This window comes from Segetibacter sp. (assembly GCF_025963695.1).
Taxonomy (GTDB): Bacteria; Bacteroidota; Bacteroidia; order Chitinophagales; family Chitinophagaceae; genus Segetibacter.
Window position 1 is genome coordinate 1 of the sequence record NZ_JAOQAH010000083.1, and the last position, 107,861, is coordinate 107,861.

Annotated in this window: 87 protein-coding genes and 1 pseudogene; 44 read left to right on the top strand and 44 right to left on the bottom strand. The window is 39.1% G+C overall.

Annotation, left to right across the window (positions count from 1 at the left end):
• On the top strand, positions 1–278 hold a 278-nt coding region (locus tag JWR87_RS13610; protein ID WP_297820987.1), incomplete at its 5' end, for a GNAT family N-acetyltransferase.
• 156 nt (positions 279–434) lie between these two features.
• Here the strand turns inward: JWR87_RS13610 and fabD are convergent.
• The 4 genes from fabD to JWR87_RS13630 are packed head-to-tail and all read right to left on the bottom strand — an operon-like array spanning position 435 to position 2,839.
• Positions 435–1,325 carry an ACP S-malonyltransferase gene (gene fabD, locus JWR87_RS13615; protein WP_297820989.1) on the bottom strand — a complete coding sequence of 297 codons (891 nt, stop codon included), beginning with the start codon at positions 1,323–1,325 and terminating at the stop codon, positions 435–437.
• 22 nt (positions 1,326–1,347) lie between these two features.
• Entirely contained in the window at positions 1,348–1,944 is a 597-nt protein-coding gene (folE, locus tag JWR87_RS13620) for a GTP cyclohydrolase I FolE (protein WP_297820991.1), read from the bottom strand.
• A gap of 32 nt (positions 1,945–1,976) precedes the next feature.
• The gene (locus JWR87_RS13625; RefSeq protein ID WP_297820993.1) at positions 1,977–2,390 is read right to left on the bottom strand and encodes a 6-carboxytetrahydropterin synthase; all 414 of its coding nucleotides are present in this window, start codon (positions 2,388–2,390) and stop codon (positions 1,977–1,979) included.
• A gap of 38 nt (positions 2,391–2,428) precedes the next feature.
• On the bottom strand, positions 2,429–2,839 hold the full coding sequence (locus JWR87_RS13630; RefSeq protein WP_297820995.1) for a 6-carboxytetrahydropterin synthase: 411 nt from the start codon (positions 2,837–2,839) through the stop codon (positions 2,429–2,431).
• A gap of 79 nt (positions 2,840–2,918) precedes the next feature.
• On the opposite strand from JWR87_RS13630, the gene mqnB reads away from it, so the two are divergent.
• Both mqnB and JWR87_RS13640 read left to right on the top strand, forming a co-directional pair.
• Positions 2,919–3,599 carry a futalosine hydrolase gene (mqnB, locus tag JWR87_RS13635; RefSeq protein ID WP_297820997.1) on the top strand — a complete coding sequence of 227 codons (681 nt, stop codon included), beginning with the start codon at positions 2,919–2,921 and terminating at the stop codon, positions 3,597–3,599.
• Positions 3,600–3,610: 11 nt separating this feature from the next.
• The gene (locus JWR87_RS13640; protein WP_297820999.1) at positions 3,611–4,450 is read left to right on the top strand and encodes a 1,4-dihydroxy-6-naphthoate synthase; all 840 of its coding nucleotides are present in this window, start codon (positions 3,611–3,613) and stop codon (positions 4,448–4,450) included.
• Between the two features lie 394 nt (positions 4,451–4,844).
• Here the strand turns inward: JWR87_RS13640 and metH are convergent, their stop codons facing one another.
• From metH to JWR87_RS13670, 6 genes are all read right to left on the bottom strand, one after another.
• Positions 4,845–7,574 carry a methionine synthase gene (gene metH / locus JWR87_RS13645; protein WP_297821001.1) on the bottom strand — a complete coding sequence of 910 codons (2,730 nt, stop codon included), beginning with the start codon at positions 7,572–7,574 and terminating at the stop codon, positions 4,845–4,847.
• 317 nt (positions 7,575–7,891) lie between these two features.
• The gene (locus JWR87_RS13650; RefSeq protein ID WP_297821003.1) at positions 7,892–8,071 is read right to left on the bottom strand and encodes a hypothetical protein; all 180 of its coding nucleotides are present in this window, start codon (positions 8,069–8,071) and stop codon (positions 7,892–7,894) included.
• Between the two features lie 202 nt (positions 8,072–8,273).
• The gene (locus JWR87_RS13655) at positions 8,274–9,305 is read right to left on the bottom strand and encodes a homocysteine S-methyltransferase family protein (protein WP_297821005.1); all 1,032 of its coding nucleotides are present in this window, start codon (positions 9,303–9,305) and stop codon (positions 8,274–8,276) included.
• A gap of 296 nt (positions 9,306–9,601) precedes the next feature.
• A complete protein-coding gene (locus JWR87_RS13660) occupies positions 9,602–10,141 on the bottom strand; it encodes a YceI family protein (RefSeq protein ID WP_297821007.1) in 540 nt (179 codons plus the stop codon).
• 19 nt (positions 10,142–10,160) lie between these two features.
• A complete protein-coding gene (gene recR, locus JWR87_RS13665) occupies positions 10,161–10,775 on the bottom strand; it encodes a recombination mediator RecR (protein WP_297821009.1) in 615 nt (204 codons plus the stop codon).
• Between the two features lie 206 nt (positions 10,776–10,981).
• Positions 10,982–12,394, bottom strand: coding sequence for an Ig-like domain-containing protein (locus JWR87_RS13670; RefSeq protein ID WP_297821011.1), 1,413 nt, complete (start codon positions 12,392–12,394; stop codon positions 10,982–10,984).
• 278 nt (positions 12,395–12,672) lie between these two features.
• Here JWR87_RS13670 and sucD point away from each other — a divergent pair, with 278 nt between their 5' ends.
• From sucD to JWR87_RS13685, 3 genes are all read left to right on the top strand, one after another.
• Positions 12,673–13,545, top strand: a complete 873-nt coding sequence (gene sucD / locus JWR87_RS13675) for a succinate--CoA ligase subunit alpha (RefSeq protein WP_297821013.1) — start codon at positions 12,673–12,675, stop codon at positions 13,543–13,545.
• A gap of 190 nt (positions 13,546–13,735) precedes the next feature.
• Positions 13,736–14,848: an FAD-dependent oxidoreductase gene (locus JWR87_RS13680; RefSeq protein WP_297821016.1), complete on the top strand. Its 1,113-nt coding sequence runs from the start codon at positions 13,736–13,738 to the stop codon at positions 14,846–14,848.
• 36 nt (positions 14,849–14,884) lie between these two features.
• The gene (locus tag JWR87_RS13685; RefSeq protein ID WP_297821018.1) at positions 14,885–15,265 is read left to right on the top strand and encodes a hypothetical protein; all 381 of its coding nucleotides are present in this window, start codon (positions 14,885–14,887) and stop codon (positions 15,263–15,265) included.
• Positions 15,266–15,486: 221 nt separating this feature from the next.
• Here JWR87_RS13685 and JWR87_RS13690 read toward each other — a convergent pair whose 3' ends face one another.
• The 4 genes from JWR87_RS13690 to JWR87_RS13705 form a co-directional block, all read right to left on the bottom strand.
• Positions 15,487–19,056 (bottom strand): efflux RND transporter permease subunit, encoded by a 3,570-nt coding sequence (locus JWR87_RS13690; RefSeq protein WP_297821020.1) that lies wholly within the window; start codon positions 19,054–19,056, stop codon positions 15,487–15,489.
• Between the two features lie 177 nt (positions 19,057–19,233).
• Complete coding sequence (locus tag JWR87_RS13695) at positions 19,234–20,430, bottom strand: efflux RND transporter periplasmic adaptor subunit (RefSeq protein WP_297821022.1); 1,197 nt, start codon at positions 20,428–20,430, stop codon at positions 19,234–19,236.
• Between the two features lie 32 nt (positions 20,431–20,462).
• Positions 20,463–21,851, bottom strand: a complete 1,389-nt coding sequence (locus JWR87_RS13700) for a TolC family protein (RefSeq protein WP_297821024.1) — start codon at positions 21,849–21,851, stop codon at positions 20,463–20,465.
• A 1-nt stretch (position 21,852) separates the two neighbouring features.
• Positions 21,853–22,470: a TetR/AcrR family transcriptional regulator gene (locus JWR87_RS13705; RefSeq protein ID WP_297821026.1), complete on the bottom strand. Its 618-nt coding sequence runs from the start codon at positions 22,468–22,470 to the stop codon at positions 21,853–21,855.
• Between the two features lie 259 nt (positions 22,471–22,729).
• On the opposite strand from JWR87_RS13705, the gene JWR87_RS13710 reads away from it, so the two are divergent.
• A complete protein-coding gene (locus JWR87_RS13710) occupies positions 22,730–23,308 on the top strand; it encodes an outer membrane beta-barrel protein (RefSeq protein ID WP_297821028.1) in 579 nt (192 codons plus the stop codon).
• Between the two features lie 558 nt (positions 23,309–23,866).
• Here the strand turns inward: JWR87_RS13710 and mfd are convergent.
• On the bottom strand, positions 23,867–27,205 hold the full coding sequence (mfd, locus tag JWR87_RS13715) for a transcription-repair coupling factor (RefSeq protein ID WP_297821030.1): 3,339 nt from the start codon (positions 27,203–27,205) through the stop codon (positions 23,867–23,869).
• Positions 27,206–27,472: 267 nt separating this feature from the next.
• Here mfd and JWR87_RS13720 point away from each other — a divergent pair, with 267 nt between their 5' ends.
• Entirely contained in the window at positions 27,473–28,201 is a 729-nt protein-coding gene (locus JWR87_RS13720; protein ID WP_297821032.1) for an FAD-dependent oxidoreductase, read from the top strand.
• A gap of 21 nt (positions 28,202–28,222) precedes the next feature.
• The gene (locus tag JWR87_RS13725) at positions 28,223–28,648 is read left to right on the top strand and encodes a hypothetical protein (RefSeq protein WP_297821034.1); all 426 of its coding nucleotides are present in this window, start codon (positions 28,223–28,225) and stop codon (positions 28,646–28,648) included.
• 164 nt (positions 28,649–28,812) lie between these two features.
• Here the strand turns inward: JWR87_RS13725 and JWR87_RS13730 are convergent, their stop codons facing one another.
• The 4 genes from JWR87_RS13730 to dtd all read right to left on the bottom strand — a co-directional run bounded on the left by JWR87_RS13730 (position 28,813) and on the right by dtd (position 31,649).
• Complete coding sequence (locus JWR87_RS13730) at positions 28,813–30,276, bottom strand: glycine--tRNA ligase (RefSeq protein ID WP_297821036.1); 1,464 nt, start codon at positions 30,274–30,276, stop codon at positions 28,813–28,815.
• Between the two features lie 147 nt (positions 30,277–30,423).
• Positions 30,424–30,669, bottom strand: a complete 246-nt coding sequence (locus JWR87_RS13735) for a hypothetical protein (RefSeq protein WP_297821038.1) — start codon at positions 30,667–30,669, stop codon at positions 30,424–30,426.
• 120 nt (positions 30,670–30,789) lie between these two features.
• The gene (locus JWR87_RS13740) at positions 30,790–31,125 is read right to left on the bottom strand and encodes a nucleotide pyrophosphohydrolase (protein ID WP_297821040.1); all 336 of its coding nucleotides are present in this window, start codon (positions 31,123–31,125) and stop codon (positions 30,790–30,792) included.
• Between the two features lie 71 nt (positions 31,126–31,196).
• Complete coding sequence (gene dtd, locus JWR87_RS13745) at positions 31,197–31,649, bottom strand: D-aminoacyl-tRNA deacylase (protein WP_297821041.1); 453 nt, start codon at positions 31,647–31,649, stop codon at positions 31,197–31,199.
• A 52-nt stretch (positions 31,650–31,701) separates the two neighbouring features.
• Between dtd and arfB the strand changes: the two are divergent.
• The 4 genes and pseudogenes from arfB to JWR87_RS13765 all read left to right on the top strand — a co-directional run.
• Positions 31,702–32,079: pseudogene (arfB, locus tag JWR87_RS13750) on the top strand (alternative ribosome rescue aminoacyl-tRNA hydrolase ArfB); the annotation flags it as partial.
• An 81-nt stretch (positions 32,080–32,160) separates the two neighbouring features.
• A complete protein-coding gene (locus tag JWR87_RS13755) occupies positions 32,161–33,654 on the top strand; it encodes an oligosaccharide flippase family protein (protein ID WP_297821045.1) in 1,494 nt (497 codons plus the stop codon).
• Between the two features lie 186 nt (positions 33,655–33,840).
• Positions 33,841–37,209, top strand: coding sequence for an isoleucine--tRNA ligase (ileS, locus tag JWR87_RS13760; RefSeq protein WP_297821047.1), 3,369 nt, complete (start codon positions 33,841–33,843; stop codon positions 37,207–37,209).
• 2 nt (positions 37,210–37,211) lie between these two features.
• Positions 37,212–38,126: a TraR/DksA C4-type zinc finger protein gene (locus JWR87_RS13765; RefSeq protein WP_297821049.1), complete on the top strand. Its 915-nt coding sequence runs from the start codon at positions 37,212–37,214 to the stop codon at positions 38,124–38,126.
• Between the two features lie 288 nt (positions 38,127–38,414).
• Here JWR87_RS13765 and JWR87_RS13770 read toward each other — a convergent pair whose 3' ends face one another.
• Positions 38,415–40,244 carry an ABC transporter ATP-binding protein gene (locus tag JWR87_RS13770; protein ID WP_297821051.1) on the bottom strand — a complete coding sequence of 610 codons (1,830 nt, stop codon included), beginning with the start codon at positions 40,242–40,244 and terminating at the stop codon, positions 38,415–38,417.
• Positions 40,245–40,309: 65 nt separating this feature from the next.
• On the opposite strand from JWR87_RS13770, the gene rbfA reads away from it, so the two are divergent.
• From rbfA to JWR87_RS13795, 5 genes are all read left to right on the top strand, one after another.
• Positions 40,310–40,690, top strand: coding sequence for a 30S ribosome-binding factor RbfA (rbfA, locus tag JWR87_RS13775; RefSeq protein ID WP_297821053.1), 381 nt, complete (start codon positions 40,310–40,312; stop codon positions 40,688–40,690).
• Between the two features lie 32 nt (positions 40,691–40,722).
• Complete coding sequence (locus JWR87_RS13780; RefSeq protein ID WP_297821055.1) at positions 40,723–41,940, top strand: FtsX-like permease family protein; 1,218 nt, start codon at positions 40,723–40,725, stop codon at positions 41,938–41,940.
• Between the two features lie 254 nt (positions 41,941–42,194).
• Positions 42,195–43,334, top strand: coding sequence for an MraY family glycosyltransferase (locus JWR87_RS13785; protein WP_297821057.1), 1,140 nt, complete (start codon positions 42,195–42,197; stop codon positions 43,332–43,334).
• Between the two features lie 353 nt (positions 43,335–43,687).
• The gene (frr, locus tag JWR87_RS13790) at positions 43,688–44,251 is read left to right on the top strand and encodes a ribosome recycling factor (protein ID WP_297821059.1); all 564 of its coding nucleotides are present in this window, start codon (positions 43,688–43,690) and stop codon (positions 44,249–44,251) included.
• Positions 44,252–44,471: 220 nt separating this feature from the next.
• The gene (locus JWR87_RS13795) at positions 44,472–45,275 is read left to right on the top strand and encodes a segregation/condensation protein A (protein WP_297821061.1); all 804 of its coding nucleotides are present in this window, start codon (positions 44,472–44,474) and stop codon (positions 45,273–45,275) included.
• 165 nt (positions 45,276–45,440) lie between these two features.
• Here the strand turns inward: JWR87_RS13795 and dxs are convergent, their stop codons facing one another.
• Positions 45,441–47,378: a 1-deoxy-D-xylulose-5-phosphate synthase gene (dxs, locus tag JWR87_RS13800; RefSeq protein WP_297821063.1), complete on the bottom strand. Its 1,938-nt coding sequence runs from the start codon at positions 47,376–47,378 to the stop codon at positions 45,441–45,443.
• A 189-nt stretch (positions 47,379–47,567) separates the two neighbouring features.
• Here dxs and JWR87_RS13805 point away from each other — a divergent pair, with 189 nt between their 5' ends.
• From JWR87_RS13805 to JWR87_RS13815, 3 genes are all read left to right on the top strand, one after another.
• Positions 47,568–48,611: a histidine kinase gene (locus tag JWR87_RS13805; protein WP_297821065.1), complete on the top strand. Its 1,044-nt coding sequence runs from the start codon at positions 47,568–47,570 to the stop codon at positions 48,609–48,611.
• Between the two features lie 140 nt (positions 48,612–48,751).
• Entirely contained in the window at positions 48,752–49,501 is a 750-nt protein-coding gene (locus JWR87_RS13810) for a response regulator (protein WP_297821066.1), read from the top strand.
• A 14-nt stretch (positions 49,502–49,515) separates the two neighbouring features.
• Positions 49,516–50,802, top strand: coding sequence for a M20/M25/M40 family metallo-hydrolase (locus JWR87_RS13815; RefSeq protein ID WP_297821068.1), 1,287 nt, complete (start codon positions 49,516–49,518; stop codon positions 50,800–50,802).
• Between the two features lie 95 nt (positions 50,803–50,897).
• Here JWR87_RS13815 and JWR87_RS13820 read toward each other — a convergent pair whose 3' ends face one another.
• Positions 50,898–51,653, bottom strand: a complete 756-nt coding sequence (locus JWR87_RS13820) for a geranylgeranylglyceryl/heptaprenylglyceryl phosphate synthase (RefSeq protein ID WP_297821070.1) — start codon at positions 51,651–51,653, stop codon at positions 50,898–50,900.
• Positions 51,654–52,118: 465 nt separating this feature from the next.
• Between JWR87_RS13820 and JWR87_RS13825 the strand changes: the two genes are divergently transcribed.
• Positions 52,119–55,466 (top strand): vitamin B12-dependent ribonucleotide reductase, encoded by a 3,348-nt coding sequence (locus JWR87_RS13825; RefSeq protein WP_297821072.1) that lies wholly within the window; start codon positions 52,119–52,121, stop codon positions 55,464–55,466.
• Positions 55,467–55,726: 260 nt separating this feature from the next.
• On the top strand, positions 55,727–56,209 hold the full coding sequence (locus JWR87_RS13830) for a YcxB family protein (RefSeq protein ID WP_297821074.1): 483 nt from the start codon (positions 55,727–55,729) through the stop codon (positions 56,207–56,209).
• 8 nt (positions 56,210–56,217) lie between these two features.
• On the opposite strand, the gene JWR87_RS13835 is transcribed toward JWR87_RS13830, so the two are convergent.
• Complete coding sequence (locus tag JWR87_RS13835) at positions 56,218–56,646, bottom strand: GNAT family N-acetyltransferase (RefSeq protein ID WP_297821077.1); 429 nt, start codon at positions 56,644–56,646, stop codon at positions 56,218–56,220.
• 495 nt (positions 56,647–57,141) lie between these two features.
• Here JWR87_RS13835 and JWR87_RS13840 point away from each other — a divergent pair, with 495 nt between their 5' ends.
• Positions 57,142–58,659: a DUF4142 domain-containing protein gene (locus JWR87_RS13840; protein ID WP_297821079.1), complete on the top strand. Its 1,518-nt coding sequence runs from the start codon at positions 57,142–57,144 to the stop codon at positions 58,657–58,659.
• A 330-nt stretch (positions 58,660–58,989) separates the two neighbouring features.
• Here JWR87_RS13840 and JWR87_RS13845 read toward each other — a convergent pair whose 3' ends face one another.
• The gene (locus JWR87_RS13845) at positions 58,990–60,801 is read right to left on the bottom strand and encodes an ABC transporter ATP-binding protein (RefSeq protein WP_297821081.1); all 1,812 of its coding nucleotides are present in this window, start codon (positions 60,799–60,801) and stop codon (positions 58,990–58,992) included.
• A gap of 93 nt (positions 60,802–60,894) precedes the next feature.
• Entirely contained in the window at positions 60,895–62,970 is a 2,076-nt protein-coding gene (locus JWR87_RS13850) for a hypothetical protein (protein ID WP_297821083.1), read from the bottom strand.
• Between the two features lie 361 nt (positions 62,971–63,331).
• Here JWR87_RS13850 and JWR87_RS13855 point away from each other — a divergent pair, with 361 nt between their 5' ends.
• Together JWR87_RS13855 and JWR87_RS13860 are read left to right on the top strand one after the other, a co-directional pair.
• Positions 63,332–64,015, top strand: coding sequence for a response regulator transcription factor (locus JWR87_RS13855; RefSeq protein ID WP_297821085.1), 684 nt, complete (start codon positions 63,332–63,334; stop codon positions 64,013–64,015).
• A gap of 64 nt (positions 64,016–64,079) precedes the next feature.
• Positions 64,080–65,123, top strand: coding sequence for an ATP-binding protein (locus JWR87_RS13860; protein ID WP_297821087.1), 1,044 nt, complete (start codon positions 64,080–64,082; stop codon positions 65,121–65,123).
• A gap of 120 nt (positions 65,124–65,243) precedes the next feature.
• Here JWR87_RS13860 and JWR87_RS13865 read toward each other — a convergent pair whose 3' ends face one another.
• A complete protein-coding gene (locus JWR87_RS13865) occupies positions 65,244–67,025 on the bottom strand; it encodes a DUF885 domain-containing protein (protein WP_297821089.1) in 1,782 nt (593 codons plus the stop codon).
• A gap of 307 nt (positions 67,026–67,332) precedes the next feature.
• Between JWR87_RS13865 and JWR87_RS13870 the strand changes: the two genes are divergently transcribed.
• On the top strand, positions 67,333–68,133 hold the full coding sequence (locus tag JWR87_RS13870; RefSeq protein WP_297821091.1) for a DUF4290 domain-containing protein: 801 nt from the start codon (positions 67,333–67,335) through the stop codon (positions 68,131–68,133).
• Positions 68,133–69,440 (top strand): UDP-N-acetylglucosamine 1-carboxyvinyltransferase, encoded by a 1,308-nt coding sequence (gene murA / locus JWR87_RS13875; RefSeq protein WP_297821093.1) that lies wholly within the window; start codon positions 68,133–68,135, stop codon positions 69,438–69,440. Before JWR87_RS13870 ends, murA begins: the two co-directional genes overlap by 1 nt.
• A gap of 251 nt (positions 69,441–69,691) precedes the next feature.
• Here murA and JWR87_RS13880 read toward each other — a convergent pair whose 3' ends face one another.
• Complete coding sequence (locus JWR87_RS13880) at positions 69,692–70,600, bottom strand: YihY/virulence factor BrkB family protein (RefSeq protein ID WP_297821095.1); 909 nt, start codon at positions 70,598–70,600, stop codon at positions 69,692–69,694.
• Between the two features lie 173 nt (positions 70,601–70,773).
• Positions 70,774–71,040, bottom strand: a complete 267-nt coding sequence (locus tag JWR87_RS13885) for a short-chain dehydrogenase (protein WP_297821097.1) — start codon at positions 71,038–71,040, stop codon at positions 70,774–70,776.
• Positions 71,041–71,325: 285 nt separating this feature from the next.
• On the opposite strand from JWR87_RS13885, the gene gmk reads away from it, so the two are divergent.
• The 12 genes from gmk (at position 71,326) to lysS (ending at position 83,445) form a co-directional block, all read left to right on the top strand.
• A complete protein-coding gene (gene gmk / locus JWR87_RS13890) occupies positions 71,326–71,895 on the top strand; it encodes a guanylate kinase (protein ID WP_297821099.1) in 570 nt (189 codons plus the stop codon).
• Between the two features lie 2 nt (positions 71,896–71,897).
• Positions 71,898–72,248, top strand: coding sequence for an ArsC family reductase (locus JWR87_RS13895; protein WP_297821101.1), 351 nt, complete (start codon positions 71,898–71,900; stop codon positions 72,246–72,248).
• A gap of 330 nt (positions 72,249–72,578) precedes the next feature.
• Positions 72,579–74,441: an asparagine synthase (glutamine-hydrolyzing) gene (gene asnB / locus JWR87_RS13900; protein ID WP_297821103.1), complete on the top strand. Its 1,863-nt coding sequence runs from the start codon at positions 72,579–72,581 to the stop codon at positions 74,439–74,441.
• A 193-nt stretch (positions 74,442–74,634) separates the two neighbouring features.
• Positions 74,635–75,774 carry a cystathionine gamma-synthase gene (locus JWR87_RS13905; RefSeq protein ID WP_297821105.1) on the top strand — a complete coding sequence of 380 codons (1,140 nt, stop codon included), beginning with the start codon at positions 74,635–74,637 and terminating at the stop codon, positions 75,772–75,774.
• A 330-nt stretch (positions 75,775–76,104) separates the two neighbouring features.
• Positions 76,105–76,875, top strand: a complete 771-nt coding sequence (locus JWR87_RS13910; protein ID WP_297821107.1) for a TIGR02757 family protein — start codon at positions 76,105–76,107, stop codon at positions 76,873–76,875.
• Between the two features lie 5 nt (positions 76,876–76,880).
• Entirely contained in the window at positions 76,881–77,222 is a 342-nt protein-coding gene (locus tag JWR87_RS13915) for a hypothetical protein (protein ID WP_297821109.1), read from the top strand.
• Positions 77,223–77,444: 222 nt separating this feature from the next.
• Positions 77,445–78,449, top strand: a complete 1,005-nt coding sequence (locus JWR87_RS13920; protein ID WP_297821111.1) for an N-acetylneuraminate synthase family protein — start codon at positions 77,445–77,447, stop codon at positions 78,447–78,449.
• On the top strand, positions 78,424–79,674 hold the full coding sequence (neuC, locus tag JWR87_RS13925) for a UDP-N-acetylglucosamine 2-epimerase (RefSeq protein WP_297821113.1): 1,251 nt from the start codon (positions 78,424–78,426) through the stop codon (positions 79,672–79,674). Before JWR87_RS13920 ends, neuC begins: the two co-directional genes overlap by 26 nt.
• Positions 79,601–80,305 carry an acylneuraminate cytidylyltransferase family protein gene (locus JWR87_RS13930; protein WP_297821115.1) on the top strand — a complete coding sequence of 235 codons (705 nt, stop codon included), beginning with the start codon at positions 79,601–79,603 and terminating at the stop codon, positions 80,303–80,305. The genes neuC and JWR87_RS13930 overlap by 74 nt, the downstream gene beginning before the upstream one ends.
• A gap of 21 nt (positions 80,306–80,326) precedes the next feature.
• Complete coding sequence (locus JWR87_RS13935) at positions 80,327–80,581, top strand: hypothetical protein (protein ID WP_297821117.1); 255 nt, start codon at positions 80,327–80,329, stop codon at positions 80,579–80,581.
• Positions 80,582–80,601: 20 nt separating this feature from the next.
• Positions 80,602–81,402: a sterol desaturase family protein gene (locus JWR87_RS13940; RefSeq protein WP_297821119.1), complete on the top strand. Its 801-nt coding sequence runs from the start codon at positions 80,602–80,604 to the stop codon at positions 81,400–81,402.
• 507 nt (positions 81,403–81,909) lie between these two features.
• Positions 81,910–83,445, top strand: coding sequence for a lysine--tRNA ligase (gene lysS / locus JWR87_RS13945; protein ID WP_297821121.1), 1,536 nt, complete (start codon positions 81,910–81,912; stop codon positions 83,443–83,445).
• A gap of 97 nt (positions 83,446–83,542) precedes the next feature.
• Here the strand turns inward: lysS and JWR87_RS13950 are convergent, their stop codons facing one another.
• From JWR87_RS13950 to JWR87_RS13960, 3 genes are all read right to left on the bottom strand, one after another.
• Positions 83,543–84,361: an NAD(P)-dependent oxidoreductase gene (locus JWR87_RS13950; protein ID WP_297821123.1), complete on the bottom strand. Its 819-nt coding sequence runs from the start codon at positions 84,359–84,361 to the stop codon at positions 83,543–83,545.
• Positions 84,362–84,559: 198 nt separating this feature from the next.
• On the bottom strand, positions 84,560–85,108 hold the full coding sequence (locus JWR87_RS13955) for a DUF2911 domain-containing protein (RefSeq protein WP_297821125.1): 549 nt from the start codon (positions 85,106–85,108) through the stop codon (positions 84,560–84,562).
• Between the two features lie 30 nt (positions 85,109–85,138).
• Positions 85,139–85,732: an ACP phosphodiesterase gene (locus tag JWR87_RS13960; protein ID WP_297821127.1), complete on the bottom strand. Its 594-nt coding sequence runs from the start codon at positions 85,730–85,732 to the stop codon at positions 85,139–85,141.
• 498 nt (positions 85,733–86,230) lie between these two features.
• Between JWR87_RS13960 and JWR87_RS13965 the strand changes: the two genes are divergently transcribed.
• The 4 genes from JWR87_RS13965 (at position 86,231) to JWR87_RS13980 (ending at position 89,260) form a co-directional block, all read left to right on the top strand.
• Positions 86,231–86,614 (top strand): hypothetical protein, encoded by a 384-nt coding sequence (locus tag JWR87_RS13965; protein ID WP_297821129.1) that lies wholly within the window; start codon positions 86,231–86,233, stop codon positions 86,612–86,614.
• 392 nt (positions 86,615–87,006) lie between these two features.
• On the top strand, positions 87,007–87,444 hold the full coding sequence (locus JWR87_RS13970) for a hypothetical protein (protein ID WP_297821131.1): 438 nt from the start codon (positions 87,007–87,009) through the stop codon (positions 87,442–87,444).
• Positions 87,445–87,741: 297 nt separating this feature from the next.
• Positions 87,742–88,179: a hypothetical protein gene (locus JWR87_RS13975; RefSeq protein WP_297821133.1), complete on the top strand. Its 438-nt coding sequence runs from the start codon at positions 87,742–87,744 to the stop codon at positions 88,177–88,179.
• Between the two features lie 106 nt (positions 88,180–88,285).
• Positions 88,286–89,260 carry a deoxyhypusine synthase family protein gene (locus JWR87_RS13980; RefSeq protein WP_297821135.1) on the top strand — a complete coding sequence of 325 codons (975 nt, stop codon included), beginning with the start codon at positions 88,286–88,288 and terminating at the stop codon, positions 89,258–89,260.
• Between the two features lie 258 nt (positions 89,261–89,518).
• Here the strand turns inward: JWR87_RS13980 and JWR87_RS13985 are convergent, their stop codons facing one another.
• The 13 genes from JWR87_RS13985 to JWR87_RS14045 all read right to left on the bottom strand — a co-directional run.
• Positions 89,519–90,055: a Uma2 family endonuclease gene (locus JWR87_RS13985; protein WP_297821137.1), complete on the bottom strand. Its 537-nt coding sequence runs from the start codon at positions 90,053–90,055 to the stop codon at positions 89,519–89,521.
• 170 nt (positions 90,056–90,225) lie between these two features.
• Entirely contained in the window at positions 90,226–90,993 is a 768-nt protein-coding gene (locus JWR87_RS13990; RefSeq protein ID WP_297821139.1) for a type II CAAX endopeptidase family protein, read from the bottom strand.
• Positions 90,994–90,995: 2 nt separating this feature from the next.
• Positions 90,996–91,397 (bottom strand): hypothetical protein, encoded by a 402-nt coding sequence (locus JWR87_RS13995; RefSeq protein ID WP_297821141.1) that lies wholly within the window; start codon positions 91,395–91,397, stop codon positions 90,996–90,998.
• A 269-nt stretch (positions 91,398–91,666) separates the two neighbouring features.
• Positions 91,667–93,202, bottom strand: a complete 1,536-nt coding sequence (locus JWR87_RS14000) for a M28 family peptidase (RefSeq protein ID WP_297821143.1) — start codon at positions 93,200–93,202, stop codon at positions 91,667–91,669.
• Positions 93,203–93,213: 11 nt separating this feature from the next.
• Positions 93,214–93,666 (bottom strand): ribose 5-phosphate isomerase B, encoded by a 453-nt coding sequence (gene rpiB, locus JWR87_RS14005; RefSeq protein ID WP_297821145.1) that lies wholly within the window; start codon positions 93,664–93,666, stop codon positions 93,214–93,216.
• 44 nt (positions 93,667–93,710) lie between these two features.
• Complete coding sequence (gene tatC, locus JWR87_RS14010; RefSeq protein WP_297821146.1) at positions 93,711–94,568, bottom strand: twin-arginine translocase subunit TatC; 858 nt, start codon at positions 94,566–94,568, stop codon at positions 93,711–93,713.
• A 419-nt stretch (positions 94,569–94,987) separates the two neighbouring features.
• Positions 94,988–96,139, bottom strand: a complete 1,152-nt coding sequence (locus tag JWR87_RS14015; protein WP_297821148.1) for a response regulator — start codon at positions 96,137–96,139, stop codon at positions 94,988–94,990.
• Between the two features lie 13 nt (positions 96,140–96,152).
• Entirely contained in the window at positions 96,153–99,686 is a 3,534-nt protein-coding gene (locus JWR87_RS14020; RefSeq protein ID WP_297821150.1) for a PAS domain S-box protein, read from the bottom strand.
• A 90-nt stretch (positions 99,687–99,776) separates the two neighbouring features.
• A complete protein-coding gene (locus JWR87_RS14025; RefSeq protein WP_297821152.1) occupies positions 99,777–101,036 on the bottom strand; it encodes a hemolysin family protein in 1,260 nt (419 codons plus the stop codon).
• 324 nt (positions 101,037–101,360) lie between these two features.
• Positions 101,361–102,161 carry a pyrroline-5-carboxylate reductase gene (gene proC, locus JWR87_RS14030; protein WP_297821154.1) on the bottom strand — a complete coding sequence of 267 codons (801 nt, stop codon included), beginning with the start codon at positions 102,159–102,161 and terminating at the stop codon, positions 101,361–101,363.
• A gap of 379 nt (positions 102,162–102,540) precedes the next feature.
• A complete protein-coding gene (locus JWR87_RS14035; RefSeq protein WP_297821156.1) occupies positions 102,541–103,665 on the bottom strand; it encodes an ADP-glyceromanno-heptose 6-epimerase in 1,125 nt (374 codons plus the stop codon).
• A gap of 21 nt (positions 103,666–103,686) precedes the next feature.
• Complete coding sequence (gene purL, locus JWR87_RS14040) at positions 103,687–105,990, bottom strand: phosphoribosylformylglycinamidine synthase subunit PurL (RefSeq protein ID WP_297821158.1); 2,304 nt, start codon at positions 105,988–105,990, stop codon at positions 103,687–103,689.
• A gap of 119 nt (positions 105,991–106,109) precedes the next feature.
• Positions 106,110–107,861: TonB family protein (locus tag JWR87_RS14045; protein ID WP_297821160.1), on the bottom strand; the 1,752-nt coding region annotated here is incomplete at its 5' end.

A 107,861-nucleotide genomic window follows, 5' to 3' on the forward strand; every position in this document is an offset into this window, starting at 1 on the left:
TTGTTCAGGCTTTTGCCCTCTATTACATCAGGTATAGTACGTGGAAAGGGCAAAGAATGTATTTAGAAGATCTTTTGGTTACAGAAGAACTGAGAGGTAAAGGAATAGGCACTTTACTTTTTGATGAGTTAATAAAAGAAGCCAAAGAAAAAGGATTAAACGGAATTGTATGGCAGGTTTTAGAATGGAACGAACCAGCAATTCAGTTTTATAAAAAACTGAACGCTTCTTTTGATTCGGAGTGGGTGAATTGCAGTGTAAATGTAGCCTCTACGTAATCGGTTCATAAAGCATAACACGAAAAAAGTTAAATAGAATTACTGCCTGATAAACGAAATGCGACGCAACTAAAGTTGATTATAGATTTTATGCTTGTACCAAAAATTGCTTTTAAAATTTTAGTTTGGCGACACGTTCGATGAATTTTCGAACTGCTAACTAACTCCACTTACCACCGCATCCTTAAAAATTTTATTTACAAGCCCCTGTAATACTTTACCGGGGCCGACTTCTGTAAAATGTGTTGCACCGTCTGCTACCATTGCCTGCACTAATTGTGTCCATCGAACAGCCCCGGTCAATTGATTTATAAGGTTTGTTTTTATTTCTTCAGGATTGGTAATTGCTATAGCAACTACGTTTTGATAAACAGGACAAATAGGTTCTGAAAACTTCGTTGCTTCTATTGCTGCTGCAAGCTCTTCTTTTGCAGGTTTCATTAAGGGGCTATGAAATGCGCCGCCTACGGGCAAAACCAAGGCTCGTTTTGCACCTGCTGCTTTCATTTTTTCAATTGCAATCTCAATCCCTTTTTTACTGCCGCTAATTACCAGTTGCCCAGGACAATTGAAGTTTGCCGGTACCACTATTTCGCCCGTGTCTTCCATGATATCCTTGCAAATTGCTTCTACTTTGGCATCATCTAATGCAAGCACCGCAGCCATTGTGGAGGGATTGATTTCACAAGCCTTTTGCATTGCGCTTGCACGAATACTTACCAGTTTTAGTGCATCTTCAAATTCAAGCGTTTTGTTTGCAACAAGTGCCGAGAACTCGCCGAGTGAATGACCGGCAACCATGTCGGGTTTAGCATCGGGGATTGTTGAATACGCTATAACGGAGTGTAAGAAAACGGCAGGCTGGGTTACACTTGTTTGCTTTAGATCTTCATCAGTTCCTGCAAAAAGCAAGTCTGATATTCGGAAACCTAAAATCTCATTTGCCCGTTCAAAAAGAACTTTAGCGCTATTGTTATTCTCGTATAAACTTTTGCCCATCCCGGAGAACTGGCTTCCCTGGCCCGGGAAAATGTATGCATGTTTCATCAGTGAATTTTTAACAGAAGAATTAATGAAGTTTTGAAGAAATCAGTTTCAAGAACTCATTTCTTGTAGGATACTTTTCGAATTCTCCTGAGAAAGCAGAAGTAGTTGTTACAGAGTTTTGTTTTGATACACCGCGCATCATCATACACAGATGTGAAGCCTCGATTACAACTGCTGCACCCAGTGGTTGTAGTGACTCAACGATGGCATCAAGTATTTGTGTTGTCAATCTTTCCTGAACCTGTAATCTTCGCGAATACACATCAACTACCCTCGCCATCTTACTAAGGCCGGTAATCCAACCATTAGGAATATAGGCGATGTGTGCTTTGCCAAAAAAAGGCAACATATGATGCTCGCACATGCTATATAATTCTATATCCTTTACAACTACCATTTCACTTACATCTTCGTGAAATTTGGCAGAGTTTAAAATTGCCTGTGCGTCTTGCTGGTAACCCTGGGTAATGAATTGCATTGCTTTCGCCATTCTTTCCGGCGTTTTCAGTAATCCTTCCCGGTCAGGGTCTTCGCCCAGTAAAGCAATACTGTCCCGGTAAGTTTTCATCAGGCCCTGGGTAACATTTTCATCGTACTCCTCTAATTTATTATATGCCATAAGGTACTTTTCTAGCTTTTTTAGATGTTTCTTTATGCCGGATATTCTACAAAATTTCGTTCGGTCTCATATAAACGCACCTGCAGGTCTAGCGACGCATCTAACTTTTCTCTTAATATTTTATAAATAACTATCGAAATGTTTTCTGCTGTTGGGTTCAATTGCTCAAACTCTTTACAGTCCATATTTAGGTTTTTATGATCGAACCGGTTCAAAACATGCTCCTCAATTAGCTGGCTTAAAGTACCAAGGTCTATCACAAATCCGGTATCAGGCGCTGGTTCCCCAACCACTTTTACTATCAATTCATAATTATGCCCATGGTAATTAGCGTTGTTGCATTTGCCAAAAACCGATGCATTTTTATCATCATCCCAGCAAGCATTATTTAGCCGGTGTGCTGCATTAAAATGTTCTTTTCTATATACTGCTACTTTATTACTCATGTAAAATGTTGAAGATGTAATGAAATCGTTATAGGCACCTAATCACCAAAATACTCCACGTAAATTCTTGGCGTCTCATAAAGCTTCACGCAATGCAGCTTCACATGCATTGGCAAATAACGTTGCAATTGTTTCCAGATCTCCATAGCCAGCGTTTCAGTGCTGCACATTTTGCCTTCCAAAAAGTCAACATCCAAATTCAGGTTTTTATGGTCCAGCTTTTTAATAACGTGTTCCTGTATCAACTTGCTGAGTTTCTTCACATCAAATAAAAAACCTGTTTCAGGGTTGATATGACCTTTAATAGTTACATACAAATCAAAATTGTGCCCGTGCCAGTTCTCATTGGCACAAACGCCGAAAAGCTCTTCATTTTTTTCTTTACTCCATGAAGGGTTGTATAATTTATGAGCTGCATTAAAATGTTCCAATCTTGTCAAATAAACCATTCCACACTAATTTTCACCAAAGGTAATATTTGAAAGGTAAACGCTTGTCCACTTACTTCCATATGCGACCTTTGTGTTGATGAAAGTGGTAATTACCTCTGCAACAGAGAATGAAATAGATCAAATAAAGCGAACCGTTAACGTAATCAGCATTAGAGAAAAAACCGGTATTCAAATTCATTTTCACATTTGTGGTGTCGGTTTGTTGTCTTCCTGCTTTTCTATTTCGAAACTGATCTTCGAACAAAAACCAAATCTGATAATTCAGGCCGGAATTGCAGGAACCTTCGATAACCATATTGGAACTGGAAATGTTGTGGCGGTTAAAGATGAAGTGTTGGGAGATGTGGGGGTGGAAGAAGACGGAGCTTTTAAAGACCTTTTTGATCTAAACCTTCAATCAGAAAATTTGTTTCCTTTTACCGAACGAAAACTTCATAACAGGTTTCTTGGTGGTTTGAATTTTTCGAAATTGCAAGAAGTAACGGCTATTACCATAAATGAAATAACAACGAGGCCGACTCGAATAGAAGCATTGAAATTAAAATACCAACCAATTATTGAATCGATGGAAGGAGCTGCGCTTCACTATTGTGGTTTGCAAACTTCTACCCCTTTTATACAAATACGGGCAATTAGCAATTACATAGGCGAGCGTGACAAGTCGAAATGGAAATTTAAAGACGCCTTTAATAATTTGGCTGAAGTAGTGTCGGGATATATTGATCAATTAAATAACGAACAGATTACAACAATATAAAGTAAGGAAGTATGAAATTTACGATCGGCTTTAGCCCATGTCCAAATGATACTTTTATTTTCGATGCGCTGGTAAATAATAAAATAGATACCGAAGGATTTGAATTTGAACCAGTGCTTGAAGACGTGCAGACTCTAAACAAGTGGGCCATCGAAAAAAGGTTGGATATAAGTAAGATTAGCTACGGAGTTTTGCCACTGGTGCTAAAAGATTATGTGGTATTAAACAGCGGCGGTGCGTTAGGTAAAGGAGTTGGCCCTTTATTGATTTCAAAAAATGAGGTTAAGGATGTTGCGAATGAAATAGAGAATCTAACAGTTGCAATTCCGGGTGAAAACACAACCGCGCACGTGCTGTTTTCTTATGCATTTCCCTCTGCTAAAGGCAAACAATTTCTTGTTTTCAATGAAATTGAAAATGCAGTGTTAACCGGACAAGTGGATGCAGGAGTTATCATTCATGAAAACCGGTTTACCTACCAGGACAAGGGTTTAATAAAACTGATGGATCTGGGAGCGTATTGGGAACAAACAACCGGAGCGCCCATTCCACTTGGTGGAATAGTTGTAAAAAGAGGTATGGAAAAGCCTGTTCAACAAAAATTAAACAGGCTAATAAAAAAGAGCGTTGAATATTCTTTTGAGAAATATCCTGCGATCTCTTCCTATATCAGCAGTCATTCGCAGGAGATGAGTGAGGACGTTATGCGAAAGCATATTGATCTGTACGTCAACAATTTTTCAATTGCCTTAGGTGATGAAGGCAAACAAGCGGTAAATACATTTTTAGAAGTTTATTCAAAAGTTCATCAAAGTTGTTTCGCCAAAGAAGAGATTTTTGCAGAGGGATGACAAGGGAAAACCTTTTTAATTTCTGGATGTAAATGCAGTTTGGGCCACGCGGCTGTACTTATTGCGACTTTTGTTGCGTCGCACACTTCCTCTGAAGGTAATTCTATTAAACCCTTTCATTTGCTTGTGTGCAGTTTTTGTTGCATGTTTCCGATTGTTCGGATTTTATGTATTTGTTCGGTTCTGTTTGAACTCCCGGGTTACAAAAACGTCTGGATAATAGGATTTGTCGGCTCCAAAGATTTTCACCTGTATCTCAAAAAGTTGCCAATTCACTTGGAGCCTGTGATTTTAATTCATGTTGAATATATTCTTCAACTGAAAGATTTTTATCAGAAGTAACCGATCTCATTCTAACACTTCTTTGTTCAAAATATACTATTTGTCCTATTCTTTAAGCATCATATTCTAATACCGGTCTCAGCCATCTTTCAACCTCTTCAATATCCATATTTTTGCGGTTTGCATAATTTATTACCTGGTCTTTTTCAATTTTTCCAATACCAAAATACTTACTTTCAGGATTTGCAAAATACCAGCCGCAAACAGAAGAAGCGGGATACATTGCCAGGCTTTCTGTAAGCTGAATACCGGTTGCATTTGTAGCATCCAACAAAGCAAACAACTTATATTTTTCAGTGTGGTCAGGACAGGCCGGGTAACCGGGGGCCGGACGGATACCTTGGTACTTTTCTTTGATAAGGTCTTCGTTGGTCAGGTTTTCTTCTTTTACATAACCCCAATATTCGGTTCTGGTTTTATGATGAAGTAATTCTGCAAATGCTTCAGCAAAACGGTCGGCAAGCGCCTGTAAAGAAATTTTGTTGTAATCATCGTGTTGCTCATTAAAGCGTTTTATATGCGGCTCAATGCCATCAATTGTAACTGCAAAAGCACCGATATAATCCTGTAAGCCAGTTTCTTTTGGAGCAATAAAATCACTTAAAGACATATTAGGCTGTCCTGCAGCCTTCTTCACCTGCTGTCTTAATGATTCAAGTTCTACCACTATTGACAGTTCATCAGTCACCGTTATCGTATCCTTACTGTCAGAGTTAGCAGGCCAAAAGCCTATGACGCCTTTGGCAGTCAGCCATTTTTCTTCGATGATTTTCTTAAGCAGCGCCCGGGCATCATTATACAATTTTGTTGCTTCAATACCGACCTTTTCATCATTTAAGATTTGCGGAAATTTTCCATGAAGTTCCCAGGCAATAAAGAATGGCTGCCAGTCTATATATTCTGCAATTTCTTTTAAATCATACCCGATAAAACTCTTGGTTCCTATGAACGAGGGTTTAACTGGCTGAAAATTACTCCAGTCCAACTTTACCCTGTTATTTACTGCCTGCTCATATGGTAGGTAGGCTTTCATTACTTTTTTACTGGCAAAGTCTTCTTTAAGCTTCCTGTATTCTTCTTTAATTCCTTTTAAAAAAACCGGTTTTTGTTCTTTGCTCAGTAAAGACCCCGCAACGGTCACGCTTCGGGAAGCATCTAACACATGCACAACTCCTTCATCATATTCCTGGGCAATTTTTACAGCAGTATGCATACGGCTGGTAGTAGCGCCACCAATCATTAAGGGGAGAACCATATTCTGGCGCTTCATCTCGCGAGCTATATGAACCATCTCGTCAAGCGAAGGAGTGATCAACCCGCTTAAACCAATAATGTCTACTTTTTCTCTTCTTGCGGTTTCTAAAATTTTATCTGTAGGAACCATTACACCAAGGTCAATAATATCGTAGCCATTACACCCTAATACTACGCCCACAATATTTTTACCTATATCGTGTACGTCGCCTTTTACAGTAGCCAATAATATTTTGGCAGCTCCTGCACCTTCTTCGTTTACGGTGCCTGCAGCAATGTGAGCTAGCCTTCTTTCTTCTTTCTCAGCTTCAATAAATGGAAACAAGTAAGCAACACTTTTCTTCATTACCCTGGCACTCTTTACCACCTGGGGCAAAAACATTTTTCCCGCTCCGAAAAGATCGCCTACAATGTTCATCCCATCCATCAACGGACCTTCAATAACATCCAGTGGCTTCGGGTATTTTTGTCGGGCTTCTTCAGTATCTGCTTCCACATAATCGGTTATTCCATTTACCAGTGAATGAGCAAGCCTTTTCTCAACAGGATATTGGCGCCATGCTTCATCTTTTACGGTTACTTTACCTTTTGCTTTTACCGTTTCTGCAAAAATAATGAGCGCTTCCGTTGCCTCGTTATTATCGTTGTTGCGGTTTAGTATTACGTCTTCACACAGATCTTTTAGCCTCGGTTCAATTTCGCTGTACACCTGCAATTGGCCTGCGTTTACAATTCCCATGTCCATTCCCGCCTGTATAGCATAATAAAGGAAAACGGCATGTATTGCTTCCCTAACATGGTCGTTACCTCTAAATGAAAAGGAAACATTACTTACCCCACCGCTTATTTTTGCGAGTGGCATTTTTCGTTTTATTTCGCGGGTCGCTTCAATAAAGTCAACAGCGTAATTGTTATGTTCTTCAATACCTGTTGCAATGGCAAATATGTTGGGATCAAAAATAATTTCTTGCGGTTCGAAGCCTACCTGCTCGGTCAAAATTTTGTAAGCTCTTTCGCAAATTTCAATTTTTCGTTGCTTGGTATCAGCCTGTCCTTTTTCGTCGAATGCCATTACAATGACTGATGCCCCATAGTTTTTACAGGTAAAGGCTTGCTCAATAAACTTTTCTTCGCCTTCTTTCATGCTGATCGAGTTTACGATGCATTTACCCTGTACGCACTTTAGACCCGCCTCTATGATTTCGAACTTGGAGCTGTCAATCATTATAGGAATCCTGGCGATGTCGGGCTCTGCCTGCAAAAGATTGAGGAAGGTGGTCATAGCACTTACGCCTTCAAGTAAGGCATCATCCATGTTTACGTCGAGTATTTGCGCACCGTTCTCTACTTGCTGACGTGCCACTGACAGCGCCTCTTCGTATTTGTTTTCACGAATCAGGCGTGCAAATTTTTTGGACCCTGTAACGTTTGTACGTTCGCCGACGTTTACAAAATTCGTCTCTGGTCTAATAACGAGTGGTTCTAATCCTGAGAGACGTAAGTAAGGTTTTATAGTTGTTGAAGTCATTTGTTTTTTACTTTTCTATTTGCAGGGAAACCTATTTCATTTCGGGCTTTTCTTTATGAACTAATGATTTTTTTAAGCGTAGTGAAGATTATTTGTACTTCCTTGTCTTTTGTAAATAGTGCCTGGTCTAATCTTCTCCAGCTTTATCTATAGTTCCTTATTATCAAATAAAATTTGCTTCATTCTTGTATAAACGCGAATGATTTAAATATTTACCTGGATAGCTCTTCTTAAACGTAAAATCGGTGAGAGCATAGCCATACCTGGGCTGTAAACGCGAAAGGTGTTTTACAGCCCTCCATTTTTCATCTTTTAATTTAAAGATAAAATCTCCTGAAAATCTTGTGATGTTTCTTTTTAACTGCTTGATTTAGTACTTTAATTCCACCCATTTCTGCTAAATCCCTATCCAGCATTACTTTCACTCCCCGAAGAACAAAAACCTTTTCGATGATTACTGCTTCAGAAATTTCTTGCACAGATAGCGACTTTGCCATAAGTAATCTTCATTTTGTTTGAAGCCACAATTTTCGACTTCAGCATCATCCCATCGTATCGTATCATTGTTTGATCTCACAATTCGTAATGTCAAACGCTTTTTTAAAGTTTTTATGAAGGGGACTAATTAACACTATTGAACATTGTTGCGTCGCACACTTGTAATTCTGGTTCCTAAGCAACAACTTAAAAGCGTTCGCATCATTCTCCCTGGAATAAGGTCGATTCCACCACCGGCAATTGCCTTGGCTTAAAATCTCTTACATAATCTGCAATATGTTTAATATGATCAGGTGTTGTGCCGCAGCAGCCACCTACAATGTTTACAAAACCTTCTTGCGCCCACTCTGCAATAATGTGTGCAGTCTCATGTGGCTGCTCGTCATATTGGCCAAAGGCATTTGGTAAACCTGCATTAGGATATACTGATGTATAACATTCGGCTATCTGGCTTAACTCTTCTACATGTGGACGCATTTGAGTTGCACCGAGGGCGCAATTAAGGCCAACACTTAACGGGCTTGCATGACGGATAGATGTATAAAAAGCTTCCAATGTCTGCCCACTCAAAGTTCTGCCCGAGGCATCAGTTATAGTGCCGCTGATCATGATTGGTAGTTCGGGCAGCTTGTTGTCGCGGAAGAATTTTTTTGCAGCGTAAATAGCCGCTTTCGCATTTAACGTGTCGAAGATTGTTTCAATCAACAGTATGTCTACTCCACCATCAACTAAACTTTTTATTTGTTCGGTATAAGCTGTTGCCACTTCATCAAAAGTAACTGCGCGGTAACCTGGATTATTTACATCTGGTGACAGGCTTAAGGTTTTGTTTAACGGGCCAATAGCGCCTGCTACCCACGCATTCTTTCTGTCTTTTGCCTCAGGTGAAGCAAGAAATTTTTCAATTGCATTTCTTGCACACTTTGCTGAGGCGGTATTCAACTCGTATGCTAAAGACTGCATGTCGTAATCAGCCTGGGCAATAGTAGTACTGCTAAACGTATTTGTTTCAATAATGTCAGCACCGGCAATAAGGTATTGCAGGTGTATTTCTTCGATTATTTTTGGTTGTGTAATACTTAATAAATCGTTGTTTCCCTTTACGTCGGTATGCCAGTTTTTGAAGCGTTCGCCCCGGTAATCTTCTTCCTCAAGTTGGTAGCGCTGAATCATTGTGCCCATTGCTCCATCGATTATAAGTATCCGTTTTTCCAGTTCTTGTTTTATATCCATAGTCTCATTTTTTTCATGATGCATCTAGCAAAACATGAACGATGAATAGTATTGTTATATTTGAATAGTGCGACGCAACGATGGTAAAAAGAAGTTGTGAAGCCGACTTCAAAAAAAATTTTTAGACTGTAAACGAGGACATTCTGGAAATGAATCAAGAGTGAGATCGTTTATTAGTTCAATTGAAACACTAAATCAGCAGGTTGAACAATAAACAAATCCGCCTGCTAAGGAGGACAAAAATATGGTAAAATTTTTAAACGCTGAACCGCGGGGAAGATTAAGGATTCAATAGGCTAATCGTATGTACAATCAATCGTAATCTCAACGGTGTCAGAAATCATTTTACTGGCGAGAGAGCCTCCAATGTTATAATCTTTTCTAAGAACTTTAAACTTGCTTCGGGCTATGGCCTTACCTCCTTTTATTTCGATGGTTCCGTTTTGTACAATTTCCCTTGTTATTCCATGAATAGTCAGGCTTCCTTTTACAACAGCGTTGTACACGCCGTCTTTTGCAAAATTGATATCTCTGAAATTAGTAATAGTTCCTTTAAAATAAGCTTTAGGTATTTTATCGCTGTGCAGGTAGTCTTCGTTGAAGTGCTCTTCCATTAAATCGTTCTCGAAATGAAAATCTTTAATGTTCATTTCGAAATTATACTGGCCGGTTGCAGTAAAAAGCTGGCTTGTAACGGCATTGTTTTTAGCTTCTATATCCTCCAACGGAGCACTTGAAAAAAACGTAACTCTGCCGGTGTGTGTATTGAAAACCTTTTGAGAAAAAGTTACTGCACTAATAGTAACGGCCAGTATGAGGAGGTAAAAGGTTTTCATTTTTTGTTAGTGATTTATTTTACTTCACATACTGCCCAACGGGCAAGCGGTTAGTAATACTTCTCGCAAGTGTCATTTCATCCGCATATTCCAACTCCCCGCCAAAAGCTATGCCTCGTGCAATCGTAGTTACTCTACAACTAAATTGTTGAATCTTTTTTTGAATATAGTAGATGGTAGTGTCGCCCTGGATATTAGGATTGAGTGCAAACATTAACTCTTCTGTGTCTTCCTTTTGTATGCGGCTGATAAGTGGTTCAATACTTAACTGGTCGGGTCCTACACCATCTAAAGGCGATATAATACCCCCTAGTACATGGTAAGTGCCATTATATTGTTGTGTACTTTCTATGGCTATTACGTCGCGAATATTTTCGACCACACAAATAAGGTGTTGGTTGCGGGAACTGTTGGCACAAATAGCGCAAATGTCTGCATCACTGATATTTAAACACCTTTGACAAAACTTGATATCCTGCCTCATACGTGAAATAGTATTACCAAATTGCAGCACTTCTGAAACATCTTGTTTTAGTAAATGCAAAACGAGACGCAGCGCAGTTTTTTTTCCAATACCCGGAAGCCTGGAAAATTCATTTACCGCATTTTCTAATAACGAGGAAGGAAGTTGCATTTTGTAAAAATACTTAGGGCCTTTGATAGATGAACGCGCCGTACTTTGACTTTAATACTTTCTGAAAGTTAAAGTTAGCCGGACTGGGAATTCCGTTAATTATATGAAAGGGCCAACTTTATCGGCATATTAAATTCTTATTGAAGCCTTTACTATTTTCATACATTATTAAAACAAAGAATAATGGCCCTAATCTGTGATAGTCGTTAAAGGGTAATTTCTGTCTGGTTTTCTGAATTTGCCCTGACTGACAATTTTGTGTTTGCGGTTATCACTATTTCCGGTTGTTCGTGCTTCCCGAAAAACTTACCTGGATCCCATTTGCCGTTCTTGTTGTTGTCATACAAAATACGAATGTCATACTCGCCGGGCTCATACAACTTCTGCGTCCACTCACTTTGACGAAGAGGGATGGAGTCGACCACTTTATCTGTTTTAACAATTTGCAACACCGGGTTCTTTGCAAGATCAAGGTTCTTAAAAAGCAGTTTTACCGTTCCGTAATCTCCTGTTCTTTTTGTGCTAAACCTGATTGTATCGTTTTTAGCCAAAGTAGTACCAGCAGAGTCCGCAAAAGCTTCTTTTCGAAGTATGATACGATACGCGGTATTTTCGGGCCACTTGTAAAGAAGGGTAAATCGGGTTTTACCAGTGTCTGGGATAATTGAATAATTTGCCACCACATTAGAGTCGGGTCCAAGGAGGGTGATTTTAGAACTATCGTAAGCAGTTATTTTTTTGTTGAAAGTAAGTTCGAGATTATTAAGAAGACTTTGCCTGCCATCTTCAAAGTTGGCCTGGTATCTTAATAGTTTGTCTTCTTTTGCTTTTCCGGTGGCAGGTGCAGGTCTTGGCCTTCCAGTACCTGTATCTATTTTTTCCAGTTGATAAGCATACAAAGTCACCGGCCTGTTATTAGAGCTGTTAATTGCAGTGTCAGCAAAAGCAAACGGTTTTGTTGTATCGTCATAGTGCTTTGAATACTCGTTAGGAATAGCATACATCGCAAAAGTTCCGGCCGCTATATTTTTAAATTGAAAGTTGCCCTTTCCATCTAGTTTCGCTACATATCGTGGTCTTTCTTTTACTACTGCGCTATCATCTAAATTTCTATGTAGCACAACAACCAGGGTAGTATCAATTTTACCTGTTTGGGCCAATACTACTTTTCCTGATACTGAATTTGTGTCCAAAGTGGGCCCGGTTGAAAAAAGATAGGTAAAGTTGGGCGCTATGTTTCCTTCATTAATGTCCCTTAGCGCATTTCCAAAATTTATGGAATAAGTAGTGTTAGGTTCAAGGGTGTCTTTAATTCTAACGGTAACTGTTCTAAAACGTGCATTAATAATTGGTGGACTAACGGGATTCGGAGAAACAAGAACGTTTTCATATGCATTCTGAATTTCAACAAACTCATCAAAATTCAGCGTGACGCGATTACCGGTAAAGTTTGTCATTGAATCTCTTGGAGCAGCGGTTACCAATACGGGTGGAAGAGAATCTCTTGGTCCACCGCCCGGGGGTATCATATTGGCGCAACCGGTCATAGCAACCATTGTAATGGCTGCTATGAAAACTGCAATAAGGTAAAAATATATTGGGGAAGTCTTTATCATCATGATTTTTGTTCGTTGCAAACTTAGCTGCAATTCTTTGTTACTATCCTGTAATCAAATGATTTATATGATTTTTAGGAAATGGGTTTTGAACGTGACTTAGTAAAAGTAAAAACAGGAAAAAACGAAAGATTACTTTTGAATTGCAGATTACTAAAATGGGCAATAGCTAGTATAAAGCATTAAAACTGACTGCGTTTGCTATTCAATTAATTTTATTTCGTTATTGTAGTTAAATACTATTTTTGCCGTTCATTAAAAAACTACGTCAAACGTTTGCTATGAGTGTATTAGTAAATAAAAACTCCAAGGTAATTGTACAGGGTTTTACCGGTACAGAAGGAACTTTTCATGCTACACAAATGATTGAATATGGCACTAACGTAGTTGGTGGAGTTACTCCTGGTAAAGGAGGTTCAACGCATTTAGATAAGCCGGTATTTAATACGGTAGCAGATGCTGTAGAAAAAACGGGCGCTGATGTAAGTATTATTTTTGTTCCACCGGCTTTTGCAGCCGATGCTATTATGGAATCTGCTGAAGCAGGTATTTCACTGGTTGTTTGCATTACTGAGGGAATACCGGTGCAGGATATGGTGAAGGTTAAAAATTATTTGCAAACTAAAACTACCCGCCTGATTGGTCCAAACTGCCCAGGTGTAATAACAGCAGACGAAGCCAAAGTAGGTATTATGCCAGGGTTTATTTTCAAGCGCGGCAAAATAGGAATTGTATCTAAATCAGGTACGCTGACTTATGAAGCTGCAGACCAGGCAGTAAAAGCCGGATTGGGAATTTCTACCGCCATTGGTATAGGTGGCGATCCAATCATTGGCACTACAACAAAAGAAGCAGTAGAACTCTTAATGAATGACCCTGAAACAGAAGGTATCATTATGATTGGTGAAATTGGTGGTGGAATGGAAGCGGAAGCCGCAAGATGGATAAAAGAAAACGGAACCAAGCCTGTAGTTGGATTTATTGCAGGCCAAACTGCACCTCCGGGTCGCCGTATGGGACATGCCGGTGCGATTATTGGCGGAGCGGATGATACCGCTGCTGCAAAAATGAAAATTCTTGCAGAGTGTGGAGTAAGCGTGGTGGATAGTCCCGCTGATATTGGTAAAACAATGGCAGAAGCATTAAAGAAATAATTGATTGAATATTTTTAAAAGGCCCGGCATTTAATGATGTCGGGCTTTTTTATGATTAACCGGTTCTTTAGCAATAGGGATAGTTTTTTTAACCAGCTACATAGCTGCTATTAAACATCGTTGCGTCGCACTTTTCAACATTATTATTATTATTCGTCGAAAGACGCACTTTTAGAAAGAATTATTTTAAATGAGCGAAGGTTTAAATATCAACCCCTCAATTAGCCCCTCTTTAGCTGAGGCGGAGCCCGACTTCCTGATAATTGGCCAGGGAATTTGCGGTACCTTCTTAAGTCATTATTTGATTAAGGCAGGTAAAAGCGTTGTTGTAATAGATGATAACAAGCCATTCTCGGCAAGTAAAGTAGCAAGTGGCGTTATCAACCCGGTAACAGGAAGGCGGATAGTAAGAACCTGGATGATTGAAGATTTACTGCCATTTGCCCTACAGGAGTATACAGCTTTAGGTAAGCAACTAGGTGTAAGCCTGGTGAAAGAATGCAGTGTGCTTGACTTTCATCCAAGTCTTCAAATGAAAGATGCATTTGAAAAAAGGCTGGAAGAAGAAAAGGAATACTTACACAAGGCAAACGAATTGCATTGGCAGCAGACTTTCAATTTTCATTTTGGTGTTGGTGAAATAAATCGTTGTTTACTTATTGATATCGATGCATTACTTACAAAATGGCGAGAGCAGTTGCAATTTCAAAATGCACTGATTGAAGAAACATTTTCGTCGGAAGAATTATCAATTGGTGATGGACGAATCCTTTACAAAAAACTTTCCCCCGGCAAGATCATTTTTTGCGATGGGGTTAGCGGAATAGATAATCCGTTGTTTAAAAATCTTCCTTATTCTCCTAATAAAGGGGAAGCCATTATTGCCAGAATTCCTGATCTTCCTACACAGTATATTTATAAACAGGGGTTAACTATTGTTCCGTGGAGAAATGACCTTTTTTGGATCGGTTCTACTTATGACTGGAATTTTACTGACACTTTACCTACCGGAGCATTTAGAGATAAAGTAAAAAATTTTCTTACCTATTTTTTAAAAATCTCTTTTGAAATTGTTGATCACATAGCATCGGTACGGCCTGCAAATATGGAAAGAAGGCCTTTTGTAGGGCTTCATCCCCAACAACGTAATGTGGGCATTTTGAATGGTATGGGAACAAAAGGATGCTCTCTTGCCCCATTTTTTGCTAAGCAGTTTGCAGACTTCCTGACCAGTAAAAAACCAATTGCTCCTGACGCTGATGTAAAACGATTTGAGAAAATTTTAGCAAGGAAAATGAATTGATAGCTCAAGCCCTATTTTTGGTAAAATAAAATTGCTATGAGCAACCGGGAAGAGACTTATGCGATACCAACCAAATTTAGAAGAATTGAAAATCTTCACATTCTTTTTTGGCTGCTAAAAGATTTAAGCTGGGCCATGCTGTGGAAACCCTTCGCTTTAATTATGATCGTTCCAACCATTGGTGCTGCTTTGCTTATAACCTGGCAAACCCGAAAAATCAGAAGTGAACTGCTTCATAACCTTGCTGTAGATTTCTGGATTATTGCAAATGCTTATTGGATGCTTACAGAGTTTTATTCTACAAATGACAACCTTCGGTTTTACACCATTATCCCGTTTTCGATTGGTCTTTTAATTATTGGGTATTACTACGTGGTAATAAAGCCAAAGGAGAAAAAAGTGAAAGAGTTATCGTAACAATAGAATCGCCGACTGCATCTATTCTTTTGGCAGAATTATTTTTGATTTTTGTAGGCTGAATAAAAATTTGATTGTACAAGAGTGCGACGCAAGAATGTTTAATAGCAGCAATAAAGCTGGCTACAAAATAAGGCCTATAAAAAAGCCGTTCTGTAATTGCAGAACGGCTTTTAATTTATAACTATACTAATTTTTAAAACCAGCTTCTAATCCACTTTTTAAAACCAGCTTCTAATCCACGTTTCGCTTGCCCTTCCCTGCAGTCTTTTGTAACGGCGGCTAACTTCCATTCTATGCCTAACCATTGTAACTAGCATCAGCGGAATAAATAAGAGGGTCAATGGTGGAATGCCAAGTATACTTATCCAGGTGCCACCATATTGTCTACGCATTGGCCGCCTGAGGCGCTCAGCAATTAAATACATTGACGGTACAATTACAAGAGTCATAAAAAAGGCAAATGTTAGTCCGTAAATAATTGTCCACGCTAACGGTTTCCAGAAACTTGCACTGGCTCCACCAAAGAAAATGTGAGGATTTAGTTCGGAGAACATGGTTACGAAATTGATATTGAAACCAACGGCCAGTGGTATCAGCGCTAGGATTGCAGCAAGTGCAGTTAACAGAACCGGAATAATACGTGTTTTACCTGCCTGAACTACAGCTTCCCTGGTTTTCATTCCCCGACCACGTAGTTCATCTGCAAACTCTATAACAAGAATTCCATTCTTAACAACAATACCTGCTAAGCCGATTACACCAACCCCTGTCATCACTACCGAAACTGTCATTCCGCTAATGGCAAAACCAAGCAACACACCGATAATACTAAACAAGATCTCAGTAAGAATAATTACAGGCTTGCTAATAGAGTTGAACTGTAATACCAACACAAACAGAATGATCATTAATGCAAACAGCAATGCTTTTGAAAGGAAAGCGCCTGTTTCTGCCTGTTGCGCTCCTTCACCTGTTTGAGAAATGGTCACATCGTCACTTACCTTTTTAAAATTTGCGATAGCATTTGTAAGCTTTGCATTTACATCAGTAGGGGTGTATTCGCTTAACACGTTTGAATAAAGTGTAATTACCCTTTTGGCGTTTTTACGTTTTATACTTCCATAAGTACTTGTATAGTCAACATTAACCAAAGAACTAATAGGGATCTGTTTTATACCACCTGTCATTTCGCGAAAAACAATCCGCTGGTTTAGCAGATCGGGCAGGTTGTTACGTTGCACGTCGATGTTGCGTAACTGGATTTTATATTCTTCTTCACCCTCCTTGATTTTTGAAACCTCGCGACCGAATAGTCCTGTACGTATAGCCATTCCGATTTGCGCCGTCGAAACACCTTCAATCATTGCTTTTTCCCGGTCGATACTCAGTGAGATTTCGGGGTTAGTTAAGTCCACGTCAAGCTTCAGCTCTTCTACACCTGCAATTTGCTGGTTGTCGAGAAAGTTTTTAAGATCAACGGCTGTTTTTGTAAGGTGATCGAAATTTTCACTTGAAACTTCAATATTTATGGGTGGTTCTGTAGGCGGTCCGCTTGCTTCCTTTGCAACAGAAATAGTAGCTCCGGGTAATCCTTTCATAGCCGCCCGGATAGAGTCAAGGTATGGAGCAGAAGAATGGCCCTCGCGTTTTTCAAACTCCACAAAAGACACCTGTACACGGCCAAGTTCGGGTCGGGTACTTCTGTCGCCGCTACTTGGATCGGAAGCGCCTATGGCAACGTTCGAAATCACGCTCTCGACAATAGGGTTCCTTTTGCCATTCTCATTACCGAGTACATGATTAATCTTCGTTTCAAGTTGGCGGGTAACCGAGTCGGTATAATCTACGCTGGTACCGACAGGTAATTTTAGATAAACATATACAAAGTTGGGGTCGCCTTGAGGAAAAAACACTACCGGAACTTTTCTTAATCCGAAAAGCACAATAGAGATAATAAATAATCCAAACGTACCGAGCAACAGGTGAACCGGTCGCCATCCTTTTAAAGCCCATCGTAACAAATCCTCATAATGGCCCATGATCCACGGCAGGGCATTGTTCTGAAATTTATGAATAAGATTGTCTATAACATAAGTGTTCAGAATAATTAAAAGGGCAAATAATATAAGCAGGTTTCCGCCAAAGTTAAAACCAAAAATATCGAGCAGTATACCGACACCAAGCAAGCCTAGAAAAGCAGGGCTTTTAAAAACAGCTTTTTTAGCCGGCCTTGTATCACCTTCGGGATGGTTCATAAAGTCGACTGCAAACACAGGGTTCATGATGAATGCTACTACCAGGGACGCCGATAAAGTAAAGATCAGCATGGTTGGCAGGTAAATCATAAACTTACCGATAATGCCGGGCCAGAACAGCAGGGGAAAAAATGGAGCAAGTGTTGTTGCCGTACCGGCCAGTACAGGTATAAAAACTTCGCCGGCTGCAATACGTGCCGCCATGTTCGATGTTAAACGTCCTTTACCTTCAACAAATATCCGGTGTGTATTTTCAATTACCACAATTGCATCATCTACTATAATTCCCAACCCAAATAACAATGCAAACAGCACAATGAAATTAAGGGTAACATTAGAGCCGGTGATCATTTCTGCCATAGGCAAAAACAAAAACGCAACGAACATACTTAGCGGTACCGAAAGCGCTACAAAGAAGGCGTTAGTGACGCCCATAAAAAACATCAGGATAATTAACACCAGAACAAAACCAATAACGATTGAGTTAACCAGGTCGTTAAACGAAGTTCTTGTTGCCTTACTCTGGTCACTGGTAATAACCACATCCAGGTTTCTGGGCAGTATGGTTCCTTTCATTTCTTCAACCGTCTTCTTAACGTTATCAGAAGTTTCAATAAGGTTTTCTCCTGCTCTTTTGATAATGTTAAGCGTAACAACGTTCTTTCCATCTAAACGGGCGTAGCTCTCTCTTTCCTTTACTGTATCTCTTATTTCAGCAATGTCCTTTAGATAGATTGGCGAACCAGAGGTATTTCTGACAATTAATTTCTGTATATCGTACACATTTTTAAACTGCCCTTTTACCTGCAGGGTACGCTTCATATTTCCAACCGCCAGCAATCCGCCAGATATATCTGCATTTTCGCGGGTAACTGCATTTGCAATATCATCGAAAGTGATATTAGAAGCCTGCATTTTGTAGTTGTCGACATTAATCTGAAACTCACGTTCAGGAGCGCCAACAATATCAACACGGGTTATTTGCTGTAATTCCTCCAGTCGGTCCTGCATATCATCCGCATAGCTTTTAAGCCGCATTACATCATAGTCGCCGCTAATGTTTACATACATAATAGGTATGTCAGAAAGGTTCACTTCCTGCACTGCCGGTGGGTCTGTGAGGTTTGTAGGTAGGTCTGTTTTTGCCTTATCTACTGCATCTTTCACCTTTTGAAGTGCAACATCCTTCTCCACATCTGTTCCAAATTCTACAACAATTGCCGAATAGTCCTGCAACGAAGTACTTGTAAGTTTATTGATTTTTGCGCCGGTGATTCCTTTCAATTGTTTTTCAATTGGCTGGGTCACCAAGTTTTCTATATCCCTTGGCGAGTTACCTACATAAATAGTTTGTACATATATGGTAGGTATAACAATGTCAGGAAACTGCTCTTTAGGTAACGTAACAAATTGGGTAATACCTATTACCGAAACAAAAATTACCAGCAGGTAAATAGATGTTTTATTTTTTATCGACCAGGTGGTCGGTCCAAATTCCTTAAACTTTTCTTTTAAATTTTCTAATGCACTCATCGTGTTAGTTTTTAAACCTGTAGATATTTATATGGCGCTTTAACCTGGTCACATTCCATTTTCTCTTACCTCTATACTACCAGTTATTTTTTTGTACTCAGCCCGATCTCCTCTGTCAACATCGTTGCGTCGCACACTTGTGCAGCCAATTTTGTTTCACACTGTGGTTATCTTTGGCTAAGCAACTGTAGTCACCAATTGTCCGTCGTAGAGACTTTGAAAACCTTCGGTGATGATAACGTCACCTGTTTGTAGTCCACCTTTTACTTCAAGCCTGTCTCCGTATAATTCTCCTACCTGGATCTGCCTTTTACGTGCAACCACTGTATTTCCTTCTTTCACAGCTACCAAAACAAACTTTCCCTGCTCATCTGTTTGCAATGTATTTACCGGAATGGTGATGGCATTGGGTGTAGTGTAATCCTGAATTCTAACATTAGCTGTCAGGTTTGGCTTCAGGCTTTTATCCTGCGGTATTTTAGCCTCAGCTATAAAACCCCTTGAGGTTGTGCTGATAGATTGACTAATAATTGAGATTGTAGATTTATAAGTTTTGTTGATGTCAGGAACTGATATAAGCACAGGCGTTCCTTTGGCAACACGGCTTAAATAATTTTCAGGCACATCTGTTACAACTTTAAGGTTTGTTGTATTTACAATCTTAATGCTGGCAGTGGGTGCTCCGGTAAACATTTCACCAACATGTATATTTACTTCGTCTGCCACACCCGAAACGTTGCTAATCACATTTGTGGTAGCTAATTGTGCTTCAGCAACTCTTATATTCTCCTGTTGTGTTTTTATCTGGTTCTCAAGCACATCCACATTTGTTTTGGCTTGTAACAACTGCATTTCAGTTCCTATTCGTTGCTCCCACAAATTCTTTGTCCGCTGGTATACACTTTTCGCCAGCTCCAGTTGGTTTCTAACGCCGGCCAAACCTTGCCTTGCAGCAACTACATTTTGCCTGATAATAGCATCATCTAATTTTAAAAGCAATTGCCCTTTTCTTACAAATTCCCCTTCTTTTACATAAACTGCTCTAACCTGGCCACCAGCACCACGAGGGCTTATATAAGAAATATTGTCTGCGTCAACTTTTCCCTGCAAGTCTATGTAATGGGTAAAGCTTTCAACTTTTACAGTGTCTAATATTACCAGTTTTGCTTTATCGGCCTTTTTATTAGTTGTGTCCAAAATAGCCAACTCCTGTTCCAGTTTTTTTATTTCAGCAGTGTTTTCAGCCTGGTCCTTTTTAAGTTTTTCAAGGGCTTCTTTCTTTTTGTCTAGTTCCGCGTTTTTATTATTTCCACCACACGATACCATAAAGAGCACCATGGCAGATAATAATGAAGCTTTTATAAGCAATTTCATAAAGTACGTTTTGATATTGATTTGAATTTTTATTAGTTAAGCTTACCCAAAGCAGATTGGTAAGAAATTTTAGCAATAACTGCATTGTATAAACCAGTGAAGTAGTTGGATTGTGCAGTTTGCCAATCATTGTCGGCCTGCAAAACTTCAAAGCTTGAACCAATGCCCGATTCAAACTTCTTTTTAGTTGTCTGATACACGCTTTCTGCAAGCTGTACGTTGCGCTGCTGCGCATCCAGGTTAAGCAAGGCGTTTTTCAGGCTTTCTTTTGATGCGGTGTATTGCAAGTCGATTACCTGTTTTAAATGCTCGATGCCGTTATCTACTTTCTGCAGGTTTAACTGCGCCTGTTGTACTTTGTACTTGCGCTGAAATCCATCAAAAATGGGAATGTTGAGGTTTAACCCAATTAAAGCACTTTTAAACCAAATGAAATTACTATTGGTAATAAACTGCTGTCCCATACCTGAAATGGTATAGCCGCCTATTGCTGACACGGTAGGCAAATACCCCAACTTATACCTTTTTACATCCAGCTCCTGCAGCCTGCGCGAATAGGCTATTGCCTGAATCTCTTTCCTATCTTCATATTTTAAATTATCGTCTAGGGCATTTTGCTTTATATCTTCATTTGTTAATCCTTCTTTCAGAAAAACAGTATCATTTTGACCGATACCGATAGAATATTTAAGCGCAGCGTAAGCGAGCTTTATTGAATTGTCTAAAACACTTTGAGATGTTTGAAGGTTAATCAATTGTACTTGTACTTTGTCCAGGTCAAGTCTTTCTGCAAACCCGTTTACAAACATTATAGAATCGTCGTGATACAACTTCTGAAGACGTTCAATTCCACCTTTTAAAAAGTCAGATTGTCTTTGTGCAATAAGTATTGCGTAGTACCTTCTGTAGGCAGAGTCTTTTACTCTTTCCTTTACCAATTCCAAATTCGCTTGCGATAGACCTAAAGCTGTTTTTCTTGCCTTTAAGCCTACAAACACATCTGGTTGAAAGAGCAATTGTGAAAGAGACGCTCCGATGCTTGTATTCCATGGTTGCTGAAAGCTGAAGGACGTGAACGTTGCAGGTGGCGCTTTGGTTGTAGGAGACACCAACCCGTTTTCTTTTAAAACCTTGTAGATCCCTTCTTCCGACGACGGAAAAAGAACTTGTGGCAATTTTAAATACCTGTTAATAGAGCCGCTTCCAGAAATTTGCGGAAGTGCCTGCCCGGTTATTTCCTGATTTTGCGAAGCTTGAATCTCGTAGTCTATCTGTGCATTTTTTACCTCTGATACATTTTTGAATGCCAGTTCTACGGCCTCTTTTACTGATAATTCATACCGCTTTTGCGAAAAAGCGTTTGTAATTAGCAGCAATAACAAAAAGGTAAACGATAGTTTCTTTAGCGTTTGTTTACTCATGTCAATTACTTTTAGTTCTACTGTTTTTGTATTTCTTAATTAGTTCCTGTCCCTCCGGGGTGCATAGTCCATAGAGATAATGCTCTAGTATTTCCTTTTGAACTTCCACCATACTAAATTTTGCAAAAGGAAAAACCTCTTGCCTGAAAGGCAGAAATACATTTTCTATTCTTAGTTTAGTAATGATGTCGATGTTTAGCTCTTTCCTGTAAAAGCCCTCTTTAATACCCGCAACTAAGTTGTCTTTAACCTTTTTTGCGAGGTATTCGTTTTTGTGTTGATACAGTTTTACAAAAACGGTAGGAAAAAATTTTTCAAGGTCTTCAAAAACAGTGGGGTTCATTTCTCCTACCAACTCCTGCATTGTTTCCATATTTAAAAAGATTTCATGCACAGCGTTTTCAGCATTAGCACAATGCGCCTCACAAATTCCGCAGCTCTTCTTAATGTGGTCTTCAACAACCGCATTAACTATCTGGTCTTTGTTTTCAAACGATTGATAGATTGTCTTTTTACTCATCCCGGTTTTCAAAGCAATCTCATCCATTGTAACCCTGCGGAAACCAAAACGGTTAAACAATTCATCCGCTTTAGCTAATATTCTCTCTCTTGCTTCCATAATAAAGAGTGCAAAACTAGGGAAACTTTTTCCACAATACAAGTTTCCACAGTGTTATTTAAATTATTTATTTAGTCCTTTCTCACCAGGCTCTTCTCCATTCATCCATTATTTTCTACAATCTTATTAATATATGTATTTTAAATGTAAGCTGTTCAATGTTCATTAGTAGAATGTATGCGATAGTTGTACAATGTGATTGACAAATTTGGCATGGTTCTTTAAATACTTATTTCTATAACAGAAAAACAGATAGATTATGAAAAGAACGAAACTTTTACTCGTAGCGTTGTTACTAGTTGGGGCTGCAAACACATTTGCCCAGGAATCACCGGCTTCAAGAGGATTACAGTTAAGCATAGGTGCGGAAGCTGCTTTACCTATCGGATCTTTTAAAAATGATAGCCGTTACAAATTTGGCGGAGGTGGAAGCGTAAAGCTGGCGTTACCAGTAGCTTCTGTGCTTGACCTTACTGTTTCTGCTGGATACCTGGCTTTCGGATCTTCTAAGCTTTCGGATCTGGATCCAGACAGAGGTACATTTACTGCTATTCCTTTTAAAGCAGGTTTGCAGGTTCACACACCAGGTGGGTTGTATTTTGAACCTCAGGTAGGTTTTACCCAAACGAAGATTTCAAAACTTGAAGGTGCGGGCGTGTTTACTTACGCAGCAAACGTTGGGTATTTAATTGGTAAAGCAGTTGATATTGCAGTTCGTTATGAAGCAATGGCTTCAAGAGAAGGAACTGCAATTGCCGGTGCAACAAATAGTGATGTTAGCGCTAAATTCCTGGGTCTAAGGTTGGCTTATAATATTCCTTTTGCAAGGTCTAAGTAAGCCCGTGTTTAGCGAAAAGATTTTAAAAAGCCGGTATAGCCGGCTTTTTTTATGCTATAACCTTTATAGAGTGGGCTCAGGAATAAATCGTCGTATTTTTTAAAACAATCGTTGCAACAAAAGAGTAGTTTATGCTTTAAAGCCCCTGTCAAAAGGGTTTATATTTCGTTTATTTAATTAGTCTCACGGTAAAAGGATGTTTATAGAGCACTCCTTCACTTGCACGAATGGTAGTAATAATAACCAGCACAAATGCTGCGATACCAGCAAGCCGAATAAAAAGGATTTCTACGACAGAACTAATGATGCCATATTTGAAATGGAGAAACGAGGGTGTAATTGATAAAATGGTAAAAAGCGATTTTAAGTGTGGGGGCGCAAGAGTAACCCCAAACGCGGGGGCTTTGAAACCACACAAAATGAAGTTGCTGATTTTTTGTTGCAGTACAAAGAGTGTGACACAACGATGTGTAATAGATTTTCATCTGCCGGTAACAAAAAAAATAAACATGTTCTAGTAGAAAAGCACAGTAGATGAAATAGCGTTGCGCAAAAAAATTATACTTCTACAGCTTCTTCGGATTTTATAACCTCCTTATGCATTCGGGTTAAGAAACGATGCATTTCTTCCATCTTTTTTACGCCTTCAACCACTAACAAAAACATTTTACCTGCCTGCTTTAGTTTTGCCTTGTTTGTTCCGGTTTGCAAAAAGGCTAACACATTTTTAAATGTTTCTGACTCGAAATATGGAGAGTCGGGGCGGTTGATAAAGTAGCACCGAAGCGTATCATCCTTTAAAGACATTTTTTCAAAGCCGAGGTTCACACCCATTCTTCGGCAGCGAACCGTGGTAAATAAATCGTCAACAGGTTGAGGTATCGGGCCAAACCTGTCTAACATCTCAGCCTTGAAATCTTCCAGTTCTTTGTCCGTTTCACAATTATCTAAACGGGTATATAAAGAAAGTCGTTCGGTTATGCTATCAACATAACGATCAGGAATTAAAATCTCAAGATCGGTATCAATTGTACAATCTGAAACAAAATTGTCTTGCTTTTGGATCTCTTCTTTAAACAAGTCTTTAAACTTGCTGCGTTTTAGTTCGCTGATGGCTTCATTTAAAATTTTTTGATACATTTCGAAACCTATTTCCGCCATAAACCCGGTTTGTTCACCTCCAAGCATATTACCTGCTCCGCGAATATCAAGGTCGCGCATCGCAATCTGGAAACCGCTTCCCAACTCGCTGTGTTGCTCTAAAGTCTGTAAACGTTTACGACTGTCGTTAGGCAAAGTACTCATAGGCGGAGCCAGTAAATAACAAAATGCTTTTTTATTGCTGCGGCCAACTCTTCCACGTAACTGGTGCAAATCACTTAAACCAAAATGATGTGCATTGTTGATCATGATGGTGTTTACGTTAGGAATGTCGACACCACTTTCTACAATGTTGGTACAAACCAGGACATCATATTTCTTATCAATAAAATCCAGAATTCGCTCTTCGAGTTCATGACCTTCCAACTGTCCGTGAGCATAACCGATACTTAGGTCGGGGCAGAGACCTTGAATTAGGCCGGCCATTTCATGCAGACCGTGAACCCGGTTGTGAATAAAGAAGACCTGTCCACCTCTTTCGGTTTCGTAATAAATAGAGTCACGAATAGCGTCTTCGTTAAAAACAAGAACCTCGGTTTGGATGGGCTGACGATTGGGCGGTGGCGTATTAATAATACTTAAATCCCTTGCCCCCATTAAGCTAAACTGCAGGGTACGGGGAATGGGCGTTGCGGTTAAGGTTAAGCAATCAACATTTGTTTTTAGCGTTTTCAACTTTTCCTTTGCACCTACGCCGAACTTTTGCTCTTCGTCAATTACCATCAGGCCCAGGTCTTTGAACTTTACTTCCTTACCCAGGATAGAATGGGTGCCAATGATGATATCTACTTTTCCTTCCTGTAATTTCTGTAAGGTTTCTTTTTTCTCTTTAGAAGATTTGAACCGGTTTACAAAATCAACAGTTACCGGGAAATCTTTTAAACGATCCTGAAAAGTTTTATAATGTTGAAAGGCAAGAATTGTTGTAGGCACAAGTATGGCCGCTTGCTTACCATCGACTACCGCTTTGAATGCAGCACGAATAGCCACTTCGGTTTTACCGAAACCTACATCTCCGCAAACCAGTCGATCCATTGGTGAGGGACTTTCCATGTCTTTCTTTACATCTGCTGTAGCCTTGCTCTGGTCAGGAGTATCTTCATAAATGAAAGAAGCCTCCAGCTCGGTCTGCATATAATTGTCAGGACTAAATTGAAAGCCTTGCTGTGCTTTTCTTTCGGCATATAATTGTATGAGATCAAAAGCAATTTCCTTAACCTTCGTCTTGGTTTTTTCCTTCAGCTTTTGCCAGGTATCGCTGCCGATTTTATTAACCTTTGGTATACTTCCTTCCTTACCTGTATACTTACTTATTTTATGAAGCGAATTGATGTTTACATAAAGAATGTCATTATCCTTATAAATAATTCGAACAGCTTCCTGTAATCGACCATTTACTTGTATTTTTTGCAATCCACTATAAGTACCAACCCCGTGATCGATATGAGTTACATAATCTCCTGGTTGTAACTCACGAAGTGTACGAAGCGTAAGGGCTTTGTTCTTGTTATAAGCCTGTTTTACCTTGTATTTGTGATACCGCTGAAATACCTGGTGATCTGTATAACAAACCACTTTCAGGTCTTCGTCGATAAAGCCGCGATGTATATTATTTGCAAGAGGAGTAAAAGTGATTTCAGCTTTCAGGTCTTCAAAAATGCTGTGAAGCCTTTCAAGCTGTTTGGGATTGTCCGCGAAAATGAACAATTCAAAACCTTTGCTTTCCCATTGTTTTAGGTCTTTTATTAGAAGGTCAAATTGCCTGTTAAATGCGGGTTGTTCTTTGGTATTAAACTCAATCTCTAATCCTTTAAAATAGTTGCTCCTGTCGAATTCGATTATATGTCTTGATCCGAGTTGTCGTTCAATAACATCAGCCCTTACAAAGTCTGCATGTTTTACATCTTTTAGAAGGGTATCATCATCTTCTTCAACCTGGTGTTTTTTACCCTGATTTTCTTGCTGAAGCTTAAGAAAAAACTCAAGGTCTTCTTCCTGGGTAATTATTCGTTCTTTAGCAAATTGCCAATCCTGTATCCAAACGACTGTATTCTCTGGAAGAAATTCTAACAACGACACTTTATCGCCGCTGTCAAATTGGGTATCAACATTTGGAATAATGCTTACCTGCATCAGCTTTCTTTCACTCAACTGCGTTTCAGGATCAAAGATTCGGATGCTATCAACATCGTTTCCAAATAGCTCAACACGATAAGGCTTTTCATTGCCGAAAGAGTAAATATCAAGAATGCCACCACGAAGCGCAAATTGCCCGGGTTCGTAAACGAAATCTGTTCGCTCAAATCCATACATCACAAACAACTCCAGTAATCCATCAAGATTAATTGTATCGTTTGTTTTAAGTTGGATGATATTACCCGAAAGCGTTTTAGGAAGAACCACTTTTTCAAACAATGCTTCGGGGTGTGTTACGATCAATTTCTTATTTCCGCCATTTGAAAGCCGCATCAAAGCTTCTGCACGAAGCATTACATGACTGCTATTAAGTAACTTGAAATTCTTCCTGTTTTTGAATGAAGACGGAAAATAAAAAAGGTCTAAAGCGCTGGTAAGGCTTTCAAGTGTGTTATGAAAGTAGGCAGCTTCCTCAGAGTCATTTAAAATGACCAGGTGGTTTAAGCCTTCGGTAGATGTATGGTTAAAAATAGCAGAAACTGTAAATTCAGGACTGCTGCCATGGAGGTTTTTAAGATAAAGATGCTGAGGTTGAGACAAAGTAATTTTGTCCGCTATCTGAAAAAGGCGGGGGTTACTTTGAAATTTGTCTGTTAAATGCTGCAGGTTCATTCGCTCTTGAATACCTTAATAGTATAACAGTAGTTATTTATTAAGGTGGGCAAAGATAGATACGGGGGTTGAGAATTATTCTAAGAGTTATTGTTAAGATTGGCTACTAGCTTGGCCGTATAGACAGCGATGCTGAATTGTTACAAAGGGATCCTAATTTTTTTAACTGCTTATTGTGTACTTTGTAAAAAAAACATGCTTGAACCCTGGAGGACCGGAGTTGTAATTCAGATAAAAGAGGAAAATCCTCTGACCCGCCGGTTTTGGATACAAATTCCTGAAATAGAGACTTTCAATTTTATCCCCGGACAGTTTGTAACCCTTGACCTTCCCATTCACGAAAAAAAGAATAAAAGATGGCGAAGCTATTCTATCGCATCATGGCCGGATGGAACCAATGTATTAGAATTGGTAATTGTATTTTTGGAAGGAGGTGCGGGAACTACCTACATATTTAATGAAGTAAAGGAAGGTTCAGAATTGCTTCTAAGAGGTCCACAAGGTGTTTTTGTTTTACCTCAAACTATTGATAGGGACCTTTTTCTTATTTGCACCGGTACGGGGGTGGCGCCTTACCGAAGTATGCTTCATAATATGAAGCGTAATAAAATTCCGCATAAAAACGTTTATTTAATTTTTGGTACACGCTTTTTCAAAGATTGCTTGTATTATAAAGAATTAAAAGAGCTTGAACAGGATATTGACGGGTATTTTTATTTGCCCACCTTTTCGCGTGAGCCGGAAGAAAATAAATCAATGCTGAAAGGGTATGTTCATTCTGTTTATGAAGGGATCGTTTCCGATAATAAACCTCCCGCATACTTTTATTTGTGCGGTTGGAAGAATATGATAGATGAAGCGAAGGAAAGAATACTTGCTTTAGGTTATGATAAAAAAGATATTCACCTTGAGCTATATGGATAGGATTTAAATGATGGGTTGGTTATGAAAAAAGAAAAACTACAACAGTTAGCACATTTAATTGCAGGCATTATTACGTTGGCCTACGGATTTGATGCTTTTGAATTAGGCGATTTTGCGTCCGCTACTTATTTCCTTGCATTGGCTATTGTGTTTTTAATAGTTGCAGGGGCCCATAAATGGATTGCCGAAAAATTTATAAGGGGAGATGTGGCAATTAATTTGTTAGAGTCAGTTACTATTATTTATGCTGCGGCAAGTTTCAGAGACAAGGCGCATCCATTTCTTTATTATACGGTTACTGCAATTGGAATAAGTTATTTCATTTTAGCAATTGCCAACCTTTTCGCGCTGGTAGAACCCGTACGCAAAAGCTATAAAGGAAAAAAAAGGAGGAAAGCTTCATCGCATCTTTTTAAAGAACAGAAATTGGTACAGTCTGATAACTGAGATGACTTAGATATTTTTAAGATTATTCGTACGTGCAAATTGTTCCTTTTTGCAACCCAGATGAAAGGATTGCGACGCAACGATGTTGCTATAAAAACAGATGCTGGTACTTAAATAAAAAGTCCGAAGCGTTGCTTCGGACTTTTAGATAATTCTAATATCGTTTATGATATATTCTTCAAAACCAGTTCCCTAACCGCACTTATAGAAATTCGCTCTTGTTGCATACTATCGCGATGGCGGATTGTAACTGTTTGATCTTCTTTTGTCTGGTGATCGATTGTTACACAGAAAGGAGTGCCGATTGCATCTTGCCGACGATATCTTTTTCCGATGGCATCTTTCTCTTCGAAAAAACAACGGAAATGCGTCTTGCAATCATTCATTAGCGCTCTTGCAATTTCCGGTAGACCATCTTTTTTTACCAGCGGCAAAATAGCCAGTTTAACAGGGGCGATTTTTGCGGGAATATGCATAACAACCCGGATATCTGTACTGCCATCTTCTTTGGTTAGCGTTTCTACCTCATAGCTCTCACTTAGTATAAGTAAGAACATTCGGTCTAAACCAATTGACGTCTCTACAACGTATGGAATGTAGTTGCCGTACGGCTTGCCGGTAGCAGGGTCAACATCATTATCAAAATACTGCATTTTCTTTTTGCTGTATAACTGATGCTGTGTTAAGTCAAAATCGCTACGTGAGTGTATGCCTTCTACCTCTTTGAAACCAAAGGGAAATTCAAATTCTATATCGCAGGCTTCTTTTGCATAATGAGCCAACTTTACGTGATCGTGATACCGATACTTATCGGAAGAAATACCTAGGCTTACATGCCACTGCAATCTTGCTTCTTTCCAGTGCCTGTACCAATGACCTTCAGTACCAGGCCGAACAAAAAACTGCATTTCCATTTGTTCAAACTCCCGCATTCTAAAAATGAACTGGCGGGCAACAATTTCGTTTCTAAAAGCTTTACCGGTCTGAGCAATACCAAAGGGTATCCTCATTCTTGAAGTCTTTTGAACGTTGAGAAAATTTACAAAAATACCTTGTGCCGTTTCCGGACGTAAATAAATGGTATCAGCATCCTCGGCAACACTTCCGAGCTGAGTAGAAAACATGAGGTTAAATTGCCGGATGTCAGTCCAGTTGCCAGTGCCGCTAACGGCACAAACAATATTATTAGTGGCTATTAATTCTTTTAAACCTGTATAGTCTTCGGCAGCAAGCAAACGATCCATCTCTGCGATTAGCGCTTCAGCCTCCTGGGTTTTACCTTCATCTTTTAATTTATCTGCAAGACCTTCTACTAAGTGATCAACCCTGTAACGCTTATTGCTATCACGATTGTCAATCATAGGATCACTAAAATTATCAACGTGACCGCTGGCCTTCCAGGTAGTGGGGTGCATAAAAATAGCGGCATCAATACCCACAATGTTTTCATTCAATTGTGTCATTGATTTCCACCAATAATCGCGTATATTTTTTTTTAATTCGCTACCATATGGGCCATAATCGTATACAGCGCTTAATCCATCATAAATTTCACTGCTGGGGAAAACAAAACCATATTCTTTAGCGTGAGAAATGATCTCTTGAAACTTATTTTCGTTTGTCGTCATAATGCGGCAAACCTACAGAAAATACAGTAAAATAAAGCCGGCAAGGTGGTGCGAAAAGAAGGGGTGGGGCGAATGCTAGAAAGGTGAGAGGGGGGTGATTGGAAGGGTAGGTGTTCTCAAACTTAATTTTCTAACTGTAAGATTACATTAATTCATAAATATCCTGTCTTTAATGAAACGGCCCTCCAGTTCTTTAATCCGCTTCTCTAATTCGTCATTTCTTGCATCCAGCTCAAGAATGCGGCTATGACTTTTAACAATGTCGCTTTGATAACCCCTGATTTTATTCTGCATTTGTGAGGCGAAGTAAACTTTGCAAATTAACCCTACAGAAATACCTGCCAACACTGCACCTACATACTGCATCACGATATTCAATAAGGGGTAAAACATAATCTACTGTATTTGTTTGTAATAATTCTTGTTCTTCTCTAAAGATGGCAGAGGTGCATATTTGGTTGCACAATAAGTACCCTTTTTAGAGATGTTCCCTTTTTGAGACAATTATTACTCTTACGGATTAAGTTTTTTATTATCCTGGTGACGGCTTAAATCCCGTGAAGTCTTTTTCTCGATGTTCTTTTCAAACGCTGCAGTCATGTCAACGCCGGTTTGGTTTGCAAGACAAAGCAGAACCCATAACACATCTGCCATCTCATCTGCCAACTCACGGTTCTTATCAGATTCTTTAAATGACTGCTCACCATACTTTCTCACTATTAACCGGCTTAGCTCACCAACTTCCTCCATCAAAATTCCAAGGTTTGTCAGTTCATTAAAGTAACGAACACCGACCGTCTTTATCCAATCATCTACCTTTATTTGCGCCTCTTTTAAGGTTATTTCCATTAATTATTTTTTAAAAATTTACTCCTGCATTTTTGTCCAGATAAAGGAAAGCATTTCCGATTCCGGAATTATCATTCTTTATTCTTGCTATCTAATATAATAGTTACAGGTCCGTCATTTACTAATTCCACTTGCATATCGGCACCAAAAATCCCTGTTGCAATGTTTTTTCCTAAATCAACTTTTAGTTGCCCGATCATTTTTTCATACATTGGTATTGCAAATGTGCTTTTCGAGGCCTTGATATAGGAAGGTTTATTTCCTTTTTTAGTGCTTGCGTGCAAAGTAAACTGGCTTACTAATAATATTTCTCCACCTATCTCTTTTACACTTTTATTCATTACACCAATTTCATCACTAAATATTCTCAGGTTAACTATCTTATTGCTTAGCCAGTTTATGTCGTCATCGCTATCTGCATCTTCAACTCCCATCAGTACAAGCAACCCTTTATTTATTTGACCCGTTATTTCACCATTAACTTTTACAGACGCTTTATTTACCCGTTGAATAACAACCCTCATACGAACCTTTTTTACTTGTAATTTTATGTTTATGAAGGTAGACGTTTACAACGAAATTGTATTTAGCACTGCAAGAAGTGGCGGTAAGGGAGGTCAGAATGTAAATAAAGTAGAGACCATGGTCGAAGGAAGATGGAACATTGCAGGGTCGGCTTTTTTCACCTATCAACAAAAACAAACACTGTTTGAAAAACTGCAAAACAAAATAACCTCCGAAGGCGTGCTACTTGTAAAGTCTCAGACAGCAAGAACACAACTAGGAAACAGGGATGAAGTTGTGAAAAAAATAAACACTTTAATAGAACATGCATTGGTTAAAAAGAAAGCACGAATTGCTACAAAACCTTCAAAAGGCAGCAGGGAAAAAAGAATAGAGTCGAAAAAAATAACTTCAGACATTAAAAGCAACAGGCGAAAGATTATATTTTAAGAAAGAATAATAAATGAGGGGATGTTACGAGACATAGTATTTTTGATGAAATAATTGAAACAATTGAGTGGATTAAAAAAATTGGCAAGTCAAACAATGTGGTATGGAGTAAGTTCTATTGCTGCACGTTTTATGAGCTACCTGCTGACCCCTTATTTAACGAGAACTTCGGTTTTAAAAATATCGGATTATGGAAAGATGAGTCTCGTTTTTGCGGCCATTCCTCTACTCAATGTACTTTTCACTTATGGTTTTGAGACTGCTTATTTTCGTTTTTCACAGCGTAAGGAGTATGAAAACAGCATCTACAGCACTGCAAGCATTTCTCTTTTTCTTACTACCATTTTTCTTTCTGCTTTTTTATGGATTTTTAGAGATACCCTCGCAGCCTTTGCCGGCGTAGCAGACGACCCTCAATTAATAGAGCTAACCATTTTAATTATTGCCTTAGATGCCTTAGCAGCAATTCCTTTCGCACGTTTGCGGCAGGAAGGACGACCCATAAAGTATGCAGCCATCAGGATCTGCAGTATTCTTCTGAATATTTTGGTGACTGTCTTTTTTCTATCTTATTGTCCAAAAATTATTGAGAACAATCCTGATAGCTGGATCGGATTTTTTTATAGTACAGATGTGAATCGCGTTACTTATGTTATTCTCGCAAACGTTATGTCATCTGGCCTCACCGTACTCTTGCTAATGGGGCAAATTGGCTCTATAAAACTTCACTTTAATACAAAGCTTTGGAAGGAAATGATGCTCTATTCCTTACCCCTCATTATTGTAGGGATGGGTGGAATGATTAATGAAACTTTTGACAGGCTAATGTTGAACTGGTGGGTTCCCGGAACTGCGACCTTTAAACAGGAGCAGGTCGCAATTTACAGTGCATGCTATAAGTTGTCTTTACTCATAAGCTTGTTTATTCAGGCCTTCCGGATGGGGGCAGAGCCTTTTTTCTTCAAACAAGCCGAAGGGCTAAATCCGCAGCGGATTTATGCAAGGGTAATGAAGTTCTTTGTTATTACAGTCACAACAATGTTCCTCGTGGTTAGTCTATACATTCCGGTAATCAGTTATCTTTTTATTGGAAATAAAACCTACTGGGCCGGGCTTGGGGTAGTACCAATTCTATTGCTCGCCAATATATTTTTAGGCATTTATTACAACCTTAGTATTTGGTATAAGCTAAGCAATAAAACGCACGCGGGTGCAATTATTACCGTAATCGGGGCCGTTATTACTATCATTATAAACCGGATTTTTATTCCAGGTTATGGCTATATGGCCTGTGCCTGGGCTACATTTTTTTGTTATGCAAGTATGATGGTAATGAGCTACATATGGGGGCAAAAGGAATATCGCATTCCCTACCCATGGAAAAAACTAACGGCTTATGTTGTAATTGTGGTAACCTTATTCTTTATTCATAAGGGCCTCATTGCGCTGTTGCCTTACACCTTGTTTAGCCTTATTGTCGCTTCTATCTTACTATTCATTTATATCTGGTTTATATTATTGGTCGAAAGAAAAGAGTTTCAAAAAATGCCTGTAATAGGCAAGTACCTAAAGTAGATTCCTTTTGTACCAGGCATTAGTACTGCTATTAAACATCGTTGCGGCGCTCCGTTCATCCCTTGTAATTCTACTGAAATTAGTCCGCGGTTTTACAACTTATTAAGCTTTTCATTCAAGTGAAAGGCAGTGTACTTTCCTTACCTTTGCGCACCTTTTTTATTATCATCTCAGCAGTTTATAAATATGAGCGTTAAATACAGAGAATTTTCCGGTTTAAATCTTCCTGCAATAGAAAAAGAAATTTTAACCCGGTGGGAGGAAAGCAAAGCCTTTGAAAAAAGTGTGGAACTGAGAGAAGGAGCAGAACCTTTTGTTTTTTACGAAGGTCCTCCTAGCGCTAACGGCTTGCCCGGAATTCACCATGTTATTTCGCGCACTTTAAAAGACCTGGTTTGTCGATACAAAACAATGCAGGGTTTACAGGTAAAACGCAAAGGCGGTTGGGACACCCACGGCTTACCGGTAGAACTAGGCGTCGAAAAGGAATTAGGCATTACAAAAGAGGATATTGGAAAAAAGATAAGTGTTGAGGATTACAACCAGAAATGCCGCGAAGCGGTACTTCGTTACAAAGACAAATGGGATGAGATAACCAAAAAAATGGGTTATTGGGTAGATCTAAATGATCCATACATCACTTTCGACAATAATTACATTGAAACCTTGTGGTGGTTGCTAAAGAGATTGTACGACAAAGGTTTGCTGTATGAAAGCGTAAGCATTCAACCATTTAGCCCGGGGGCCGGAACTGGTCTAAGTTCACATGAGTTAAACCAGCCAGGCACTTATAAGAATGTAAAGGACACATCGGTAGTTGCGATGTTTAAAGCAACTAAAGGAGAAAGAAGTCTGTTTCTTTTTGATGCTGTAAAAGATCAGCCTGCTACTGACATCTTTTTTCTTGCGTGGACTACAACGCCGTGGACTCTTCCGTCAAATCTCGGTTTAACAGTCGGACCTAACATCAATTATGTTTTGGTTAAAACCTTCAATCCGTACACCCACCTTCCCGGTAATGTTGTGCTTGCCAAAGCGTTGATAAGTAAATACTTTAAAGCAGAAGGAGAGAACGGAGAATTCGAAAATTACAAAGAAGGCGAGAAACTTCTCCCTTGGAAAATATTGGCAGAATTTAAAGGATCAGACCTAGAGGGAGTAGCGTATGAGCAACTGTTAGCTTATGAAGCAAATAGCAGGCAGCAAATACAACCCATAGGAGATAATGAAGAAATAAAGCCCTTCCAGGTAATTCTAGGCGATTTCGTTACTACCGAAGACGGTACGGGCATCGTACATACCTCTCCTGCATTTGGTGCCGATGACTACAAGGTTGGTAAGAAATACAACCTGGGTATTCTGACAATGGTTGATCGGCAGGGAAAATTTGTAGACGGTCTCGGAGAATTCAGCAATCGCTTTGTGAAAAACTACAAAGACGATAAGGCGTATGAAGATGTGAACGTGGACATTTGTGTCAAATTAAAAAAAGAGAACCGGGCTTTCAAAGTTGAAAAATACGAACACACCTATCCCCATTGCTGGAGAACTGATAAACCAATACTTTACTATCCATTAGATGCATGGTTTATAAAAACCACAGCTCTCAAAGATAAAATGGTAGAGTTAAATAAGACGATCAACTGGAAGCCAAAGTCAACCGGGGAAGGTCGTTTTGGTAACTGGCTTGAAAATATGGTTGATTGGAATCTGAGTCGCAGCCGCTTTTGGGGAACGCCCTTGCCTATCTGGAAAACCGACGATGGAACCGAACAAACCTGCATCGGCAGTATTGAAGAATTAAATGCTGGAATTCGCAAGGCCAATGAAATCTTAGGCGGAAATGTAAATGAAAATTATTTACACGAAGGTATCCTCGACCTCCACAAACCATATGTTGATGAAATAATATTGGTTAGTCCTACCGGAAAACCGATGAAGCGCGTTCCCGATCTTGTAGATGTTTGGTTCGATAGTGGTGCAATGCCCTACGCCCAGTGGCACTATCCGTTCGAGAATAAAGACCTGGTAGATGGTCATAAAGCTTTTCCTGCCGATTTTATTTGCGAAGGTGTAGACCAGACACGTGGGTGGTTTTATACACTACATGCTTTAAGCGTTTTGTTGTTTGACAGCGTTGCTTACAAAACAGTCGTATCTAACGGACTGGTTCTGGATAAGAACGGCAACAAAATGAGCAAGCGTCTCGGTAATGTTGTCGATCCATTCCAAACAATTGACAAGTTTGGAGCTGATGCAACCCGCTGGTATCTCATAACCAACGCAAGCCCCTGGGATAATTTGAAATTTGATATCGGTGGTATACAGGAAGTGCAAAGAAAATTTTTTGGAACGTTGTACAACACTTACCAGTTCTTTTCATTGTACAGCAATTTAGATAGCTTTTCTTTTAAGGAAGCTTATATACCCCTCAAAGAGCGGACAGAAATTGATCGGTGGATCTTGTCGTCGCTAAATACATTAATTAAGACGGTCACAGAAAGCATGGACGACTATGAACCTACACAGGCGGGTCGTGCCATAGAAGAATTTGTTGACGAACACCTCAGCAACTGGTATGTTCGCCTATGCCGTCGCCGCTTTTGGAAAGGCGAATACGAGCAGGACAAAATAGCTGCGTATCAGACATTGTATGAGTGCTTAGAGACTGTTGTTAGATTAGTCGCACCTATTTCTCCGTTTTTTAGTGATGCCGTTTTTCAAAACCTAAACGCAGTAACCAATCGTTTTAATGTTGAAAGTGTTCACCATGCGGAATTTCCAAAAGTAGATTTAGCTGTAATAGACGTTGCTTTAGAAGAGCGAATGCAAATGGCCCAGGATGCCTCTTCGCTAATATTAAGCATCCGCAAAAAAGTAAATATCAAAGTGAGGCAGCCACTTCAAAGAGTTTTAATACCCGTTTTAAATCCGTTAATGAAAAATCAACTTTCGAAAGTTGAGGATTTAATAAAAAGTGAAGTCAATGTAAAAGAAATAGAATACCTCACAGCTACCGAAGGATTTATAAGTAAAAAAATAAAACCAAACTTTATTGCCCTCGGAAAAAGACTAGGAGCAAAGATGAAAATTGTATCTGCAGCTATCGGAAAGCTAAGCCAGCAGGACATTTCACAGTTTGAAAAGGAGGAAAAATTTATTTTGGAGGTTGAAGGCGAAGCTCTTATCTTGCGACTGAGTGATGTAGAAATTTCCGCTGAAGATATTCCCGGGTGGAGTGTAGCAAGCAAAGGTACCCTTACCGTAGCGCTTGACATTACAATTACAGATGAACTGAGAAAAGAAGGTGAAGCGAGGGAATTTGTCAATCGTATCCAAAATCTAAGAAAAGATAGTGGGTTTGAAGTAACTGACCGAATTAACATTAATATTGTTGAAAATGAAAGGTTAGCACCTTCGATAAATGATTATAAAAACTATATTTGCGCGGAAATTTTAGCAGATTCTGTCGATTTTGTGCCGGAAATAGTTGATGGCACCCAGATAGAAGTCAATGATATTTTATTAAAAGTTAGTGTAATTAAAAAAGCTTAGCCATGGCTGCACAAAAACCAGGTAAAGAAGCTGCAAAAGCTTCTAAAGTGTCCCCTTCTGCTACAAAGCAGTCGCAAAAAAAGGATTTAAAATCTGTAAAGGGAGCATCTTTAAAAGGTTCATCAGTGGCAGCAGAAAAGGAGTCTACCAAAAAAGGGACGACTAAAGAAACAAAAGTAGCAAAAGCACCGTTAACAGAAGCTGTTACAAAACTTACTAAACCGTCATCTGTTCCGTCTATAGTTAAAAATGTAGTAAAAGCAGTTGAAAAAAAATTAAAAGAACCAGTGAAAAAAACACCAGAGGCAGATAAAAAAGAAATAAAACCGGTTTCAGCAAAAAAAGAGGTAAGCGTTGAGAAGAAATCTAAGGCCGACGCTTCGGTAGAGAAGGAGTCGAAAGCAGCTAAGTCACCAAAATCTGACAGCGAAAAACCCGCTAAGCCTGTAGTCATTCCTAAAACTTCTACAGATAAGAAAGTTGACTATGAGCCTGACTTTATGAAAAGTGTTTTAGATGCACCGGCCGTTGTGTCGCAGGGACCTACAATGCGTTATAGCGATAGCGAACTACAGGAGTTTAGAGAATTAATTGGTAAAAAGCTAGATGCTGCTAAAAAAGAATTAGCTTATTTGCAAGGCTTGATTACTCGTCGTGACGAAATGGGTGGCGATGAAACTGACAACCGTTATATGACCATGGAAGACGGTGGAATGAGTATGGAAAGGGAGCAACTTAGTCAAATGGCAAGTCGCCAAATTACGTTTATCGATCATCTTGAAAAGGCAATTATGCGTATTGAAAATAAGACATACGGTATTTGTCGGGTTACCGGCAAGTTGATTGATAAAGCTCGGCTTCGTGCGGTACCACATGCTACTTTAAGCATGGAGGCCAAGCTGGGAATTACTAAATAAGCGATTAATATATTGCGAATAGGAGGGAAGCGTGCTTCCCTTTTTCTTTTTACGTTACTTTTTCTAGATTTTTTATCCAAGCAGTCCGAACTTTATTTTACGCTGGTTACATGGCATACGTATACTAAAGCAACGAATTGAGTGATTTTTTGAAATATTAATAAAGGCTAAATAGCGAACTTCTAGATTAAAGGAGCGTCGCAAGAATGTATAACAGTGTAGTAATGCCGGAACAATGAAAAACACGTGTTATTGTTTTACAAACAATAACACGATGGAACAATTAATCTATTTAACCTCCTGCATATCCACCAGCCGTTTATAAAATCCTCCTCTTAACAGTAGTTCATCGTGGGTTCCCCGTTCAACTATTTCGCCTTTTTGCATTACAGCAATTTCATCTGCATGACGTATCGTACTTAAACGGTGCGCAATTACTATAGACGTTCTGTTCTGCATCATATTATTAATGGCGTCCTGCACCAGGCGTTCACTTTCAGTATCTAATGCAGATGTTGCCTCATCTAAGATTAGGATCGGAGGGTTTTTCAAAACTGCCCTTGCAATTGTAAGGCGTTGCCTTTCACCTCCACTCAACTTACCTCCACGATCTCCAATATTAGTGTCATACCCACCTTCTTTTTGAGAAATGTAGTCATGGGCATTTGCAATCTTTGCCGCACTTTCAACTTGACCGCTTGTAGCGTGTTCGACACCCAAAGCAATATTGCTTGCAATGGTATCATTAAATAAAATAGGCTCCTGGGTTACAATACCCATTTGCTTTCTTACAGAAAAAAGCGAGTAATCTTTAATATTAACTCCATCAATCAAGAGTTCACCTTCTGTAACATCATGAAATCGGGGTATCAAATCTGCCAACGTGCTTTTTCCAGCGCCGGACGAGCCTACCAGCGCCAACGTTTTGCCTTTTTCGATTTTTAAATTAATGTTTTTGAGTATGACCTTATCGTCATATGAAAAACTAACATTTTTGAACTCGATTGAATTTTTAAAAGTTGAAAGCTGTAGGCCGTTAACGTTCTCATCCACTTTCACCGGTGCGTTTAGTATCTCTTCTATCCTGGTTATAGCAGCAGTTCCTTTTTGCATACTATAAAATGAAGAAGAAAGCGCTTTAGCGGGATTGATAATCTGGGTGAAAAAACCAACATACATAATAAAGCCTTCAGCTTTTAGCCCGGCTGTGCCTGCTAACACTAAACGCCCGCCAAACCATAGAATTCCGCAAAGGACCATAACACCTAAAAGCTCACTTAATGGCGACGCTAAGTCTCTGCGATATTGCATCTTGTTTCGTAAATGGAACAATTTATCATTGGTATGGTTGAACCTGCCTTGCAATAACTTCTCAGCGTTGAATGCTTTAATAACCCGTAACCCTCCCAAGGTTTCATCAAGGACGGACAGCGCTTCTCCAAGCATAATTGCTGCTGCATTTGATTGTTTTTTTAGGGATCGGCTTACGCGCCCAATAATTATTCCTGTCAAAGGCAGAAAAATTAGCAGAAATAAAGATAATGTAGGGCTAATGTAAATGAGGGCTCCAAGTATGATAAGGATGTTTAGCGGGTCTTTAATAAATCCTTCCAACGCCCCAACTACCGACCCTTCCAATTCTCCTATATCGTTCGTCATCCTACTCATTACATCGCCTTTTCTTTGCTCTGTAAAATAGCCGATGGGTAATTGAAGCAGCTTGTCATATAAGTCTTGCCTAAGCCTGGTCATTATAGAATTCTTAATTGGGGCAAGAACGTAGAATGACAGATAGAGGAATAGATTTTTTAGCAGGACAGAAATAATGATGGTGACACAAATAAATGCCAAAGCAAGTATGGGACCGTTGACACCGTTACTTACAATAAGGTTACTGATCTCGTAATTGATGTAGTTTAGAAAGTCAGTTGATCCGTGTATTGCAGCGGGTTTTTGAAGAACAAGTTTTTCCGGCTTGAAAATCAGCCCTAAAAAAAATGGCAGCGTTCCTAAAGACACAAGAGAAAAAACTATTGAAAAAACGGTAAATAAAAAGTAAAGAACGATGTTTCCTTTATAAAAACGGAGGTATTTGAAAAGCCGGGAGTATTTTTTCATTAGTGTTTTAAATCAATCAAATCGGTACAAAGTAACTAATTTTACCACCATAAAAAATGTGAATAATGCAGGAAGGGAAACGACAAAAACAAATAGCAGCGGTTATTCAACAAGAGATGAATGACATCTTCATGCGACTTGGGTTAAACATGATAGATGGTGGAATGGTATCAATATCATCAGTGAAGGTGACACCAGATCTGTTAGAAGCAAGAATATATTTGAGTTTATTTAAAGTAGCAGACGCAAATGCTGCAATGAAAAAAATACAGGCACAAGCGTGGGAAGTGAAAAAAGAATTGAGCGATAGGGTAAAACACCAGCTAAGGCGCATTCCCGTATTGCATTTCTATTTAGATGACACCTTGGACTATGTATTTAAAATGGAAAATATTTTCAAGCAAATTAATTCTGGAGACGACACAAAAAAAGAGATGGGCGAATAATTGAAATCAGACATGGAGAAAGCTTATTATAGATGACGATATTATTTGCATGGCGATATTTTGTAGGAAAAAAAACTACGAATGCTATAAACCTGATTGCATGGATAAGCATTCTTGCAATTGCAGTTGGCGCTGCAGCTCTTATTTTGGTTCTAAGTGTGTTCAATGGTTTTGAAGACCTGGTGAAAGGGCTTTACGCTGATTTTTATACAGATATTAGAATAGCGCCAGCTAAAGGTAAATTTATCACCCTTACACCTCAGCAGTTGCAGCAAATAAAAGGAACGGCGGGAGTAAAGCAGATATGTACTATTACAGAAGAAAAAGCAGTTTTAGTTAACAATGAGTATCAAAGTATAATTTACCTTAAGGGGGTCGACTCGCAGTATACAAACGTAAGTGGTTTAGCCAGCCACATCAAAAATGGAAAATATGATGTTGGTAGTGCCGATAAACCTGCACTTGTATTGGGTGGAGGTATTGAAAATGCTGTAGGATCTATGGCTGGAATGAATCTAAATCAACTAACGGTTTATCTGCCAAATGTAAAAGCTACAAATTTTTCGGGGTTGGATGCCCTTAATTCTTACAATGTTGATGTTACGGGCAGCTTCAATTTGCAGCAAGACTTCGATAACAAGTACGCCATAACCAATATTGGTTTTTTAAAGTTTATGCTTGATCTGGATCCGGATCAATACAGCGCCGTTGAGGTAGCATTAAACAACACCGAACAAACTGAACAAGTAAAAAATACTTTTCAAAAGCTGTTAGGTAAAAATTTCAAAGTAGAAACGAGGTATCAACAAAATCAAAGTCTTTACACGGTAATGCAGGTAGAAAAATGGGTCATCTATGCTATTTTATCACTCATACTTGTGGTAGCTGCGTTTAATATGATTGGTGCGCTTACTATGCTAGTGTTGGAGAAACAAAAAGACATTGCTGTTTTAAAATCAATGGGAGCAGATGAAAGTTACATACAACGAATTTTTCTTAATGAAGGTTTTGTGTTATCAGTTGTCGGTGGTGGCTCTGGAATTCTGATAGCAGTCCTTATATGTATGCTTCAAATCAAGTTTAAGCTTGTTAAACTATCAGGAAGCAGTTTTATAATAGACTACTACCCTGTAAAGATGGTTGCTACAGACTTTCTAGCGGTGATTGCAACAGTTATGTTTATTTCATTGCTTGCAGCCTGGATACCATCGAAAAAAGCAAGTAAGCAGCATTTTTCTTTAAAAAGTTGATTTCTATGTGACAATAATATTTGCTGGTAAAATTCGTTCAGTAACAAAATCTACCAGTAAAAGAAGCGATTTTAAATTATGTTGTAGCTAAAGCAGCTAAAACTATTAGCGGGTGTCTTAAAACAAAATTTAGGATACATGGCTAAGAAATTTTAATGCCGCTAATAATAACAAAATTTTACTATAAGCGTTAAATACATTTAATTTGCTACCCTGATTTCAGGGTAGTTCAGTAATCTAAAACGGCTAATTGAATGCAACAAATTATACTCGGATCAATAATAGCTTTTATAATTACTTTACTAATCATACCCGTAATTATAGTAATTGCCAAAAAGAAGAAGCTTTACGATGAACCCGATGATAAGCGTAAATTTCACAAGCAGCCAATACCTTCGCTCGGCGGTCTGGGCATGTTTATAGGGTTCATTTTAAGTATACTCCTTACTCTAAACTTTGCCACTGAAGCCCCCGAATTTCAGTTTTATATTGCCGCTTTCCTTCTTATTTTCTTTCTTGGTATTAAAGATGATATCATGATGCTTTCAGCAAGCAAAAAGTTTTTAGGTCAACTGCTTGTTGCTGGGATTTTAATTTACAAATCAAACCTTGTTATTACCAACATGAATGGCCTGTTTGGTGTTTACGAGCTAAATGCTTTTTGCAGTTACTCGCTCACCATTTTTGCCATTGTCGTAATAATAAATGCCTTTAATTTAATTGATGGTGTTGATGGTCTTGCTGGTGGCCTGGGACTTATCTCATCGTTAGTGTTTGCCATTTTTTTTCTTATAAATCAAAATATCCCTTATGCGGTTCTAGGGTTTAGTTTTGCCGGATGCCTTCTCGCTTTCTTATATTATAACTTTTACCCTGCCCGAATTTTTATGGGCGATACAGGGTCTCTGTTAGTTGGCCTTGTAAATAGTATACTGGTCATTAAGTTTATACAAGAGGGGAGCACTTATACTTCTTACCCGGTTACTGCTGCTCCCGCCGTTGGTTTTGGCATCTTGCTATTGCCACTGATGGATACTTTACGTGTATTTACCATAAGAGTTGTGCAAGGTCGCTCTCCGTTTAGCCCCGACAGAAATCATATACATCATCTGTTTTTAAGCAGAGGGTTTAATCACAAAAGCGTAACACTTATTTGTGCCCTTACAACAATTTTAGCCTCCATCGCATCTTTTGCCTTTCAGGGAATTGGTACAAGCCTTTTAATCGTAGCATTAATAATCTCTTTTTTTGCCATAGTTTATGTGCTTACCTACCAAAAGTCAAAATATAAACTACGGGCAATAAAAGGGGAAGTAAAGTCTCTTTTAACAGAAGACAGTGTGCGACTTGTTCCACTGTTTGATAAAAAGGCAGCAGTTGTGGAGGAAGACTAGTTGTACTACCTAGAAGTCCTAATTGCGGTACTGTAGTATCTCCTTGAATTTGGCTTACAGCTTATAATAGTAACAACAGTATTTCCGGGTAAGGCTAAAGCAATTCATCTGCTTTTAAATGTAAGTTTGTGTTGCCCGAACAGCTTCTTTTAAATCATCATTTGTTGCGTCGCACTTTTTTGTCTTCAACTCTTTCTGTGGCTTTTCTTAATTTTTGAACTAGAAGAGGGCTACTACACTCCTTTGTTTCTCCTCCTGCAATCGTTTTATACTTTAATAAATTCACTAATTTATCTCACCCCGATTTATAGTATTAAGGTAATCGTTAGTTTTGCCTTTGAAAATCTGTTACAATGTCAGAAGAACTGGAATTTATAATTGAAGATGCAGAAGATTCAATGAAGAAAGCAATTGGGTTTTTGGAAGTTGAACTTGGGAAGATCAGGGCAGGAAAAGCAAATCCGCAAATGGTCGACGGTATTATGGTTGATTACTATGGTGCACCTACCCCTATAAACCAGGTGGCAAATATTAATATTATGGATGCCCGTACTATTAGCATTCAGCCCTGGGAGAAAAAAACACTTCAAACTATTGAACGAGCAATTATAGCAGCTAACATTGGAATTAATCCGCAAAACGACGGCGTTAATATCCGCCTTTTTTTACCGCCTTTAACCGAAGAAAGAAGAAAAGAGCTGGTTAAAAAATCAGCAGCCGAGGCAGAGCATTCAAAAGTGGCTATCAGAAACATCAGACGTGATGCAATTGAAGAAATTAAGAGACTACAGAAAGAAGGTCTAAGCGAGGATATTGCCAAGGATTCTGAAAAAGAAGTACAGGATATAACAGACAAATACATTTTGTTGGTAGAAAAACACCTTGCGGCTAAAGAAAGAGATGTAATGTCTATTTAATTTCAAATAACTACTATTAAAAATCCCAGTTCAAAGAACCGGGATTTTTTGTTTAAAAGTATCTAACCAGTTAGTGTAATACCATCGCTTCAGCAAATTTTCTTTTAAATAACTAATCCACATGTGGATTTCCTGTTTATTCTTCGAAGCTTATACAGTGAATCTTAAAGATACATTTGTAGATAGTAAAGAATTTACTGCAACTTTTTAAATAACCTAAATGACAGCCACCGAGACCTACCAGATAAAACTCCCTCAGTTTGAAGGTCCATTCGATTTGTTGCTGTTTTTCATTGAAAGGGATGAGCTTGATATTTATAACATCCCCATCAACCGGATTACTAAAGACTTTCTAAATTATATTCATTCGCAAGAAGCATTGAACATAGAGCTAAGCAGTGAATTTATCCTATTTATTTCTACATTGATGAGGATAAAAGCAAAGCTGTTGTTGCCAAGGAAAGAAGTTGACCAACAAGGAAATGAAATTGACCCAAGGCAAGAACTGATTGACAAAATTCTTGAATATAAAAGGTTTAAACAAGCTGCGTCAGAAATAGCAGAGATGGAAGCTGTGCGACTATTAATGCTTAAAAGAGGAAACCTGCAAAAGGAAATGGCTGTAATAGGAGAGCAGGCGGGAGAAGGAACGGAAATTCAGAACATTACTTTGTTTAAACTAATGAAGGCTTTTGAAAAAGTAATGCAAAAGGTACATGACCGGCAAAACAAACCTGTTCATACGGTAGTAGCTTACAACTATACTATGGAAGAAACGCGCGAGTTTATGCTGAAGCTTACCAGCAGGGAAAAAACTGTTTCTTTTGAAAAAGTGTTCGAAAAATGCAGAGACCGTATTCAGGCTATTTTCTTTTTCTTATCGATGCTTGAACTTATTCAACTCGATTACATGAGTATTATAGTAGGCGAGGGAAGAAATAATTTTATAGTTGAGTGGAATGATAACAGGACAGAAACAGACACTTTTGGAACGCCTGCTGGTTTCGATGCGAGTTTGAATTAAAAATATGGCGGACTGCTTAAGATAGGTACAAACGATGAAGAGTGCGACGCAAGTAAAGCCCGATAGAATTACATAGTGCCGGGAACATAAATTTTTTAAGCCCTGGTACATAAAACGAGCTGCTCAAAAGGCAGCTCGTTTTGTGTCATTTGTATTACTGTACGTTTATCCTCCAATAAATGTAGAGACTGTAATTTTATCTTTAACCATAGCTCTCACCGTTTCTGCAATTCCCTGTGCATCATACCCACACTCGCGATGCAGCTCTTTGGGTGTACCGTGTTCTACAATTCTATCAGGTATTCCAAGCATTTTCACGTCAGCTTTATATTCATTAGCCACCATAAATTCGAGTATAGCACTTCCAAAACCTCCCACAATAGTTCCATCTTCTACAGTAACCACTTTATCAAACTTTGTAAACACTTCGTGTAATAGTTCTTCGTCTAAAGGTTTTACAAAACGAATATCAAAATGGGCAGGGTTCAGTCCCTGTGTTTTCAATTCGCGGATAGCTGTAGTGGCAAAATTACCAGGGTGGCCAAAGGTGAGAATAGCGACATCTTCACCGTCTTTAATTTTACGTCCTTTACCGATTTTAATTTCTTCAAAAGGAGTTTGCCAATTCGTCATTACACCTTCGCCACGTGGATAACGAATAACAAATGGCGCGTCGGTAGTTTCGAGTTGTGCGGTAAACATTAAATTGCGCAACTCCGATTCGTTCATCGGGGCACTAATTACCATGTTAGGGATACAACGGAAGTAGGCTATATCATAAGCGCCATGATGCGTTGGACCATCTTCGCCAACCAGGCCTGCCCTATCGAGACAAAGTACAACCGGCAGTTTTTGAATCGCTACATCATGTACAACCTGGTCGAATGCCCTTTGCATAAATGAGGAGTAAATATTGCAATACACCCTTAAACCTTGTGTAGCCAAACCTGCACTTAAAGTAACCGCATGTTGTTCGCAAATGCCCACATCAAAAGATCGATGAGGCATTTTATCCATCATAAATTTTAGCGAGGAGCCACTGGGCATTGCCGGCGTTACACCCATTATTTTATCATTCTTTTCTGCCAACTCTATAATGCTGTGTCCAAATACATCCTGGTATTTTGGAGGTTGAGGCACTGCAAATTTCTTTTTTACAATTTCACCGGTTATTTTATCAAATAATCCGGGTGCATGCCATTTTGTTTGGTCTTTTTCTGCAAGAGAATATCCTTTTCCTTTTACCGTTACGATGTGCAGAATTTTAGGACCGGGAATTCCGCGGAGATCCTTTAATGTATCGACAAGCTTAGAAATATTATGACCGTCAATTGGTCCAAAGTATCTCAATTTTAAAGCCTCAAATAAATTTGCACTACTGCTCACCATTCCTTTTAGGCTTTCAGCAACTTTATGCGCCATTGAGCGCGTGAAACCTTTACCTACGGGCAACTTCCCTAAAGCTTTCCATACATCATCTTTGAATTTGTTGTAAGTAGGAGATAGCGAGATATCTGTAAGATACTCTTTCAGAGCACCAACATTAGGGTCGATACTCATACAGTTGTCATTTAAAATAATAAGGAGATCGCTATCGGCCACACCCGCATGGTTCATTGCTTCGAAAGCCATTCCTGCCGTCATTGCCCCGTCGCCTATTACCGCTACAGATTTACGGTCAGTTTCGCCTTTATATTTCGCTGCCATTGCCATTCCCAAAGCAGCTGAGATAGAGGTGGAAGAATGCCCCACCCCAAACGTATCATATTCACTCTCGCCTCTTTTCGGAAAACCACTTAAACCATGGTATTTGCGATTGGTATAAAAATTATCGCGTCGGCCTGTAAGAATTTTATGTCCGTAGGCCTGGTGGCCCACATCCCATACAAGTTGATCATAGGGAGTGTTGTATATGTAGTGAAGTGCAACGGAAAGCTCAACTACGCCAAGGCTTGCAGCGAAGTGACCTCCATGAACGCTTACAACATCAATAATGTATTGCCTCAGTTCATCGCATACTTTATGTAGTTGTTCACGACTCAGCTTTTTAAGGTCCGCGGGACTATCTATCCCCTTCAACAAATGCCCCGGCGTAATTTCCATCCTTTCCAATTTTTGTAAAATTAAGGTATAATTCCAACCACTCTGTTTCAATAACGCTTACATAACGAATTTCGTTAATTGAAAGTTTAAAACAAGTCTTAAAATATTATTCCACCAGTTAACCCTCTTATTCACCTTTAGTCAAAAGAACTGGGTATTCACACTTATTATTTTTATTTTTGGTAACGTATGAATAGAAGTCTATCGAAATACTGGCTTTGCCAGATAGGAGGCTGGAGCACTTACATAATCGTTTTCACTTTTTTTTATTTAACCCTAAGGACAAAGGAAGATCCAAATTTTTTTAAAGTTCTTTTTTTAGATGCCTTTCTCGGAATTGGTATCACACATCTGATGCGCTCGTTCATACAACGAGTTGGTCTTCTGAAGCTGCGATTAGATAACCAAATCACCTACATGATTTTAACTACTGTAGGCTTTTCGTTTTTCCTGACTTTTGCGAGCATTTATCTTGAAGATACATTTAACCTTACCAATGAAACTTTTCGACAGCATACGCTCGTATATCAAACTATTAAAGCATCCTTTTCCAGTTTCATCTTCTTAATCATCTGGAACCTTATTTATTTTACTTACCACTACGTAATTAAAAGCCAGCAAGAGCAGCTAGACAAAGTAAAGTTGCAAAGCCTGGTAAAAGAATTAGAGCTTAAAACAATCAAAGCCCATATAAACCCTCATTTTATTTTCAATGCCCTAAACAGTATTCGTGCGCTTGTTGACGAAAACCCTCAAAGAGCAAGGCAGGCAATTACAGAGTTAAGCAATCTGTTGAGAAGCAGCATGCAGGCTGAAAAAGTTGAGACAACACCTCTTTCAAAAGAGCTCAATATTGTTCGAGATTATCTTGCACTGGAGCATATAAGATTCGAAGATCGGCTTAACATAGAATATGACATTGACGAAGACACGCTTGGCCAGCCGGTGCCGCCAATGATGCTGCAAACTTTAGTGGAGAATGCAATTAAGCACGGAATTAGTAAAAAAATGGAGGGTGGAATTATTAAGATTATTTCTGATTTTAAAGACAATTATCACGAATTGACTGTAACTAATACGGGGCACCTAAACGGAGATTTTAACCCTGATGGTTTTGGATTGTCTAGTACGCAAAGCCGGCTGATGTTATTATACGGAGATAAGGCGCATTTCGAAATTAAAAACAAAAGCGAAAATATGGTAGAAGCAACGGTTAAGATGCCGGTTGCTTAACATCGACTTTTTTGTCAATTGTGTTTCAGGGTTACGTTCGGAGATGAAGCTTTTGTTGCGTCGCACTCTTGTACAGTTATAATTCTATTCGGCCTTTTGAACTAAAACTAACAATAAGGTAAACTTAAAAACCAGGAACTATGTCTGTGAGAACAATTATCATTGATGACGAAAGGTTAGCGCGAAATGAATTGAAAAAATTATTGCAGGATTTTGGAGAAATTGAAATAATCGACGAAGCATCTAATGTGCAGGAAGGCCTGGAAAAAATAGAGCAGCACAACCCCGACCTTATATTTCTAGATATTCAAATGCCGGGCAAAACAGGGTTCGATCTACTGGAAGAATTGGAGCGGGCTCCCAAAGTTATTTTTACCACAGCTTACGACGAATTTGCCCTAAAAGCATTTGAAGTAAATGCGCTCGATTACCTTTTAAAACCCATTGAACCAAAGCGCTTGTCAGATGCTATTCAGAAAGTAAAACAGGAGGAAAGCCATAGTTCTGCTCATTCTAGTGGAAGTAGCAATGGGACAGTTGCAAGAGAAGGGTTGTTAACCGAGGAAGACCAGGTGTTTGTAAAAGACGGCGAGCGCTGCTGGTTTGTAAAGCTCAATGAAATCCGCTTGTTTGAGAGCGTAGGTAACTATGCAAAAGTTTTTTTTGGACCAAATAAGCCCCTTATTTTAAAATCACTTAACTCATTAGAGGACAGGCTCGACGATAAGGTTTTCTTTAGGGCAAACCGCAAGCACATTATTAATATGAGGTGGATAGAAAAAATAGAACCTTATTTTAATGGAGGCTTATTACTTGAATTAAAAGGCGGCGAAAAAATAGAAGTTAGCCGTAGGCAAACTGTTAAGTTTAAGGAGATGATGAGCCTATAAGTTACTTTTGAAAAATGAAGAAATTTAGCCTGGTTTTGTTATTTGTTGCACTAGCTCTGTTTACAAATGCTCAGTCTATCAGTAAAATAATAAATGCTTCTGACGTAAAAAGAATAGAAAGTATTTTATCGTCAGACAGCATGCAAGGTAGAAAAGCCTTTACTGCAGGATCGGAAAAGGCTGCGGTATTTATTGGCAATGAGTTTAAAAAGATTGGCTTGGGTACTTTAAACGGCCTCTCCGGTTATAGTCAGGCTTTTACTATGGTAAGTCCCAAGCTTATCAATATTTCAGCTACTATCGACAGTTCTGTTATAGACGCAAAAAATGTAATACCATTTACCACTGCTGCTAGTTTACATATCACTGATAAGTCGGGATTTAGAAAAACAGTTCTTAAAGCCGGAGCGCAGTTCAGAAAGGAAATTGGAGCGTATTTAAAATTTAAGGAGAACCTTATTGTTTTTGTTGACACCTCTTTCGCTCAAAACTTCACTCGTTTAAATAGAATGCGGCAGCAGCTTTTTAAATCTGAAAAAAGTGTTGTGTTCGTACTTGGAACCTTTGCAGCTGACAGGTATGATATAAACATAACGCAGGAATTAACAGAGCAACAAGGTTCGAATGTCGTAGCTGTTATACCAGGTAAAAGCAAGAAAGATGAAATAGTGGTTTTTTCGGGGCATTACGATCATCTTGGTATTGGAAAGGTAAATAACAATGATTCCATTTATAATGGCGCAAATGATGACGCGTCCGGAATTACAGCCGTAATTGAAATGGCCAAATACTATAAAGCTGCTAATAAAAACGAACGAACACTTGTATTTGCTGCCTTTACCGCTGAAGAAATCGGCGGATATGGATCGCAGTATTTTTCTAAACAATTAGATCCGGACAAAGTAGTGGCCATGTTCAATATAGAAATGATTGGAACTGAAAGCAAGTGGGGTAAAAATTCGGCTTATATAACAGGATTCGAAAAAACAGACCTGGGTAAAATTCTACAGAAAAATTTGCAGGGAAGCAGTTTTAGTTTTTACCCCGATCCATACACCGATCAGAATTTATTCTACCGGTCAGACAACGCTACCCTGGCTTTATTAGGTGTGCCGGCGCATACCATTTCAACTTCGAAAATGGATAGCGAGGCAAACTACCATAAATTAAGCGATGAGGTAAATACTTTAGACTTAAATAACATGACTGAAGTTATTAAGTCTGTAATTATTAGTGCTAAAAGCATCGTTAATGGAAAGGATACACCTTCCAGGGTAAAAGCAGATGAGTTGACGAGATAGTGGAGTAGGCGGATATTTATTGTTGCAAAAAGGTTTACAGTAAAAGAGTGCGACGCAACAGTGTTGCCTCGAAATTTTTTGCTGGTACCAAAAACCTAAGCAGTAATGGCCAGACTGTGAACTGCAGTAGCCATTTCCTTTATAAGAGCGGGATCTTTTTCTATAGCATTCCCGATAACAATTACATCAGCTCCTGCCTTGCAGTTACGGTAAGCCTTCTCAGGATCCGTAATGCCACCGCCAACAATAAGTGGGATTTCAATATTTGCCGACACCATTGCTATCATACTTTCTGTAATCGCTCGTTTTGCTCCGGAACCTGCATCCATATAAATCAGCTTCATACCAAGCATTTCGCTGGCCATAGCCGTACATAAAGCAATTTCATTTTTATCGGATGGAATGGGTGTGGCGTTTGAAATATAAGAAACCGTGGTAGGTGCACCGCCATCAATAACCATATAACCGGTTGGCATAATCTCGAGACCGCTCTTTTTAACAAAGGGGGCACTTACTACGTGTTGCCCTATCAACAATTCTGCATTACGTCCGGAAACAAGGGAGAGATATAATAAAGCGTCGGCGTATTTACTTATTTGGGCCGGGCTACCTGGAAAAAGCACGATGGGAATATTGCAGGTAGACTTTATCTGCTGAATACACTCGTCGAGGTAACTTGATATAATTAAACTGCCGCCAACAAAAAAATAGTCAACCTTAGAGTCGGTTGCAAGTGTAACTAGCTGCTCTATTCTATCGCCATCAACCTTATCAGGATCAATTAACACCGCAAGTGACTTTTGGCCTTGCTGTTTATTTTTTAAAAAATGCTGGTAAAGCTTATTCTTCATGCAACTGGTATCGAGTTCCTGCAAAAATGCTGAAAAAATTTTATTTAATCACTTTTGATTTCAATAATACGCCCTCTGAAATGCTGAAACCTTAATTTGAAATAGTTGCGTGTAAGAATAAAAATGTTGTGCCATTGGTGCGCATTGTGGTCGATAAGCAATACAGTTTTATCTAAATGAATTATATGTGGTGTTGCCGCTCTTAGTAATACCCGCTAAATGAGATGGTGCTGATGCAGATAAAGTAGCAAAAACAGGGGTGGTTTTTTTAAAAGTTTTCAACACTTATGTGAACATTCTCTGAGAGTCAATACAGCGTTGAGGTGCGTTAATATGCACAATAATTATCCACATGAGGGGGATATTAAAGACTCCTTTTTATGAAAAAAGCCTGATAATTTCGTTTGCCCTACAATTTCCAGGGGCATTTCCAGATCTACTCACATCTCATAATAAATTTCGCCAATGGCCGCCACACAAACCATCAAGGGACTACAGTTCCAACGCCGCTTTACTAAAGAAGGTGTATCTCCATTCGATATGTTTACCTACGACTATCGAACAAGCATTATCCGCAATCCAAATGGAGAAGTTGTCTTTGAAATGAAAAATTGCGAGGTTCCTGCGCAATGGAGCCAAATCGCAACTGATATTATTGCACAGAAGTATTTCAGAAAAGCAGGGGTTCCTCAACCAGATGGAACGTTGGGCAGAGAAACTTCTGCAAAGCAGGTAGCACACCGTATGGCTAATTGCTGGAAAGTTTGGGGCGAGCGGTACAATTACTTCGATAGTACTAAAGATGCACAGGTTTTTTATGAGGAGTTAGTGTATAGCATTTTGAATCAGGCATGCGTACCAAACAGTCCGCAGTGGTTTAATACAGGTCTTTATGAAAGTTATGGAATTACGGGAAAGCCTCAAGGGCATTATTATGTAGATCAAAATGATGGACAGCTTAAGAAATCGACGTCCGCGTATGAGAGGCCCCAGCCGCATGCATGTTTTATATTGAGTGTAGAAGATGATTTGGTAAGTGACGGTGGTATTATGGATTTGTGGGTACGTGAAGCTAGAATTTTTAAATATGGTTCAGGTGTAGGAACAAATTTCTCAAATATTCGTGGTGAAGGTGAAAAGTTAAGTGGTGGTGGTACATCAAGCGGCTTAATGAGTTTTTTGAAAATAGGCGACCGATCTGCAGGTGCAATTAAAAGTGGGGGTACAACCCGTCGTGCTGCGAAAATGGTTTGTCTCGATTTGGATCATCCTGAAATTGTTGATTTTATAGATTGGAAAGTTGAAGAAGAAAAGAAAGTGGGTGCTTTGATAGCGGCGGGTTATGCAAGTGATTACGAGGGCGAAGCTTACCGTACAGTATCTGGTCAAAACTCTAATAACTCTGTTCGTATTCCAAACGAGTTTTTTGAGAAACTGGAAAAAGGTGAAGACTGGCACCTAAAAGGCAGAATTGACGGCCGCACAATGAAAACCATTCCTGCAAAGGAATTGTGGAATAAGATTGCGTATGCAGCATGGAGCTGCGCTGATCCGGGAGCACAATACAACACGACGATCAACGAATGGCATACTTGTCCGAAAGGTGGCGAGATCAGGGCTTCCAATCCTTGCTCTGAGTATATGTTCCTTGATAACACCGCATGTAACCTTGCTTCTGTTAACCTGAGACAATTTCATAATAATGATACCAACATTTTTGACGTAGAAGGTTTTGAGTTTACCTGCCGCTTGTGGACTGTGGTATTGGAGATATCGGTTTTAATGGCACAATTTCCAAGTAAAGAGGTAGCGCAACTTTCTTACGAATACAGAACGCTGGGTCTTGGCTTTGCTAACCTTGGAAGTATGCTAATGGTAAGCGGAATTGCTTATGACAGTGAAGAAGCTCGCGGTATTGCCGGTGCAGTTTCAGCGATTATGACTGGTGTTGCTTATCGTACCAGTGCAGAGATCGCAAAGTACCAGGGAGCATTTGTTAAATACGAAGAAAATAAAGAAGATATGCTTCGTGTAATGCATAACCACCGTGTGGCGGCCTATGATGCTGACAGCTACGAGAAGTTGAGTATTAAACCACAAGGCATAAAAGCAAGATATTGTCCCGATTATATGCTTTCTGCTGCCTGTAAGGCCTGGGATGAAGCGGTGGAAATGGGAGAAAAGTATGGTTACCGCAATGCACAAACAACCGTAATTGCTCCAACAGGAACTATTGGACTTGTAATGGATTGTGACACCACAGGTGTTGAACCTGACTTTGCGCTGGTGAAGTTTAAGAAACTTAGCGGCGGCGGTTATTTCAAGATCATCAACCAGTCTGTTCCACAAGCATTAAAAAACCTGAAGTACTCAGAAAAAGAGGCTGATGCGATTATTAAGTATGCTGTAGGAACAGCCTCTTTTGAAGGCGCTCCTTTCGTCAATGCTCAATCCTTAAGCGAAAAAGGGTTTATTGCTGAAGAAATTAAAAAACTGGGTGATGCCCTAAAATCAGCTTTTGAAATCGGCTTTGTTTTCAACCGCTTTACCTTGGGAGAAGCTTGCCTCGAAAGACTAGGGTTTAAGGCAGAAGAATATATGGACTGGAACTTCAACTTGCTTGAAGCATTAGGATTTACAGATGAGCAAATAGATGCTGCAAACGATTATATCTGCGGAACAATGACCGTTGAAGGTGCACCATATTTGAAACCAGAGCATCTTTCAGTTTTTGATTGTGCCAATAAATGTGGTAAAAAAGGCGAACGTTATATTCATGCACATGGTCATATCCGTATGATGGGTGCAACTCAGCCTTTCATTAGCGGCGCTATCTCTAAAACGATTAACCTTCCACACGAAGCTGCTGTTGATGAGATCGCTGATTGCTATATGCTTAGCTGGCAGCTGGGTTTAAAGGCCAATGCATTGTACCGCGACGGTTCTAAAATGTCTCAACCTCTGAGCAACAAAAGCGATAAGAAAAAGAAAGCTTCAGATACAAAAGAAGAAGTTGCAGAGGCTGTAACCAGTGAGTTGCAACCAGAGTCAAATATTGTTGATTTGAGTAAGTTAACTGTTGAAGAGTTATTAGAAGAAGTTACCAAGCGCATGCATGCTTCTACCGATACCCAACTGAAGCGCAAGCTTAGCGATATTGTGCAACGCAAATCATTACCAGGCAAACGCCGTGGCTTTACCCAAAAAGCAAAAATTGGAGGACAGGTCATATTCTTACGTACCGGCGAGTATAACGACAATACGTTGGGGGAGATTTTTATTGATCTTGCAAAAGAAGGTTCTACACTTCGCAGCCTAATGAACTGTTTTGCAATAGCAGTTTCCGTCGGCTTGCAATATGGTGTTCCGTTAGAAGAGTTTGTTGAGAAGTTTGTGTTTACCAAGTTCGAGCCTGCCGGTATGGTAGATCATCCAAATATTAAGACGACTACTTCGATCGTAGACTTTATTTTCCGTTGTCTTGCTTACGAATACATGGGTCGCACCGACCTGGTACATGTACTGGACAAGCCGGAGTTAAGCAACCTGGGCGACGATGTAGATGTAAAGCAGGAATTAAGCAGTGTCAGGGTTACGCCTTCTGCCCCTGTTAATGGTTCTCAAGGTACGCCTGCACAAAAACAGCAGAAATTAGTTGCCACAAAAGTTGGTGCTGGTTTGGATGCAGTAAATGCTGCCGCTAAAACTATGCAAAGCGATGCCCCAAGTTGTAGTACCTGCGGTCATATCACCATCCGGAGTGGTACGTGTTACAAATGCATGAATTGTGGTACCAGCATGGGCTGTAGCTAAAATAAATGTAAAAAGAGGAACTGTAAAAAGTTCCTCTTTTTTTTTAATAAGAACTAAAAATGTGTCTAAAATAATTAAAGGCTATCTGGACCAGAGATAGCCTTTAATTATGTACGCAATGTAGCCAGGGTAATACTTGCATATCCTGTTCGCTACAAATTTAACTGCAAGTTTTATTCTCAGAGTTATTTAAAACGTTTTTTGTCCGGTTGTTGTCGTGGTATTCTTTTCCATACTTTTAAGTTCACAAAACCTTTTTGATGGAAATACTTTTCTCATACGATAAAAAGTTGGTTATTCAGGCTCTACGATACCATTTTATAAATCGATTTGAAGTAAGAATCCTGATGATTCTAGTAAATGTGTTTGCAATATTTTCCGCCGCTTTATTTTATTCTCATAAAGTTTCTCCATTAGCATTTCTCCTTAGTTCTATACTTTGGATAGGAATAATGATTTCTTTCTGGTTCTTTTTGCCCAATACTGTTTATAAAAAAGCCTCTACTTTCAGAGATACCTTTAAAATGACTTTTGGAGAATATCGTGTTAGGGTTGAAAATGAACGGGGCTATACGGAATGGAACTGGGAAAAATTCGCTTCTTATCTTGAAAGCCCTCACTTCGTCCATTTATATTTTGACAGCAAATCGTTTTTCCTTGTACCAAAAGTGGCAATCGAAAAAGAAGGAAATCTGGATGATCTTCGAAGGTTATTAAAGGAAAAAATAAGGTCGAAAAAATAATTCTACCATTATAATTGTTTTTCCATGTTGTAATGAGGAATAGTTACTTCTGTAAATTCTTCGCCCGAAATGGCATAACCAAGCCTTTCGTAAAACCCTGCAGCCGATTTGCGGGCATGCATGCAAACTTTTTTGTATCCTCTGTCGCGGGCTATGTTTTCTGCAAATTGCATTAGCACCCGCCCAATGCCCTTACCCTGCAGTCCGGCTTTTACCGCCATTTGCCTCAGCCTTACCGCAGTAGGATCTATTTGCGTAAGTATGCAACAACCCAGCATTTGATCATCTTCATATGCTGCAATAAGTAAGTCTTCTTTTTCCTTTTCAAGGTCTTCCTTCGAAAAGTCAAGGCCCAATGGCTTCCGCAAAATTTGCTTGCGTAACTCTACCATCTGGTTATACTCTTTGCTATTATGATCAATAATTTTTAAAGGCATATCAGTATTTAGCTTACAAAATAAGTTTTACGTACAAAAATATCATTTATAGCTTCGAAAAAATCGGTAATAGTATGAAAATGGTTCTTTTATTTGAATCAACAGATAAAGAGCTGCAATCTTTGAAAAGTGATCACTTAAATTATCAAGTTAAGTAGTGTTGGATTGTTGACAGCGATTCCAAAAAAAGATAATGCTTTTCCTTGTGAAAGAGGCGTTACCAAATGTATAGCGCTATTTATATTATAGATTAAGCTTACAATATTCCCCTTAAAGCTCTGGCGATTCCCCAATTATTCCCAGTTTTTCATATTTGGTTAAGCGAGGTTTTCTTCGTTTCGACTGACATTCAGATACTTAAAGTTTTGCATATGTTTTGCGGCTATCATCGACGGTGGGGGAATTAAAACAATAAAAATGGAATAATTTTTTAATGTATAGTTCTGGCATTTTTTAATCCTCTATAAAATATCTTTTAACTAAAAACAAAAAATTATGGAAAAGCCGATTTGTTATTTACCACGTTTAATATTAACGGCATCCGTTTTTATTACTGGTACCGTCGCCCATTCGCAAAGCAGTACAACAACCTCAGGTACTACTTCCACTAACACAGGTACTACTTCAGCTAACATGAGTGATACTGCCTTTATTAGTAAAAACATTATGGATAACATGATGGAAATACAACTTTCTGAAATGGGCAGAACAAAAGCAACTGATCCAAAAATAAAAACGTTAGCTCAGCAGATGGTTACTGACCATACCCAGATGCTGAATGAGTTACAGCGCGCTGCCAAAACCAGAAATATGGCGGTTATGACCATGGGTAGCGGTAACTGGGGATCGGGGAGCGGTAGTGGTACTACAGGATCCGGGATGGGTACAGCAGGGTCAGGTACAACTACGTCGGGAATGGGAACAACTGGTTCAGGCTCTGGAACTACAGGGAGCGGAACTACTGGTTCAGGGGTAGGTACTTCGGGTAGTAGTTCTACTTCAGGAATGGGTACTTCTGGTTCCGAAACAGGTACTTCCGGTAATCGTGCAGGAAGATCTGGTGTGGGAACATCTGGTAGTGGTACAGGATCTGGAGTGGGAACTTCTGGTACAGGAACAACGGGAAGTAGCTCTACAGGAAGAAATAACAGGGGAAATAGAAATGGCACTACTGCCGGCAGAACAGGAACTACAGGTGCGGGAATGGGAACTTCGGGTTCAGGCACAGGAACTACAGGAAGTGGTGCTACCGGTTCAGGGGTTGGCACTTCTGGTAGTGGCACAGGAACTACAGGTGCGGGAATGGGAACTACGGGTTCAGGCACAGGTACCACAGGAAGTGGAACTACTGGTTCAGGGGTTGGCACTTCTGGTAGTGGCACAGGAACTACAGGTGCGGGAATGGGAACTTCGGGTTCGGGCACAGGTACCAAAGGAAGCGGAACTACTGGTTCAGGGGTTGGCACTTCTGGTAGTGGCACAGGAACTTCAGGTGCCGGAATGGGAACTACGGGTTCAGGCACAGGTACCACAGGAAGCGGAACTACTGGTTCAGGGGTTGGCACTTCTGGTAGTGGCACAGGAACTACAGGTGCCGGAATGGGAACTTCGGGTTCGGGTACAGGTACCACAGGAAGCGGAACTACCGGTTCAGGGGTTGGAACTTCTGGTAGTGGCACAGGTACCGGATCTGGAATGGGAACTTCTGGTTCAACAGGTTCAGGAAGTGGAATGAATGGTATGGGAATGCATGGTGATATGACCGGAAGTGGCATGGCAGCAATGCAAGCACTTCAAAATGCAACGGGTACCCAGTTTAATGCAATGTTTGTTTCTCAAATGCTTGCAATGCATGAAGCGAAACTTACAGAACTTCAGTCAGCTGCAACTACATTAACTGACGCTGAACTGAAATCATCAGTTAACAGGGCAATCCCAATAATAAGGATGCATAGAGATATGTTGTCAAAGATGAATACTGGCGGAACTAGTGGTGGATCAAGCCAGCAGTAGAACGAAGGCTCCTAATAAAAGTAAAAGAGCGGCAATTTGCCGCTCTTTTACTTTTATTAGGAGCCTTTTATTTTAAACTTTTCTTCATGTTCTAAAGGTAGAAGAGCTAAAAAATTTTCAACTTGTTTAGCTGGCGGCGACAGAGACCACAGCAATATAGTTTCGCCTTGAGGCACTTAATTGGTGACCACAAATTGGAACTTACAATAGAATTACTAAAGTTGAACGAAATGCGACGCAAGGATGATGCTATAAAAAACAAATGTTTGGTTTCAAAAGAGTCTCTGACCTGATGGGCTTAAGATAAAAGGGTGGTCAAGGTAATCCAAGTTATAGTACCACCCCGCTATGTTTCTCCAACTGCATATTGTATAGGTTAGCATAATGACCACCTAAAGTAAGTAGCTCTTCATGTGTTCCCACTTCTTTAAGTTCACCCTTATCCATTACCAATATTTTACTCGCTTTCCTTATAGTAGACAAGCGATGAGCAATGACGATTGAGGTACGGCCGGCAATCAATTTGTCAATAGCCTGCTGTATTAAAGCTTCGCTTTCTGTGTCGATAGAAGAGGTTGCCTCATCTAAAATAAGAATTGAGGGGTTGTATAATAACGCCCTTATAAAGCTTAATAGTTGTCGCTGACCGAGGCTTAAAGTGCTGCCACGTTCCATAACGTTGTAATCGTACCCCTGGGGTAAACTCATAATAAAATCGTGCACTCCAATCATCTTCGCTGCCTGAACTACCTGCTCTTTTGAAATGGAAGGATTTCTTAAAGTAATGTTTTCGAGGACTGTACCTGAAAAAAGAAATACATCCTGCAACACCACTCCAATCCGGCTTCGCAAGACGTCTAACTTATAATCTTCAATATTTACGTCATCAATTTTTATCTCACCCTTTTGAATATGATAGAGGCGGTTTAACAAGCTTATGATAGAAGTTTTTCCACTACCGGTATGACCAACCAACGCAATGGTTTCACCAGGTTGAGCGGAGAAAGAAATGTTTTTCAATACGTACTGTTCTTTCACATAGGCGAACCACACGTTTTGAAGTTCAACTTTTCCCGCTATGGAATCAGGCGCGTAGGAACCTTCGGATTGAATTACATCGGGGTTGTCCAACACCTTAAAAACCCTTTCGCTAGATACCATTCCCATCTGTATAACATTGAACTTATCGGCAATTACCCTAAGGGGACGGAAAATCTGGTTTAAGTAAAGGATGAAAGCAACAAGCAATCCGGCGTCTAACTCGTTTCCTGCTATCCACCAAACCAGCAGGCCCATACTTACTGCCAACACAACCTCTACTACCGGGAAAAATATAGAATAGGCGAAAATTGCATGGATATTGGCGTCACGATGTTCTTTATTAATTTTTTTGAATTTCTTGAATTCCCGTTCTTCTGCCGCAAAAGCCTGTACTATTTGCATCCCGGTTATGTGCTCCTGTACAAAAGCGTTTAATGCTGAAACGGCGTTTCGCACCTTCATAAAAGAGCGGTTGACACTTTCTTTAAAGTAATACGTAGCAATTATTAAAATAGGGAAAGGAATAAGGCTGATTAGGGTAAGCCTCCAATCCATAAAGAACATAATAGCAAGGGTAAATATGATGGAAAGCAGGTCTGAAATAATCGGGATCAGCCCATCGGCAAAAATATCGTTGATGCTTTCAATATCATTTATAGTACGGGTAGTTAGGGTGCCAATAGGGGTTTTGTCAAACTGAGAAAGGTTTAGGGTCATTACTTTTTTATACACTGTTACCCGCATATCTTTTACAACACTCTGCCCAAGCCAGGATGTAAGAAAAGAAAAAATAAACCGGAAAGCAGTCTCAATAAAAAGAAAAACAATCTGGAAAATGGTGACAGCTATAATGAACCTTGTAGCATCTGAAAGATCTGTATTAAACATAAAGACCCTTAGCCATGCAGGCATGTTAAGTGGCTTGCCCGTAGCTACATCAACGGTAAGATTAATCAGGTAAGGTCTAACGGGTGCAAAAACTGCTAATAAGATGGAAAGAACAATACTTATGTATAAATATTTGTTGTAAGGCTTTACAAATTGAAAAACCCTTTTTAGTAATGAAAAATTAAAGACTTTCTTTTTAACCACATCAGACATAAGATCGCAAAAGTATTTATTAAGACTGTTATAAACCTGTTTAAAGAAAAGAGCCGCCAAGGGGGGCAGCTCTTAAAAAGAAAGATAATTTCTTTATCCCACCATTACTTTATTATAAGCCATTATGAAAAGTGCACCCAGGTTTTTGTATGGCGGTACGTAGTCTTCGAACATGTTATTGTCCTTCAATTTCTTGCCTAAGTTTTTCCACATTTCGGGCCAGTTCAAATCTTTGCCCTGCCTGAGCGTTTCTGTTATACTCATAATCATTGGTCCGTTAACAGCTCCGGTTCCGGTTTGCTTACTAGCGATTATATGAGCATAAGGAGAGATATCGAGCACACGGTTTATATTTTGGTACCCACCGCAGCTTCCCAGGAAAACAACTTTAGTTGTTCTGAATAATTGCTTTATTGTTGAGGCTACATGATAACTATGGCCACGATGTATTACAATAGTTGGCGTTAATTCATTGTCACTAAGATATTCCCCCAAATTTTCCTGCGCTTTATCATCTAATCCTTCTTTTTCGTCGAGGGGCTTGTTGGCATAAATAATAACAGGTATACCCTTCGTTGAACTTACTTCTATCCAGTCTGGCTTATTGACCATTTTCCATCCGGGAGTGTTATACAAACTCTTGAATTGATTATAAGAATAAAGACCATCCTTATCTCCAAAAAAGAATTGCTGAATAACAATTTTACCTTTAGCATCTTTTAAGGAGTTGTTGTTAACGATGTAAATAGGAGGAATGCCAAACTTTTTAGATATATCTATTGTACTTGTAGAGTCAAGACTTAGAAATATACTGTTTAGAAGATCGTAAATAGCCAACCCTCTTTTGTTCTCGTCTTTGTTTTGCTGTTGTAAGTTAGATTGAACTTCTTCTAAGATTAGTTTTCGTAGCGCCTGGTCAGAAATACTTGCATAACTGTCCGCCACATCTACTGCGTCTTCAAGGCTTCCTGTTTTTTCTAACCCACCTGCAAAAGACCGCATCAAAATTTCAGCATTTGCCTTCTCCATCCTTACCAAGAAGTTGTCGAGTGTATTGTAGTTTGCTGCCATTTTAATGAACTTTTTAAAATGGTCAAAGTTTACACTCATTAGAAGAGAGTCGCTGTTAGGGTTTTTCATTCGTTGAAATATCCTTTCATACACCTTTAGGTAGCTGCTTGTATATATTTCAGTCTCGGCCATTACACATAAGTAGTACAGCTCCTGTGGATTTAAGGGTTCTACTTTTTTCATTCTGATAATATCCGGCTCGTCGTGGAGGCCATTGATAACATTGATAAAACTTTCAATAGCTTTCCGCCTAAGCATTTCTGTTAGTGCTGCCATAGCCATTGGGGTGTCCCTTTTTCGTAAACGTTCCGCATAATCAATTTGCGTATTTACCAGCAGCCTGTAGTACTTAAACTCGTCACTTTTACTCTTGTCAATTTCCTCTCGCGTAACTCTGCCTTTATATAAATTATCAAGGAAAGGAAAATATAAGCGGCCTTCTTTTAAAGAAGCCAAACTTGCAATTGTTTTAATTAAAGGATCGTCGCTGTTGTGAATCTTTTTGCCAATTTCGGTATTTGATTGGGCGTATGAATACACATCTTCCTGATGTGTGCGGGCAGCTACTTTTAAAAGACTATCAGCAAATGCAGCATTAGGGTTTGCTTTTAAAATTTGGAAGATTTTTTCGGGATGCTTTTGCGAGTTCTTCAGAAGAAGTGCTTCCTTACCCTCAATAATTCCAACATTTTTCTGGAAGGCAACGCATTTTACAAGTATGTCTCCTATTTCATACTCGTTCTCAAGTAGCACCGGTTTTATAGATTGCTTTTTCTTTTCAAGGATCATGGCCTCTTCATAAGCATTAATAAGGTCCTGCAATTGATCCCCTTTCAAATTTCTAGACCTGTAACTACTTTCAAAGAAAGACAACGCTTCATTTAAGCTTCTAATAAACTTAACTTTTTGGTTTGCATCAAGGCTATTATCTGCTTCAATATTATCCTGAAGTTGATCTACTTTATTAAAAAGAGCATACGTTATTTGTTGATTTACTTCTGGGTCGTTCGTCGCATTAAAAAAATGATCTTCTTTTCTATCAAGCTTGTCAATTCCTTTTTGACTCTTGTCAACATTCTCATGAAAAATTTTTCTCATCAATGGAACCACGGGTCTTTGAGCGAAGGTGTGAAGCGAGAGCAATACAAGAAGTAGAAACAGTAAATTTTTGGACATATGATACATAGGTCAACAAAAATACTACCAAAGCCCGTTCCGTATCATCCTCTTTAAGTTTTTAGGTTTTTATTAGTGCTAATCGTAATACTGCTTACAATATTCAAGCAACGTCCTCCTGTAAAATCCGGTATAGCAGGCAGCTTTATTTGATTTTTTATAGATACTTTTAAAACTGCTTAAGTATATGATTGTACAACTTGTAAAGGAGTTAACAATTATATAATGCATTCAATCGGGTTGCACATTACCTTAAAATTACTTTTGTCTAAACAATTTGTTAATGGAGGCTACTTTAAAAAAGGTTTTAATAGTTGATGATGAACCAGATATTCTTGAAATCATTTCTTACAACCTGAAGAAAGAAGGATATGAAATTGTAACAGCTAAAAACGGAATCGAAGCATTAGAAAAAGCTTCCTCTTTTGAACCAGACCTTGTTATTCTTGATATTATGATGCCTAAAATGAATGGCATCGAGGTCTGTAAAGCGTTGCGATCGAAGCCTGAATACAATAATACGCTTATCATATTTCTTACTGCTCTAAGCGACGAGTCTTCTCAAATCAAAGGGCTCGAAACAGGCGCCGACGACTATGTAAATAAACCAATCAGCCCAAAGGTTTTGGTAAGCCGGGTGAACGCAGTTTTTAGAAGAATACATAAAGAAGACGGCAAAACACTACGACTTGGAAACATGATTATAGACCCCGAAAAGTTTATGGTTGTTCTGGATGGAAGTGATATTGTACTTGCAAAAAAGGAATTTGAGTTACTTTATTTACTTGCTTCAAAGCCAGGACGCGTTTTTTTGCGAAATGAGATACTCAGCCAGGTTTGGGGAGCCGAGGTAATTGTTGGAGACCGCACGATAGATGTACACATCAGAAAAATAAGACAGAAGCTTGGAATAGATTGTATAACAACAGTAAAAGGTGTAGGTTATAAATTTGAATTACAGGATTAAAAAAATCCGTTAATACCATATAACCCTTCAAAATAGCTTCTTAGCTGTTGTAAATCCGTCAAAAATGTTCGCCACAAAAAATCTTTCACCCCAGCAGCTTTCTTTATATACTGCAGCTATATTAACCATTCCAATCACCCTGGGCTATTATGTAATGCATCCAAATTGGTGGGTTTCGTTGATTGTGTTTGTAATTGTTTTTTTAGGCAGTTTTCTCCTAATTAAATTTACTCTTGAAAGATTTATTTATCGTAAAATCAAGCTCATTTACAAATTCATTTACCAAACCAAGGCTTCTAAAAGAGAAGAAACTTATTATAAATATATACTTCCGCAAAAAAGTATTGACGAGGTAAGAGAAGATGTAGAGAAATGGGCATCGCAGCAAAAAGAAGAAATTGAAATTTTAAGAAGTAACGAAGCATATCGAAAAGAGTTTCTTCAAAACCTGGCCCACGAATTTAAAACGCCCATTTTCGCAATCCAGGGTTATGTAGATACTTTGTTAGATGGTGCGATGGAAAATCCAGCAGTTCGCAAACGTTTTTTAGAGAACACAGCCCGCAACGTAGACAGGCTGGTAACCCTTGCAAGTGACCTTGACGAAATAACAAAGCTTGAAAGCGGCGAGCAACCCCTAAGTAAAGCCCCGTTCGTTATACAAGATCTGATTAAAGAAATATACGATTCTCTTTTTATAAAAACCGCTGCTAAAAACATTCGAACTTCTATAAAAAAGGGATGCGATCAGCCCGTAACTGTGTATGCTGATAAGGAAAAGATTAAGCAGGTAATTATCAATATCGTAAGCAATTCAACTAAGTACGGAAAAGAAAAAGGTCATATAGTAGCTAGTATTTACAAGACCGATGGACAGCACGTTTTAATTGAAATAAGCGATGACGGCATCGGCATTGCAGAGGAACATCTCCCTCGTATTTTTGAAAGATTTTATCGTACCGACCGAGGTCGGAGCCGCGATGTTGGTGGCACAGGTCTTGGACTTGCTATTTGCAAGCACATCATCGAAGCCCATGGTCAAACCATCCACGTGCGGAGCAAACCCGATATTGGGACCACTATTGGTTTTACGCTTGATGTAAAATAATTCTAGTTTTTTTTTGCAACCGGCTTCACTCCTTCTATCCACTTTTCTTGCGTCGCACACTTGTACTGTTTTTCATTATTGTACGAAGCTTCGGGCGGGGCTCAACTAAATCAACGTGTTCTACTTCTTCTGCCTTACAGCCCAGTCATCCATCTTTCTTTCCAGCACATCTAATGGCAATGCCCCGTCTTTTAAAATATTGTCATGAAAATCTGCAAGGTTAAAACGGTTCCCCAACTCTTGCTGGTTTTTATTTCTTAATTCCGCAATCTTTAAAGCGCCGATTTTATATCCCAGCGCTTGTCCCGGAATAGCCATGTAGCGTTCAATTTCTGCAGTAGCACCCTGTTCGCTGATCGCTTCATGCTCCATCATATATTTTATAGCTTCTTCTCTTGTCAGGTTTTTTGTATGCAGGCCAACGTCAACAACAAGGCGAATTGCCCTGTGTATTTCATCGCCCAATGCCGCCATATATTGATAAGGATCCGTGTATAGTCCCAACTCTTTCCCCAACGATTCACAATACAGTGCCCATCCTTCTATGTACGCGTTATTGCCACCAAAACGACGAAATTTTGGAAGGGTGGTATCTTCCTGTTGTAGCGAGATCTGGTAGTGGTGGCCTGGAATAGCTTCATGTAAAAACAAACTTTCCATTCCGCTTGTAGAGTTAAAAGTGGGTGCATCTAAGATGGGAACGTAAAATATACCTGGCCTTGTTCCGTCCGGCGAACCTTGGTTATATTCTGCACTTGCACTGGCCGCTCTAAAAGCTTCGGTTTGCCTGATTTCAAACGGTGTTTTTGGTACATTGTTAAACATTTTTTTCAGGTTAGGTTCTATCCGTTCATGAATTTTATCAAAAGCGGCCAATACTTCCGGCGCTGATTTAAAAGGCATAAATTGCTTTTCGTTTTTCATAAAATCAAAGAAAGCATTCATATATCCTTTAAATCCAACTGAATTTTTTACACTATCCTGCAATCTTCCAATCCGGGCTACTTCGTTAAGTCCTAACTGGTATATCCCCTCAGGGGTTTTGTTGGTAGTGGTTTGAGCACGTATTAAGTATCGATAATATTCTTTTCCATTTGGCAAAGCGCTTATGCCTGATGTTGCTCTTGATTTTGGCAGGTATTCGTTGGTAAGAAAATCGCCCAGCTTATTGTAAGCAGGAATAATTTGTTGATGAATGAGAGTCGTAAACGCTTTTTTTAAGCGACTTTTATCCTCATAAGAAAAACCATCGGGAAACTTTTTAACCGGGTCAAAAAACAAACTGCTGGTGTCTTCTTTCACCTGCATAGCTCGCATCTGAGGTATCATTTTAAAAACCAGTGCTTTTGGTAAAACATAATTAGAAGCAATACCTTTTCTAAAATAAATAATAGCACTATCCGCCCAAACTGAAAATCTTGATGCCCTGATTAACCAGTCATCGTAGTCTTTTACTGTTTTAAAAGGTTGGTTTCCTGCACCACTTCCCAATTGTGCGATTGTTAACGGAAGACCCCAAAACTGTTGAAAAGGAATGTGGTTCTCCGGGTAATTCAACCCTTCGAGGTTTATCTGCATCTCCCGCTTAAAACCATCAAAGCTCAGTTTATCCTTATCTGATAAATTTTCACGGTCATGCTTGATAACATAAGCAAGATAGCGGCTATAAAAATCTTTCAGGGTATCACGATAAGTGCCTGTAAAATCTATAGGTAAGACATGGTTATAGCGCAGATCACCAATTCCTGTCGCTTCAAGAGGGTACAACTTTAACCTGTCTTCGTAATAATTGTTTAATAGGGTTGCAAGCTCTTTATTGCCTTCTTTGCCAGCATTGGTATTACTTAACTTACAGGCAGTAACGGTGATTATTGCAAAAGCTATGATTAACGATCGTTTCATTAATAGTAGTTGAAGCGATAAATCTAGCTAAATGTTGATATAAGTAAAAAAATGTCGGTGGCGAAATAACAGCATGAAGACTAAAAGGAAACAAATGAAAGGCTCGTTTTTGTCGTTCTATAACTGCAACCAACCAAATGATAGCTCCCCTAAAGCCTGGTTTGGTGCAGGTGTTCAAGGGGTTGAATAGAGAAACATTTGTACAAGAGTGCGACGCAACAAAGTGCAATAGAAGCAGTGTTGCAGGGTTCATAATATTCTTATCCTTACAAAAAGCTTTATTACATTTGCTCATTAATTTTTTTACATGGAATATAACACACAGCGCAACCATTTAACAATGAAAGAATATGGCAGACATATTCAAAGAATGGTGGAACATGTGCTGACTATTGAGGACAGGCAGAAGCGCCAGCAACAGGCGCAGGTGGTGATTGAACTGATGGGAACGCTTAATCCGCACTTGAAAAACGTAGAAGACTTCAGGCATTTGTTGTGGGATCACCTGTTTTTTGTAAGTGATTTTAAACTTGATGTTGATTGCCCTTACCCGATACCAACAAAAGAAACATACAAACTAAAACCAGACCCACTTCCTTACCCTAAACGCAAACCGCGATATAACCACTTAGGTAAAAACCTTGAAATTGTAATTGATAAAGCATTGAAGGAAGAGAACCCTGAGAAAAGGGCAGGTTTTGCAAATTCTATTGCTTATTACATGAAGTTGGCCTACAGTAACTGGCATAAAGAATTGGTGCATGATGATGGTATACGTGCTGAGTTGAACGTAATAACAAATGGCCAACTTGAATTTGACAGTACGCCTTTTGTAAAACATTACCGCCCAAGCGAAGGCCGCGATAATAATAATCGTGGTGGGGGCTTTGGTGAGAACCGCTTTAAACGTAACAATAACGGTGGCCAGTTTCAGCGTAACAATCGTGATGGTGGAGGAGGGGGCAACCGAGAGGGAGGAAACCTAAGTCGTGACAACAGGAATGCCGGCAGTGCTGGTAGTCGGGATAACCGAAATGCACCTAACAATGGCGGCGCAGGAAGGGACAATAGAAACAACAAATTTGGAGGCAATAAAAAGCGTTTTTAGTGAGTAGTTTCCAGGTTACGGGTGGTAAAAGACTTAAGGGCGAAATTATTCCGCAGGGAGCAAAAAATGAAGCTCTTCAAATTATCTCCGCGGTTTTGCTTACCTCAGAAGAGGTAACTATCTCAAACATTCCTGACATAGTAGACGTAAACCTGCAAATTGAGTTGTTGCAGGAAATGGGCGTGAAAGTTGACAGAGTGTCGCGCGACACCTGTATTTTTCAGGCTGATGAAGTTAACGTTGATCACCTGGGATCAGAAGATTTCAGACAGAAAAGCGGAAAGCTTCGGGGGTCGGTTATGCTTGCAGGTCCATTGCTTGCACGATTCAAAAAAGCTTATATCCCCAAACCGGGCGGAGACAAAATTGGCCGCAGAAGGTTAGATACCCATATTATAGGATTTCAAAAACTAGGTGCCGAGTTTCACTTTGACGACGCCCAACATTTCTTTCAACTGAGTACTACCGGGTTAAAAGGGGTTGATATACTTCTGGATGAACCTTCTGTCACCGGCACTGCCAATATTTTAATGGCTTCGGTAATGGCTGAAGGAACTACTACCATTTACAACGCAGCCTGCGAACCATATTTGCAGCAGCTTTGTAAAATGCTCATTCGTATGGGTGCTAACATTTCGGGCGTTGGTAGCAATTTATTGAAAGTAGAAGGCGTAAAGACATTGAAGGGAACAGACCATCGGATGCTTCCGGATATGATTGAGGTGGGTAGTTTTATAGGTCTTGCTGCAATGACCCAGAGCGAGATAACCATAAAAAACGCGGGAATAGCGCATCTTGGCGTGATACCTGAAAAGTTTGCCCAACTTGGTATAAAGATGGAGTTTAGAGGAGATGATATTTTTATTCCTTCGCAGGAGAAGTATGAGATACAAACCTTTCTTGATGGAACTGTCTTAACTATTTACGATCATCCCTGGCCAGGCTTCACTCCTGATTTAATAAGTATTGTTTTAGTAGTAGCTACACAGGCTGAAGGCAGCGTACTAATTCATCAAAAGATGTTTGAAAGCCGCCTCTTCTTCGTTGACAAGGTTATGGAGATGGGCGCCCAAATTATTTTATGCGATCCCCACCGAGCTACAGTTATCGGACTGGGAAGAAAGCATGCCCTTAGAGGTATTACAATGAGTAGCCCCGACATCAGGGCAGGTGTAGCAATGCTGATTGCTGCGTTAAGTGCAGAAGGAAAAAGTACTATTCAAAACATCGAACAAATTGACCGGGGGTATCAGAATATTGATAAACGACTGCAGGCATTAGGTGCAGAGATAGTAAGGGTTGAGTAATTGGCTGATGGTTTAATTACTGAACTATCTGATTGTTTAATTGATCAGCCACGTGCCTCTTTTATTGCAACTTTCCCCTGAATTTAATCTGATGTTGCTCACTTGGGTGCAGCAGGATAGTAAAGGTCGATCCCTCACATGCAGTTGTTAAAAACGGTTCTCATAAGTAAGATGAACCATTATTTTTTGTTTGATAGCGGTAAAGGACGAAAAATTAATTCAACAACCTATCCATCTAACAATTCTGCACTTTACTCTCCTCCTTTTACTTCCACCATTTTATATTTGATCGCATTGTTTGCGGGCGTTATCGGTTCATCAATATAAGATGCGTACACTTTAGTAAAACATGCTCCATAATATAAAATGAATGAGGAGTAAAATACAAACAGTAATAGCAGTACGAGTGAGCCGGAAGCACCGAATATGTTTGTAATGTTACCTAGTGAGAGCATGTAACGAATAATTATTTTTCCGATAGTAAAAAGAACCCCGGTGAAAATTCCACCTACTACAACAACCTTCCATGTAGCCTTTGCCGCTGGTAATACCTTAAATAAAATAGAGAACCAGGTAGAAACAACAACTACTGAAAATGCATGATTAAAAAGGATGGTTAAAACGTTTGCCGTACGGGGTGGTATCTCACCAGTATATCTAAGTAGAAAAGCTTCCAATCCTTCTATAAGCATTCCGCCGATAAATAAGATACCAGCAAGCAATATTATAATCAGGGATACGGCTCTTTTTTCAACCTGTAACTTAAAAGGCTGAGGCGTGCCTTTTACATTCCAAAGCTGGTTAATGGAATCTTGTATGACTTTAAAAAGCGTTGTAGCAACAAACATCAGGAAGATAAATCCGGCTGCTACTAAAAACCAATTTTTTGCAAGAGATGTAAAACCAAGAAATGTTTCTCTGATTTGTGCAGCACTTTGTCGTCCTAAGACTTCAGCAAGTCGAACAAAAAATCTATCACGAAGATTTTGTATTTGAAATACGAGTCCTATTATCTGGACTAATATGATAATAATTGGAGGGAGTGCGAAAGTGGTAAAAAAAGCCGTTGCTCCTGCCAGGCGCAAGGGCTCGTTTCGCTTGAATTCATCAAAGGAAATAGCACAAATTTTTATAAACTCTTTGCCTCTTAGCCGCGCCATTAATCCAGGTAAGGTTTGTAGGGTTGAAAATGTGGATCGTGGGAAGGTTGGCTGAACCAAAAAATTTTCGAAGGTTCTTAAAGTTTCGAAGCAAAAGTGTTTATTTCTAAAAGCAGGAAAGTAACAAAGACTAAACCTTGCTTTTAGAAATAAATGAAATTAATTGTTGGGAATTATACAGCTTTCTTCTTGGTAACTGATAAACGGGTAAACTCACTTCCGTTAAACATTCTGCCAGTGTTTACATCCTTTGACTTATTATAAGTCTCAAGGTTAGCTTCGGTAACCAATCTCCAAAAATTTTTAGATTTTAGTTCTTCGTAATCTGTGTGCTTGATAAATATTCCGGTAATAGAATTACGTTTTTTAAATTCAACTTTAACTGTTGGGTTGTTTAATTGTTCGGTTTCAACAAATTTTGCAATCTGCTCTGGTAACATAGTAAAAATTTAATATAAGTGATGGTGGTAAAGCTAAGGAAATAGGTTTCACTAACCAATTTTTAGCAGCTTTATTAACTTTCGTTAACATATTTCATAAAACAACTGTTTATAAATCAATTTCAACTACACCAATTTCAACTTTAAAATGCATTTATTATTAGAGTAACCGTCATTTCTAAACGTGGCTGCAATTGAGTCAGTAATAGTAACAGACGCAGGTTTATACAAAACCCTTCCTTCTGTTCAAATTACTTTGCTTTATTTGCAATTCATTTTTAAGCTATGACCGGAAAATTAATCATTATTACGGCGCCATCAGGAGCAGGAAAAACAAGCATTACCCGGTATTTGCTTAATAAATATCCTAAGCTTGCTTTTTCGATCAGTGCTGCAACAAGAAGGCCGCGGGGAAAGGAAAAGCATGGAGTTGACTATTATTTTTTAGCTCTTGAAGAATTTCACGAAAAAATAGAAAACAATGAATTTATTGAATGGGAAATGGTTTATGAGGGCAAATATTACGGAACTCTAAAAAGTGAACTGGAAAGAATTTGGGCAGCCGGCAAAACGCCAATTCTAGATATTGATGTAAAAGGAGCGATACATGTGCAGCAACAATATCCTAAAAATACGCTTACAATTTTTGTACAGCCCCCCTCTGTTGAAGAACTGAAGAGAAGGCTTGAAGGTAGGGGAACAGAATCTCCTGAAAACATTGCTACAAGGCTTAATAAAGCTTCGTATGAAATGTCGTTTAATCACTCTTTTGATAAGGTTATTATAAACGATAACCTTCATCATGCTTGTGAGCAGACTGAAAGTGCGATTAAACAATTTGTAAATATTGATTAAGTATGAAGGTTTACGGAATTCGTAATTGCAATACAGTAAAAAAGGCAATCGAGTGGCTAAAGGATAACGGTACAGCGTCGGAGTTTCATGATTTTAAAAAGCAAGGTATTGCGAAAGAAAAATTGCTGGAGTGGGCAAAGGAGGTTGGCTGGGAAAGGCTGATGAATAAAAAAGGAACGACCTGGCGCAGTTTGTCTGCGGAGCAGCAACAAAACGTAAAAAATGAAGGAACTGCTGTAGCATTGATGCTTGAAAAGCCATCGATAATAAAAAGGCCCGTAATTGAAACTGGCGGAAAATTGATAGTAGGTTTTGTTGAAGAAGAATATAAAACAAATTTTAAAAAGCAGTAAATTAACGCTATGGCGTAGGCAAGCACTTCCTTTACCAATAGATTTACCACGTACTTTCTGAATATATTTTATTTACCTTTCTGGTTACATGTTGCTCAAAGGTTATTTTATAAACCTGTTGCCCTTGCTGCTATTGTTTTATAAATGTTATTTTTGGTGCTTTCTTTTCTACAACAAACCAAACTTTAATTTCAACGTATTTAGTTGCAATCTCTCTTCTTTCTGCTGGGAATTTTTCTTGTTAAATAGTGTTGTTAGGTACAAGAGTGCGACGCAACAATGTTGAATAAGAGCAAATGTTCGGACCTCAAAAAAAAATTAAAAGTACCTATGTGTGGCATAGCAGGAATTTTATCATCTGACCAAAGAAATGTAAGCAGGCAACGCTTACAAAAAATGACGGATGCTATACAGCATCGGGGTTCTGACGGTGATGGATTGTGGGTTAATGCTGGTGGTACTACAGCCTTTGGTCACCGCCGCTTGTCCATACTTGATCTGACCAATGCCGGAGCACAACCGATGCATTATTTAGATCGTTACACAATAACATACAATGGAGAAATTTACAATTACTTAGAGGTAAAGGAAAGCCTGGAAAAGAAAGGATTTTCTTTTAATTCACATTGTGACACAGAAGTTGTGCTTGCTGCTTATGCATATTACGGCAAAGAATGTCTTCAGCATTTTGATGGAATGTTTGCTTTTGCCATTTGGGACGAACAACAAAAGAGCTTGTTTTGTGCCCGGGACCGGTTTGGGGAAAAACCTTTTTATTATCACTATTCATATCAACACAACCAGTTTGTTTTTGCAAGCGAAATGAAGGCATTGTGGGCGGGCGGTATTAATAAAAAGATGGACAACGAAATGTTGCTGAACTATCTGACATTGGGCTGGGTGCAAAATCCGATAAATAAGCAGCAGACTTTTTTTGAAGAAATCGTCTCGTTGCCACCCTCTCATTACCTTATTTATAAAACTGAACACAGCGAACCCTACCTGGAAGTTAGAAGTTACTGGGACCTTGATAAGGAAACAGAAATAACAGACTGCTCGAATGAGTGCATTAAGGAGAAATTCCTGGAGCTGTTTACTACTTCTGTAAAACGAAGATTGAGGAGCGATGTAGCAATAGGATCTAGTATAAGCGGAGGACTTGATAGTTCGTCAATAGTTGCCATAATTCGTAATCTGCTTGGTCCTTCGGGAAATCAGAAAACATTTTCGGCTGTTTTTCCGGGTTTTGAAAAAGATGAGTCAAAACAAATAGATCAGGTGGTTAAACAGTTTGGATTGGAAAATTTTAAAGTGACTCCCGAACCTGGTGATTTTGTTACTGATTTTGAGAAACTGGTTTATCACCAGGAGGAGCCTTTTCAGTCCTCGAGTATTTATGCACAGTTTAAAGTGTACGAGTTAGCGAAGCAGAAGGATGTAACCGTTATTTTAGACGGGCAGGGAGCCGATGAGACAATGGCAGGCTATACGAAGTATTACCAGTGGTATTGGCAGGAGATAATAGCAGGCAAGCAATGGAAAGAAGCCAAAAAAGAAATAGAACTGGCAAAGCAAAATGGTCAGCAAATTAACTGGAGCTGGAAGAATTACATAGCGGCTTTTATGCCCCAGTTGGCTGCCAATCAACTAAACAAGATATCATATAGGAAGCAGGCAAGTCATCCCGATATAACTGCTGATTTTTTTGAAGGTTACAATGACAGAACGAAAATTTTTAAGCCGGCAGTTAGTAAGTTGAATGATATTTTATATTTCAATACAATGCAGTTTGGCCTGGAGGAGCTGCTTAGATATGCGGACCGAAATTCAATGGCACATTCAAGAGAAGTGCGTTTGCCTTTTTTAAATCATGATTTAGTACAGTTCGTTTTCAGCGTTCCATCTGCGTTTAAAATATTTGAGGGGTTTACCAAACAAATACTACGGGTAAGTATGAATGATTTTTTGCCAGAATCAATTGTTTGGAGAAAAGATAAAGTAGGCTTCGAACCTCCGCAAAAACAATGGATGAAAGATACAAAAGTGGAAGAGATGATATTTGAAAGCCGGAGAAAATTGGTACAGCAAGGAATTTTAAAAGCTGATGTACTACAAAAGCCGGTTCGCCATCAGGCAGCACACGAAGCGGGCAATTTTGACTGGCGATATCTGTGTGCTTCACATTGTATCTAGGATACAATTGCCAAGGTCTTTTCTACCTCATTATTTTATGCAGCATCCTGCTGCTAGTATAAACCCCGCAGTTATTTTGGATGTAGTTAAGCTGCAGGCTTAAAAATATTATCGACTCCTGAGAGCGGGCTAATGGCAATAAATAATCCATCTTTGCACTCTTTAATTCAATTCCAAATATCATTATTCTTATATGAGACTGAATACAAAAATCATACATGCAGGTGCCGAACCGGACCCTTTTACCGGTGCTATCATGACTCCTATTTACCAAACCTCTACCTATGTGCAGGAGGCCCCAGGAAAGAATAAAGGATATGAATATGCCCGTTCGCAAAATCCAACTCGAACTGCGTTAGAGACGGCACTGGCAGTGCTCGAAAATGCAAAATTTGGTTTGAGTTTTAGCAGTGGGGTAGCAGCTACAGATGCTGTAATTAAGTTGCTGTCGCCGGGCGATGAAGTGATTGCAAGTAACGATTTGTATGGCGGTTCTTATCGTATGTTTTCAAAGATTTTTCAAAAGTTCGGCATTAAGTTTCACTATATAAATATGCAGGATGCAAACCATGTTAGTGATTATATAAATGAAAATACAAAGCTGATATGGCTTGAAACACCTACTAACCCGTTAATGAATATTACCGATATTGAGGCAGTTACGGCAATTGCAAAACCGCATAACATATTGGTTTGCGTTGATAACACCTTTGCGTCGCCTTATCTTCAAAACCCTTTAGATCTTGGCGCTGATATCGTAATGCATTCAGCTACAAAATACCTTGGTGGACACAGTGACGTTATACATGGGTGCTTAATGATGAATGACCAGGAGTTGCGCGATAAGTTATTTTTTATTCAAAAGAGTTGCGGCGCTGTGCCCGGTCCACAGGATTGTTTTCTTGTGCTTCGTGGCATAAAAACATTGCATGTGCGCATGCAACGGCATTGTGAAAACGGTGAAAAGGTGGCCAATTTTCTTCGCAATCATCCAAAAGTTGGCAGGGTGTACTGGTGCGGTTTTGAAGACAGTCCTAATTATGAAATTGCCAGGAAGCAAATGCGTGGTTTTGGTGGAATGATGAGTTTTACTTTAAAAGATGATAGTGTAGAGACTGCAACAAAGGTGCTGACCTCAACAAAAGTCTTTGCGTTAGCTGAAAGTTTGGGTGGAATAGAATCCCTGATCAACCATCCTGCATCTATGACTCATGCATCTATACCCAAAGAAGAAAGGATCAAAAATGGATTGTCCGACTCTTTAATCAGGTTGAGTGTAGGCATTGAGGATGCCGAGGACTTGATTGAAGATTTAAACCAGGCGATAGGGTAAGTAGATGGTTCGAACTTAATTGAAACATCTTTTATAAAAAGGAACATTAAGGATATTTCGAAATTTCAGTAACGAAAGACTTGAGATTATGAAGCAGATCCTGAATAGCTTAGAGCAGAATAGTGAGTCAAAACATTTCGAGCCTTCAATATTGCCAGGAACATTAGAAGAATTCTGACAATAATTTTTTCTTATTCTATCACACGTTTTCGGATAACAGCAATATTATTATTGCTGTTTTTCATTAATGAAGAAAAAAGGATAAAATATTTAAAAGGCTTGAATAACCGGTTCTTTAAGAGAACATTATTTGAAGCTTACCTTTGATCTGTGACACAAGAATTGAAAGACTTTCTCGATAGCAAAGTTGAACAGTACAATACTCCCGCTTTTATTAAAGATGATCCTGTTTGTATTCCGCACCTTTTTACAAAAAAACAAGACATTGAAATAGCTGCATTATTTGCATCAATTTTCGCGTGGGGAAACCGCGCTATTATTATCAAAAAGTCAAAGGACCTTTTGCAGCGGATGGATAACGCGCCTTATGATTTTATTTTAAACCATACTGATAATGATTTAAAAAAGTTGCTCGGCTTTAAGCACCGTACTTTCAATGATACAGACCTGTTGTACTTTGTTCATTTTCTCAATCATCATTATACCTTAAACAGGTCTTTAGAAACCGCTTTTTTGTTAGGGATAAACGAAAACGATGAAACAATTGATGGTGGATTGAATTATTTTTTCAGGTACTTTTTCTCGCTGGAAGACGCACCGGCACGAACGAAAAAACATATAGCTTCTCCTGGTAAAAAAAGCACCTGTAAAAGGCTTAACATGTTTTTGAGATGGATGGTTAGAAGTGATAAGAAAGGGGTAGATTTTGGTATTTGGAAAAAAATTAGTCCAGCTCAACTTGTTTGTCCTATAGATGTGCATGTTGCAAGAGTGGCATATCGCTTTAATCTTCTTCAAAGAAATCAAATCGATTGGACGGCAGGAGTTGAACTTACATCTAATCTCAGGCTGTTAGACAAAGCTGATCCTGTTAAATACGACTTTGCTTTGTTTGGGCTGGGTGTGGTTGAAAAGTTTTGAAAAGTATGAATACAACAATTGATGAAACGATAAAAGAGGTTGTTGATCAACTTCAAAATTTTCGACTGCAACTTGCAGAGCGTGTGAATTCGTACGAGCAATTGCAGCTTGCATTGGCTAATCGTTTGAATTATTTAATTACAAACGATTTTTCGCTTTTGATCTCTATCCTGTATCGTTTAGACATTTCCGAAGAAAAGGTCAGGGAATTTTTAAGTCAAAAAAAAGAGCTGACAGCAAGTGATATTATTGCCAAGCTGATAATAGAACGGCAGTTACAAAAAATTGCATCGCGTAAAGCTTTTAAAAATAATTCTACAGATATTACCGAAGAGGAAAAGTGGTAAGTCAAAAGCCCCGTTGGGTACATATGGGCTGCACCCTCTGTTACACGCGGGTTGTTTACTCCTTCTTAAAAATTGGGTATAAGAGCTATTTCAAACAGACTTCTCCCTATTTAAAATAAATATTTAAAAAAACAGTTTAATAGAATTACCCAAAGTTGAAAGGAGTGCGTCGCAACGATGATTCATAGCACTACTTCGGCCAGGTAAAAAAAATAGATTTATATGATCATTGCTGAAATAGGGCAGGCTCACGACGGAAGTGTAGGAATTTTACATTCTTATATAGCTGCGCTTGCTAGTACAGGCATTGATGCCATTAAATTTCAAACCCATATTGCCGAAGCAGAAAGCAGCTCTTTCGAGACATTTAGAATTCCATTTAGTTATGTTGATAAGACGCGTTTTGATTACTGGACCCGGATGCAATTAAGTACTGCCCAATGGACGGAAGTAAAAGAACATTGTCATAAGGTAGGGCTTGAATTTATATCATCACCCTTTTCTTGTAAGGCTGTAGATGTTTTAGAGGAAGCTGGGGTAGACCGCTATAAAATAGGCTCAGGTGAAGTGACGAATTTTTTAATGCTTGAGAAAATAGCGGCTACAGGTAAGCCCGTTATCCTATCGAGCGGAATGAGCACCTTAGAAGAACTAGATGCGGCCGTACATATTTTTAAAGAAAAGGAAGTAGAATTAGCCATTATGCAGTGTACTACAGCCTATCCAACCCAGCCGGAGCAATGGGGCTTACACATAATAAAACAGTTAAACGACCGTTATAATATAGCTACAGGACTTTCTGATCATAGTGGTGATATTACGGCTTGCCTTGCTGCAACAGCCGTAGGAGCCGAGATACTAGAGTTTCATGTAGTGTTTGATAAAAGGATGTTTGGACCTGATGCAAAGGCATCGATCGAAATTGATGAAGTAGAAAGACTGGTGAAGGGGGTAAAACAAATAAGGGCTTCATTAGAAAACAGGTTTTGCAAAAATGCGCTTGCTGAAAACATGTCTGGTTTAAAGCAATTATTTGGAAAGTCGCTTTGTATAAACAAAACCTTGCCGCAAGGTCATACCGTTACTTTCGAAGACCTTGAGTCGAAGAAGCCATCTGGTTTTGGGATCGCTCCGTCTGACTATAAATCTATTATTGGCAAAAGACTTAATAAGGCTTTAAGTCAATGGGAATTTTTAAACCATGAAGACTTCAGTACCTATGACTAAGAGAAAAATTTGTGTGGTTATTACAGCACGTCCAAGTTATAGCCGTATTAAAACCACGCTACAGGCTATTAAGAAACATTCAAAATTAGAATTGCAGATTGTTTTGGCCGGGCCTGCACTATTGAACAAATACGGCAATGTTGACGACATCTTACATGATGATGGCTTCGAAGTAAAAGAAAGGGTTTATACAATGCTTGATGGAGAAAACCTGACGTCGATGGCGAAAACGGTGGGAGTGGGGCTGGTAGAGTTGTCTAACGTGTTTTTTAAACTACAGCCAGATATGGTAGTGGTTATTGCAGACCGTTTCGAGACTATTTCGGTTTCTATAGCGGCATCTTATCAAAACATTCCCCTGGTACATATACAAGGCGGTGAAATAACGGGAAGCATTGATGAGAAAGTAAGACACGCTAACACAAAATTTGCTGACATTCACCTGGTATGCAATACAAGGGCAATGGAAACGGTAATAAAGCTTGGGGAAGATCCGGGCTACGTGTTTAATACCGGATGTCCTTCTATAGACCTTGCTCGTAATGTGTTAAAAACGCCTGATTTAAATTTCGATCCTTATAAAAAATATGGAGGCTTTGGTAGTAAGCCAAATTACCTCAACGGATATTTGGTTGTTATGCAGCATTCGGTAACTACAGAGTTTGGTGAAGCCAAATTTCAGGTAGAAGAAACTTTGCAGGCTATAAAAGATATTAAAATGCCTACATTTTGGTTTTCGCCGAATGCCGATGCTGGCTCCGATGCAGTTTCACAAAGCATCAGTTATTATAGAAGTCACTCTGATCTGTCGCACGTTCACTTTTTCGACAACATGATTCCCGATGATTTTTTAAGACTTGTATATAATTCAATTTGCCTTATCGGCAATAGTAGCATGGGCATACGGGAATGTTCTTACCTGGGCGTTCCTGTTATAAACATTGGAAGCCGGCAAAGTGGAAGAGAAAGAGGCTGCAACCTGGTAGACGTAGATCATGATAAACAGGAAATAATAAATGCAGTTCGTTTTTGGCAAAGCAATGAAAGACCAAAGCAGTCTTTTGTATATGGAAAAGGTGATGCAGGCAAAAAAATGGCAGATATTTTAGCCACAGTAAAACTCCGATATTCTAAAATCCTACAGTTTCAAGATGAAAAACCTGTGTATAATTCCGGCCCGGTCAGGCTCAAAAGGAGTACCCGGAAAAAACATAAAACCGCTTAGTGGAAAACCTTTAATACATTATACTTTCGAAGCTGCTGTTGAATGCAGTTTTTTAGATAAAATCATTCTTAGTACAGATTGTACAACAATTGCAGAATCTGCAAAAAATGCGTCCATAGAAGTTCCTTTTCTACGACCTAAATACCTTGCAGACGATACAGCCCCCACTTTAGAAGTCATCAAACATGCGCTTCAATACTTCGATAACAGGGGCGAGTGGTACGACAATATTTGCCTTTTACAACCTACTTGTCCTTTTAGAAGTGAAGGTTTTGTAGACAGGTGTTTTGAAAATTTTGTTGCCTCAGCCGCAGATTGCCTCGTTTCTGTAAAGCTGGTTCCTCATGAGTACAATCCTCACTGGGTCTTTGAAGCGGACGCTTTGGGGTATTTAAGAATTGCTACGGGCGAAGAAGCCATTATTCCCTCACGACAGTTGTTGCCCAAGTCCTTTGCCAGGGATGGAAGCGTGTATATTTTTAAGGCTGATAATATTCGCAACAGGAATTCTATTTTCGGCAAAACTATTTCTTACCTGCAGTCAGACGACATGTGGCACATAAACATTGATACTGCCGAAGATTGGAAACGTGCAGAAATGATAGCTAAAATGTTATTCGTAGTTTCGTAGCTATTAATTAAAGCAAAACGATTGATAGAATTACCTACGCACATTATTGAAAGCACTATCCTTACAGATAAGGATAAAATTACATTGTCGACCCTCGCAGAACCTCCCACAGTTGATCCTTCCTTTTATGATGATCAACTCAAAAACATCTTCCAATACTACTCTCTTTCCCCCGACGAAATGGATGTAGAAGTTCATAAGTATGCGTCAAAATTACTGGCTGAAGGAAAAGTTAATGAAGCCTGGCAAGTACTATTAACAAACGGGTACTTTTAGTTTTTTTATAGTTTTACACCATGTTTTCTGCTGAAACCTGGTACGGGTTACTTACCGTTATTACCCTTCGATATTTTCTTATTGCAGGGGTTGCTTATCTTATTTGGTATAAGATAAAAAAGAATAAAATAGCCTATAAAAAAATACAACCCCGTTTTCCTCAAAGTAAAGATTACCAGCGCGAAATATTTTTTTCGCTAATTACCATTGTCATTTTTGCTGCAGTGCCCGCTGCCATGTTACTCACTCCCTTCAGGCAATTTACGCAGTATTACCAGCACATTAATCAGCATAGCAGCTGGTGGTTTTGGCTTGCTTTTCCTGTTATGTTTATCGTGCACGATACTTATTTTTATTGGATGCATCGGGCCATGCACCACCCAAAATTGTTTAGGCTTTTTCATATAGTTCATCATAAATCAACCAATCCCTCTCCGTGGGCATCGTTTGCTTTTCAGCCTGCCGAGGCTTTTTTTGAAGCAGGTATTTTTATCATTCTAATCATGATGATGCCGCTGCATCTTATTCACCTATTTGTATTTTTTCTTGTAATGATGGTGTACAATGTTTATGGACATTTAGGTTGGGAGCTGTATCCGGCCGGTTTCTCTAAACACCCTGTGGGAAGGTGGATTAATACGTCTGTCAACCACAACCAACACCACCAGTTCTTTAAAGGAAATTACGGCTTGTACTTTTTGTTTTGGGACAGGGCGATGGGCACCATTCGGGCAGACTACGATGAACAGTTTGAAAAAGTAGCAGCAAGAAAACCTGTCAAAGCTGATAAGGAATTCGTTGAACCAGTCATGGCAGAATAGAGATTTATTGCAATAATTGTTTTAGGACAGGCTTTACAACCTTTATCAACATCGTTGTGTCACTCACTTTTACTGCAAACCATCTCGCAGCTTTTTTAGGCGAATGTAAAATGAGCCCAACCTCAAAACGCTAACATAGGACCCATCTTCCATGTACTGTAGGGACATTTGGTTGGTAGAGGAAAAAGGTTGTTGTGTGGACGTTCTATAGGAACGTTTGGTGTAGAATGAAACCTGTATCGAAGCACGAGACGTCCCAAATTGTACGTTTAAAATAAAGCAGCTTTCAAACTTCTACCCCTAAATGTTCCGCTGGAACATTGACACCCTGAACAATCTGTTTAAATGTGTGACACAACGATGATGCTATGGAAAGATGTAGCCGGCAACCTAAAAAAAGAACAGGTGACAACTAAACACTTTCGCAGGGTTTGAACGTTTTCATCTTAAGTTTCTTTCCATTTCTAAATCCCTAATTTTGCGCTTCGTTTAAATATAAGAGTTATTATGAATCAACAATTGAGCGAGCAGGAACTGATACGCCGCGAAAAGCTGACTGCTTTACAAAGTGCCGGAATTGATCCTTTTCCCGCCGCTTTATATCCCGTTAATACGACTTCAGTTGTAATAAAAGAAAACTATAAGGGCGAAGAAAATAAAGCAGATTTTGCAGATGTATGTGTAGCAGGCCGGTTGATGAGTATTCGCGACATGGGCAAGGCTGCCTTTGCTGTAATACAAGATAGCGTGGGCAAAATACAGGTGTATGTAAAACGCGATGAGATTTGCCCTGGAGAAGACAAAAGCTTATACGACCAGGTCTGGAAAAAGCTGTTGGATATTGGGGACATTATAGGTGTAAAAGGATATGTGTTTACAACCAAAACGGGCGAGACCTCGATACATGTAAGGGAGTTTACCTTACTTACCAAGTCGTTAAAACCGTTGCCTATAGTGAAAGAGGCCGAAGGGCACACTTTTGACGCGGTCACCGATCCTGAGTTTAGATACAGGCAACGTTATGCGGATTTAATTGTGAATCCACATGTGAAAGAAGTATTCGTAAAGCGTGCAAAACTGATGAATTCAATTCGTGCGTTTTTAAATGAAAGGGGTGCGCTCGAAGTGGATACGCCGGTTTTGCAAAGTATTCCCGGTGGCGCTGCGGCCAAGCCTTTTATCACCCATCACAATGCTTTGGATGTTCCTTTTTATATGCGTATCGCAAACGAATTATACCTGAAAAGATTGATAGTAGGTGGCTTTGATTGGGTGTATGAATTTAGCCGGAATTTTAGAAACGAAGGAATGGACAGGACGCACAATCCTGAATTTACGGTGCTTGAGTTTTATACTGCCTACAAAGATTACGAATGGATGATGAACATAACAGAGCAGTTAATGGAAAGGGTAGCCATCGCTGTTAACGGCACTACTAAAGCTACAATGGCAGATAAAGAAATTGATTTTAAAGCGCCGTACAAACGCATCAGTATCTACGACGCAATTAAAGAGCATACCGGTATTGATGTAAGCGAAATGAATGAGGAACAGTTGCGGGACGCTTGCAGGCAATTGCATTTGAAAAGTGATGCAAGCATGGGAAAGGGAAAACTGATAGACGAGATTTTCGGTGAAAAATGCGAAGAGCATTATACGCAACCCACTTTCATTATCGACTACCCCGTTGAAATGAGTCCACTTACTAAAAAGCATCGAAGCAAACCGGGACTTGTTGAACGTTTCGAGCTGATGATAAACGGTAAGGAGATAGCAAACGCATATACAGAGTTGAACGACCCAATAGATCAGCGCGAACGTTTTGAGGAACAAATAAAACTAATGGAAAGAGGTGATGATGAAGCGATGTTTATTGATTATGACTTTTTACGTGCTTTAGAATATGGGATGCCACCCACTTCGGGGATTGGGATTGGTATAGACAGGTTATGTATGTTACTAACAAATCAACCTTCCATACAGGATGTATTATTGTTTCCACAGATGAGGCCGGAGAAGATGGATGAAACCCCAAACCACTAAAGGTGCTTTTACAGGGTACAGGTATAGTGTAACAACCAAAGAAAAAAGGATTGCTTTATCGGCAATCCTTTTTTTATAACAGAAATAAAAATGCTTTTTAAACAAATAAATCCTGGTACAGCTTACCTCCCGGAACAACACTGTATTTACCTAAATCGGTAATTCCTTCTGCAGCTAAAACAGCTTCATCGATAAATGCATTGCCGGTACATTCAGTAGAAGGTTTGCTAAGAATATAATAAGCCGCATCGGCAATAATGTTAGTAGTTCGGCTCATTTTAATAAGGGCTTCTCCTCCCAGCAAATTTTGAACTGCAGCAGTTGCAATAGTAGTCCTCGGCCACAGTGCATTTGCCGCTATGTTGTATTTTCTTAATTCTTCAGCAAGACCCAATGTTATTAGTGTCATGTTGTATTTGGTAATAGTGTAAGCAACATGACCCTTAAGCCATTTGACATCTAAATTAACCGGCGGGGACAAAGTAAGGATATGGGGATTTGTTCCTTTCTTCAGGTGCGGAATACAAGCTTTGCAAACAAAAAAAGTTCCTCTTACATTAATGTCGTGCATCAGGTCGAACCGCTTGGGTTCTGTTTGCTCTGTAGTAGTTAATGATATAGCGGAAGCATTGTTAATTAATATATCAATGCCGCCAAACCTTTCGACCGCTTTGTTTACTGCATTTTCAATTTGCTTTTCGTCGCGGATGTCGCATTGCACTGCCAGGGCTTTGCCTCCTGCCTGTTCTATTTCTTCAGCAGCACTGTAGATCGTTCCTCCAAGCTTCGGGTCTTCTTCTACGCTTTTTGCAGCAACTACAATATTTGCTCCTTCAGCAGCCAGCTTTAGTGCGATAGCCTTGCCAATTCCACGACTGGCACCGGTAATAAAAGCAGTTTTGTTTTGAAATGACATCGCAGATGATTTAACCTGTAAATTAAATGTAACAGATGAAATAGTGGTTAGGTTTTGATAAATAAGAGGGATGGATGGATACTGATGATCTGGTCTTTTTTGGTTGGCTAGTCAAAAACCACAATCAGCTTACTTGTACAGAAACTTTCTTAAATAAAAAAACCCGGTAGTAGTTACCGGGTTAAGTGTGCAATTTTTTTAGAAAGCGAAGGGCACCGCTACTTTTAAATTTTCCCATTGTACAATTAAAGAATTATTGTCGAAATACATAGTAAGCGCTTCTACATTATCGCCGGTTTTCTGAACGGGAACGTCTATTCTTGCAACATCTTTTTCAGCTTTATAAGTAAAACTTCCCCAGCTATAATTGTCTTTGTTTACAACAATAGTCCACTTAGATTCTAAAGGAATACAATAAAGTGAATAGCGTCCTTTTGGAATTTTCTTTCCACCAATAGTAGCGTTTTTAAATAATTCCAGTTCTGTGGCTTCATTGGCACCTAACCTCCAAACTTCATTATATTTTACCTCTCCGCCAAAAATCTCTCTGCCTTTCTTTTGAGGACGACTATACAAGACTCGGGCTAAAGGTTCTCCTGTAGTTTGTCCGCGCATTTTTGAAATAGGGTAATTCGCCGGCAAATAACTTACGTCCATGGGGCTTTTGTCAACGTCAGTAGGTTTAGACTGTGCCATTAGAAATTGCCCTGCTAATACAAATCCAAGTACAAAAAGTATTTTTTTCATTTGTTTTTCTTTAGTAACAAAGATATAGACCTATTGATTTTTCATTTGTTCAATTTGCTGAAAAGAAAATGCTTTAACAGAAGGAAAGAAATTATTATAACAGTTTTGTAACGCACTATAATGCTTTTTGAAAAGATCAAAAACCTCGGTGCTGCTATCTAAATAAGCCGCTCGACTTACAACACCTCCAAAGCTGCTTTGGGTTCCCGACATGCTTTTGTAATTGTAAAGCCAGTTTTGTGACTGCATATAGGGAAACATTTTTTGGAAGATGGCCGGCAAAACAGCATCACTTGCTGCAAGAATTTTGTATGTGTCAGCTGCATGCCCCCGAAGAGTAGTATCGTTAAACTCATTAGGATCATTGGCCAAAAAATGATCATAGGCAACATCTATAAAAGCACCCGAGTATAAACCGACAGCAGGTTTTAAGAAACTTTTTGCCTCTTTGGTCGCTTCGTGCAAATCAGTGAAAGCATCTATCTGGCGATGCAAAATAATTCCCTGCTGAACACCCTTTGAATAATCAAATTTCTTTTTGCCTTTAACGAAGTCGCTTATCATATTACCCACTAGTATGTCGGGCTGACTAAATGATAAATATGCATGGGCAAGAAAATTCATCTACTATTTTTTTGATATTTCTGGTAAGGCGTTTGTCGCTTTAATGCAAACTTTGAATTTGTTTTGCAAAGCTGCGTAATTATCCAACGCGCTTCTGCACATTTATTGCAAAGCGGGTTAATTACTTTTTACATGTAGGCAAACGTCTAATTTATTATTTCACATCTCATAGCTTTTAAGAAGGGTCTTTAAAAGTTACACGTAGTCGAACCATTTCTTGTACGCCGTTCGTCACAATTATAATACGGCACTTTTTTTTTGCACGTTAAAAACGTTATTAAATGTGAGTGTTCGAAAAAGGTACATTCGTTGCCAGTACTATGTTTGAAGCTTTCGTTTTATTTCGGCTCACATATTCTCTTACCACCTATCACAACTATTGCCCGCCGCTGAGCAATTCGTCACAATTCAATTGCTTACTGCTATTGCTTAATATACTTTTGACTCATTCATTTTAACAGATAACTATTCATTATAAAATTTCTAAAAACATTATTTATGAAAAAGATACTCTTCGCCATAATGCTTTCACTTTTTATAATAGGAAGTGCGTTTGCTGTACCCGGTTATATAAACCCACCTATTTCGGAGTCTGAAAGACTGAAAAAAGGACTTGAACAAACGGTTGGTGTAAGGTCTTTTTTTAATGCCAGCGAGCAAAAAATGGGAGACAGCCAAAAAACAGGAGAAAATCAGTTACCGGTACCAGCAAAAAGAACATTTGCAAAAATGTTTAATGGCTACACGATAAAACAAGCAGTACGTTCTACAGAAAGTGAGGGAGAATGCTTTTACATTTCTGCGGAAAATGATAAGGAATCGATAATAGTAAAAATAGATGAGACCCTGGATGTCTCCATTTTTACAAAATGCCAGAAATAATAAGGCAAGCATCACAACAGGTAAGCCTCTGCTTTTGCGGAGGCTTTTTTTATAAATCATTCGTAAGCTTCTTCCACTTCACGCATCCTCATTTGCAGCCATCATAAAAATCCTCGTTTTAAAACATATGCTTTACCGTTCATCCAATTTTTAATTGAGCCACTTGTAATGTATAGCCTTCAATGAGAATTCAATGGTGAACGAAATAATTCGTAATACATTCATTTACAGTAGAAGTTTTGCGAGCCGGACTATTAAAGATCATCCCCAAACCTAGGTAAAACTGCTCTGTTTTCGTTCATCACAATCTTGTCTGAAACTAATTAGACTCGTTATACTTTTAAAAAGTGATTAAAAAACCAAATAGCAACTTTAAAATAAAAACTTCGGTTATGAAAAAATTAATCCTCTCCGCATTCTTAGCAATTACTGTTACAACCGGCGCTTTTGCCACGGGCGAAAGCAAAATAAGCTACTTTGTTCTGAGCAGCTTTAAACACGATTTTAAAGATGTTACTAACGTAACATGGAGTTCTAAAACAGGGTTGGCAAAAGCCTCGTTTACTTACAATAATCAAAGAATGGATGCTTTTTATAATCCTGATGGAAAACTTTTTGCTACCAGTAAGAGTATTAACCTGGACGATTTACCGGTGAGTGCGAAAAGGTCATTTGCAAAAAAATACGAAGGGTATGCTGTAAAAGAAGCAATTAAATACGAGTCGCAGGAAGAGCAGAGCTACTACTTATCTGTAGAAAATGAAAAGGAGAGCTTAATTATTAAAGTAGATGAAAATGACCGTTTATCTCTTTTGAAGAGAGTAAAATAAGTTAGCAGATAGATCGCGTTCAAAAGCTCAACCAGAAGTTGGGCTTTTTTTAATTTTACCAGGGCTCAAGCTTTTACCATCTATCAAACCGGCGCTCTTTTATTTCTTTTTCGTCCTTTCAGCAAATTGAATTTATTCATCTTTTTTACCGCCTGTCATCATCCTCTTTTTAACGGGCTCATCTCATCACAATCTCGTTGTATTACCTTATTTCTCACTCTATTTTTAAACTGTAGATAACAAAATCACTGACACGAAAAATTAATTGAAGAAATAAAAAACAAAAAAAACCACATCATGAAAAAGTTATTAATGGCAGCAATAGTTGTCGCAACATTTGTAACAAGCGCTTTCGCAGAACCTACTAAAATTAATTATTTAGCACTTAAAAACTTTACTGCTGAATTTAAAAAAGCCTCAGACGTTTCCTGGAGTTCAACTACAGAATTTGTAAAAGTTTCATTTGTATGGGACAGTGAAAGAATGGAAGCTTTTTACAATACAGCAGGCGAAAAAATTGGAACGAGCAGAGCCGTTTCTATTGACGAACTACCTTTAAAAGCAAAAAGAGCCTTTGCAAAAAAGTATGACACGTACACAGTAAAGGAATCTATTCTTTTCGAGGGAGCTGATGAAAGCGCCTATTTCATTAAGGCTGAAAATGATACTGAAAGTGTTATTGTGAAAGTATTAGATAACGGTTTTGTTTCAGTGTATCGAAGAAGTAGAAAGTAAGTACATACGTAGTTTGATTAATAGAAGCCTTCGCAATAGCGGGGGCTTTTTTATTAACCTGCTTTTATGTTTCTAAGTTTTATTTTTGCCGCCCAAATTATTTAATATGAACAAAAGTCCTGTTTCTCAATTTATACAGCATCATTATCGTCACTTCAATGCTGCTGCTCTGGTTGATGCGGCTAAAGGATACGAAACCCATTTGCTTGAAGGTGGCAAAATGATGGTTACATTGGCTGGTGCAATGAGCACAGCCGAGTTGGGCATATCCCTTGCCCAAATGATTCGTGAAGACAAAATACAGATCATTAGTTGTACAGGGGCTAACCTTGAAGAAGATGTGATGAACCTTGTTGCTCATACCCACTACAAACGAGTTCCAAACTACCGCGAACTTACGCCAAAAGAAGAATGGGACTTGCTTGAGAACGGCTATAACCGCGTAACCGACACGTGCATACCTGAAGAGGAAGCGTTTCGTCGTATTCAAAAGCACATTCATAAAATATGGAAAGATGCTGAAGACAATGGCGAACGTTATTTTCCGCACGAGTACATGTACAAATTATTGCTGAGTGGCGTAATGAGAGAGCATTACGAAATACCTGAAGAGCATAGCTGGATGATAGCCGCAGCCGAGAAGAACTTGCCAATCGTTGTTCCGGGATGGGAGGACAGCACCATGGGAAACATCTTTGCCAGCTACGTGGTAAAAGGCGAGCTGAAGGCAAGCACCATGAAAAGCGGTATTGAATATATGGTATGGTTAAGCGATTGGTATCGTCACAACAGTTCGGGTAAGGGGATCGGCTTCTTCCAGATTGGTGGAGGTATTGCCGGCGATTTTCCAATTTGTGTTGTCCCAATGCTGTACCAGGATCTTGAAATGCACGACGTGCCTTTTTGGAGTTATTTCTGCCAGATCAGTGATAGTACTACCAGTTATGGAAGCTATAGCGGTGCCGTTCCAAATGAAAAAATTACGTGGGGTAAACTAGACATTCATACACCGAAGTTTATTGTAGAAAGTGATGCTACCATAGTCGCTCCTTTGATATTTGCTTATATTTTAGGCCTGTAGTTTTTGTAGACAAACCGATGATCTTCATTGATCATCGTTGCGACGCTCCGTTTTGAAATAAGTAATTCTATTATACTTTTTAAAACCCTCTGTATCGGAGGGTTTTAATTTTAGCTAGACTTATTATGTAAGATCGAGGCGCTATAATTGTAGTTTTAAGAAACACTCTTAAAGCCTTGAATGTTCTAACAGTCTGAGATAAGTAACTCTATTATGCTTTTTAAACATCCTTATTTAAAGAGAACTTTCGTTCGTTTTTTACCAAATTTCTCCAAAATCAACAGTAGCAACGCAATTGTCTTGAAAGAAGAATTTAAAAGTAAAACACTTGCCTGTCTGCTTTAGCTGGTAAGCTCCGTCTTCTATAGAGTAAACTTCCACTTCTTCTTTATCGGGATTTACAATCAAATAATATTTTATTTGTTGTTGTTCGTATATGGTAAACTTACTGTGCCTGTCTTTTAAAGCAGTAGATGGCGACGATATTTCGACGACTAAGTCAGGTGCAAAATCAAGATATTTTTTATTAATATCAGCGCAAACAATCAGCAAATCAGGTTGCACAATAATGTCATCTTCAATTTTGTAATCAATTGCCTGAAAAGCTTGACACTTCTTACAATGTTTTAAAGCTAGATAAAACTCTCCGCCTACTGCATTCGCAATTCTTTGATGCTTTGGCACTGGCATTGGTCTCATTGCATGAGGGATACCGTCAATCAATTCCCATTGACCTTCCCAATGGATCCAGTCATCGTAAGTGTAGTGAGGTAATATTTTTACTGGTTTTGACATTTTCCTGTATCAAATTTACAATCATCAAATTCTGTAAATAGCTAAAATTATTGCTATGCAGGTTTCTTATTTTACTACACTGAAAAAAGGAGATGAATGTTTTAAAAGTACAAGAGTGCGACGCAACGGCTGCCCCATAAAGAATCTTTAGCCCGGTTACCAAAGAATTTTTAAAATATTTCACCTTGCCGGTATAAATCGATCAGGCAGGCCGTAAGATTAAATACGAAATGAAATATGACACCGTACCACAGGGTATTATACTTGCGCCGCAGATTGCCAATAAAAAAGGCAAAAGGGATTAGCCATATAAGCGACATGAGGTTAAGGTGCATAATGGCAAATAAAAATGCCGTAAGTGCAACAACAAGCCGTTCGTTAAGAAAATTAGAACAGTAGTTATACATGACACCTCTAAAAGTTAGTTCTTCAAAAATGGCAGGCATAAGGGCAATAGAGTAGATCATAACAAGGGTTGGATAATGGTACAATCTGTAAGCCTGGTAGTAGCTAATGTCTGTATGAAAAAAAGTAACATTTAATTGCCTCACACTTATAGTTACAAGCAAAGAGCCCGCAGCGGCCAGCAAAACCACTCCGAATAAAATATACCATTTAAAGTTGTTGAACCTTAGAATGGGTTTTACCATGGGCCAGTTAAGCCAGGCAAACCTAAGCGTAATGGCGGCTAAAATTAATTCGAGCCAGAAAAGCTCGTCGTAACTGTTGAACCACGAGCTGTGCTTTATTAACAGGCAGATAAAAAGATAAACAAAATAGAGGGTGAAAACCCGTCTTAAATCTGAGTTATTGAATATGTTAATAGTCACAGCTTCAGTTCCCAGGTAACTGCCGCAGTTGTGACAGAAACGGTGTTCATCATGCACTGCTATATCACATTCTTTACAAGTTGGGTTTATGATATATTCTTCTGTCACCTTTACAATTTAAATTCTTCTTCTAAAATGTCGGCATGAAATGCTCCTTTAACGCCCCGTAAGAGAAAGTGAATTAGTATGATTTGTACAATCAACAGATAAACGCCCGACGCAGATGTGAAGGAAGAGGAAAGCTCTGCCCAGGTGTTTATAGCCGTAAATGACAACATAACAATCAGGCTGATAAGTAATGCTGTAAAAGGCTTTTGCAGAGACCATCTTCCCAGGCCGGCGTAGATGAAACCTAAAAGCACCATAACAAACCCGGTGATTGCTTTGTGGCGGATATCTGAAAAAACGTAAAAAATACCGAGCATACTAAAGGCGGCGAGAACGTACAGGGCATTTCGGGCATGTTCAACTTTAAGAAAACACAGCCTTTGAAGGTCTTTGCGCTTTTGCAAACGGAAATTGTATATCGCCAGCCTGTCTTGATTGGGGTAAATAGGGTATCCGCAATTAGTACAAAAGTTATAATGATTATGATTAATAAAGCTGCAATTGCGACAAGTTAACGGGTAGCCCTTTATTTGCGTTCTTACTGGCAACAACTTACACTTTTGTAAAGCTGCGGAAGCATCGAAAGCGGATGAGAAATTGGCCAGTTGCATGTATTGCAACTTAAGAAATAATCCACATAAAAAAAGCCTCCCGAAAAGAGGCTTTACAAAAATTATAATCTTTGGAGTGGAATATTTCTTTTAATCATTTCATTTCGGTTAGCCATTTGCCAGGCGGTATGAAAAATTAGTTTTACCCTTTTTGACATCAGATCGAAATTTATTTTATCGACTGTATCAGTAGATCGATGGTAATCTGCATGCGTTCCATTAAAATAAAATATAACAGGAACACCGCTTTTCGCAAAGTTATAATGGTCTGAACGGTAATAATAGCGATTAGGATCTTTAAGATCGTTGAATCTTCTGTCTAGTTGCATTTTCACATAGGCAGTGTTAACAGAATCGGTAATAGGAGCCAGGTCAGTACTTAATTTGTCATCGCCTATTATGTATACGTAATTTGAAGAGTCTCCTTTATAATTAGGATCAATACGACCAACCATGTCAATGTTAAGGTCGACCGAAACCTTATTTAACGGAAAGACAGGATTTTCAGTATAAAACTCTGATCCTAATAGCCCTTTTTCTTCGCCTGAAACTGTCATAAAAACGATGCTTCTTCTTGGGCCGTGACCTTCATTTTTCGCCTTGGCAAATGCCTCGGCTATTTCAATAACACTTGTAGTTCCGGACCCGTCATCATCGGCACCGTAAAAAATTTCTTTGCCATGGGTTCCAAGGTGGTCATAATGACTTGTTATAAGTACATATTCATCAGCTTTATCTGTTCCTGGCAAAACACCTATTACATTACTGCTCTGTAATAAGAGGGTTCTCTTATTGGTTATAAATTGGGCCTCAGCGTTATACGAGCCCACCGGAATATTTTTAATACTCTGAAGCAATTGAGCAGGGTTTAGTCCGAGTAATTGGTGGGCTACATTGCTTGATACAGTTATTACCGGAACTGTAGCCGGAGCAGTTTTTTTTAAATACATTGCCCCTTTGCTTTCCAACGCTCTCTTTGGAAAATCAGCCGACATTATAAAAACTCCTTTTGCACCAAGCTTAACTGCCTGATCTACTTTTGCTCTTGATGAGTAGGGGCTTCTTCTATCGAAGACAGGAGAAGCGGAAGCCGGAGTGCCTTCAAAAATAAGAACCCACTTTCCTTTTACATCGAGACTCTGGTAATCGTTACGGACAGAATCTACAATACCAAATGAAGCGAAGATTATTTCTTTAATATCAAAAGTTCCGTTAGGAGCAGAAGCAATATTTATTGTAAAAGAGGAATCAGGCTTTTGAAACTTACCTCCAACTTTAAGACTTGCTTCCAATAAAGTATCCTGGTAAATAGGATATTGCATTTGAAAGCCGGTTGTGGTACCTGGTAACAGGCCAAGTTTATTAAAGTGACTTTCAATATAAGCTGCAGCTTTTCTTTGACCTGGCGATGCAGTTTCTCTTCCTTCCATTTCGCGACCAGCAATAACTGTCAGCTTTTCCTTTAGTTCTGCAGCCGATATTGTTTGGGAATAGATGTTTGCATAATCAGTTTGCTGCTTTTGTCCTCTCTGTGCTATACCGTTAAGACCAGTAAGTAAAAGAACAAGTCCTAAAACTGGTAAAAATATTTTTTTCATAAATTTCTTAACTAACAAGATATTTTGTTTACGCGTGCCTGGTGTCTTCCTCCTTCAAACGGAGTATTCAGGAATGTATCGATAATGTCTATTGCAACGTTTAAACTAACAAAGCGTGCAGGAATGCAGAGAATATTGGCGTTGTTGTGTTTTCTGGTAAGCTCAGCAACCTCTTTTTGCCAGCAGAGACCAGCCCTAATTCCTTTGTGTTTATTTGCAGTAATTGCTACCCCGTTGGCACTGCCACATATTAGAATACCAAACGCAGTTTCTTTATTTTCAACACTGGTTGCAGTAGGATGGGCAAAGTCAGGATAATCTACAGAGTCTGGCGAATAAGTTCCAAAGTCAGAAATCTGAAAACCTAATTTATTTAAATGTGCTACAATCGCTGTTTTATATTCAAACCCTGCGTGGTCTGCACCAATAGCGATTGGTTTTGAACGATCAAATTGAAAACTCATACTAGACTTTGAAAAATAATTGCCGCTAAATTACACCACAACTGCTAACTCCATTCCTCGTTGTCATGCTTTATCATTTCTTTGTATGCTCTCTTAGAAACTACAATACTAAGCTGGTACAGCAAAAAGAGTGGTACAAACACCAACATCTGGCTTGACCAGTCAGGGCTGGGAGTAATAACCGCTGCCAATACCAGAATAACAACAATTGCATATTTTCTCGACGAAGCAAGAATCTGCGGCGTTACCAAACCGATTTTGGTAAGCACGTAAGCAAGTACAGGTAGTTCAAAAGCTAAACCACAACCAATAATGATATTAACGAGGTTTTCAAGATAATCATTTAAAGTTGGCCTGGTCTCTAACAGGTGAGACGTACCTAAGCTATAATTAGAAAGAAAATTAAAGGTAAACGGGCCTAGTAGAAAATAACCAAAAGCGGCGCCGGTAAAAAAGAAGAAAGAAACAAAAAAAATACTTCCATTTGTACTTTTTAACTCAGACGGTTTTAGGGCCGGTTTTATAAACCGCCAAAACTCCCAAAAAATATAAGGAAATGCAGCAATAAAGCCTCCAACAAAGGAAATAGTAATACTGCTCATAAACTGGCTGCTAAACTCAATAGCCTGCAGTTTTACATTAATGGCGGGCATGCACAAAATATCGCCGAGGTGCAAAAAATGGCTAAACCGACACAATAAAAGGTAGCTGATAAAATCGTTTTGCAATGGTCCTGCTATAACCCTCTCAAATACCCAATCCATTTTAATGAATATAAAAATAGCGAAAAACATCACAGCAAGCAGGGAACGAACAACATGCCACCGTAGTGCTTCGAGGTGGTCAACAAAAGTCATTTCTTCTCCTTCGGGTCCGGTTCTGTTTAATAAACTTAAGGCCATTGATATTTTAAATGCAATTTTTATGAATGCGGCAAAGGTAACTGTAAAGACTAATAACGAAGTTAATATTCATTTAATCGAGAACAGGTTTTGCAAATTATATACTGATTATTTATTCGTTTAGTTTTTTGGGCCAAACTAAATACTGATATGAGACATGGTTGCGTCGCACTCTTGTACTTTAAGAACCGTAATGATCAGAATTTTTTAAAAAAAAGAACATCCATTCCTTATATTATAAACAGTCGGATAAGGAACAAAAGTACCAGTGTGCGACGCAACGATGCCGGTTTGAAAACAAGCGGTCGATTACAAAAAATCAATAAAAAAAACCTGATCTCAAAATAGCGGAGCACATGCAAATTAAAAAGCCGGAATTAACCGGCCATGGATATTTTAATTAAAAAAGATTAGTTCTTCTAGGCAAATGCTACTGTAGCCTGCGTAATATTTGACACCCGGTTTTCGGCCGATAGCAGATTTACCTCTACCTGGGTACCTTCTCCTTCAGAAGTAGTGATCCTCAGGTCTCCATTATTTAATTCAGTTAGTCGCTTTACCAAAAACAGACCAATGCCAAGACCTTGTTGTTCAAACCTTTTTCGGTTGAATTGCTTGAAAGGAGCAATGTCACCCAGGCTTTGAAGCTCAAAACCTCTTCCACTATCTTTCACTTCTAAACGATATTCGTCTCCATTTGCAGACCCGGTCACATACACTTTCGCTCCTCGTTTTGAAAACTTTAAAGCGTTATCAACAAGTTCAAGTATGATTCTTTGAAGGTATTCGCCACCCATTCTTACCTCGGCAGCTTCCAGGTCAATTACCACATCGTCGATGCGGTTGTATATTTCTTTCGACATTGTTTGCAATTCAGTCTTAACCTTTTGCACCCAGTTTATTTTAGCTATCCCCTCGGTAAACATGCTGAGCAATTCGGGGTAAACTTCAGCTCTCCTGATTTCTTCAAACAGCATCAGGTTGGCCAGGGAATGATTTAAACGGAGCCCGGATTTTAAAATTGATGTAAGCAACTCCTGAACCTGTTGTTCATTAAATGAATCTCTTGCATTTAACATCAGGTTTAATCCCCCTAATATGCCATGAAGCGGCGTATTGAACTCGTGGTAATAAGTAGCAAATACAGTTGTATCGAGGTCGTGTTTCACTTTGGCGTACTCGCCTATTATCTTCTGCTGCCTTTTAAGCCTCGATTCGATTGCCTTTAGCAATTCTTTGTAGGTAAAAGGCTTTGTAAGATAGTCGTCGGCGCCCAGATCCATCCCTTGCCTGATGTCGTTTTTATCGACCCTTGCAGTTAAAAATATAAATGGGGTATTTTGAATAATCGAAGTTTTTCTTACATACTCTAAAACTTTATAGCCATCCATTTTTGGCATCATCACGTCGCAAACAATCAGGTTAGGTTTAAAATCAATCGCATCCAACACACCTTGCTTACCATTTGGTGATACCCGTACTACGTATCCTTTAGCTTCAAGCAATTCCTGTATATTTTCGCGAATATTTATTTCGTCTTCAATAACCTGTATTCTTGTTTGCTGCTCCATGTAATAAGTTTATTTATGCTATAGGTAGTATAACGCTAACAGTAGTGCCTTTATTTAATTTACTGGTAAGAAAAATTTTGCCGCCATGTATTTCAATAAATTCTTTTACAATTGATAGCCCTAAACCCGTTCCGTCAATTTCACTTGTATTTGTTGCCCGGTAAAAAGGTTGAAAAAGGTTTTTAATATCTTCTTCAGGTATGCCTACGCCATTGTCTTTGATGTTTATAATCACCTTACCTGGTTCATAAATTAAATCGAGGTAAATATTGCCTTCGCTGGAGTATTTGTAGGCATTACTAATAATATTTTCGATAGCGTGGCTTACTAACTTTTCGTCGAAACTAACCGGCACTTCAAAACCTGTTGTTGTCAGCAGGATTTGCCTTTCGGGTAAGTACGAACTGTTGTATTTATTCTCGATAATGCTTGTGCAAAAGTCTACCAGGCTTCTTTTTTCGGGCCAGAAAGGAGTACGGACTGCGTTTGCTCTTCCTAACACCAATACGTCATTCATTAGGTTTTCTAACCTGCTGACTTCCTCCTGTATTTTTCTGAATTGGTTTTGAAACTTAGCTTGTTTTGCTTCGGGCAGATCTTCAAGATACATGTCCATAATCTCTACTCCCGACTGAATAACAGTAAGTGGAGTTCGGAATTGGTGTGATGCAGTTGACACAAATTTTTCACGTAACTCGTTTAATTCTCGTTCTTTAGCCAACGAATTTTCAAGCTCGCGTAATAGTTTTTCTCTTTCCGTAACGTCGCGGCTTGCAGATTGTAAACCTACCAGCACGTCTGCTTTAAAAAGTGGTTTCAACCAAACTTCCAGCACTTTTTCTTCGCCGCTTTTTGTAATAATGTTACTTAAGAATTTTCTTTCTTTCTTTTCTTCAATTACCTTATTTGGCTCTGTTACAGATAGTACTGAAGCATCTCTGGATGAATAAATATCCTGGGGTCTTTTACCCAATAACTCCGGAGGTTCGTATCCTAAAATTTGCTTACACGAAGGAGAAATATATAAAAACTCAGTCTTTAGGTTATGTATGCCTATGATATCATTACTATTCTCTGAAAGAAGCCGGTATTGTTCCTCGCTTTCCCTCAGTTTGTTTTCGCTGGTAACCTGGTCGGTTACATCACGGGTTGAAGAAATAATAGATGAAATTTCTCCTTTCGAATCAATCACCGGCTTAGCATAAGTTTCCACCCATTTAAAGTTTCCGTCTTTAGAAAGCATTCTATACCGGAACTGTGTTTCTTTTTTATGTAGTACAACAGGTTGAACACAATCATTCAGGGTTTTTAGCAGGTCGTCCGGATGAACAAGGTCAAACCCTCCCATACCTAATACTTCATCAGGCGTATATCCAAGAATATTCTTTATGGATGGAGATGCATAAGTAAAATTCCAGTCAGTGTCATGAATTGAAATAAAATCACTGAGATTTTCTGAAATAAAACGAAACTTCCTTTCCGTCTCCATTAGCGATTGTTCTGCATTTTCAATGTTGGTGTAGTCGCTTTTTACGATGTACAATTTATCTGCATCCCCATTACTGTCTTTACCAACCACCAGTTTTTCAAGCACCATTTTTCTTTCACCGGTACTTGTATGTATCCGGTAAAAAATTTCTCCTTTTGATTTATTTAATACAATGTGTTCTACTTCTTTTTCAACACCAGGAAGGTCTTCTTTGTGTATACAGTCGCGCCAAAATTTGATATTATTAAAATAGCATTGTTTATCGCAGTGATATAAATTTTCGACGTTGTCACTTACGAAATCGTATTTGCCCGTTTTAATATTGAAGATGGCGTACACGTCATCGATGTTATTCAACAAGTGTGTTAGCTGGGTCGAAATAAGGGAGATGTTTTCTTCATACTTCAGCCGTTCGCGAATGTCGCGAAGAACACATAGAAGATAACGCGCGTTTTTAAAATAAAAAATAGAAGTTGAAAACTCGAAAGGAATACGTTCTGTATTTGTTTTATTGGTAAAAGTTATTTGTTGGTTCTTAACCTGCAACTCACTTTGCACGGCCAATCGCATCAATTCATGAAACTGCTGCCGCTGCTCATTATTCCACGACTTATATGATTTGTCAATCCATTCCTCCGGTTTATAACCTAAGATTCCTACAGCATCGTTTACAGATGCAATTTTATTTTTTTCAAGATCGAGGGTAAGGATGATTTCCTTGCTGTTATTAAGAATGGTATTTATTCTTTCATTACTATCCTGCAGGAGAAGAGAGTCGTTATAGGAGTTATTAATATTTTCAATGGATCCAAAAACACCATCAATAGTATTGTTATAATCAAAGGTGGTTTTAGCAAGTATCCTTACCCAAATATTTTCGCCAGCGGCATTTACCAGCTGTATTCGCAGATCAAGGTTTGTTTTTCTACCGGCTAACAAGCTCCCGAACTCCTCCCAGAACAGTTGAACGTGTTCATCATTTAAATATTCTATGAAAGCCTTTCCAACACTTTGCTCGGGCTGATAACCCAGTATTTCGTTCCAGGCAGGACTTACAAATGAAACGGTTGCATTTTTATTTAAAGTGAAAACTACTTGTCCAAGGCTTTGCACCAAAAACTGGTACTGCTCCCGTTGGCGTGAAAACTCGTGCTCAACCTCTTTGCTGTCTGAAATATCAACAGAAGTGCCGGTTAAGAAAATCGGTTCTCCGTAAATATTTCGCTTTAAATGGTACCTGCTATGCATCCAAAAGTACTCGCCGGTCTTCTCGTTATAAATTCTGAAAACATCTTCGTTAACTGATGCGTCTTTTTCCCCAAAAAACCTTTTGAACTTTAGTGATACCCTTTCCTTGTCATCCTCGTGAACGGAGGCAAGTACCCAGTCAATAAAATTATCACTCAGACTCTTTCTTTTCAGACTTTCGATGAAGATAGAAGACCCGGCAATTTTAGTAGTTTGATTAATGAGGTCTACCTCCCAAACAATTTCATTTAAGGTTGAAAGGGTTGTATTAATGATTTCGTTACTCTGCTGTATCTCGTGTTTAATCCTTTTGCTTTCAATGGCCGATCCTATTGCTGAAGCAAGTGATTGTAGTTGTATTTCACTGCTATGCCATGTTCGGTTATTTTTGGAATCGCCAAAACCAATGCATCCCCAAAATCTGGTTCCTCTAAAAACCGGGATAAGTAAAAGTGATCTTACGTTTGATTTTCTTAGCCAATGGTGCAATCCCTCTGATACACGATTATTTATTGAAACTTTATAGCACAGGTTTTTGTGTAAAATGGAATGTATTTCAGAAAAGTCACTAATATTTAAAATAGAGTTGTTTCGTGCTTTTTCAATCAGTTCCTTTTCGCCGCTAAAAATGGCAAGGTTGGCAGTTTTATTTCCATCTTCAGAAATATAGCAACAATCAATGTCAAGTGAAGCTGCCAGCCAATCTACTATTTTTTGTAGCGCCTCATCAAGGTCATTGTTTACAATAATTTCATTGAGACATTTTGCAATCGTGTAAATAGGTTTTTCCAAGTCCGTATATGCTGCCATGTGGTATCAGTAACTGCATTTTATTTATTGCAGCGCTTGTGCAGGGGCACTACCAATTGAACGAACTTTAGGGGAGTTTATTATAGCGTTTTACCGCAGTACTTTCATTTTTACCATTTCTATCCTGGTATCACTTACACTTAAGATTTCAAATTCAAACATGTCTATTATTATCCTTTCCTTGTTCTGTGGAATGGCCTCATGATTAGAAATAATAAACCCAGATAAAGTTTCGGACTCAGACACCGAAACATCAAGGTCATATTTCTCGTTTAAATAATCTATCTCAAGCCGGCCACTAAATATGTATTCATCTTCGCCCACCTGCTTTTCTACAAACTCCTCCACGTCATATTCATCTTTTATTTCGCCAAAAATCTCTTCGAGCACATCTTCCATTGTTACTATGCCTGCAGTGCCACCAAACTCATCTACTACCCAGGCTATACTTTTTCGTTCTTTGGTAAATTTATTTATCAGGTCCGTAGCGCTCATGCTTTCCGGAACGGCGGGGATAGGAAGCAATATAGATTGCAGGTCTGCAGGATTTTTAAAAAGATCGAGTTGGTGAATATACCCGAGAATGTTATCTATATTATCATTATAAATAACCAGTTTACTTAGCCTGGTTTCTATCATATGTTGCCGTGCCACTGCAACGCTTGTTTTTATATCAAACCCTTCTACCTCGGTTCTTGGTACCAGGCATTGTCTTATTTTAACCATAGGCAATGACAAGGCGTTTTCAAAAAGTTCTGTATTCAATTCCTGGTTTTCTTCGTCCTGGTCTTTGTTCTGCTGATAGAAGTGTTCCAGATCTCCTTTACCGAATGCTTCATTTCTATCGTGCACTCTTACATTAAAAACGTACTTTAAAATCCATTCGGCAATGGTGACGAGAATAGATGCAACAGGAAAAAAAATCCGGTAAAAAAACTTTGCTACAGGGGCAAAAAAACTAAGCAAGGCATCATTTCTTGCACGAAAAATTGCTTTAGGTATAAACTCACCAAAAAACAGGATAAGTAAGGTAGAAATAATGGTATCAACAACAAGAATTACATAATTGTTAGTGATGTGAAACGAATCCCACAAGGGACGAAGCAAGTTGCTTACAAGCAGACCATAAATGACCAGGAAGAAATTGACGCCGATAAGGCAAGTGCCAATAAATTTTGCCGGCTCCTCCATAAACCTTGATAAAATAATTCCGCTAAGTTTCCCCTGTTTCTTTTTTAGTTCAATGCTTAACTTATTTGCTGTCACAAAGGCGATTTCTATTCCGGCAAAAAAACCAATGAAAATGATGGTAATGACAATGAGAGAAACAGTAAAATAAATGTTGTCCATATGTTGAATTTACAGGAAACGTATAGCAAAACGTTTTGTCCGCAATAAAAAAATTCCTATCTATCCGGTTGCAGCTATACTTGCTTAATTATTAAAGTTAGAAGAGTTTAATTTATTGCAATATAAAAAAGAAGATTTTTTGACCGGGCTGCATAACTAGCTTTAGCATTGGTTGCGTCGCACTCTTGTACTTTTTATTCGTTACGCAGCTAATAATACAATTTGAGAAAAGACGAACAGACTATCGGCGGATTAACGGAGCGTCGCAACAATGCTGCTAAGGGTATTGCCAGTTCGTTCAAAAAATCTTCTACCCATTTCACTCTACATATCTGTCGTGATCTTCTTATAGCTGGCTGTTAGCCCTTTTATTAAAGACGAGCTAAAGCCCTGGTGTTCCATTTCATTTAGACCCGCAATCGTACAACCTTTCGGCGTAGTTACTTTGTCTATTTCCTGCTCGGGATGTGAGTTGTTTCTTAACAGCAGTTCTGCTGCCCCCTTAACCGTTTGGGCAGCAATCAGCGAAGCCACGGCTGCGCTGAAACCAATCTCAATTCCGCCTTGTATGTTCGCCCTGATGTAACGCATGGCGTAGGCAGTACCGCATGCACCAAGCACCGTTGCAGCATCCATTAGTTTCTCATCAATTGTAATTGTTTTGCCCATTTGATCAAAAGTCTGCTCCAGGTACCTGATTTGCTCGGGTGTACCATTTTGATTGCAAAGGCAAGTCATGCTCTCGCTGATTGCAATAGCGGTATTTGGCATAGCCCGAAAAACCGGTAACTGCTTTTCAATAATTGAATAAATATCTTTTATAAAGATGCCCGTAACTACCGACACCAACACATGCCTGCTCTCGTCAAGTGTTGATTTTATGCCTAGCAGAACTTCCTGCACCTGAAAAGGTTTTACGGCAATAATTATTACATCACCAAAAGCGGCGGCGTCATTATTGTCGTTGCTGATATTTACCCCTCTTTCCTTGAGCGGTTGCAAGGTGTGAATATTGCGTTTTGTAATCATGACATTGGCGGGAGCGATGAACCCGTTTTTAATTAGTCCTTCTGCTATTGCAGTGCCTAAGTTGCCTCCGCCAATGATGGAAATTTTTTTACTCATGGTTTAATTGTGGGACTAAAATTAATGAAACGAAGATTATTGACTTGAAAGAAGGTTTTATCAGCGGAGATTAAGGTAAGATCGAACTCAAGTGCAGAGGCGGCAATAAAGGCATTGCCTCATTTAAAGTTGTATTGCTGCCGTAAAGAAATTGTTCTTTGTTTTGCTTTATAACTGTAATCGAAGTACTGAACATCTCAATTACTCATCTCTCAGATCTTGTTGAATTTTTAAAGGATCTCCTTCAGTTTTAACCTTATTAAAGTATTTTTTGCATCAAATAGTTTGGGAGCAGGCCCTACTTTTTTTAAGGGGGCCTCAACTTGCTCTTCGGTCAGCCTTTCAATTACTTAAATAGTCATAACGTCTTCTTTTAAATTTAATAAATTTTATTCTTCGCCAAATAGTTCCTCACATAATCATCTACACCTTCTTCGAGCGAATAAAATTCATTGGAGTAACCTGCTTGCCGCAACTTCTGCATGGTGGCTTCCGTATAATACTGGTATTTATCGCGGATGTCTTCGGGCATGTCGATGTACTGAATATTTGGTGAAAGGTCTGAACCAGCGAAAGTAGCTTTTACCAAATCATCAAAAGTTCTGGCACTGCCCGTTCCGAGATTATAAATTCCAGGTTTCAAACGAGAGCTGTGCAACGGCAGAGGGCTGCTTTCTTCCGTCAACTGTAAATGGTCACCCGTCAACTTGCTTCCTTCTGTCATCACTTCCCTCATCATCCAGCCAATTACTTTCACCACATCTTTCACATAAATGAAATCACGAAGTTGTTTGCCATTTTCAAAACCTTCTTTGTGACTTTTAAAAAGTTTTACAAATCCCTCTTTTTTTATTTGGTTGTAAGCATGAAAGATGACACTTGCCATTCTGCCTTTATGGTACTCGTTAGGCCCATACACGTTAAAGAATTTCAGTCCAGCCCAAAAAGGAGGAGCGCTTTGCTGGTGAAGCGCCCATTTGTCGAATTCGTTTTTACTTACACCATACGGGTTTAAGGGATGTAAATGGTCTAACTCTTTGTTATCGTCATAGCCCAATTCGCCCCCGCCATAGGTAGCAGCGGATGAGGCATAAATTAAGGGAATTTGCTTTTCGGTGCAATAATTCCATACCTGTTGAGAATACTCGACATTCAACTCCTGGTGAATGGCGTAGTCGAACTCGGTAGTGTCTGTTCTGGCACCCAAATGAATAACAAAATCAATAGCAGGATTGTGCAGCCAGAGCCAGTCGAACAAATTGTAGCGTTCAATTATTGCTTCAAACCTTTTGCCTTCCCAATTTCTTCTCTTTTCCTCCACGCCGAAATCGTCCACCAAAATCAACTTTTCAAACCCTTGCTCATTGAGATACTGAACCATACAACTGCCAATAAAGCCAGCTGCACCGGTTACAATAATACTCCCCTTTATGCCCTCATCGCCCAGCCCCTCGAACTCTAAAGGGGAGCTAAGAAGCTCTTCAATTTTTTTATTATCGATCATTTTTTACTTAAAGGGTGAGGCTTATATTCCTTTTACTTCTCCTTTTAAAGTAATGCCTTGCTTTACAACCTCCTCTTTTGAAGTTTTTGGTTCGCTGCTTTCGCCACCTTTTTCAACAGAGGTTAACATTTTTTCAATTGCTGTATCGTAAAGTTCCTTCCAATCGTCTATATGCCCCCAATATTCGCCTTCCATGTCAATGTTGTTTTCAGTAACGATGCCCAGATATTCATAGGCCACGTTGAGGGCTTTTAACTGCAACAAAAGTTCTTCAGCATTCTTAAGTGTGCAGCTTACTACCACGCGGCTTTGTGCCTCACCAAACCAATAAGCATCTTTTCGAATGGTAGTTGCACTTTGCTGAACATCGAAACCTAAACGACGAGGAAAACCAGATTCAAGAAGTGTTGTTATTAAACCTCCTTCACTTATATCATGTGCACTTTGTAATAATCTTTTCTTGATTAATTGTTTGACGGCTTGCTGTACTTCAAATTCTTCTTCTATGTCAAAATGAGGTGCGGGTGAGTATTCTATCCCCTTTAGCTTGTGTAAATACTCGGAGCAGTTAATATCGTTTCGACTTTCTCCAATCAGGTAAATCACGTCACCTTGTTGCTTGAAGTCCATTGTCATTTTGTCGTCAAGGTCGTCGATCACTCCAACCATACCGATGGTAGGAGTGGGGTAAACTGCACCGTCGGGGTTTTGATTATAGAAACTCACATTTCCACCGGTAACAGGGGTATCAAACCGCGTACAGGCTTCACCCATTCCTTTTACTGCATATACAAATTGGTAATACACTTCAGGATCAAAGGGGTTACCGAAGTTGAGGCAGTTAGTTACACCAATGGGCTCACCACCTGAACAAACGATATTTCTTGCTGCTTCCGCTACAGCTATCATTCCTCCCTTGTAGGGATCTGCGAAGACGTAACGGCTGTTGCAGTCAACTGTAATAGCCAAGGCTTTGCCGGTGCCTTTTGCCAACACTATAGATGCATCGCTGGGGGAATTTGTGCTAAGGTTAGCCGAGCCAACCATGCTGTCGTACTGGGTAGAAATCCATCTTTTGCTAGCTATGTTCGGAATTTGAATAAGCTTTTTAGCAACGGACTTTATATCTTCAGATGGAGTGATGCTATGGGGATCAAAGGCTTTTATTTTTTCGAAGTATGCAGGCTCTTTGTATTCGCGGTCGTTCTGGGGAGCACCACCGCCTAGCACCAGGCTGTTGGCATTTATCGACGCCTCTAATTCGCCATCCATATAGAATCGCAGTAAACCGGTATCCGTAACTTTTCCTATTTGTTCGCATGGGAGATCCCATTTCTCAAATATTTTTAATACACTTTCTTCCTTGCCTTTCTCGATTACTATCAGCATTCTTTCCTGGCTCTCACTTAGCAGGAGTTCCCATGCCTTCATATTCTTTTGACGGGTAGGAACGCGGCTTAAATCTATTTCCATACCTACACCACCCTTTGCACTCATCTCTGCCGTGGAGCAAATGATGCCGGCGGCACCCATATCCTGCATACCCACAACAGCCCCTGTTTTAATTATTTCGAGGCAGGCTTCTAACAATTTTTTTTCCTGGAAAGGGTCGCCCACCTGAACTGCGGGTAATTCTTCCACGCTTTCGGCTGTTATATCTGCACTGGCAAATGAAGCTCCGCCCATTCCGTCTTTGCCCGTAGCGCTTCCTACAATAAACACAGGATTACCAATACCTTCGGCAGTAGCGCTAATTGTTTCACCGTTTTTCACGATGCCAACGCTCATTGCATTTACTAAAGGATTGGTGTGATATCGCTCTTCAAAATATACTTCTCCTCCAACTGTCGGCACACCAAAACAGTTACCATAATGACCGATACCATGTACAACGCCTGCAACCAGGTGTTGTGTTTTTGCTTCGTTAAGGTTTCCAAATCTTAAACTGTTTAGAGATGCAATTGGTCTCGCACCCATTGTGAAAATATCCCGATGTATTCCACCAACGCCCGTGGCCGCACCCTGAAAGGGTTCAATAGCGCTCGGATGATTGTGACTTTCAATTTTAAAAACAACACCAAAGCCGTTTCCAATATCCATTAAGCCGGCATTCTCCTCACCGGCTTTTACCAACATTCTTTTACCATCCCTTGGAAGCGTTTTTAACCACTTGATTGAATTTTTATAACTGCAATGTTCACTCCACATTACACTGTAGGCACACAATTCTGTAAAGTTTGGGGTGCGCCCCATAACTTCTTTTATAAGTTCAAATTCTTCGTCCGTCAGGCGAAGTTGACGGGCAGTCTGTACGTTTATTTCCATAGCTGTGCGAAGGTAAGAAAGTGGGGCAAGCGGGCAAGAGTAGTTTTTTGAAAAAGAAAAGCCTTTGCAATTGAAGTTGCAAAGGCCAGGTAAATTGAAAAATTAGTAAGAAGAATGTTCTATGATTTTTGAGGTAATTCAAAAGTTACCTGCTGCTGAACCTGGACCGGTACTTTATGGCCGTTTTGCACACCCGGCTTCCATTCTCCGGAATTAATAAGTAGCCTGATTGCTTCTTCTTCCAATCCCTGCCCTTTAGAGCTTAATTTTTTAAAATCAGTTAATTTGCCTTCTTCGTTTACGATGAATTGAATTAATACAGCTCCCTGAACTTTCTTCTGCAAAGCTTCTTTGGGATATTGGATGTTGGTGTTGATATATTCAGCAAAGGCTGCCATACCGTTAGGGTAATAAGGAGGATTTTCAACTACTGTAAAAACCTTTGAATATGCTGGCCGTACTTCCTTAACCTCACCTTCATGTTTTGTTGTTATTTCAATTACTCCATATTTTCCTTTTTCGCCGTATTTGTTTTTAGTGGATGCATCTTTTAGTACATTTATTTCTTGTACCTGGTCGGGTTGCAGCCCATGCTTTTCAAATTCCTCCCAGGTCATTTCTTTGCCATTTAGAACAACAAGTGTTTTTTTCTCGGGATCTCTGGAAGTAATTGTAACAGCTGCAGGAATTGTAGATTCATTACCAGCAGAGTCTCTAAACGTAACATTCACAACTTTCGTTTCTCTGCCTTTCTTTTTTGTCGTATCCTGAAAATTTGCATCAATTGAATTTTTAGAAGGTTGTTTAGCTTTAATTAAATCAAGAGGATCTATATAAACAAGTGCTCCTGCGTCAGTCATTACGAAGTTCACTGCCTGTCTTACCTTCGACTCTATCAAAAGCCCATCTTTTTTTGCCGGCTCCCACTTTGGGCCTTTTTTAATCAATGATATGGCTTCTTCCTCCGTTCCATATCCGGTCTTTGTTTCTGCTATAACGTTTGAGATGCTTCCATCGGCATTAACAGTAAATACAATTACCGCAGCATATTTTCCAACAGGCGCTTTATTTTCTTTTAAAATATTTAAATTCAAATTTCTTTCAAGGTATCTTCTCCAACTTACCATTCCACCCGGAAATTGAGCAGGCGTTTCATTTTCCGGATTGGAAAATGAAGCAGCTGCTGACTGTTTGTGCCGCCAATTCACTCCTTTTTCTTTATACCCGAAAGCAAATAATAATAATACTACAGTTAATAAAGGCAGTATCATTAGCCTGCGCAAGTAGGAATACCGGGGATTGAGGTTTGTGGTGAGCATAATTAATCGTCTTTTTATTGGTGAATGAAAAAATGAATTGGTAAGCATGCCCGACTGTGCCGGGAAAGCAGTTTTTAAAAGCATTTGAGCAAAAGCTGAAGTATCGCCGTTACCAATTGCTTTCTTATCGGCAATAAATTCGTGTATCATATTTAGCTCTTTACGAATAAGCCACATAAACGGATTATACCAGCTAACGATAAGCAGGATGCTTATGAATATTTTGTCAACAGAATGGTTTTCCTGCACATGAGTAAGCTCGTGCTTAAGTATTTGTTCACCTTCGCAGGAGTTAAGATCAATCTGTTCGTTCCAGAAAATATATTTAAAAAATGAAAATGGTGTGCCTTTGGCATTGGTAAAAACAAACTGTATGTCGTTCCATTTTTTGGTAGGGTTACTGCTGATGAGTCGCTTTATATTTACGATAGCTACTAGCAGTTGGGTTAAAAATACCAGGGAGACGAAAACCGTAGCCAGCATAACTGCTATGGTCCAATCCCATGTAAGTTGATTCGCCTGCGCCACGTAGCGGTCTCCTGTTGCTACTAC

Excerpts from the sequence above, each read along its gene's own strand:
- fabD (WP_297820989.1), bottom strand. The coding sequence starts at position 1,325 with ATGAAACATGCATACATTTTCCCGGGCCAGGGAAGCCAGTTCTCCGGG.
- folE (WP_297820991.1), bottom strand. The coding sequence starts at position 1,944 with ATGGCATATAATAAATTAGAGGAGTACGATGAAAATGTTACCCAGGGC.
- JWR87_RS13625 (WP_297820993.1), bottom strand. The coding sequence starts at position 2,390 with ATGAGTAATAAAGTAGCAGTATATAGAAAAGAACATTTTAATGCAGCA.
- JWR87_RS13630 (WP_297820995.1), bottom strand. The coding sequence starts at position 2,839 with ATGGTTTATTTGACAAGATTGGAACATTTTAATGCAGCTCATAAATTA.
- mqnB (WP_297820997.1), top strand. The coding sequence starts at position 2,919 with ATGAAAGTGGTAATTACCTCTGCAACAGAGAATGAAATAGATCAAATA.
- JWR87_RS13640 (WP_297820999.1), top strand. The coding sequence starts at position 3,611 with ATGAAATTTACGATCGGCTTTAGCCCATGTCCAAATGATACTTTTATT.
- metH (WP_297821001.1), bottom strand. The coding sequence starts at position 7,574 with ATGACTTCAACAACTATAAAACCTTACTTACGTCTCTCAGGATTAGAA.
- JWR87_RS13650 (WP_297821003.1), bottom strand. The coding sequence starts at position 8,071 with ATGGCAAAGTCGCTATCTGTGCAAGAAATTTCTGAAGCAGTAATCATC.
- JWR87_RS13655 (WP_297821005.1), bottom strand. The coding sequence starts at position 9,305 with ATGGATATAAAACAAGAACTGGAAAAACGGATACTTATAATCGATGGA.
- JWR87_RS13660 (WP_297821007.1), bottom strand. The coding sequence starts at position 10,141 with ATGAAAACCTTTTACCTCCTCATACTGGCCGTTACTATTAGTGCAGTA.
- recR (WP_297821009.1), bottom strand. The coding sequence starts at position 10,775 with ATGCAACTTCCTTCCTCGTTATTAGAAAATGCGGTAAATGAATTTTCC.
- JWR87_RS13670 (WP_297821011.1), bottom strand. The coding sequence starts at position 12,394 with ATGATGATAAAGACTTCCCCAATATATTTTTACCTTATTGCAGTTTTC.
- sucD (WP_297821013.1), top strand. The coding sequence starts at position 12,673 with ATGAGTGTATTAGTAAATAAAAACTCCAAGGTAATTGTACAGGGTTTT.
- JWR87_RS13680 (WP_297821016.1), top strand. The coding sequence starts at position 13,736 with ATGAGCGAAGGTTTAAATATCAACCCCTCAATTAGCCCCTCTTTAGCT.
- JWR87_RS13685 (WP_297821018.1), top strand. The coding sequence starts at position 14,885 with ATGAGCAACCGGGAAGAGACTTATGCGATACCAACCAAATTTAGAAGA.
- JWR87_RS13690 (WP_297821020.1), bottom strand. The coding sequence starts at position 19,056 with ATGAGTGCATTAGAAAATTTAAAAGAAAAGTTTAAGGAATTTGGACCG.
- JWR87_RS13695 (WP_297821022.1), bottom strand. The coding sequence starts at position 20,430 with ATGAAATTGCTTATAAAAGCTTCATTATTATCTGCCATGGTGCTCTTT.
- JWR87_RS13700 (WP_297821024.1), bottom strand. The coding sequence starts at position 21,851 with ATGAGTAAACAAACGCTAAAGAAACTATCGTTTACCTTTTTGTTATTG.
- JWR87_RS13705 (WP_297821026.1), bottom strand. The coding sequence starts at position 22,470 with ATGGAAGCAAGAGAGAGAATATTAGCTAAAGCGGATGAATTGTTTAAC.
- JWR87_RS13710 (WP_297821028.1), top strand. The coding sequence starts at position 22,730 with ATGAAAAGAACGAAACTTTTACTCGTAGCGTTGTTACTAGTTGGGGCT.
- JWR87_RS13720 (WP_297821032.1), top strand. The coding sequence starts at position 27,473 with ATGCTTGAACCCTGGAGGACCGGAGTTGTAATTCAGATAAAAGAGGAA.
- JWR87_RS13725 (WP_297821034.1), top strand. The coding sequence starts at position 28,223 with ATGAAAAAAGAAAAACTACAACAGTTAGCACATTTAATTGCAGGCATT.
- JWR87_RS13730 (WP_297821036.1), bottom strand. The coding sequence starts at position 30,276 with ATGACGACAAACGAAAATAAGTTTCAAGAGATCATTTCTCACGCTAAA.
- JWR87_RS13735 (WP_297821038.1), bottom strand. The coding sequence starts at position 30,669 with ATGTTTTACCCCTTATTGAATATCGTGATGCAGTATGTAGGTGCAGTG.
- JWR87_RS13740 (WP_297821040.1), bottom strand. The coding sequence starts at position 31,125 with ATGGAAATAACCTTAAAAGAGGCGCAAATAAAGGTAGATGATTGGATA.
- dtd (WP_297821041.1), bottom strand. The coding sequence starts at position 31,649 with ATGAGGGTTGTTATTCAACGGGTAAATAAAGCGTCTGTAAAAGTTAAT.
- ileS (WP_297821047.1), top strand. The coding sequence starts at position 33,841 with ATGAGCGTTAAATACAGAGAATTTTCCGGTTTAAATCTTCCTGCAATA.
- JWR87_RS13765 (WP_297821049.1), top strand. The coding sequence starts at position 37,212 with ATGGCTGCACAAAAACCAGGTAAAGAAGCTGCAAAAGCTTCTAAAGTG.
- JWR87_RS13770 (WP_297821051.1), bottom strand. The coding sequence starts at position 40,244 with ATGAAAAAATACTCCCGGCTTTTCAAATACCTCCGTTTTTATAAAGGA.
- rbfA (WP_297821053.1), top strand. The coding sequence starts at position 40,310 with ATGCAGGAAGGGAAACGACAAAAACAAATAGCAGCGGTTATTCAACAA.
- JWR87_RS13780 (WP_297821055.1), top strand. The coding sequence starts at position 40,723 with ATGACGATATTATTTGCATGGCGATATTTTGTAGGAAAAAAAACTACG.
- JWR87_RS13785 (WP_297821057.1), top strand. The coding sequence starts at position 42,195 with ATGCAACAAATTATACTCGGATCAATAATAGCTTTTATAATTACTTTA.
- frr (WP_297821059.1), top strand. The coding sequence starts at position 43,688 with ATGTCAGAAGAACTGGAATTTATAATTGAAGATGCAGAAGATTCAATG.
- JWR87_RS13795 (WP_297821061.1), top strand. The coding sequence starts at position 44,472 with ATGACAGCCACCGAGACCTACCAGATAAAACTCCCTCAGTTTGAAGGT.
- dxs (WP_297821063.1), bottom strand. The coding sequence starts at position 47,378 with ATGGAAATTACGCCGGGGCATTTGTTGAAGGGGATAGATAGTCCCGCG.
- JWR87_RS13805 (WP_297821065.1), top strand. The coding sequence starts at position 47,568 with ATGAATAGAAGTCTATCGAAATACTGGCTTTGCCAGATAGGAGGCTGG.
- JWR87_RS13810 (WP_297821066.1), top strand. The coding sequence starts at position 48,752 with ATGTCTGTGAGAACAATTATCATTGATGACGAAAGGTTAGCGCGAAAT.
- JWR87_RS13815 (WP_297821068.1), top strand. The coding sequence starts at position 49,516 with ATGAAGAAATTTAGCCTGGTTTTGTTATTTGTTGCACTAGCTCTGTTT.
- JWR87_RS13820 (WP_297821070.1), bottom strand. The coding sequence starts at position 51,653 with ATGAAGAATAAGCTTTACCAGCATTTTTTAAAAAATAAACAGCAAGGC.
- JWR87_RS13825 (WP_297821072.1), top strand. The coding sequence starts at position 52,119 with ATGGCCGCCACACAAACCATCAAGGGACTACAGTTCCAACGCCGCTTT.
- JWR87_RS13830 (WP_297821074.1), top strand. The coding sequence starts at position 55,727 with ATGGAAATACTTTTCTCATACGATAAAAAGTTGGTTATTCAGGCTCTA.
- JWR87_RS13835 (WP_297821077.1), bottom strand. The coding sequence starts at position 56,646 with ATGCCTTTAAAAATTATTGATCATAATAGCAAAGAGTATAACCAGATG.
- JWR87_RS13840 (WP_297821079.1), top strand. The coding sequence starts at position 57,142 with ATGGAAAAGCCGATTTGTTATTTACCACGTTTAATATTAACGGCATCC.
- JWR87_RS13845 (WP_297821081.1), bottom strand. The coding sequence starts at position 60,801 with ATGTCTGATGTGGTTAAAAAGAAAGTCTTTAATTTTTCATTACTAAAA.
- JWR87_RS13850 (WP_297821083.1), bottom strand. The coding sequence starts at position 62,970 with ATGAGAAAAATTTTTCATGAGAATGTTGACAAGAGTCAAAAAGGAATT.
- JWR87_RS13855 (WP_297821085.1), top strand. The coding sequence starts at position 63,332 with ATGGAGGCTACTTTAAAAAAGGTTTTAATAGTTGATGATGAACCAGAT.
- JWR87_RS13860 (WP_297821087.1), top strand. The coding sequence starts at position 64,080 with ATGTTCGCCACAAAAAATCTTTCACCCCAGCAGCTTTCTTTATATACT.
- JWR87_RS13865 (WP_297821089.1), bottom strand. The coding sequence starts at position 67,025 with ATGAAACGATCGTTAATCATAGCTTTTGCAATAATCACCGTTACTGCC.
- JWR87_RS13870 (WP_297821091.1), top strand. The coding sequence starts at position 67,333 with ATGGAATATAACACACAGCGCAACCATTTAACAATGAAAGAATATGGC.
- JWR87_RS13880 (WP_297821095.1), bottom strand. The coding sequence starts at position 70,600 with ATGGCGCGGCTAAGAGGCAAAGAGTTTATAAAAATTTGTGCTATTTCC.
- JWR87_RS13885 (WP_297821097.1), bottom strand. The coding sequence starts at position 71,040 with ATGTTACCAGAGCAGATTGCAAAATTTGTTGAAACCGAACAATTAAAC.
- gmk (WP_297821099.1), top strand. The coding sequence starts at position 71,326 with ATGACCGGAAAATTAATCATTATTACGGCGCCATCAGGAGCAGGAAAA.
- JWR87_RS13895 (WP_297821101.1), top strand. The coding sequence starts at position 71,898 with ATGAAGGTTTACGGAATTCGTAATTGCAATACAGTAAAAAAGGCAATC.
- asnB (WP_297821103.1), top strand. The coding sequence starts at position 72,579 with ATGTGTGGCATAGCAGGAATTTTATCATCTGACCAAAGAAATGTAAGC.
- JWR87_RS13905 (WP_297821105.1), top strand. The coding sequence starts at position 74,635 with ATGAGACTGAATACAAAAATCATACATGCAGGTGCCGAACCGGACCCT.
- JWR87_RS13915 (WP_297821109.1), top strand. The coding sequence starts at position 76,881 with ATGAATACAACAATTGATGAAACGATAAAAGAGGTTGTTGATCAACTT.
- JWR87_RS13920 (WP_297821111.1), top strand. The coding sequence starts at position 77,445 with ATGATCATTGCTGAAATAGGGCAGGCTCACGACGGAAGTGTAGGAATT.
- neuC (WP_297821113.1), top strand. The coding sequence starts at position 78,424 with ATGAAGACTTCAGTACCTATGACTAAGAGAAAAATTTGTGTGGTTATT.
- JWR87_RS13930 (WP_297821115.1), top strand. The coding sequence starts at position 79,601 with ATGAAAAACCTGTGTATAATTCCGGCCCGGTCAGGCTCAAAAGGAGTA.
- JWR87_RS13940 (WP_297821119.1), top strand. The coding sequence starts at position 80,602 with ATGTTTTCTGCTGAAACCTGGTACGGGTTACTTACCGTTATTACCCTT.
- lysS (WP_297821121.1), top strand. The coding sequence starts at position 81,910 with ATGAATCAACAATTGAGCGAGCAGGAACTGATACGCCGCGAAAAGCTG.
- JWR87_RS13950 (WP_297821123.1), bottom strand. The coding sequence starts at position 84,361 with ATGTCATTTCAAAACAAAACTGCTTTTATTACCGGTGCCAGTCGTGGA.
- JWR87_RS13955 (WP_297821125.1), bottom strand. The coding sequence starts at position 85,108 with ATGAAAAAAATACTTTTTGTACTTGGATTTGTATTAGCAGGGCAATTT.
- JWR87_RS13960 (WP_297821127.1), bottom strand. The coding sequence starts at position 85,732 with ATGAATTTTCTTGCCCATGCATATTTATCATTTAGTCAGCCCGACATA.
- JWR87_RS13965 (WP_297821129.1), top strand. The coding sequence starts at position 86,231 with ATGAAAAAGATACTCTTCGCCATAATGCTTTCACTTTTTATAATAGGA.
- JWR87_RS13970 (WP_297821131.1), top strand. The coding sequence starts at position 87,007 with ATGAAAAAATTAATCCTCTCCGCATTCTTAGCAATTACTGTTACAACC.
- JWR87_RS13975 (WP_297821133.1), top strand. The coding sequence starts at position 87,742 with ATGAAAAAGTTATTAATGGCAGCAATAGTTGTCGCAACATTTGTAACA.
- JWR87_RS13980 (WP_297821135.1), top strand. The coding sequence starts at position 88,286 with ATGAACAAAAGTCCTGTTTCTCAATTTATACAGCATCATTATCGTCAC.
- JWR87_RS13985 (WP_297821137.1), bottom strand. The coding sequence starts at position 90,055 with ATGTCAAAACCAGTAAAAATATTACCTCACTACACTTACGATGACTGG.
- JWR87_RS14000 (WP_297821143.1), bottom strand. The coding sequence starts at position 93,202 with ATGAAAAAAATATTTTTACCAGTTTTAGGACTTGTTCTTTTACTTACT.
- rpiB (WP_297821145.1), bottom strand. The coding sequence starts at position 93,666 with ATGAGTTTTCAATTTGATCGTTCAAAACCAATCGCTATTGGTGCAGAC.
- tatC (WP_297821146.1), bottom strand. The coding sequence starts at position 94,568 with ATGGCCTTAAGTTTATTAAACAGAACCGGACCCGAAGGAGAAGAAATG.
- JWR87_RS14015 (WP_297821148.1), bottom strand. The coding sequence starts at position 96,139 with ATGGAGCAGCAAACAAGAATACAGGTTATTGAAGACGAAATAAATATT.
- JWR87_RS14020 (WP_297821150.1), bottom strand. The coding sequence starts at position 99,686 with ATGGCAGCATATACGGACTTGGAAAAACCTATTTACACGATTGCAAAA.
- JWR87_RS14025 (WP_297821152.1), bottom strand. The coding sequence starts at position 101,036 with ATGGACAACATTTATTTTACTGTTTCTCTCATTGTCATTACCATCATT.
- proC (WP_297821154.1), bottom strand. The coding sequence starts at position 102,161 with ATGAGTAAAAAAATTTCCATCATTGGCGGAGGCAACTTAGGCACTGCA.
- JWR87_RS14035 (WP_297821156.1), bottom strand. The coding sequence starts at position 103,665 with ATGATCGATAATAAAAAAATTGAAGAGCTTCTTAGCTCCCCTTTAGAG.
- purL (WP_297821158.1), bottom strand. The coding sequence starts at position 105,990 with ATGGAAATAAACGTACAGACTGCCCGTCAACTTCGCCTGACGGACGAA.